The 80777-nt window shown below is 41.2% G+C and carries 75 protein-coding genes, 1 tRNA gene and 1 pseudogene; 42 read left to right on the forward strand and 35 right to left on the reverse strand.

The genetic code is table 11. From position 1 onward, the window contains the following. The first annotated feature begins 180 nt into the window (after positions 1 to 180). Together CWC04_RS12160 and CWC04_RS12165 are read left to right on the forward strand one after the other, a co-directional pair. Positions 181 to 582, forward strand: a complete 402-nt coding sequence (locus tag CWC04_RS12160; protein WP_024031465.1) for a putative periplasmic lipoprotein — start codon at positions 181 to 183, stop codon at positions 580 to 582. A 1-nt stretch (position 583) separates the two neighbouring features. Continuing rightward, a complete protein-coding gene (locus CWC04_RS12165; RefSeq protein WP_138685556.1) occupies positions 584 to 1084 on the forward strand; it encodes a prolyl-tRNA synthetase associated domain-containing protein in 501 nt (166 codons plus the stop codon). Here the strand turns inward: CWC04_RS12165 and CWC04_RS12170 are convergent. Continuing rightward, positions 1051 to 2196, reverse strand: a complete 1146-nt coding sequence (locus tag CWC04_RS12170; protein WP_138685557.1) for an MFS transporter — start codon at positions 2194 to 2196, stop codon at positions 1051 to 1053. The two genes, CWC04_RS12165 and CWC04_RS12170, sit on opposite strands and share 34 nt — an antisense overlap. Positions 2197 to 2395: 199 nt before the next feature. On the opposite strand from CWC04_RS12170, the gene CWC04_RS12175 reads away from it, so the two are divergent. The 4 genes from CWC04_RS12175 (at position 2396) to CWC04_RS12190 (ending at position 5554) form a co-directional block, all read left to right on the forward strand. Next, positions 2396 to 2935 (forward strand): DUF2058 domain-containing protein, encoded by a 540-nt coding sequence (locus tag CWC04_RS12175; RefSeq protein ID WP_004587650.1) that lies wholly within the window; start codon positions 2396 to 2398, stop codon positions 2933 to 2935. 160 nt (positions 2936 to 3095) lie between these two features. Beyond that, positions 3096 to 3419, forward strand: coding sequence for a c-type cytochrome (locus tag CWC04_RS12180; RefSeq protein ID WP_004587649.1), 324 nt, complete (start codon positions 3096 to 3098; stop codon positions 3417 to 3419). A 166-nt stretch (positions 3420 to 3585) separates the two neighbouring features. Beyond that, on the forward strand, positions 3586 to 4353 hold the full coding sequence (locus CWC04_RS12185) for a class II aldolase/adducin family protein (RefSeq protein ID WP_138685558.1): 768 nt from the start codon (positions 3586 to 3588) through the stop codon (positions 4351 to 4353). Positions 4354 to 4378: 25 nt separating this feature from the next. Next, entirely contained in the window at positions 4379 to 5554 is a 1176-nt protein-coding gene (locus tag CWC04_RS12190) for a mandelate racemase/muconate lactonizing enzyme family protein (RefSeq protein ID WP_054983246.1), read from the forward strand. Between the two features lie 127 nt (positions 5555 to 5681). On the opposite strand, the gene CWC04_RS12195 is transcribed toward CWC04_RS12190, so the two are convergent. From CWC04_RS12195 to CWC04_RS12230, 8 genes are all read right to left on the reverse strand, one after another. Then, positions 5682 to 6053 carry a hypothetical protein gene (locus tag CWC04_RS12195; RefSeq protein ID WP_029772597.1) on the reverse strand — a complete coding sequence of 124 codons (372 nt, stop codon included), beginning with the start codon at positions 6051 to 6053 and terminating at the stop codon, positions 5682 to 5684. A gap of 46 nt (positions 6054 to 6099) precedes the next feature. Next, positions 6100 to 6942 carry an amidohydrolase family protein gene (locus CWC04_RS12200; RefSeq protein ID WP_138685559.1) on the reverse strand — a complete coding sequence of 281 codons (843 nt, stop codon included), beginning with the start codon at positions 6940 to 6942 and terminating at the stop codon, positions 6100 to 6102. Positions 6943 to 6952: 10 nt separating this feature from the next. Beyond that, positions 6953 to 7681 (reverse strand): SDR family NAD(P)-dependent oxidoreductase, encoded by a 729-nt coding sequence (locus CWC04_RS12205; protein WP_138685560.1) that lies wholly within the window; start codon positions 7679 to 7681, stop codon positions 6953 to 6955. Positions 7682 to 7707: 26 nt separating this feature from the next. Further along, a complete protein-coding gene (locus CWC04_RS12210) occupies positions 7708 to 8196 on the reverse strand; it encodes an FKBP-type peptidyl-prolyl cis-trans isomerase (protein ID WP_024031457.1) in 489 nt (162 codons plus the stop codon). Positions 8197 to 8263: 67 nt separating this feature from the next. Then, the gene (locus CWC04_RS12215) at positions 8264 to 9742 is read right to left on the reverse strand and encodes a LysM peptidoglycan-binding domain-containing protein (protein ID WP_096740233.1); all 1479 of its coding nucleotides are present in this window, start codon (positions 9740 to 9742) and stop codon (positions 8264 to 8266) included. 36 nt (positions 9743 to 9778) lie between these two features. After that, positions 9779 to 10801: an MBL fold metallo-hydrolase gene (locus CWC04_RS12220; RefSeq protein ID WP_138685561.1), complete on the reverse strand. Its 1023-nt coding sequence runs from the start codon at positions 10799 to 10801 to the stop codon at positions 9779 to 9781. A 62-nt stretch (positions 10802 to 10863) separates the two neighbouring features. Continuing rightward, entirely contained in the window at positions 10864 to 11166 is a 303-nt protein-coding gene (locus CWC04_RS12225; protein ID WP_004587640.1) for a cell division protein ZapA, read from the reverse strand. Next, positions 11166 to 11396, reverse strand: coding sequence for a cell division protein ZapB (locus CWC04_RS12230; RefSeq protein ID WP_024031454.1), 231 nt, complete (start codon positions 11394 to 11396; stop codon positions 11166 to 11168). The genes CWC04_RS12225 and CWC04_RS12230 overlap by 1 nt, the downstream gene beginning before the upstream one ends. Positions 11397 to 11634: 238 nt before the next feature. Here CWC04_RS12230 and CWC04_RS12235 point away from each other — a divergent pair, with 238 nt between their 5' ends. Further along, positions 11635 to 12474, forward strand: a complete 840-nt coding sequence (locus CWC04_RS12235) for a 23S rRNA (adenine(2030)-N(6))-methyltransferase RlmJ (protein ID WP_126008357.1) — start codon at positions 11635 to 11637, stop codon at positions 12472 to 12474. Between the two features lie 43 nt (positions 12475 to 12517). Here the strand turns inward: CWC04_RS12235 and CWC04_RS12240 are convergent, their stop codons facing one another. The 3 genes from CWC04_RS12240 to CWC04_RS12250 all read right to left on the reverse strand — a co-directional run bounded on the left by CWC04_RS12240 (position 12518) and on the right by CWC04_RS12250 (position 14845). Next, positions 12518 to 13333 (reverse strand): META domain-containing protein, encoded by an 816-nt coding sequence (locus CWC04_RS12240; RefSeq protein ID WP_138685562.1) that lies wholly within the window; start codon positions 13331 to 13333, stop codon positions 12518 to 12520. Positions 13334 to 13450: 117 nt separating this feature from the next. Next, complete coding sequence (locus CWC04_RS12245) at positions 13451 to 14017, reverse strand: PhnA domain-containing protein (protein ID WP_055252603.1); 567 nt, start codon at positions 14015 to 14017, stop codon at positions 13451 to 13453. Between the two features lie 69 nt (positions 14018 to 14086). Then, positions 14087 to 14845 carry a substrate-binding periplasmic protein gene (locus tag CWC04_RS12250; RefSeq protein ID WP_138685563.1) on the reverse strand — a complete coding sequence of 253 codons (759 nt, stop codon included), beginning with the start codon at positions 14843 to 14845 and terminating at the stop codon, positions 14087 to 14089. A 144-nt stretch (positions 14846 to 14989) separates the two neighbouring features. Between CWC04_RS12250 and CWC04_RS12255 the strand changes: the two genes are divergently transcribed. From CWC04_RS12255 to CWC04_RS12285, 7 genes are all read left to right on the forward strand, one after another. Continuing rightward, complete coding sequence (locus tag CWC04_RS12255) at positions 14990 to 16255, forward strand: EAL and HDOD domain-containing protein (RefSeq protein ID WP_138685564.1); 1266 nt, start codon at positions 14990 to 14992, stop codon at positions 16253 to 16255. 2 nt (positions 16256 to 16257) lie between these two features. Further along, positions 16258 to 16866: a paraquat-inducible protein A gene (locus CWC04_RS12260; protein WP_138685565.1), complete on the forward strand. Its 609-nt coding sequence runs from the start codon at positions 16258 to 16260 to the stop codon at positions 16864 to 16866. A 63-nt stretch (positions 16867 to 16929) separates the two neighbouring features. Continuing rightward, positions 16930 to 17295: a hypothetical protein gene (locus tag CWC04_RS12265; RefSeq protein ID WP_249326142.1), complete on the forward strand. Its 366-nt coding sequence runs from the start codon at positions 16930 to 16932 to the stop codon at positions 17293 to 17295. Between the two features lie 262 nt (positions 17296 to 17557). Next, positions 17558 to 18880 carry a TolC family protein gene (locus tag CWC04_RS12270; protein ID WP_138685566.1) on the forward strand — a complete coding sequence of 441 codons (1323 nt, stop codon included), beginning with the start codon at positions 17558 to 17560 and terminating at the stop codon, positions 18878 to 18880. A 4-nt stretch (positions 18881 to 18884) separates the two neighbouring features. After that, on the forward strand, positions 18885 to 20420 hold the full coding sequence (locus CWC04_RS12275; RefSeq protein WP_138685567.1) for an efflux RND transporter periplasmic adaptor subunit: 1536 nt from the start codon (positions 18885 to 18887) through the stop codon (positions 20418 to 20420). After that, positions 20417 to 23539 (forward strand): efflux RND transporter permease subunit, encoded by a 3123-nt coding sequence (locus CWC04_RS12280; RefSeq protein ID WP_138685568.1) that lies wholly within the window; start codon positions 20417 to 20419, stop codon positions 23537 to 23539. Before CWC04_RS12275 ends, CWC04_RS12280 begins: the two co-directional genes overlap by 4 nt. A 293-nt stretch (positions 23540 to 23832) precedes the next feature. Beyond that, positions 23833 to 24288, forward strand: coding sequence for a hypothetical protein (locus CWC04_RS12285; RefSeq protein ID WP_004587628.1), 456 nt, complete (start codon positions 23833 to 23835; stop codon positions 24286 to 24288). A gap of 209 nt (positions 24289 to 24497) precedes the next feature. Here the strand turns inward: CWC04_RS12285 and CWC04_RS12290 are convergent, their stop codons facing one another. The 3 genes from CWC04_RS12290 to CWC04_RS12300 form a co-directional block, all read right to left on the reverse strand. Beyond that, entirely contained in the window at positions 24498 to 25985 is a 1488-nt protein-coding gene (locus tag CWC04_RS12290) for a Ppx/GppA phosphatase family protein (protein WP_138685569.1), read from the reverse strand. Continuing rightward, positions 25978 to 28065, reverse strand: coding sequence for a polyphosphate kinase 1 (gene ppk1, locus CWC04_RS12295; RefSeq protein WP_004587626.1), 2088 nt, complete (start codon positions 28063 to 28065; stop codon positions 25978 to 25980). Before ppk1 ends, CWC04_RS12290 begins: the two co-directional genes overlap by 8 nt. Positions 28066 to 28242: 177 nt before the next feature. Then, positions 28243 to 28749, reverse strand: coding sequence for a glycine cleavage system transcriptional repressor (locus CWC04_RS12300; RefSeq protein ID WP_004587625.1), 507 nt, complete (start codon positions 28747 to 28749; stop codon positions 28243 to 28245). A gap of 657 nt (positions 28750 to 29406) precedes the next feature. On the opposite strand from CWC04_RS12300, the gene CWC04_RS12305 reads away from it, so the two are divergent. The 7 genes from CWC04_RS12305 to CWC04_RS12335 all read left to right on the forward strand — a co-directional run bounded on the left by CWC04_RS12305 (position 29407) and on the right by CWC04_RS12335 (position 38047). Further along, positions 29407 to 31641: an ABC transporter permease subunit gene (locus tag CWC04_RS12305; RefSeq protein ID WP_138685570.1), complete on the forward strand. Its 2235-nt coding sequence runs from the start codon at positions 29407 to 29409 to the stop codon at positions 31639 to 31641. A gap of 15 nt (positions 31642 to 31656) precedes the next feature. Further along, positions 31657 to 33306 (forward strand): phosphate ABC transporter permease PstA, encoded by a 1650-nt coding sequence (gene pstA / locus CWC04_RS12310; RefSeq protein ID WP_004587623.1) that lies wholly within the window; start codon positions 31657 to 31659, stop codon positions 33304 to 33306. Between the two features lie 26 nt (positions 33307 to 33332). Beyond that, entirely contained in the window at positions 33333 to 34160 is an 828-nt protein-coding gene (pstB, locus tag CWC04_RS12315; protein ID WP_004587622.1) for a phosphate ABC transporter ATP-binding protein PstB, read from the forward strand. A 45-nt stretch (positions 34161 to 34205) separates the two neighbouring features. Next, positions 34206 to 34907, forward strand: coding sequence for a phosphate signaling complex protein PhoU (gene phoU / locus CWC04_RS12320; protein ID WP_004587621.1), 702 nt, complete (start codon positions 34206 to 34208; stop codon positions 34905 to 34907). A gap of 150 nt (positions 34908 to 35057) precedes the next feature. After that, positions 35058 to 35735, forward strand: a complete 678-nt coding sequence (locus CWC04_RS12325; RefSeq protein WP_126008337.1) for a TIGR00153 family protein — start codon at positions 35058 to 35060, stop codon at positions 35733 to 35735. A gap of 40 nt (positions 35736 to 35775) precedes the next feature. Further along, complete coding sequence (locus CWC04_RS12330) at positions 35776 to 37044, forward strand: inorganic phosphate transporter (protein WP_126008334.1); 1269 nt, start codon at positions 35776 to 35778, stop codon at positions 37042 to 37044. Between the two features lie 82 nt (positions 37045 to 37126). After that, on the forward strand, positions 37127 to 38047 hold the full coding sequence (locus CWC04_RS12335) for a hydrogen peroxide-inducible genes activator (RefSeq protein ID WP_004587618.1): 921 nt from the start codon (positions 37127 to 37129) through the stop codon (positions 38045 to 38047). Between the two features lie 119 nt (positions 38048 to 38166). On the opposite strand, the gene CWC04_RS12340 is transcribed toward CWC04_RS12335, so the two are convergent. Both CWC04_RS12340 and CWC04_RS12345 read right to left on the reverse strand, forming a co-directional pair. After that, positions 38167 to 38379 (reverse strand): hypothetical protein, encoded by a 213-nt coding sequence (locus CWC04_RS12340; RefSeq protein ID WP_024031438.1) that lies wholly within the window; start codon positions 38377 to 38379, stop codon positions 38167 to 38169. Positions 38380 to 38566: 187 nt separating this feature from the next. Then, positions 38567 to 41098, reverse strand: coding sequence for an EAL domain-containing protein (locus CWC04_RS12345; RefSeq protein WP_024031437.1), 2532 nt, complete (start codon positions 41096 to 41098; stop codon positions 38567 to 38569). A gap of 201 nt (positions 41099 to 41299) precedes the next feature. Between CWC04_RS12345 and queA the strand changes: the two genes are divergently transcribed. The 7 genes from queA (at position 41300) to CWC04_RS12380 (ending at position 49763) form a co-directional block, all read left to right on the forward strand. Further along, positions 41300 to 42331, forward strand: coding sequence for a tRNA preQ1(34) S-adenosylmethionine ribosyltransferase-isomerase QueA (gene queA / locus CWC04_RS12350; protein WP_004587615.1), 1032 nt, complete (start codon positions 41300 to 41302; stop codon positions 42329 to 42331). 175 nt (positions 42332 to 42506) lie between these two features. Next, complete coding sequence (tgt, locus tag CWC04_RS12355) at positions 42507 to 43631, forward strand: tRNA guanosine(34) transglycosylase Tgt (RefSeq protein WP_004587614.1); 1125 nt, start codon at positions 42507 to 42509, stop codon at positions 43629 to 43631. Between the two features lie 25 nt (positions 43632 to 43656). After that, on the forward strand, positions 43657 to 43992 hold the full coding sequence (yajC, locus tag CWC04_RS12360; RefSeq protein ID WP_004587613.1) for a preprotein translocase subunit YajC: 336 nt from the start codon (positions 43657 to 43659) through the stop codon (positions 43990 to 43992). Between the two features lie 19 nt (positions 43993 to 44011). Continuing rightward, positions 44012 to 45871, forward strand: coding sequence for a protein translocase subunit SecD (secD, locus tag CWC04_RS12365; RefSeq protein ID WP_004587612.1), 1860 nt, complete (start codon positions 44012 to 44014; stop codon positions 45869 to 45871). A gap of 9 nt (positions 45872 to 45880) precedes the next feature. Beyond that, complete coding sequence (gene secF, locus CWC04_RS12370) at positions 45881 to 46828, forward strand: protein translocase subunit SecF (protein ID WP_004587611.1); 948 nt, start codon at positions 45881 to 45883, stop codon at positions 46826 to 46828. Positions 46829 to 47146: 318 nt separating this feature from the next. Continuing rightward, a complete protein-coding gene (locus CWC04_RS12375; RefSeq protein ID WP_096042366.1) occupies positions 47147 to 48937 on the forward strand; it encodes a GGDEF domain-containing protein in 1791 nt (596 codons plus the stop codon). A gap of 16 nt (positions 48938 to 48953) precedes the next feature. Next, a complete protein-coding gene (locus CWC04_RS12380) occupies positions 48954 to 49763 on the forward strand; it encodes a substrate-binding periplasmic protein (protein WP_004587609.1) in 810 nt (269 codons plus the stop codon). Between the two features lie 53 nt (positions 49764 to 49816). Here the strand turns inward: CWC04_RS12380 and suhB are convergent, their stop codons facing one another. Next, on the reverse strand, positions 49817 to 50620 hold the full coding sequence (suhB, locus tag CWC04_RS12385) for an inositol-1-monophosphatase (RefSeq protein WP_004587608.1): 804 nt from the start codon (positions 50618 to 50620) through the stop codon (positions 49817 to 49819). Positions 50621 to 51024: 404 nt separating this feature from the next. Between suhB and CWC04_RS12390 the strand changes: the two genes are divergently transcribed. Continuing rightward, positions 51025 to 51447: a VOC family protein gene (locus CWC04_RS12390; RefSeq protein ID WP_138685571.1), complete on the forward strand. Its 423-nt coding sequence runs from the start codon at positions 51025 to 51027 to the stop codon at positions 51445 to 51447. 65 nt (positions 51448 to 51512) lie between these two features. Here the strand turns inward: CWC04_RS12390 and CWC04_RS12395 are convergent, their stop codons facing one another. Then, the gene (locus tag CWC04_RS12395) at positions 51513 to 52169 is read right to left on the reverse strand and encodes a LiaF domain-containing protein (RefSeq protein WP_138685572.1); all 657 of its coding nucleotides are present in this window, start codon (positions 52167 to 52169) and stop codon (positions 51513 to 51515) included. Between the two features lie 316 nt (positions 52170 to 52485). On the opposite strand from CWC04_RS12395, the gene CWC04_RS12400 reads away from it, so the two are divergent. From CWC04_RS12400 to CWC04_RS12415, 4 genes are all read left to right on the forward strand, one after another. After that, a complete protein-coding gene (locus CWC04_RS12400) occupies positions 52486 to 53052 on the forward strand; it encodes a BON domain-containing protein (RefSeq protein WP_126008327.1) in 567 nt (188 codons plus the stop codon). A 65-nt stretch (positions 53053 to 53117) separates the two neighbouring features. Next, positions 53118 to 53276 carry a YqaE/Pmp3 family membrane protein gene (locus tag CWC04_RS12405; RefSeq protein WP_004587604.1) on the forward strand — a complete coding sequence of 53 codons (159 nt, stop codon included), beginning with the start codon at positions 53118 to 53120 and terminating at the stop codon, positions 53274 to 53276. A 269-nt stretch (positions 53277 to 53545) separates the two neighbouring features. Next, positions 53546 to 53622: transfer RNA gene (locus CWC04_RS12410), tRNA-Ile, on the forward strand. Between the two features lie 135 nt (positions 53623 to 53757). Then, entirely contained in the window at positions 53758 to 54165 is a 408-nt protein-coding gene (locus CWC04_RS12415) for an outer membrane beta-barrel protein (protein ID WP_283235107.1), read from the forward strand. A gap of 73 nt (positions 54166 to 54238) precedes the next feature. Here CWC04_RS12415 and CWC04_RS12420 read toward each other — a convergent pair whose 3' ends face one another. Beyond that, the gene (locus CWC04_RS12420; protein ID WP_138685574.1) at positions 54239 to 55060 is read right to left on the reverse strand and encodes a DUF4437 domain-containing protein; all 822 of its coding nucleotides are present in this window, start codon (positions 55058 to 55060) and stop codon (positions 54239 to 54241) included. Positions 55061 to 55204: 144 nt separating this feature from the next. Between CWC04_RS12420 and CWC04_RS12425 the strand changes: the two genes are divergently transcribed. After that, a complete protein-coding gene (locus CWC04_RS12425; protein ID WP_064387367.1) occupies positions 55205 to 56158 on the forward strand; it encodes a LysR family transcriptional regulator in 954 nt (317 codons plus the stop codon). Positions 56159 to 56354: 196 nt separating this feature from the next. After that, positions 56355 to 58235, forward strand: a complete 1881-nt coding sequence (locus CWC04_RS12430) for a methyl-accepting chemotaxis protein (protein ID WP_004588644.1) — start codon at positions 56355 to 56357, stop codon at positions 58233 to 58235. Positions 58236 to 58347: 112 nt separating this feature from the next. Here the strand turns inward: CWC04_RS12430 and CWC04_RS12435 are convergent, their stop codons facing one another. Continuing rightward, the gene (locus tag CWC04_RS12435; RefSeq protein ID WP_138685575.1) at positions 58348 to 58677 is read right to left on the reverse strand and encodes a 5-carboxymethyl-2-hydroxymuconate Delta-isomerase; all 330 of its coding nucleotides are present in this window, start codon (positions 58675 to 58677) and stop codon (positions 58348 to 58350) included. Positions 58678 to 58845: 168 nt separating this feature from the next. Between CWC04_RS12435 and CWC04_RS12440 the strand changes: the two genes are divergently transcribed. The 6 genes from CWC04_RS12440 (at position 58846) to CWC04_RS12465 (ending at position 63807) form a co-directional block, all read left to right on the forward strand. Next, the gene (locus tag CWC04_RS12440) at positions 58846 to 59328 is read left to right on the forward strand and encodes a CreA family protein (protein ID WP_004588642.1); all 483 of its coding nucleotides are present in this window, start codon (positions 58846 to 58848) and stop codon (positions 59326 to 59328) included. A 9-nt stretch (positions 59329 to 59337) separates the two neighbouring features. Next, on the forward strand, positions 59338 to 60111 hold the full coding sequence (locus CWC04_RS12445) for a hypothetical protein (protein WP_055252632.1): 774 nt from the start codon (positions 59338 to 59340) through the stop codon (positions 60109 to 60111). An 11-nt stretch (positions 60112 to 60122) separates the two neighbouring features. Beyond that, positions 60123 to 60749, forward strand: a complete 627-nt coding sequence (locus CWC04_RS12450; protein WP_138685576.1) for a LysE family translocator — start codon at positions 60123 to 60125, stop codon at positions 60747 to 60749. A 15-nt stretch (positions 60750 to 60764) separates the two neighbouring features. Continuing rightward, on the forward strand, positions 60765 to 61259 hold the full coding sequence (locus tag CWC04_RS12455) for a gamma-glutamylcyclotransferase family protein (RefSeq protein WP_029772759.1): 495 nt from the start codon (positions 60765 to 60767) through the stop codon (positions 61257 to 61259). 11 nt (positions 61260 to 61270) lie between these two features. Continuing rightward, the gene (locus tag CWC04_RS12460; protein WP_138685577.1) at positions 61271 to 62812 is read left to right on the forward strand and encodes a serine hydrolase; all 1542 of its coding nucleotides are present in this window, start codon (positions 61271 to 61273) and stop codon (positions 62810 to 62812) included. A gap of 77 nt (positions 62813 to 62889) precedes the next feature. Further along, positions 62890 to 63807, forward strand: a complete 918-nt coding sequence (locus tag CWC04_RS12465; protein ID WP_126008316.1) for a histone deacetylase family protein — start codon at positions 62890 to 62892, stop codon at positions 63805 to 63807. Between the two features lie 48 nt (positions 63808 to 63855). Here the strand turns inward: CWC04_RS12465 and CWC04_RS12470 are convergent, their stop codons facing one another. From CWC04_RS12470 to rsmD, 14 genes are all read right to left on the reverse strand, one after another. After that, entirely contained in the window at positions 63856 to 64149 is a 294-nt protein-coding gene (locus CWC04_RS12470; RefSeq protein ID WP_029772753.1) for a DUF4144 family protein, read from the reverse strand. A gap of 2 nt (positions 64150 to 64151) precedes the next feature. After that, positions 64152 to 64961, reverse strand: coding sequence for a DUF2797 domain-containing protein (locus CWC04_RS12475; RefSeq protein ID WP_055252638.1), 810 nt, complete (start codon positions 64959 to 64961; stop codon positions 64152 to 64154). Positions 64962 to 64989: 28 nt separating this feature from the next. Further along, positions 64990 to 67530: an EAL domain-containing protein gene (locus CWC04_RS12480; RefSeq protein WP_138685578.1), complete on the reverse strand. Its 2541-nt coding sequence runs from the start codon at positions 67528 to 67530 to the stop codon at positions 64990 to 64992. Between the two features lie 374 nt (positions 67531 to 67904). Beyond that, positions 67905 to 69188, reverse strand: coding sequence for a phosphoribosylamine--glycine ligase (purD, locus tag CWC04_RS12485; protein WP_024031418.1), 1284 nt, complete (start codon positions 69186 to 69188; stop codon positions 67905 to 67907). Positions 69189 to 69204: 16 nt separating this feature from the next. Continuing rightward, a complete protein-coding gene (locus CWC04_RS12490) occupies positions 69205 to 70026 on the reverse strand; it encodes a class I SAM-dependent methyltransferase (RefSeq protein ID WP_024031417.1) in 822 nt (273 codons plus the stop codon). 97 nt (positions 70027 to 70123) lie between these two features. Then, on the reverse strand, positions 70124 to 71710 hold the full coding sequence (gene purH, locus CWC04_RS12495) for a bifunctional phosphoribosylaminoimidazolecarboxamide formyltransferase/IMP cyclohydrolase (RefSeq protein ID WP_138685579.1): 1587 nt from the start codon (positions 71708 to 71710) through the stop codon (positions 70124 to 70126). Positions 71711 to 72035: 325 nt separating this feature from the next. Then, positions 72036 to 72326 carry a DNA-binding transcriptional regulator Fis gene (gene fis, locus CWC04_RS12500; RefSeq protein ID WP_002957804.1) on the reverse strand — a complete coding sequence of 97 codons (291 nt, stop codon included), beginning with the start codon at positions 72324 to 72326 and terminating at the stop codon, positions 72036 to 72038. Between the two features lie 19 nt (positions 72327 to 72345). Next, a complete protein-coding gene (gene dusB, locus CWC04_RS12505; protein ID WP_004588630.1) occupies positions 72346 to 73317 on the reverse strand; it encodes a tRNA dihydrouridine synthase DusB in 972 nt (323 codons plus the stop codon). A 282-nt stretch (positions 73318 to 73599) separates the two neighbouring features. After that, a complete protein-coding gene (gene prmA / locus CWC04_RS12510; protein ID WP_121638027.1) occupies positions 73600 to 74481 on the reverse strand; it encodes a 50S ribosomal protein L11 methyltransferase in 882 nt (293 codons plus the stop codon). 66 nt (positions 74482 to 74547) lie between these two features. Next, positions 74548 to 76395, reverse strand: a complete 1848-nt coding sequence (gene rpoD / locus CWC04_RS12515) for an RNA polymerase sigma factor RpoD (protein ID WP_054983281.1) — start codon at positions 76393 to 76395, stop codon at positions 74548 to 74550. A 124-nt stretch (positions 76396 to 76519) separates the two neighbouring features. Continuing rightward, positions 76520 to 78271: a DNA primase gene (dnaG, locus tag CWC04_RS12520; RefSeq protein ID WP_138685580.1), complete on the reverse strand. Its 1752-nt coding sequence runs from the start codon at positions 78269 to 78271 to the stop codon at positions 76520 to 76522. A 373-nt stretch (positions 78272 to 78644) separates the two neighbouring features. Further along, positions 78645 to 79091: a GatB/YqeY domain-containing protein gene (locus CWC04_RS12525; protein ID WP_004588626.1), complete on the reverse strand. Its 447-nt coding sequence runs from the start codon at positions 79089 to 79091 to the stop codon at positions 78645 to 78647. Between the two features lie 20 nt (positions 79092 to 79111). Next, positions 79112 to 79327 carry a 30S ribosomal protein S21 gene (gene rpsU / locus CWC04_RS12530; RefSeq protein ID WP_002957797.1) on the reverse strand — a complete coding sequence of 72 codons (216 nt, stop codon included), beginning with the start codon at positions 79325 to 79327 and terminating at the stop codon, positions 79112 to 79114. A gap of 145 nt (positions 79328 to 79472) precedes the next feature. Then, positions 79473 to 80078, reverse strand: coding sequence for a 16S rRNA (guanine(966)-N(2))-methyltransferase RsmD (rsmD, locus tag CWC04_RS12535; protein ID WP_004588625.1), 606 nt, complete (start codon positions 80076 to 80078; stop codon positions 79473 to 79475). 207 nt (positions 80079 to 80285) lie between these two features. On the opposite strand from rsmD, the pseudogene CWC04_RS12540 reads away from it, so the two are divergent. Beyond that, positions 80286 to 80777 (forward strand): annotated as a pseudogene (locus CWC04_RS12540) (signal recognition particle-docking protein FtsY); the annotation flags it as partial.

Raw genomic sequence — 80777 nt, forward strand, 5'->3', positions numbered from 1 at the left:
GCTGAGCTATAGCCCCACATTCCTAAATTACATAGTTGTAATTACTTGGCTGCTGAGTTCCAAGCGGGGTGAACTTTAAATATTTTTATAAAATTGGTCAAGTATTTTTTAGCAATATTTAACTGTTATCGTTTATTTTTGATAGACTCGAGAAAAATACCTCGCGAAACGACAAAAACAATGAAAAAAAGTATCTGTATACTTGCTTTGCTACTTGCAGGGTGTGCCAGTAATGAAGCGCCTCCTTATGAAATAAATAACAAGCAGTTTTATGAGAACGTGGATGAGCAAGGTAACAAAATATTTGCTTATGTTGTATCGGTAAAGGCTGAGCATCGCAGTAACATAAACTTAAATAACGGCGGGCGAGGCGAAAAAAGACCGAGCCGCTCTGATGTAAAACGTTACATAGAACAAGAACACTTCGAAGACTCTAGTGTATTAAAACTTAAGCTTGAAGATGAAGCCGTCAGGTTTTTAAACGAAACCCTCAGTGAAAATAACTATTGTGAAAATAAACACGAAATTACACAAGTGCTATGGCGTGACTTAAGTGTGCAGTTAAGAGGGCGTTGTTTGTAGTATGTTGGCCGATAAAGCAAAGCTTGCGCAGTTGTTAGCGCAATTAGGTATAAATTACGATGTAATAGAACACCCTGCGTTACATACCAGTTTAGATGCTGATGCATTTATGGTGGAGCGCCCAGGTACGCGACTTAAAAACTTGTTTTTGCGTGATAACGAGGGCAAAAAGCACTTTTTAGCAATTACCGCACACGACAAACAGCTCGATTTAAAAACCCTATCTAAGCAACAGGGGCTTTCTCGGTTGGGGTTTGCCTCTAGCGAGCGGTTAGCACGTTATTTAAAAGTGGCGCCCGGGTGTGTGTCTATGCTTGCTTTAGCAAACGATAAACAAAGCAATGTTACTTTGTGGCTTGATCAAGATATTTGGTTTAACGAGCTGTTTCATTGTCTCCCGTTTGAAAACACCCAAACTTGGCTGCTTTCAAAAAATGATTTAAATACCTTTTTTGAGCATACAGGGCATCAGCCTCGGGTAATGTTTTTACCTTCTCGATAGCCTAAAGTGACTAAGACTAAACCAATAAAACACACACTCAGTAAGCAAAGCATAAATGCGGTTTGCCCTGAGTGTTGATAAACAATACCTGGCAATAACGAGCCCAGCGCCCCACCACTATAATAAAACGATACATACCCGCCATTTGTTACACTTGCAGGCGCTTTGCTAATCTTGTTAACAAGCGGAGCAGCGCTTGAGTGTATAACAAACATAGCAGCACAAAATAACGTAAACGCGATTAAAAACACACTCAGTTCCTGGCTTATAAGTAATACAATGCTTAAGTTATACACGATAAAAACCGCAGCAAGTAAATGCCAAGCTGAAGGCACTTTTTTAGCAAGCCAAGGTGTTGCAATAGATGCTAAAGCACCGATTAAGTAGCCGCTGTACACTAAGCCAATATCGCGTGTGTTTGTAATTAAAAAGGTGTTTTGCAAAATAAACGGTAGGTAATTTAATAAGGCTGCAAAGCAAAAAAACATACAAAAAACGGCGCCATACAATTTTAGTACTGCCGCATCTTTTAGCTGCTTAATATACGTTAACGGCGTAAGTACTGATTGATTAGATACCACAAAGCCCGTGGGCTTTATACTTATAGCCAGGCCAATAAGCACAATCGAAATAACATAATAAAAACTTTGCCAATGCCATACATCACTAAATAAAGCGGCTAATACTCGGCCAAAGTAGCCGCCAGCTATGGTACTGCCTATGTATAAGGTCATATTTTTTTGTAAGGCATCTGCGCTGTAACGTATACCAATAAAGCTTGTCATCGCGGTGAGCGCGGCAGGTAAGGTTAAGCCTTGTATAAAACGCACCAAAAGTAATAGCTCAAAACTTGGCGCTACTGTAAACAGTATGCAGCTCAACCCTAAAATAAACATAGCAATACGTAAAATAATAAGCGGGTTTTGCTTGGCTAAAAATAGCCCATAAACCAAAGGTGCAATTGCTAAAGGTAGCATGGTTACGCTCATTAAGCTGCCGGCAAGCGCAGGGGAGACGTTAAATTCGCTAGCAAATAAGCTCAATAAAGGCTGAGGTGCGTACAGCACAAAAAATATAAACACCGAGCAAATAAGTAAATGAGCAAAACGCATTGTAAGGCTTAAAACATAAGCTGATAAGTTAGCCAAAGTATATGAAAAATGGCTTATATTTCATAGGTTAAATCATTAACAATTGCGCTAAATCAAAGTGTATATGCAGCCCTTTGCTAGATTAATGCTAATAGCACTGTTATTTGTACTCGTTGGTGATTAAAATAAACCTAATATAAGTTTTTAGTGGAACAAAGCCATGGGTTCATTACAAGACCAATTGCTGCAAGCAGGGTTAACAACATCGCACAAAGCTAAAGTTGCTAAGTCAGAAAAACGTAAGCAACAAAAAAAGCAAAAAAAAGGGGCTACCAGTAACCCAAGCGATCTGCAAAAGCACATACAGCAAACTAAATTAGAGCAGCAAAAAAAGGCTGAAGAACTTAACCAGTCGCGCCAAGAAGAGCTTAAGCAACGTGAGCAAGTTGCTCGTGTTAAGCAAATACTTGAGCACCATAACCAAGACTCTATCCGCGGTGAGCGTACCTTTAATTTTACTTACGATAACAAAGTAAAAGGGATAGACGTAAACGAGAAAACCCAAAAAGCGTTATCGGGTGGTCGTTTAGCTATTTGTGTACTGGAAGGGCAGTTTTACGTACTCGATGATGAGCCGGCGCGTAAAGTCGCAGAAGTTGATGAAAAGTACATTGTTTTTCATGTTGAACCTGAAAACAAACCAAAAGATGAAGACGACCCATATGCAGACTTTGAAGTACCAGATGATTTAGTATGGTAAGTGTCTGTTCAGTATTGTTTGCTAAAGTTAACAACAATGGCTGAAAACGTAGTCATGTTTGTTTGATCGCCTAACGTAAATTGATACGTATGCTTTTTACTAGATTGTTTACTACAATCAATAGACTATTTTCTAACCGTCAAAAAGAAGAGTGAATATAATGAGCAAGATGAAAGCACTAATAGTAGGCGCGGGTATTAGTTTAGCCGCAAGTTTTTCGTTTAACGCCGCCGCTGCTGATGGCGAAGCCCTTTACACCCAAAAAATGTGTCAAACATGTCACGGTGCAGAAGGTAAAGCACCTATTATGGGCGCATACCCTAAAATTAATGGTCAAAACAAAGACTATTTAGTGGCCCAAATGAAAGATATTAAATCGGGCGCGCGTAGCAATGGTATGACTGCCGCAATGAAAGCAATGGTTGCAACGGTAACGGACGAAGAGTTTGAAGCAATTGCTGACTACCTTTCAAAGGTAAAATAAAGCACCGCGTTTAAAAACGTATTATCGTTTTAAATTAAAGCGCAGCGTAAACAGCCACACAATTGTGTGGCTGTTTTGTTTGTGTTTGCTATAAAATTAATACTGCTTTAGACTTCTAAACATCTATTCGTACTTGTGTTGTTGTACGTATTTTAAAAGGCTGATTATGATTGATTTACCCCAACTAGATTTAAAAAATAAAGTGTCGGAGCAAGAGTGGCAATTGCGCGTAGATTTAGCAGCTTGCTACCGATTAGTAGAGCATTTTCGTTGGGGGGATTTAATATACACGCATTTATCGGCACGTTTACCTGGCACTGATCACTACCTTGTAAATGCGTTTGGCTTAACGTTTGACGAAGTAACTGCATCAAACCTAGTAAAGGTTGATTTGCACGGTAATATTATTGACGACACCCCCTTTAGCATTAACCCGGCAGGTTTTACTATTCATAGCGCAATTCACGAAGTGCGTGAAGATGCTCATTGTGTTATTCACTTACATACTAAAGAAACCATTGCCGTTGCTACACAAAAAAATGGCCTATTGCCACTAAGCCAATACTCTATGTTTTCGCTCCCTTCACTGTCGTACCATGGCTATGAAGGGCTGGCTGTAAATGATGACGAGCGCAAAGTATTACAAGATGATTTAGGCAATACCAATCATATGCTATTGGTAAATCATGGTGGTTTAACCTTAGGCCCAACCGTAGGCGATGCCTTTATGCGCTTTTATGACTTGCAACGTGCCTGCGAAATACAGCTTGCATTACAAGCCAGCTCACAAGAGGTTATTCCGGTGCCGCAGCCAATTATCGACAATATTTATAACCAAGCTAATGTGGTACATAGCGGCAGCACAGGTGGGCAATTAGCGTGGCCTGCCATGTTACGAAAAGCGTACCGACTTGATCCCAGTTTTGCACAATAGCCTGCGTGGCTAATAAGGAATTTTAATGAAAGTAAATCGCGTAGAAGTATTTGATATTCATTGCCCAGAGCGTCCAGCCTGGACGCCGGTTTTTGTACGTATTCATACCGATGAAGGTATTAGTGGTGTAGGTGAGGCTGGTTTAGCTTACGATTTAGGCCACAGCGCAGCAGCAGCAATGATAAAAGAAATGGCTGATGCTTTTTTAATTGGGCACGACCCGTTTCAAACCGAAAAGTTATGGTCGCGTATGTTACGCGAAAGCTTTTGGGGTTTAGGTGGCGGCCCTGTTGTTTATGCAGCAATGAGCGCCATAGATACAGCACTTTGGGATATAAAAGGTAAAGCACTTGGTTTACCGGTATACCAATTACTGGGCGGCAAAGTAAACGATAAGCTACGTACTTATGCATCGCAGCTACAGTTTGATTGGGACAGCGAATTTAAAGCGTTAGTACAACCGCAAGAATACGCAGAAGCGGCGTTAAAAGCGATTGGCGAAGGTTATGATGCAGTAAAAGTTGACCCTATCCAATACGATAAAGACGGCAATACGTATTACGACCGTACTAAAATAATTTCTCGCGCTGAAATGAAGCTATACCGAGCTCGTATGCAAGCTATACGTGAAGCAGTTGGTGATGAAGTGGATATTATTTTTGAGTGTCACAGCTTACCTGGCGCGACCTCTGCTATACAAATTGGTGAAATAGCCGAAGAGTTTGATTGCATGTACTACGAGGAGCCAGTTAACTACTTAAACCATTCTTTACATGCAAAAGTAGCAGATAAAGTAGCAGTGCCAATTGCAGGCGGTGAGCGTTTATACAACCGCTGGGGTGTGCGCCCTTATTTAGAAGATCAAAGCATTGATGTACTACAACCCGATATTGGTTTATGTGGTGGCTTTACTGAAACTAAAAAAGTGTGTGACTACGCCGATATTTTTGATGTGCGTATTCAGGCGCATGTATGTGGCGGGCCGGTTGCTACTGCCGCGTCGTTACATTTAGAAACCGCTATTCCTAACTTTTTGATTCATGAGCATCATACTTATGCCATTAAAAAGTGGAACCGAGAGCTGTGCTTACAAGATCCACAACCAAAAAATGGCTTTTTTGAAGTATCAGAAGAGCCAGGCTTAGGCATTGAATTAAATGATGAGATTGTTATGCGTTCGCAGCGTGTAGAAATTAAATAATTTAAGCTTTATTTAAAGAGCGTTATTTAAATACTATTGTTTAAAGTAAAAGCCGGTAAGTGATAGCTCACTTACCGGCTTTTTTATAGCTGTGTTGCTCTAATACCGATGAGCAATACCATTTGAATTAATTGGCAAGATTAATTGTACACGTAACGCCTTTTATCTCAGCGGTGGCTTTACTATCAAGGTGGCGTATATAGCAGCGATTATTGTTTATCATTAACTCAAATTGATCGGGAAAGTTAAGCTGTTGATTGGCTGTTATATCGCTACGGTTTGTGTTTTTAAGAGTAAAGGTACTGGTGTGAATAAAGATATCGTCAGCAAGCGTTACGTTTTTTATATGCATTAAGCGCTCTATAACACGCTCTACCGCTTGGCTATTTGGCTCGGTAAGTAAGGCATGATGCAGCTTAGGAGTAGGCTGCGTGTTAGATGCGCAACCACTTAAAATAGTTAAGATGCCAAGGGCTGATAATTGCGAGTGTAATGTCATAGTCATTGCCGCATTTACGTAAGTGGTTAAATTTAATATAGCTTAACTAGGGCATGTTATAAAAATGCTTAGCATTTGCGTAGCTAAGGTTGTGCCATATTTTATTTGTTTTACACAAAGCTTGATGGCTATGCCAAACATCATTATAGCTTGCGTTAATTTGGCAAACCGGAAAGTTACTCGCAAACATAATGCGCTGCTCGCCAAAGTGCGAGAACATAGTTTCAAAACAATCTTGTTGCTGTTGTAAATTCAACGCTAAAAGCTCAAAACCTGAAAACTTAATCGCTATATTATTATGCGCACTTAGCATGCGAATGCTTTGCTGCCAGTTATTAATATTATTAGGTAGGCCGCCATGGTTTATTATTATTTTTAGCTGAGGCAGCGCCTTAGCGTAACGAGCAAGCTGAGCAGCTATTGCGGTATTTTCAAGCTCAAACTGGGCTTCATAATGCAGTCCTTGCTGGCAAAGGGTTTGCAAATTACTAAAGCACACTGGGTTTAATAATCGCTGTGCGTCTGCGCCTTCGGTGATATCCCGTATGCCTATTAAATGCGGGTGGGCAAGGGCGTTAATTGCTTTTGCAAATTGCACAGGTGCGCAATCTAACTGAGCGTAACTAATGGCTTTAAAGGGAAGCTTTTTTAAATGCGCCGTTAGCCAATTAAGTTCGTTAATGGGGGCGTTGTTATCAAAACCTGCCTCTATATGTACTATACCGGCGAGGGTAAAGTCACTGCTCTCTAGTAGCTCTTTTTCGCTAATAGGTTGTTTTATTAACTCTAAATTTGGCCATGCTGGTGGGTTTTCGCCTTGCAGCCAAGTATATTGCCCCTCAGCAAGGTTAAAAAAATGCACGTGGGGGTCAATAATTTTCAGGCTCATTGGCATGTGCTCATTGTGTGGTATAGCCGCCATCAATATGTTGTAGGCTACCGGTTATAAAGCTTGCATCATCACTTGCTAAAAAGCTAACTAACGCGGCAACTTCATCAGCTTGTCCTAAGCGGTTTAGCGGTTGAAGGCTTGCCTCTTCTGCCACTATATCGGCCTTGTTAGCCCCACTTTTTTTACAATAAGCATCTATCGCGTTGTGAAATAGAGGGGTTTCTATTGTCCCTGGGCATACCGCATTCGCGCGAATATTAAATTGGGCGTAATCAAGTGCTGTAGTTTTTGCCATAGAAGCAAGAGCATGTTTTGTCAGGTTGTAGGCAAACGAGTTAGGTTTACCAATTATTGCCTGATCTGAGGCTATTAAAATAATAGCGCCATTGCTTTGCGCTTTCATGCTGGGTAGTACACTTTGTACAGCCGCATAGGCTCCTTTAACGTTCAATGCAAATAACGCATCGAAAGTATGCTCATCGGTATCCTCTATGCTAGCACTGAGGTGTTTACCGGCGTTAGAAACAAGTACATCTATGCGTGAGCTTTGTTTACAAATGGCCGTAATACATGCTTTTACAGCACTAACATTACTCACATCGCATTGGTGAAAAACCCCCAGCTCGCTGTACTCAATATCCAAATTGTGCACCGTGTAGCCATTTTCAATAAAGCGTTTTACAACCGCTAATCCAATGCCTTTTGTACCGCCTGTAACAATAGCAACCTTAGACATACTTGCTCCTAATTTAAGGTGTGTGATTAGTGAGAGTGACCACAGCCGCCTTCAGCGTGAACATGGCCATGCGAAATCTCTTCACTGGTTGCTTCACGAACCGATACCACTTCTAAATCAAACGTTAGCGTTTTGCCTGCAAACGGGTGGTTTAAATCGCAATCTGCATTAAAGCGGCCTACTTTAACTAATGTTACCTGGTGTTGGCCTTGGTTTGAGTGCACCATCGCAGTCATACCTGGTTTCCACACTTTTACGTCACCTTGTAGGTGCTTAAGCGGAATACGCTGAATTAAATCGTCAACGCGCTCACCGTATGACTCGCTAGGCTCAAGTGTTACGCTAAACTTATCGCCAGCTGCTTTGCCTTCAAGTGCTTTTTCTAAGCCAGGAAGCATGCCTTCGCTGCCATGAATATAGCTAAGAGGCGCGTGGTTTACACTGCTTTCTAGTTGCTCGCCCGCTTCGCTTAATGTGTAATGAAATTCAACTGCTGAATTTTTGCTAATTTGCATGCTTGTCTCTTTAAGTTTTTGACTAAGTTAAAAGCCGATTTTACGCGAAATACCGAGCTTTATAAACTCAGCGTGGTTGAATAAGTGATTTTTGTAGATCTTGCAGTAAATCTTGTTTTTGCTGCGGCTGTTTGGGTTTTTCTGCCTGGGGAATAAATAGCGTTAATTGCGTGCCAGGCTTTAAAATGCTTGAGGCACTTAAGTTGTTCCATTTAGCTAAATCACTGTGCGGCACTTCGTAAAGCTGGCTAATGCTCCACAAGCTATCGCCTTGTTTTACTTCATAGTCTATTTCAAGAGTGGGGATCACGACTTCTTGTGGCTCCAAATAAGGACTAATTTGATAATCTATAGTGAGCGATTTTGGGAGCGTTTTAGGCTGTCCAACCAGCAGTTTTTCACCTATGCCTATCATATTATTTTGTTTGCCATTGAGCTGCTTTAACGCGCTTACCGACATGCTGAAGCGCCTTGCAATGCTGTATAACGTATCATTTTTTTTAACGATGTATTCGCCTGCAAAATTAGACTTAAAAAACTGACTTTTTAACAGTGCCTCTTGGCCGATAGGTAAAAGCAATGAGTGGGGACCATTCGGTGAGCTTTGATTTTTTAAATAGCCCTGGTTAAGCGCGTGCAACTGTTTTGAGCCAACCCCGGAGAGCTTAGCGATGACCGAAAAATCAAACTGTTGGCCAACATTCATTTGCGTTGTTATTGGTTTATTAGCCAGTTTAGGACGCTTAAAACCTTTTTGCGGGTGTTTAACTAAGTAGCTGAGCGCTAACAGTTTAGGTACGTAGTCGGCCGTTTCTTTTGGCAGCTTTAGGGAAAAGTAATCGGTACTTTTGCCACGTTTTTTATTTCGCTCAATGGCTCGTTTAACACGCCCCTCACCACTATTATAAGCCGCTAGGGCGTGTAGCCAGTCGCCATCAAAGCGTTTGTGTAAATAGCTGAGGTATTCAAGTGCGGCATCGGTGGAGGCAAGTACGTCTTGTCGTCCGTCATACCACTGATCGGATTTAATGCCAAAATGATGCGCTGTGGCGGCCACTAATTGCCAAACGCCTACCGCTTGCTGCGATGAGGCAATGGTGGGTCTAAAATCACTTTCTACAAAGGGCAGTAAAGCCAGCTCCATAGGCAGGCGCTTTTGCTCAATTTTTTTTACGATATGATACAAATAAGGCGCGGCGCGTTTATTTACCGTGGGTAAATAGTTAGGTTGTTTTAAATACCAGTTAATACGCTTTTTTAAGGCGCGATTTTGATACACCGTAAAATGTAGGTTGTTGGCAATATGCACCCATAGGTTTTTAGCTTTGGCGGGGCGCTTTTTTACAATTGTTTTTTTTGCCTTTACCGGCGGCGCAGTATTGGCTTGCTGTAATTGTTTTGGCTGTACAGGCTCAAGCTCTATTTGGTTTTCGTAGCTTGGCTCAAAGTGAGTAAAAATTTGTGGTGCGTCTGTTTCGGGTTGTGTTTGTGTGCTGTTACAGCCATACAAAAAAATAATTACACAACTTACAAGCAATCCACGCATCTTCATCTCTTATCTACAATCCTTTATTTTATAACACTACTGCGCGTGCTCAATTAACTGGGCGCGCTTAAGCCCAGCCTGTAAAAATAACTGGCTCGACTTTGTATTTAACGCTTCTTGTTTATATGGTGCTAAAACATCCGCAGGGAAACTCTCAGTAAGTTGCTCAAGCGTTTGTTTTTTATTGTTTTTAACATGGGTTCTTAAATTTGTTAAAAACATTAAAGGCTGCTTAAGTTGCGCTTTTTCAAGCGCCCCGCCGTGGCCGGGAAGTATTGTACGCAAATTAGGCTGATTAATATAGCGTTTGAGCAAGGCTTGCCAATTTTGTAACTGGCCGTGGCCTGGGTAGGGTAGCCAGTCAACAATATCGCCGCCTATTAGCAGCGTGCCATTATTGGTGCTAAGTGTTAAATCGCCGTTTGTGTGGGCTTTTTCGGGCGTTATTTGTACCGCAAAGTTACCTAAATCAATACTTTGTTGCTCGCTGATTACGGTGCTAGGTGATTTTAAGTGATAGTTTTTCCAACGTAAAAAACGTTGTTTAGCTAAAGAGAGCTTTTCGCGCCACTGTGTTTGCTGTTGCTCGGGCAATGTGGCTAAGCGCTGATAGCTCAGCTCTATACTTTTTTCATAGCCTGCTAACTTATCATCATAAGCCTGTTGGTATGTGGCAAAATTATCGGCTACCTGTTTATGTACTATTAGCTGCGCTTTTGGGAAGGCGTTTTGTAATACGGCCATGCCGAGTAAATGGTCGTCATGAAAGTGGGTCGCAACTAAATAACAGAGCGGGGTTTTAAGGTGTTTTTTTAACTGTTTTGCCAGTGCTTCAACGGCTGCAAAGTTTCCGCTTGCATCTACCATGAGTGCGCATTGCTCGCCCTCTATGAGCACTTGGTTGGAATCGTAAAAACGTAGCTTATCTTGTTGTTTTAAAAATTGTACATTTTCGTTTATTTGCTGCCAAGTAACCGCTGCCTTACTAGAGTGAGAAAATAGGCTAAGGGTAATAAAAAGGGCGGGGATTACAGTTACTAAAAGGGGTTTTAATGTCATTGTGTTTCTCTGCGCGGCATTTATTTACCCTCATAATAAACAAAAAGCGCACGGGGCGCTTTTTATTTTTTTATTGGATCACTCGCCAAGCATTGGCTGAGTTTATCAATGAGTTGATCTTGCTGCTGCTGCTCTACACTGGCATGCGTTTTAGCTTCTAGCAACTCATGGCTAAGTGTAAGTGCTGCTAAAAGTATCGCCTGTTGTTCGTTGCGAACTGATGAGCGTTGCTTTGTTTGCTCAACCAAGTCATTTAAATTTTGTGCTGCTGCTATTAATGCATCTTCTTGCCCAACCGGGCATGCAAACTGCTGCTCTTTACCTAGCAACTCAACTGTGACCCGCTGGTTTTGCAGCTCAGACATTAGCTTGCCTGTTGTGCGCTTTGTAGTTTATCAAGTAAGCCTGTTAACGTAGAGCTGGCATCTTTTTGCTTTTCTTCGTTTTCAAGGGCTTCTAGTTGTAAAATTTCGTTTTCGTCGCTTAGTTTTGCGTTTTGCTCTTTTAAGCTAGCAACATCTGTTTGTAATTGGTTGTTGCGCTCGATAAGCGAGTCAATCAGTTGTTCGAGTTGTTGAAGAGTTGTGTTGTTCATAAAGGCGCTCATATAACTGTAATTAATGTCATGCAAATGTAAAGCAAAGTGTGTTGTTTTGCCAGCATTTACGGTGGTTTTAGCACAATTTTATTGTTTATTAAGTGATAATTCAGGGTGGCGGCTTTTTTGTTCATAAATGGTTCACTTAACTGCTCACTAAGCGGTGTATAGGTTGCCAAAATACAGAGCTTATGGTTCACTGCCGATATTAAATTGCGTATAGCGAAAATTAACAATGCTTAGTTACAGACACTCTTTTCATGCAGGTAACCCTGCCGATGTGCTTAAACATTTAGTACTTGCACAGGTACTTCAATATCAAACCATTAAAGATAAACCTCTTGATTATATTGATACCCACTCTGGTGCGGGATTTTTTGAGTTAAGTTCATCTGATGCCCAAAAAACACAAGAATACAAAGAGGGCATTGCTAAGCTTTGGCAACATAGCAGTGAGCACGAGGCGCTAAACGATTATATTGCATTAATTAAATCGTTTAATGATGGGGACGAACTGGCGTTTTACCCCGGTTCGCCAAAAATTGCTGAGCATTACTTACGTCGTCAAGACAAAGGCTGGTTTTTTGAATTACACCCGCGCGATTTACAGTTACTTGAGCAAAACATGCAAGGTAAGCGCTCTATTCGCGTACGTGGCGAAAACGGTTTTGCCGGATTAATAGGGTTACTTCCGCCAGCTTCACGCCGTGCATGTGTGCTTATTGACCCACCTTATGAGATAAAAGACGATTACGATACTGTAGTAAGCACTTTAGTTAAGGCGCACCAGCGCTTTGCAACCGGCACATATATGATTTGGTACCCCGTTGTTGATAGGGAGCGAATCAATACGATGGAGCAAGGGCTGATTGAGTCGGGAATGCGTAATATTCAATTATTTGAGTTAGGCACGCAAGCGGATACTGACGTACACGGTATGACGGCATCAGGCATGATTGTTATTAACCCACCGTGGAAATTAAAACAAACTATGGAGAGCATATTACCTGAGTTAGTTGAGCTTTTAAGTGAGCCTAGCGGGTTTTATAGAAGCGAGCAGTTAGTCGACGAATAACTGCCTGCCATTATGTAAAGTAAAAGCCCAGCTGGGCTTTTATTTAATTAAAATAAACCGCATTAAAGGTGGCAAGCGTGTTGCCACTGTTATCTTTTAATTCTAAAGACTCGCCTTCTATAGCCCACTTTTGCGTGTTATTGAGCATGTTTAACATAGCCGCTTCTTGCTCCATGCTTTGTGAGCACATTTTTTTTGTACTTGCCAATTGGCTAAACGAAATTGAATGTTGCTCTGTGCTATAGCTACCACTGACGTTATTACACCCTAAAAAGCCGTTAACGCGGTTATCTTTATCAAATTGTATAAATGGCTCTTTTGTTCTTACACTGACTGTTTGCGCATTAATTGTAATGGCTTTCCAGTATGTATTTGTAAGGGTAACATCGCTTTTAGGTGAGGCGACTTTTTCAAGCTCAATTTCGTGAAGAATCCCCGAGTTTGCATTTTTAAAAGGGTCGTACTGCATTGTGCTGGTATAAAGAACCTTGTCTTTATTAATGATTCTAGCGGTGAGGTTATAGCGGTGTTTATCAACAATGTTGTTGTCATCATAAGCTAGCTCCACGGTATACGGCGGCGCTTTATTTATATCAATTACTTGTTGCGTAATTATTTCGGCTTTTACATCTGCTTTTGACACATCAGATAGCGTTACAATTAGTTGTGAGCCAGGGCGTGGCATACTGCGATCTTTATAGCTCACTTGCGTGGTTAAACCCATAACGCTTTTTTCTTGTACTGTGGATTGTGATTCGTTAGCTGGTTTTTCACAGCCCGCTAATGTAAGTGCACTTAGGGCTAATAAACCTAAGCCAGTAAATGTGCGTTTTTGAAACCTAAATTGCTGCTTTGCCATGCTTGCGCTCCTTATTCCTATATTGCTGGTAAGTGTAGGGGGGAGGAGCTTAATCATGGCTTAACTTTTTAAGGCACAAAAAAAGGCGCTAATGCGCCTTAATATAATGCTTTAACGCTATTTTTTTACAAACTTTGTTAAAATAACAATACGTTGGCCGTCTACTCGTCCTTCAATATGTTCAGGGTTATTTGTTAAGCCTATATTGCGTACTGCTGTGCCGCGTTTTGCGGTCAAGCTACTACCTTTAACGTCTAAGTCTTTAATTAAAGTAACGGTATCGCCAGCTTGTAGCACTACGCCGTTACTGTCTACGTGTTTTATATCGTCATCTTCAGCAAGGGCTTTTTTGGCCCAAGTAAGGGTGTCTTCTTCTAGGTAAATCATATCTAGCGCATCTTGTGCCCAGCCATTATCAACAGCTAAGCGCGTTAGCATTCTGTAAGCCACTACTTGTACGGCAGGTGTTTGGCTCCACATGCTGTCGTTTAAACAGTGCCAATGTGTTGGGGTAAGCTCGCTGTTGTTTTCTATTTGATCTTTACAGGTTTGGCAGGTGTAAATGCATTTGTCTGAATGGGTTTCGGTAACAGGAGGCACTTCGTAAACAGATAAGTGTTCGGTTGCGCTGCATAATTCACACTGGTTATTACTGCGCTCGATTAAGGCTTTTTCAATACTCATAAGGCGTTCTTATATAGGAAGAGGTTTACATTTGGCCGTATTATACCCTAGCAAAGGTAGGCGGCGATACTAATCCCTTAAATTTTGTGCGGGTATTGGGTTAATGTATTTATCTTCTATGCGTTTTATGTAACCACTGCTATGTAAGTGGGTAAGGGCTTGGTTAATTTTAGGCAGTAACGCTTTGTGCTTAGCAAGTAAACGCACTCTTAAATAACCATGCGAATGCTGGGCGCCAAACTCAGCATTAATATTTAATTGTTTAGACCAATACGCTGCGGTATGAATACCCATAATAGCAACGTCAATACGCGCTTTAGATAATGCAATCATTAGCTCTTTTTCAGAGGGAAAATCGACGCGGTTAAATTTTGCATCATCATGGTAGTAGTAGCCAAGTACTGTACCAACCTCTTTAGAGTATAAACTTTGCTTAGTTTGATACTGTGCGACGTTATCAGGCAGTGCAACAATCATTTCGGTTGCGGGGATCAGCGGCTCTGAAAAAATATAGTAAGGGTTATCTCGCTCGCTTTGCGCTAACCATTTTAAAGAAATTACATCAAAATCAATAAAGCCGTTTTCTAAATATTTGGTAATTCGCTTAGTGGGAAGCTCAACGTGGTTGGCGGTAATATTTGCTTGCGCCATTAAAGCGGTGATTATTTCTGGCAAAATGCCGGGTTTTTCTGGGTTGCCGGTGTAAAAAGGGTAGTGACTACCTGACGCACTGACATTGTAATTTAGTTCTGGCTGGTTTTGCTGGGCATTAGCAAACGTAGCAAGATGCAAAATAAATAAGGGTAAAAACAACTTTAAAAAAAACAAATACGTAACCTTTGCTAAACTTTTAACCTTGAGCGTTATGTAATTTTACTCCGCTTGCAATGATTCTAGAATCTTCATAGCAGTTGAATTACAGTGTATAACCTAATTGTAATAAACAACGTCAAATTAGATAGGTTTTATTAAGTGAATCCCACAAATATTTTACAGAACGGGCAAAAGATAACACAGTTTGTTGCAAGGCAACCTATTTTTGATGCGCAGCAGAATGTGTTTGCTTATGAGCTGCTTTATCGCGATTCAGCCCATAACGCATTTCCTGTGGGGACATCTGATGAGCAAGCAACCAGCCGTTTGTTTTTTAATACGCTGATGATGCTAGGGCCAGACAAACTTACAGCGCATCATTTGGCGTTTATTAACCTTTCTTCAGCCACTATTTTAGAAAATTTTCCTAAATTGTTAGTGCCACAAAATTGTGTGTTAGAAATTGTTGAGCGTACGAACAAAATAGCTGAGGTAACTCAGCGCGTGAAAGCGCTCAAGCAAGAGGGATACAAGTTTGCCTTAGATGATTACGATGGCGACGATAAATGGTCGCCATTACTTGCGCATGTAGATTACATCAAAATTGAAATGGACGATGTAATAATTAAAACCAATATGCGCATAAAAAAAATTAAACGCGCTAATCCGCATGCAAAAATTATTGTTGAGCGCATAGAAACTCATGCGCAATTTCACTCGTTAAAACAAGCCGGTTGCGATTTGTTTCAGGGTTACTTTTTTGCCCGCCCAGAGATGATCACTTACAAAGATGTGGAGCCGGGTAAGGTGATTGTGTTTGATTTACTGCGCTTTACGGCAAAAGAATCTTTATGCTTTGATGAAATACAAAAACAAGTAGCCAGAGATGTGGCAATTACAGCGCGAGTATTGAAATTAGCGAATGCCCGCTCGGGCAGTGCTAAATTAACCATTACCTCTATTTCGCAAGCGGTTGTGTATTTAGGAGAGGACAGCATAAGGCAACTGGTACGCGTGCTGGCGCTGAGCGAATTAGGCGCCGATAAGCCCTCAGAACTCACAAAACTTGCCTTAACTAGAGCGCAGTTTATTGCGCTATTACTAGGGCAAAACCACGCAGAACTGGTTGGTCAGGGCTACTTGGTAGGGTTGTTTTCTGTGATGGATGCAATTTTAGATACAGACCTTGAAGCGATTGTTAAAGAATTTTCGCTAGATGAAAGTATTGCTCAGGCATTATTAAACAATGATGGCATTTTAGGGCAAAGCCTTGCGCTTATTAGGGCGTTTGAACTAGATGAAATGGATAAAATAGCGGTGTTAATGCCGGCAATAAACAGTGATTTGCATATAGGTCATATTTTTAATTATGTTCTTGATGCACTGTTGTATAGTGACGAAATTATTGAGGCTATTGCAGAATAAATATGCGTAATTGGTTATCTATTTTAAGTATTGTGGTTGCATTAGGGCTGTTATTTCCTGGTGTTACCAAACCTGTGTTATCGATTGAGGGCAACATTGATAAATCGCAACTCGCCAAAGCAGGCATAGAAATGCTGGCTGAGGAAGGCGATGGCCGTACCCGTAGTATGTTAATGATGTTCTCTAGCATGTTAGGACTTGATAAATTAGAGGGTGAAATAAACGCGTATAGCAAAACACAAAGCATTTGGGGAACCGTAAACGAGCTAGCTAATAATAATAATTTATTTGTAGCAGCGTTAGTTGGGTTGTTCTCTATTGTGATCCCAAGCTTAAAATTATTGCTGCAATTACTGTATTGCTGCTTGTCGGCCAGCAGATTTAAAAATAAGTTAGGTGTGGTTATTTGCGCACTGAGCAAGTGGAGCATGGTGGATGTGTTTGTTATTGCGTTAATAGTGACTTATTTGGCAGGCAATGCACATGGCAAAAGTAGCGATTTACTAATTATGCATAGCACTTTTGGTGAGGGATTTTGGTATTTTAGTGCTTATTGTATTTTTGCTATTTTAGCGAGTAGCTTAATTACACCACCTAAAAAAGAAAATTAATTATTTGAGTTAGCTCAATAACTCAAATATTATTACTGGGTAATTTACTTAATAGGCTTTGTTTTGCAGCGTTTTTACTCAAATTTACTCGTTGTTGTGATGCTACTCACGTTTGTGGGGCAAGCCGTTGCGTCTGTAAATCAGCAGTGCGAAATGCCACATATGAGCCTATCAGCAAAGCATGCCACACATGTAATGAGCGAGAGTAAATTGCATACAGGTATGATGGAAATGGATTGCTGCAGTGATGAAGCAGATGTTCAAAATGATTGTCATTGCCCCATAAATGGCTGTGGAAGCAGCTCTATTTTAACGTACCCGGCCTTATTTACTGCTTTTTCGTTATCGAGTGAAAAAGTTACCCAGCTTAATAGCGGTATTTCCTCCCCACCTAGTAATACTTTATATCGCCCTCCTATGTTTGCTTAAACGCAGGATAGGTGTGATACCAATCGACTTGATTATTTAGTCATTTAGCGTGCCAAATAAAGCGTTAACAGCGTTATAAACCTCTCGTGTAGAGCAACTACATGCCGATATTTATGCCTTGTTATCACTCTATTTAACTGTCGCTATACATAACGACTAATTTAACACCATTGGTATGAGTGAAATTTAGCTATATTCGCTTAAAGCGCCTGTTCTGCTTGTTAATTTAAGATTTTATTTTTAATTTTAGATGGAGCAGGCAATGACCCGCACTGTAATTTTTAAAGCTGTATTACTGAGCGCCACCTTATTTGGTGCTGTATTTAATAGTGATGCTATAGCAAAAGCATCAACCCTTAATTTAACGGATGCCATAAACCTAGCGCTCAATAACGAGCCGTGGCTGAGCGCCAGTGAGCAAAAGCAAGCCGCCGCCACAGCGCAAAGTATTGCTGCAGGAACACTACCAGATCCCGTATTAAGCATAGGTTTGCAAAGCGTACCCGTAGATGGCTTTGCGTTTGATCAAGAAAACATGACGCAGTTAAAACTGGGTATAAGCCAAAGCTTTAGCCGTGGTAATAGCCTGGCACTTAGCCAACAAGCAATAAAAGAAGAGGCACTTGAGCAGCCGTGGCTTAGGGCGCAGCGAAAGGCGCAAGTAAAAGCTAGGGTAATGGAGCTGTGGTTAAATGCCTACAGAGCACAGCAAAGTATTGCGTTAATTGAACAAGATAAAGCATTGTTTAGCCAGTTAATTGAAGTTACCGAAGCCAGTTACTCCAGTAGTTTAGGTAAAACCCGTCAGCAAGATATTATTCGCTCACAATTGGAGCTCACACGCCTTGAAGATAAACTGATTGTATTAGCGCAGCAGCTAGATGCCGCTAAACAAGGGTTAGCCCAGTGGTTACCACAGAGCATATTACGCCAACCATTAAGCCTAACTTTTACAGCGCCAGCCCCGCTTACCCAATTTAATAGCTTAGACTTTGATGAACTCATTAAGTTACTTATGGCGCATCCCTCTATGGTGGCTATAGATCAACGTATAGCCGCTAAACGTACACAAGTGAGCCTTGCTAAACAAAGTTATAAGCCACAACTTGGCGTAAATATGGGTTATGGCTACCGCGCTGATAACCAAGCTGGTGAATCGCGTTCTGATTTGCTTTCGGTTGGGGTGAGTATTGATTTACCTTTATTTACCGACAATAGGCAAGATCAGCAAGTTAATGCGGCTATTGCTAATGCAGAGGCCATAAAAACCGACAAACGCGTGGCGCTACAAAGCTTAAAAGGACAGTACTTTAAAGAGGTTAGTCAACTTGAGCGAATTGAGCAGCGCAATACGCTTTATCAAAACACGTTATTACCGCAAATGTCGCAGCAAGCTCAGGCTACTTTAAACGCGTATACCCGTGACGATGGCGACTTTTCTGATGTTATGCGCGCGCGTATTAGTGAGCTAAACGCCAAAATAGATGCCCTTAATATTCAAATAGACAAACACATAATTATTGCTCGCTTAAATTATTACGCAGCCAGTTTAGACTCGCTAGTAATGGCTGAGCTACAAGGATAAAACAATGAAAACTAACTTAAAATACCTTGTAGCGCTGCTTATTGGTGCCACGTTAATGTTTATTGCTAATCGTTGGTTGATTGATGACACTGAGCACTTAGCCACAACCGCTGATAATAAAAAAGCGAAGCCGCTGTATTGGGTTGCGCCAATGGACAGTAACTATAGGCGCGATGAACCAGGGCTATCACCAATGGGGATGGAGCTGGTGCCTGTATATGCAAACGCTGAAAACGACAGCCCAGGTACTATAAAAATATCACCTGAAGTGGTTAATAACTTAGGCGTTAAAACCAGTAAAGTGCAACTGAAAACACTGCAAAGTGATATTCAAACAATCGGTTATGTGCAATACAATCAAGATCAGTTAACTCATATTCACCCCCGCGTAGAAGGGTGGATAGAAACCCTATTTGTAAAAGCGCAAGGGGAGCCCGTTAGTGCTGGTGAGCCACTTTACACACTTTACTCTCCTCAACTTGTGAACGCACAAGAAGAATTTTTACTCGCAGTAAATAGAAAAAACAGCGTATTGATCCGGGCTGCTAAAGCGCGTTTAGAGTCGCTAAATGTGTCTGATGGCTTTATTGAGCGCTTAGAAAAAAATAAAAAAGTGATGCAAAATATTACATTTTACGCGCGTCAAAGTGGCGTGCTTGATGAGCTTAATATACGTGAAGGTTTTTATGTTAAGCCCGGCACCTCAATGATGAGCATCGCTAAATTAGATCAAGTATGGGTAGAGGCAGAAGTATTTGAGCGCCAAGCAGCTTTAGTGAGCAAAGGGCTACCCGTTACAATGACCCTTGATTACATTCAAGGTAAGCAGTGGCAGGGCGTAGTAGATTACATTTATCCAGCGCTTAATGCTAAAAATCGCACTTTACGTGTAAGGCTGCGTTTTGAAAATACCGCAGGGCTACTTAAGCCTAATATGTTTGCCCAAGTAAGTATTCACACACACAGTGACTCACCGCAATTAGTTATACCTAAGCAAGCGCTTATTCGTACAGGTGCACAAAACCGAGTAGTACTTGCTCTAGGCGATGGGCGTTTTAAATCGGTGGCGGTAAAAGTTGGGCAAATTAGCCAACATGAGGTGGCTATTCTATCGGGCATTACCAAAGAAGACCGTGTTGTAACTGCTGCGCAGTTTTTAATAGACTCTGAATCGAGTAAAGACTCGGACTTTAAGCGTATGAGCGCGCCAAGCACTCACGCCATGAGCGACATGCCTAACATGGAAATGGACAAGGCTGAAGCGGTTCAAACAGCTACAGTAATGGGAACCATAAATAATATAAACGCAGCGCAGCGGGTTATTAATATTAGCAGAGAGGCTATTGCTAAATGGAACAGAGGCCCTGCTACTATGGACTTTATGCTTGCTAAAGAGCTTGATATTAGTGCGCTTTCCCCTGATCAGCAGGTGCATTTTACATTTAGCATTATTGAGGGCGAATTTGTAATAAGCAAAATTGCTGAGCACCCTACTGACGAAGGCGCAGCTCATCATTCAATGAATGGGGGGTCATTATGATAGCTGCTGTTATTCGCTGGTCGGTTGTTAATCGTGTTCTCGTCTTGTTACTGAGTATTATTGTATTTGGCGCGGGTATTTACAGTGTAAAACAGACACCCGTTGATGCGCTTCCGGATTTATCGGACGTGCAGGTAATTGTTAAAACCAGCTACCCAGGCCAAGCGCCCCAAGTAGTGCAAGACCAAGTTACCTTTCCGCTCACCACGGCAATGCTGTCTGTGCCTGGTGCTAAAACAGTGCGTGGTTTTTCGTTTTTTGGCGACTCGTATGTGTATATTATTTTTGATGAAAATACCGATATTTACTGGGCCCGTAGCCGCGTACAAGAGTATTTAAGTCAGGTAGAAAGCCGCTTGCCAGCGAGTGCAAAGGCACAACTTGGGCCCGATGCCACAGGAGTGGGGTGGGTTTATTTATATGCATTAGTCGATAAAACAAATCAGCTCAATATTAGCCAGCTTCGTAGCTTGCAAGATTGGTTTTTAAAATTTGAACTGCAAAGTGTTGAAGGTGTATCTGAGGTAGCCGCTGTAGGTGGCATGATAAAGCAGTACCAAGTGGTTGTAGACCCCGTTAAGTTACGTGCTTATGGCCTTCCTCTTAGTTTGATACAAACTGCAATTACCCAAGGTAATCAAGAAACTGGCGCCTCAGTAATCGAAATGGCTGAAGCCGAATACATGGTAACCAGCACAGGTTATATTAAAAGTGTCGCCGACTTAGAAGCCATTCCATTAGGAATTAACGCCCAAGGAAGTGCATTACAATTACGAGATGTAGCAAATGTACGCTTAGGTCCTCAAATGCGACGAGGCATTGCAGAGCTAAATGGCGAAGGCGAGGTTGCGGGTGGCATTGTGGTGATGCGTTATGGCGAAAACGCCCAAGAAACGATTTCTCGGGTAAAAGCAAAACTTGAGTCTTTAAAACAAGGGTTACCCGAAGGGGTTGAAATAATTCCGGTTTACGACCGCTCCACGTTAATAAAAAGCGCGGTCGATAACCTAAGTAGTAAATTGTTTGAAGAGCTCATTATTGTAGCCTTAGTGTGCGTGGTATTTTTATTTCATGTGCGCTCATCGCTGGTGGCTATTATTACCTTGCCTATGGGTATATTAATGGCTTTTATTGTGATGTATTGGCAAGGTGTAAACGCTAATATTATGTCGTTAGGCGGGATTGCTATTGCTATTGGCGCTATGACAGATGGTGCTATCGTAATGATAGAAAACATGCATAAACACATGGAAAAAACGCCACTGACCAAGCAAAACCGTTGGCAAATAGTGACTAAATCGGCCACCGAGGTAGGCCCTGCGTTATTTTTTAGTTTGCTCATTATTACTGTAAGTTTTATGCCTGTATTTATTTTAGAGGCGCAAGAAGGGCGCATGTTTGCCCCGCTTGCTTATACTAAAACGTATGCAATGGCAGCCTCTGCCGGCTTAGCTATAACCTTAGTGCCGGTGTTAATGGGCTACTTTATTCGGGGTAAGGTCATTTCTGAGCATAAAAACCCTATTAATAGAGCCTTGGTTGCAGGGTATAAACCGCTGTTAGCCACCGTACTTAAATTTCCAAAAAGTACGTTATTTATTGCATTTATAGTGACGGTTATAGGCTTTTATCCGGTAAACAAAATAGGCAGTGAGTTTATTCCTTTGCTAGATGAAGGAGACTTAATGTATATGCCAACAACTTACCCAGGGCTCTCTATTGGTGAAGCACGAAAAATTTTACAGCAAACAGACAAGCTCATAGCCTCTGTGCCTGAAGTAAAAACTGTATTTGGTAAAATAGGGCGCGCCGATACCGCAACCGACCCCGCACCGCTGACAATGATTGAAACCTTTATTCAATTTAAGCCCAAATCACAGTGGCGAGAGGGCATGACGAAGCAAAAAATTAAAGCCGAGTTGGAAAGCTTAGTTGCATTACCGGGCCTTACAAATGCGTGGGTTATGCCAATAAAAACGCGAATTGATATGCTTGCCACCGGTATTAAAACGCCCGTAGGTATTAAAATTGCGGGCCCAAGCTTGTTAGAAATTCAAAATATTGGGCAGCAAATTGAGCAATTGTTAAAAGATGTGCCCGGCACAGCCTCAGTGTATTCAGAGCGTGTAGCCACAGGGCGTTATATTAAAGTGGATATAAACCGCGAAAAAGCAGCACGGTATAATCTAAATATAGCCGACATACAACAGGTTGTAGCTACTGCAATTGGCGGCTCAAACGTGACTGAAACAATTGAAGGGCAACAGCGTTACCCGGTAAATTTACGCTACCCGCAGAGCTTTCGTGCTTCGCCTGAAGATTTAAAATTATTACCTATTATTACACCGTCAGGCCAACATATTGCACTTGGTGATGTTGCTAAAGTATTTATTGAAGATGGCCCTACCGGCATTAAAAGCGAAAATGCGCGTTTAAATGGGTGGAGCTTAATTGATATTAAAGGCAGTGATATTGGCAGCTATGTAGCACAAGCTCAGCAAGTACTTGGTGATAACCTACAATTACCCGCTGGTTATTCAATTACTTGGGCAGGGCAGTACGAATACATGCAACGCGCAAAAGCAAAGCTTACTTATGTGATCCCGCTGACACTCGCAATTATTGTAATACTGCTATACCTTAATTTTAAATGCCTAAGCGAAGTACTTATTATTATTGCCACCCTTCCTTTGGCTATGGTAGGCGGCATTTGGCTAATGTACTTTGAAGCGTTTAACTTTTCGGTGGCAGTGGGTGTGGGGTTTATTGCATTGGCCGGTGTTGCGGTAGAAATAGGCGTCATAATGCTTGTATATTTAAACCAAGCTTATACAGAGCAGCGCCAGCAGTGCGAGCAAACTGGAACTGCATTTAACTTACAAGCGCTACAACACGCTATTATGCAAGGTGCAGGGCTAAGAGTGCGCCCCGTAATGATGACGGTAGCTACCATTATTGCTGGCTTATTACCCGTTTTATACGGCACCGGCACCGGTAGCGAAGTAATGAGTAGAATAGCTGCGCCGATGGTAGGCGGGATGCTAAGCGCAATTATACTTACGTTATTGGTTATACCTGCGGTGTATTTACTGTGGAAAAAGCAGCATATTAGTCAATAGGTGTTGTTCTTTGTGAGTTAAAACTTGCTGAATGAAGGGGCGGTTAAATCGCGGCGCACGGTTTGTACCCTTGTGAGCTTGATAGCTGCCCCTAATTCAGCACGCTCTAATAACACAAGGTGGGCAATACCCGTTTCGTTGCCCTATAAAAATTACCCGTATTTTGTAACTTGTACCAAATAACCCGCCTAGCTCCTATTTTTTTATTTTTAGTGCATTGTTTTTAATTGAGTTTATGTTGGCACGGTTTACGCAACCTATACCTTATACAGTCAACTTAGTAAGGAATGCACATGCAAGTTAAAACAATTAAAGAAGTGTACGATTGGACCGTTCTATTTCACACACAAATGGCGGCAAATTTTTACAGCGTTAAGGAGTTACTTGATGAACGTAACGCGATGCTAGTGGACTATTATTTAGATTATGAAAAAAAGTTAGCTGAAGACTTAGTTGGCTTTAAAGCAATTACAGAGATCAACACCTTAGATACTTACAGCTACGAATACTTTGCAGACAACCCCGAGTTAATTACGTTCAACGATATTAGCAAAGACCAAGAATTTGATGAAAAGGTGATTCAAAACTACCTCTCTGAGCAGCACAAAAAAGTAATCGAACTTTACGAGTACTTATTAGAGCGCGCTGAGACAGAAAACGGTAAAGAAAAGCTCGAGCAAATTTTAGAGCTTGAAAAGCAAGGCGTTAAGCAAATGATGCAAAGCTCAAACCGCCATATGGATATGTAAACCTGATAAAATAACTCGGTTGTTACCTTTATAGGTGAATATCTTTATAGATAAAGCTTTAAACGCCCTTGGGTTTACCCGAGGGCGCTTTATTATGTGTGCTTTACATGGGGCGTAAGTAAAGCAGCAAGCTCACTTTAAAAAGTGCGGGTCGCAATTACATTACTTTAGAACAAACAATGTCACAGGCTTTTAATAGCCTTATAAAATTAAACGCACTCAAACTGAATCCCTGCTTTTTTAAGATAGAGCTGCTCTTGCTCTAGGTCTGCTTGTAGCAATGTATGCTCTTGCAAATAGCTGTTACTAAACTTAATAAATAACCCTAAGTTGCTTGCGCTTATTTCCATATCCGGCTTTAAGCTAACTTGGCGCTTTTGATTAAATAAAATGGCTAAGCGTAAAATAACAATCAGTTTAAGCACATGCTTTTGAGAAATAGTTAAAAACTCTGGCAGCTCTGTCAGTTTAATTTTTTTACGATAAAAGCGTATAAGTGAGCTTAAAATAAGTTGCTCTTGCTGCGTAAAACCGGGCAATTGACTATTCGCCACTATATAAGCGCTGTGTTTGTTAATCCCCGATGAGTTAATTGATAAACCAATTTCGTGTAATTTTGCTGCCCACGTTAACAAAGCAATATCGTCGTTATTATCTAAATGCCATACATTTTTTAACTGTTTATAGAGCCAAATAGCCGTATCAGCAACACGCGCTGCATGCGCTTTATCAGCGGTGTAGCGCTCACTTAAATTATTAATGGTGTTTGAGCGAATATCTTTATCGGCCAGCTTTTGCTGCATTTCGTGCAGCAACCCTTCGCGCAACGAAAAATCGCTGTAGGTCAGCTCTTTAATGGCAAACTCTGTAAATATCGCAATTAAAATTGCTAAGCCACCACATATGCTTTGTTGGCGCTCGGGTGTAAGCCCTGCAATAGCTAAGTTATCAATATGTTTAGCACTAATAAACTGTTGTTTTAACGCGAGTAAATCATCGTAAGTAATGTTAGGTTGTTGCGGGTTTGTGGCGCTTATCATAGCTAAAATTGACTTTATAGTGCCCGAGGTGCCAATTACTGATTGCCAATTTTCGCTTACATAATTAGAGAAAATGGCTTCAAGCTCTTGCTCGGCTCTTATTTGCGCTTTGTTAAAGCGTTTGGCCGTTATTTTTCCATCGCTAAAAAACTGCTTTGTAAAGCTAACGCAGCCCATATTACGGCTAGATAAAAGCTTATGCTTGAAATGTTTACCTATTATAAGCTCGGTACTGCCACCACCAATATCGATCACTAAGCGGTTTTCTTCATTATGAACATAATGCGCAACGCCTTGATAAATAAGGCGCGCTTCTTCTTGACCTGCAATTACATCAATATGAAAAGGAAATACAGTGCTAGCTTGGGCTAAAAAGGCGTTAATATTTTTAGCGCGCCTAAAAGTGTAAGTGGCAGCTACCTTTACATTACTTGCGGGGAACTCATGTAAGGTTTTAGCAAATTGCTTTAGTACCACGAGGGCGCGGTCTATTGCAGCTTGGCTTAAGCGAAATTTATCATCTAGTCCATCGGCTAAATAAACGCGCTGTTTTTCTTTGTGCAAAATTTGCAAAGTGCCGTTTACTTCTCGGGCAACCACTAAATGAAAGCTGTTGGAGCCTAAATCAACTGCGGCTATTGAAGGGTGATCATTCATTATAATAAGTGTGTTCCCATTTTTTTAGATAATCGTAAATTGCTATCTGAGAGCGAATTTTTTTACGGTTACCCCTTCTTACATAAGCGTTTTTTTGCTCGCTATCAATAATGCGTGCTTTGGTACGGTCTTTAAATTGTAGCTCTAATATATCAACTATAAGGCGTTTTAACTTAACATCCAAAATAGGAACACCTACTTCAACACGATGATCTAGGTTACGTGTCATCCAATCAGCAGAAGATATAAATACTTTTTCATCGCCATTGTTACCAAATACCATTACGCGAGGATGCTCTAAAAAGCGATCAACAATACTAATTACCTTAATATTATCGCTAAGTTTAGGCACGCCAGGGATGAGTGAGCACATGCCACGTACAATAATTCTAATTTTAACGCCGATTTGACCAGCTAGGTAAAGCCTGTCTACCAGCTCTTTATCGACGAGGTTATTTATTTTTACTGTTATTTTGCCTGGTTTGTTGTTTTTAACATGGTCAATTTCGTTATTGATTAAATTAAGCAGCGTTTCACGGGCATTAATTGGCGAAAGCATTAAGTAGTCAAATTTGAACGGTTTATAACTGCTTTCTATAAATCTAAATACGCTGTCGCTTTCTTCACAAATACCAGTGTGGCGAGTAAATAGGCTAAAGTCAGTGTAAATTTTGGCTGTTTTTTCATGAAAATTACCAGTGCCAATATGAGCATATTTTACTATTTGGCCTTTTTCTTTACGGTGCACCACACATAACTTACTGTGCACTTTTAGTGCGGGTATACCAAAAATTACTTTAATTCCTGCACTGCTTAGCACCTTTGCCCATTCAATATTATTTTGCTCGTCAAAACGTGCTTTTAGCTCAACCATAACGGTTACTAATTTACCGTTTTGAGCGGCATTAATTAACGATGAAATCAGCCTAGATTTACTCGCTACACGATAAATATTAACCTTTATTTGCGTAACCTTAGGGTCGAAGGCCGCTTGGCGCACATATTCAAGCACATGATTAAAAGTGTGGTAGGGGTAATACAGTAAAATATCTTGCTCGCTAATAGCGTCAAATACACTAGCATGTTTATTAAACGCACTACTTTGCAACGCTGGGAGAGGTTTGTTTTCTAAATATTGGCGCCCTACATTAGGAAACGATATAAAGTCTCTAAAATTACGATAACGCCCCCCAGGAATTAACGCATCATGATGCGTGACACCGAGGCGTTTTTTCATCACTTTTAGCATGTTTTCAGGCATAGCTTGATCGTAAACCAATCTTACCGGCTCAGCATAAATACGTTGTTTTAACCCTTTGGACATTTTATCAAGTAAGCCAGCCTCTAGCTCGTCGTCTAGGTTGTACTCTGCATCGCGAGTTAATTTTATTGCATAACCGGCAATGCTTTTATAAGAAAAAAAGCTACTAAATACATCGTTTAAAAAGTAAGTGATGACATCATCAAGCATTACAATGGTTTTATGGCGGCGGGTTTTTTCTGGAGGCAGGTTTATAAAGCGATCAACCCTGTCGGTGGGTACCTCAAGCATTGCGTAATAACTTTTTTCATCACTCATTTCTACAAATAAGTAGGTCATGGTGTCGTTTATATAGGTAGAGAAATCTTTGTTCTCGTTTAGCAAAATAGGAGAGGTATGTTGCAGAACGTGATCATGAAAGTAATTTTTTAACCAGTTTAAATGAAACTCACTGAGCTCATCAGGGCGACTAACATGAATGTTATGATGGTTTAAGTCGGTTAATACCTGCTGATGTATGTGGTTAAATTTTTTACCTAACTGCAGTACTTTTTTTTGTATCTCACTAAGCAGTATTTCGTCTTCTTCAAAATTAGCATCGGGGAGTTTATTTAATAAAATTCGGCGCTTTACATCAGCAACGCGTACTCTAAAAAATTCATCTAAATTATTAGAGAAAATGCCCAAAAAGCGCATGCGCTCAATAATCGGATTGTTTTTATCTTTAGCCTCTTGTAGTACACGCTCGTTGAATGACAGCCAGCTTAATTCTTTTGCAAAATATTCAGTTGTTTGAGGGGGTTCTATATGGGCATTCATATCTATTCCGTTATCAGGATATGTTTCAAATTTAATTTGGGGCTGTGCGTGCGCTTATGAGGTTTAAATGTAAAAAGCGATAAAAGTAGTAATAATCAGCCCTTTTTACTCAAACATACGCCAGTTAGATGACATAAAAATGACTACCATGTCATTTTTATGTCAACGGCGTTTGGGCTATGCCTCTTCAATATCTACAATTAAATCACTGGTAATCGATTCAAGTGCATCAATAACTTCTTCTTTATTCATACCACTGGGTAAGGTGACAGTCGCTACGGCACTAAAAATAGGCACTCCCCAATTTGGCGCACTTTGTTGCCTTGAGTTTAAGTGAGTAATGCTAGCGCCTTTGTGGCGTATTACACTTGCCAGCTCCTGCACAATGCCCGGGCGGTCATTGCCAGTAATGACAAAATTTATTTGTTCTTTGCTACTTGGCTCTACTTCTGTGTTGCCAGTTTCAATCCGCACGTCGAGTTTAGGTAAGGCATTTAATTCGTTTTGCAATGCTTCAAAGTGCTCTTGCGCTACTTCTACCTGAATAATACCGGCAAAGTGGCCTAGTAAGTGGCTTAAATTACTGCTCAGCCAGTTACCCTTGTTTTGCAAGATAACCGATGAAATACTTTCTACTAATCCGGGCCGGTCTTGCCCTAAAATGGTGATTACCAACTGCTTCATAAATAGCTCTCTCTAAGCCTGAAAATGTAAATGCGTAGGCATTAAGTGTTTATAACGTTTCTATCATTGTAGTGGGTAATATAAACGCATAAAAACTAATTGTTTATTATTACTTATTTGTGTCTTTATCGTTGAGTTTCTTTAACTTTAGCGCTGCGGTCTGGTTTCGTTATACATAGATTTAGTATTGTCTGCGTTAAATTGTTTGTCCAATAAAAGCACAAATTAGTTCCTTCAAGAACATAAATACACTCTGAATTTATTAACAATTTTATAGCATTTTTGATAATAAGTGTCATTTATGAACCATAACATTTATTTTTTTAATGCTTTGAGCGCTATGTACTTTATTTAACCATAAAAGTGTTAACAACTGATGCGCCATAAAAGCATAAATTTAGTCATCTCCAGCAGGGCAGTAAAACGCGTTATTAAATAGCTAAATAGGCACTAATTTAGGGCGTTTATATTAAATATTTCCCCTTTTTTGTATCGATTTATGTTGTGGCATATCAGTGAGTAACAATTTAGCAAGCGCTGTTATTAGAAAAAAGGACTGATTTTAAAGCATTTAGGCGGGTATTTATTACATCTGTAACATTACTGTCATCTTGATGAAATATAATTTGCGCAACGACAGAATTAAAGGGTGTTTTGATGACTTCCAATCCGAATAAGCCGACTTTAAATACGGATCGAAGCCGTCTATTTAAAGACCGGTTTGCAAAGTGGGGTATTTCCGCAGGCGGAGTAATGGTATTAATAGCATTGTTATTAATATTCTTTTACCTTCTTTATGTAGTACAACCAATTTTTGAATCAGCAAAAGTAGAAAAACGTAACAGTTTTAACGTTGCTAATGCTGAACAAATTGTGGGCTTAGGTGTTGAGGAGCAAACTGAGGTTGCTTTTTTACTCTCTCAGCAAGGAGAGGTAGATTTTTATAGTGTGCAAGATGGCAGCTTTGGTAAAAAGCTTAAAACATTAAGCGCCGAGCTACCTAGTGATGCATCAAGCTTTGCAAACAGTGCGCCGTTTCAGGGGCATTATGCGTTTGGTTTAGAAAATGGCTCAGTGGTGCTGGTAGCACCTAAGTTTTTAGTTACTTTTCCTAACAACGAAAGAAAGCTAACGCCACGTTTAGATTACCCACTTGGCAAAATGGCATTAGAAGTTGATGAGCAAGGTGCTGCCATTAAGCGTTTTGCATTTAGTCATTACGAAGATAAAACAGCCGTGGTTGCTTTAACCGAAGACAAACGCGTTTTATTTAGCAGCTTTGTTGCTGAAGAAAACATGTTTACCGGTGAAGTAGAATGGGTAGTTGAGCGCACTGAGCTTAATATTGAAGGCCGTGTTGATGAGCTTTTAATGTCGCCAGACACCACCCGCACATTTGTACGTTCGGCAAATCAAATTTATGTTTACGATACACGCTACCCAAGCGAAGTAGAGCAAATTCAGCTGCTTTCGGCTAACGAAGAAAGTGCTAACTTAGTGTCTGCGCAGCTACTTGCTGGTGCTAACTCACTCATGCTTGCAAACGATAACGGTGAAGTATCGCAGTGGTTTGAAGTAAATACAGACAGCGGCCGTGAGTATCAAAAAATTCGCTCGTTTGAAACAACTAAACAAAGCAAGCTGAACATTTTTACCGAGTTTTATCGTCGAACTTTCTTCACTACGAGCAGTAACGGTGAGTTAGGTGTGTATTACACCACAAGTGAGGCAAAACTTTGGCAAGGTAAAGTAAGTGATGGCGAGATTAAAAACTTTGCTATAGCTCCGCGCTCAAATGCCGCCCTTATTTTAGCCGATAACCAACTAACCGTATTAGAAATTCATAATGAGCACCCAGAGGTTACCTGGTCTGCACTTTGGCAAGAAGTGTGGTACGAAGGTTACCCTGAGCCTGGTTATATTTGGCAATCTACATCGGCAAGTGATGACTTTGAGTCTAAATTTTCTTTGGTTCCTATTTCATTTGGTACGTTAAAAGCAGCGCTTTACGCCATGCTATTTGCAGTACCCATTGCGCTTTCTGCCGCTATTTACACCGCTTACTTTATGTCGAGCGAGCTGCGTAAAGTGGTAAAGCCAACGGTAGAAATTATGGAAGCCCTCCCGACTGTAATATTAGGCTTTTTAGCAGGCCTGTGGTTAGCGCCACTTATAGAAGAGCACCTACCTGCTATTGTTGGCTTACTGATTTTATTACCGTTAGGTGTGCTAGCAACAGCACTCGGTTGGACTAAGTTACCAGCGAGTATTCGCCATAAAATCCCTGAAGGGTCGCACTCTATTTTACTTATTCCGGTTGTTCTATTAATTGGTTGGTTCTCGTTCGCGATGAGCGAAACAGTAGAGCTTTGGATGTTTGACGGAAATGTACGTCAGTACCTAACCAACGAGCTGGGTATGACGTTTGACCAACGTAATTCATTAGTGGTGGGTATTGCGATGGGCTTTGCCGTTATTCCTACTATATTCTCGATTGCAGAAGATGCCGTATTTAGTGTTCCTAAACACTTATCAAATGGCTCACTAGCACTTGGTGCTACGCAGTGGCAAACGCTCGTACGCGTTGTACTACTTACAGCAAGCCCAGGTATTTTCTCTGCTGTAATGATGGGACTTGGCCGTGCAGTAGGCGAAACCATGATTGTATTAATGGCTACAGGTAACACACCTATTATGGATTGGAGTATTTTCCAAGGTATGCGAACGCTTGCAGCAAACATTGCGGTAGAAATGCCTGAATCAGAAGTAGGCAGCTCGCACTATAGAATATTATTCTTAGCAGCATTTGTACTATTCATATTCACCTTTATTTTCAACACAGTGGCTGAGTTTGTTCGTCAGCAACTGCGTGAAAAATACAGCTCAATGTAAGTGGAGAGACACGACATGGTAAAGCAGTGGTTTAAGTCTGGTTCTCCTTGGATTTGGATGACAGGTGGTGCGGTAAGTATCAGCTTAATTTCAGTTCTCGGTTTATTAGCAATGATAGCTTGGAAGGGATTAAGCTTTTTCTGGCCATCAGAGGTAGTTCAATTTGAGCTAGAAGGGTCTATTTCAAAACAAACCATAATTGGTGAAGTTTACGACCGAGAACTTGTGCCTACAGCGCGTTTAGCTGCAACAGGTATTGATGTATCAGATTTTAATAAAGACGAAGTTGAGCGTTTACTTATAAAAACAGGTAACCGCGAATATGTAGATTTAGATTTTCGTTGGATATTAGAAACCGATATTACTGAGCAAAGTACACCGGCTACGCTTGCTGTATTTGAGCGCAGTAAAAACGGTAACTTTTATGGCTACATAGAAGGTGTAATTAAAGATGGAAAGCCGGTTACTGGCGATAAAATCGAAACCTTACATGAGTTAGTAGAGCGTGCGGTTGATTTAAACGACGAAGCGCTTGATTTACAAAATGGCGACATCGGTCATATCAACTACGAATTAGAACGTCTTCGCTTACAAGAAAAAGCGTACCTACTTGATGACGAACTAACCGATGAGCGTGTTGCTGAGCTTGCTCAAGCACGTGCCGAGTTACGTAACGAATACGCAGTACTTGAAAAAGAGTTATTTGCACTGCGTAAAAAAGCCAAGCGTGACCAAGTTTTAGTTAAGGACATGCGTGGTGAAGTAGTCACCATTCCACTGTATCAAGTGCTTGATGTTTGGTTGCCTAACGACATGGGCTTTTTCTCAAAGTTAGGTCATTACTTTGTACAACTGGGTAAGTTTGTATCAGACGACCCACGTGAAGCAAACACCGAAGGCGGCGTATTCCCTGCTATATTTGGTACAGTATTTATGGTTATGCTGATGGCCGTTATTGTGACCCCGTTTGGTGTTGTAGCTGCAATTTACTTACATGAATACGCAGCTAAAAATGCAGTAACTAAGATGATTCGTATTGCGGTAATTAACCTTGCCGGTGTACCGTCTATTGTTTACGGTGTATTTGGCTTAGGCTTTTTTGTTTACATGTTAGGTGGTAGCCTTGACCAACTGTTTTACCCAGAAGCTGCGCCTACGCCAGTATTTGGTACGCCGGGTGTTATGTGGTCTGCGCTTACATTAGCTATTCTTACATTACCGGTTGTTATTGTATCAACCGAGGAAGGTTTATCGCGTATTCCTAGTACAGTGCGTGATGGTTCATTAGCGCTTGGTGCAACCAAAGTTGAAACCTTATGGCGTATTATTATTCCTATGGCAAGCCCAGCAATTATGACAGGTTTAATACTTGCAGTTGCTCGAGCGGCCGGTGAAGTTGCGCCGTTAATGCTCGTAGGTGTTGTAAAAATGGCCCCTACGTTACCACTTGATGGCAACTTCCCTTATTTTCACTTAGATAGAAAGTTCATGCACTTAGGCTTTCATATTTATGATGTGGGCTTTCAAAGCCCGAATGTTGAAGCGGCACGCCCGCTGGTATACGCAACGGCCTTCTTATTAGTGTCGGTGATTATTACCCTCAACATAACAGCGATAGGCATACGTAACCATTTACGTGAAAAATTCAGATCGCTTGAACACTAATTAGTAAAGAATTATAGGTAACAAACATGATTACAGTCGCTCCACAAGTAAACCAAGCTAACAAAAGCTTGAAGTTAGACTTAGAAAACTTAACTGATGACCAAAAAGCGTTAGAGATTAAGGACCTTGATCTTTACTATGGTGAAAAGCAAGCGCTTAGCAAAGTAAATATGAATATCCCGAAAGGCCAAGTTACAGCGTTTATCGGTCCGTCGGGTTGTGGTAAATCAACGCTATTGCGTTGTATTAACCGTATGAACGATTTAGTTGATGTGTGTCGTATTGAAGGTGAAATATTGCTTCATGGCCAAAATATTTACGATAAAAGTGTAGATGTAGCCGCGCTTCGTCGTAACGTGGGTATGGTGTTTCAGCGTCCTAACCCATTTCCTAAATCAATTTATGAAAATGTGGTTTATGGCCTACGCTTACAAGGTATTAAAGAAAAGCGTAAGCTAGATGAAGTGGTAGAACAATCACTTCGCGGTGCAGCCTTATGGGATGAAGTAAAAGACAGATTACACGATAGCGCATTTGGTCTATCGGGTGGTCAGCAACAGCGTTTAGTTATTGCCCGTTCAATTGCGATTGAACCTGAAGTACTATTACTTGATGAACCAACATCGGCACTTGACCCAATTTCTACTTTGGTTATTGAAGAGCTAATTAACGATTTAAAGAACAAATTTACCGTTGTTATTGTGACACATAACATGCAACAAGCAGCGCGTGTATCTGATCAAACGGCCTTTATGTACATGGGCGAGTTGATTGAATACTCAGACACAAATACCTTATTTACAACGCCAAGCAAAAAGAAAACGGAAGACTACATTACAGGCCGTTACGGCTAGTCGTATACGTTTTAGTGTTGTAAACGAATTTAAGAGAAGGTAATTATGGAACATAATATAAATAAGCATATTTCTGGGCGCTTTAACCAAGAGCTAGAAAATGTTCGTAACCATGTACTTAACATGGGTGGCCTAGTTGAGCAGCAGCTAAGCAGTGCATTAGATGCAGTAAGTCGCAATGATGCTGAACTGGCACAAAAAGTACGCCAGAACGATTACAAAGTAAATGCGATGGAAGTTAGCATTGATGATGAATGTACGCGCATTATTGCTCGTCGTCAGCCTGCTGCGAGCGATTTACGCTTAGTAATTGCTATTGCAAAAACGATTGCCGATTTAGAACGCATTGGCGATGAAGCAGAGCGCATTGCTAAAGTGGCTTTGGATTCATTTACTAAAGATCAGCAAGATTTATTAGTAAATATTGAAAACATGGGTCGCCAAGTTTTAAAAATGCTACACGATGTACTTGATGCGTTTGCGCGCATGGATGTACAACGTGCCTTTGAAGTACATAAAGAAGATGCAAAAGTTGACCGTGAATATGAAGCAATCACGCGTCAAATTATGACTTACATGATGGAAGACCCACGTTCAATTCCTAAAATTATGGATTTAGTATGGTCTGTACGTTCATTAGAGCGTATTGGCGACCGTTGCCAAAATATTGCGGAATACATTATTTATTTTGTTAACGGTAAAGATATTCGTCATACATCTCAAGAAGATATAGAAAAATCGTTGTAGGTTTTTATCTATCATTCTTTTTTATTGAAGCGGCTTAGTGCCGCTTTATGCATTGTTAGCCATGATGAAATAATAAAAAGCGTTCACAATCGCGGCTAATACTGTAAAATTCATGCTGCAAAGCATATCAATTTGATTAAAGGGTCAGTTATGCCTACAAACGCGTTTTTAGGAGTATTTGCAAAATCTCCTATCAAACCAATGGAAGAACACATCAAGAAGGTTCATCAAGCAAGTAAAGCCTTGATACCTTTTTTTAATCACGTATTTAAAGAAGAGTGGGAGCAAGCAGAAGAGCTTCGCTTAACTATTCGTAATTTAGAGCGTGAAGCTGATGATATGAAAAGAGATATACGCTTACAATTACCGCGTGGTTTATTCATGCCGGTAGAGCGTACAGATCTGCTCGAACTCGTAACTCAACAAGATAAAATAGCAAATAAGGCTAAAGACATTGCAGGGCGCGTAATTGGCCGTGAAATGACAATTCCTAGTGCTATGCAAGCAGACTTTTTAGCTTATCTAACACGTTGTGTTGATGCGACTAAACAAGCATCAAAAGCAATTAATGAGTTAGAAGAATTGTTAGAAACGGGCTTTAAAGGTCGCGAGGTGACTTTAGTAGAAAAAATGCTCGTAGAATTGGATGCCATAGAACAAGACACGGATGAAATGCAAATTAAAGTACGCCGCCAACTACGCGATGTAGAAAGCGAGCTAAACCCAATTGATGTTATGTTTTTATACAAAATAATTGAATGGGTTGGCGAACTTGCAGATATTGCAGAGCGCGTAGGATCACGTCTTGAGCTGATGCTAGCTCGTTAATTTATAAAAATCAGTTCAAACGAAAGATTAAGGTTACACAATGGATATCATTGCATCTTACGGCACGGTATTAGTTTTAATTGCCGCAGCAGTCGGCTTTTTTATGGCTTATGGTATTGGCGCGAACGACGTTGCTAATGCGATGGGTACTTCGGTAGGTTCAAAAGCGTTAACAATTAAACAAGCAATTATTATTGCTATGATTTTTGAATTTGCTGGTGCTTACTTAGCAGGTGGTGAGGTTACATCAACAATCCGTAAAGGTATTATTGATGCTGCGCCTTTTGCTGCTCTCCCTGATTTAATGGTTTTAGGTATGATCTCTGCGCTTTTTGCAGCGGGTACTTGGCTATTAATTGCCTCATTTTTAGGTTGGCCTGTTTCAACAACTCACTCAATTATTGGTGCAATCATTGGTTTTGCATTAGTTGCAGTGGGTACAGAGGCTATTCAATGGAATAAAGTAGGTGGTATTGTAGGTAGCTGGATTATTACACCTGCTATTTCGGGCTTTATTGCTTACTTAATCTTTATGAGTGCGCAAAAGCTTATTTTTGATACTGATGCACCGCTTAAAAACGCAAAACGCTTTGTACCTTTGTACATGGGTTTAGCGGGCTTTATTATGGCGCTAGTAACAATCAAAAAAGGCTTAAAGCATATAGGTATTAACCTAGGCGCTACTGAAGGCTATTTAATTGCAATAGCGATTGCTGTGATTGTAGCTATTATTGGTAAAATTGCGATTTCACGTTTAAATATCGACCCTAAAGCCGATAAACAAATGCAATTTAATAACGTAGAAAAAGTATTTGCGGTATTAATGGTATTAACAGCGTGTTGTATGGCGTTTGCGCATGGCTCAAACGATGTAGCGAATGCAATTGGTCCACTTGCTGCGGTTGTGAACATTGTTGAAAGCAACGGTGAAATTGCTAAAAAAGCGGCTATTGCTTGGTGGATTTTACCACTAGGTGGTTTTGGTATTGTTGCCGGTCTTGCTATTTTAGGTAAAAAGGTAATAAAAACGATAGGTGAAGGTATTACTCACTTAACGCCTAGCCGTGGTTTTGCTGCCGAATTAGCTGCTGCGTCTACCGTTGTTATTGCATCAGGTACAGGTATGCCAATTTCTACTACACAAACCTTAGTTGGTGCGGTATTAGGTGTAGGTATGGCACGTGGTATTGGTGCACTTAACATGGGTGTTATCAGAAACATTGTAGTTTCTTGGGTAATTACATTGCCAGTTGGCGCTGCCCTTGCTATTGTTATTTTCTACGTACTAAGAACCGCGTTTGGGGTTTAACAAAAAAGTACTCAAAGACTTTTAGCTTGAAAAGATCTCAACGCCCTAGGTGTTGGGGTCTTTTTATTTGTGGAAAGAAAAAATGACCAACCTACCAAGTATTAAACAGCTACAGTATTTATTAGCTGTACATCAGCACCAGCATTTTGGCCGTGCAGCAAGTGCGTGCTTTATTGGGCAATCTACTTTAAGCAGTGCAATTCAAAACCTTGAAGAAACACTCGGTTGTCAGCTAATTGAGCGAGAAAATCGCAGCCTTATGTTTACCAGTATTGGTGAAGAGGTCGTTGAGCGCTCTCGTAAAATTATTAACGATACAATTAGTTTAAAAGAGCTAACCAAAAGCTTTTTAACGCCACTCAGTGGTAAGTTAGTGGTAGGGGTTATACCCACTATCGCCAGCTTTATAGCGGCGCCTTTGTATCACTTTTGTAAGCAAACCTTTTGTGATTTAGAGTTGGTACTTGTTGAAGATACCAGCGACAAGTTATTAGATAAGCTTGAACACGGCCATATTGATTTAGCCTTATTAGCCTTACCGTACCAAACGGAGAAGTTTCATACTCAAGTATTGGCTAAAGATCACTTTAGTTTAGTGCACCATAAAGATTACAGCCCTGCTAAAGGCGTTGAAGACTTTAACTTGCTACCCGATGCTAGTGTGTTTTTATTAGAGCGAGAGCATTGTATGACGGGGCATGCATTGAGTGCGTGTCATCTAAACCGCTCAAGCTGTATTAACCCTTTTGAAGCTGCAAGCTTACATACCTTATTAAGCATGGTAGAGCATCAGTTAGGGGTTACATTTTTACCGCAAATGGCGATTAATGCGGGCATTCTTAAAGATAAAAACATGATAGCAACCCCATCGCAAGGCGATGCCTACAGAGATATAGGCATACTGTGGCGTAAAACCACAGGAAGAATTCGCGACTTTAAGTTATTCAGCCAACAGCTAGAAGTGTTTTTAGCTCGCCAATGTAGCTTAGACTTTGAGAGTTAAGCCTATTTACCTTTAAGGTTAAAATGCAGCAGTAATATGTTGTTTTAGGGAAACAGGGTCTGTGCAGTGTGGTTATTGGTCACTATTAAGCACTCGCGTAGCATAAACAAAACAGCAGCCTATAAGGGCTGCTGTTTGCTATGTGTTTGGCTTTCAAAGGGTTCTAGTTCGGGTAGGAAAAGCAAGTAAATCCAAACCACTACATTAAAATACGGGAGTAGGCCTAAAGTAGCAAATACGCCTACTGGGTAGCCCTTTAGCTGCGCGTACCGATAGCACTGATACGCAATTACACAATGTATTACGAGAAGTAAAATAATCAACTGCGCCATACCTTCCTCCTTAAACCTGACAAGCTTTAACCTCTATGTAATTGCTAGTCATGTATGCTTATAGGTAATGTCATGTTTTTATTGTTAAATCATCAAAATAACAAGACATTTACTAAGTGGTACGTAAAGTATAGGCAATAAGTGTAATAATGATAGTAATAAAATGCTTAAAACTGTTTAAAAATGTTTAGCTGGCGCTAGTGTGTTGTTGGATAAAAGGTTTCTTCTGGTAAATAATTTTAAGCGTCGATTGTACTTTTTCTACAGGCACAGGACGGGCAATAAAATAGCCTTGTCCGTAGTCAACACCAATCTCTTTTAATGCAAAAAATATCTCTTCGCTTTCTACGTATTCTGCCACAGAGCGCTTATCAAGGGAGCGGCTTATATCGTTAATGGCCTTAACCAGTGCTAAGTCGATGGGGTCGTTAATCATGTCGCGTACAAACGAGCCATCTATTTTTACATGTTGTGCAGGTAACTGTTTTAAATAGTTAAATGTGCTAAAGCCTGTACCAAAGTCATCAATAGAAAAATGACAGCCTAAACTGTTTAGCTTTTCTATCATTTTACGGGTGGCTTTTAAATTGTTAACTGAGGCCGACTCGGTGATTTCAAAAATAATACGCGAAGGCGGTACGTGATATTTTTCTAGGCTCGATTCTATATGTGGCAATAAGCGCTCATCTAAAAACGATTGAGCAGAAAGGTTAATAGCCACTTGATTTAAATCTGGGTGTTCAGCCACGCTAGCAATGGCATTGCGAATAACACATTGGTCCATTAAAAAGGTGTCGTTTAGCAGCTCAAGAGAGGGAATAAATTGATTAGGGAAAATAAGTTTATCGTCTACTTTTAAACGCAGTAACGCTTCAAAATAAGCCACTTTATTGGCTTTAAAGTCCCATATTGGCTGATAGTGCAGCTCTACGTTATCTTGCTGAAGTGCTTGTCGAATCTCATGCCCCCACTCAAGCCCGGTTTGCAAGGTGTTATTTTGCGCATCTTCTTTTGAGTAGCAGTGCACTAGGTTACGGCCTAAACTTTTAGCAATATATAAGGCTATATCGGCTTGCTTGAGGCACTCACTCGGGTCGCAATTTTTAGCCGTTATTTGCGTTAAGCCAATAGAGCAGCTAATTGAATACACTTGGTCTTCTGATTTAAACTCGTGCTGTTCAATCGCGCTACAAATACTCTCTGCAATTAGGTGAGCGTCAAGCAGCTGCGTATTTTTTAAAATAACAGCAAATTCGTCACCACCTATTCTACACACTAAATGTTTAGCGCTAATGTTTGCTTCAAATAATTGAGCTACATCTTTTAGTACAATGTCGCCTTGTTGGTGGCCTTTGCTGTCGTTAATTATTTTAAAATGATCTAAATCGATGTAAATAAGCGCGTGCTCTACATCACCATAGGTGTGCTTGGTTTGGCATATTTTATTGAGTTGTTGATCAAAATAATAACGATTATGTAAACCTGTTAGCGTATCGTGCAGGGCTAGGTGGCGCAGCTTTAATTCAGCTTGTTTACGCTCGTGTATGTTGTCGATTGTGGCAGTAATGGTGGCATTATTACGGCTGTTTTTTATTAGCTGTAAGCGGCATTCCACCCAAATCTGATTGCCATTTTTATGATTAAGTTGAATCTCAACTTGCTGCTGGTGCATGCCGCCATTAAGAATATCGTTAATGGTCGTATTTAGTTTTACTTGGCATTCATCAGAGCAATAATCGATTAATGATTTTTGCAAAGACGATTTAACCCCAAAGCCACTTAGTGTTTCCCAAGCAGGATTGATAAAGCGAATTTTACCTTGTTGGTCGAGCTCTAAAACCACCGTATTTAAATGCAGCAAAATACGTTGGTGCGCCGAAAACAGCTCTTTGTAGCGTACTTCGCTAATACTTAACTGTTCAACCTTTTGGGCAAACTCAGCATAACTAACCATAAAGTCTTCACGGCGCGCAGCATGGTCACATACTTTATTTAAAAACGACGGGTCGTATGGCGCTCTTATAAAGTCGGTAACACCGGACAGCAGCAGCTGCTCTGCATAGTCGGCATCGTTATTATCAATAATAGTTACAATGGCTTGTTTAGGGTTATGTTGCAGTATTTCTTCGACTAAAACACTTGAAGTATCTGCGCGCGACGCGGTTGCATCAAGCAGTACAATAGCAAATTGTTGTTGGTTGTAAGCATTTAAAGCACTTTGGCTTGAGGTGACATGGGTAATGGCAAAATTGAGCTTAAGTTGCTCTGCTATTTCATCGGCTTTTTGCGCTATTGGTTCAAGCAAGAGTAAATTAAGGCGGCTGCTTTTTTCTAAATGCGTAGACAGAACATTAGCCAGCACCTGCGGCAGCATATCTTGGTGCTCAAAGGGCAGTACGGCATCTATGCCATAACTACGAGCGGTGGTTTCTGCTATACGCTCACAGTAAATAGGCGGAATAAGTAAAATTGGGGTGTTTTTTGGGGTGTTAAGTAAGCCTGAGCGGATCATGCGAGAAAAACGCCAACCATCTATTTTCCCCACGCTTAAGCCCGTAATAATCATGTTCACTGGCTGCTTTTTTAACAGAGTGAGTGCATCTAGGCTATCTGCGGCTTCAATAAATTCAAATACGTTTAAGTACTCTAAAGTGGCGCGTATAGTGCGGCGTTCTTCGCTACTTGCGTTTAGAATGAGCAACTTCAGCTTATCTGCCACTTTTTTATAACCCCAAAACTAAACCATCATTATTAAGGACAGTAAGAATAATGATATTTACCAATAAGAACAAGATTATTTAAAGTAGTTACTCAAATGTATCTAAAATAGGGCGAATCCTCTCAACTGTGGTAGATATCTTGAGCTTAGCCGAGGATAGATATACACTTGGCGCGATTTTAATGATGTGGAATACCGACTATGCGCGTGGCTGACTTTAGCTTTGACTTACCTGATGAATTAATTGCTCGTTTTCCTAAACAAGACAGAACCAGCAGCCGTTTACTAACCCTAGATGGCCCAACTGGCAACGTTGAACACAAAGTGTTTAGCGACCTACTTGATTTAGTAAACGAAGGTGACTTATTAGTATTTAATAATACCCGCGTTATTCCTGCCCGTATGTTTGGCCAAAAAGCCTCTGGCGGTAAGGTCGAAGTGCTTGTAGAGCGTGTAGTTGATGAACACCGTGTACTTGCCCATGTAAGAGCAAGTAAGTCGCTAAAGCCTGGTAACGAAGTTATTTTAGAAGGCAAAGCAAAAGCGACAATGATTGCGCGTCACGATACGTTATTTGAACTTGAATTTGATCGCAGCCAAAATGTACTCGATATTCTAAACGACATTGGCCACATGCCTTTACCTCCTTACATTGACCGCCCAGACACCGAAGCTGACCGCGAGCGTTATCAAACCGTTTATGGCGAAAAGCCCGGTGCGGTAGCAGCGCCTACAGCAGGGCTGCATTTTGACGATAAGCTAATGGCGGCATTAAAACAAAAAGGCGTAAACATGGCGTTTGTTACGCTACATGTGGGCGCAGGTACGTTTCAGCCGGTGCGTGTAGAAAGCGTAGATGAGCATGTCATGCACTCTGAATACATTGAAGTACCTGATGAGGTGGTTCACGCTGTTGCTAATACAAAAGCTAACGGTGGGCGTGTTATAGCTGTGGGAACTACTTCTGTACGCTCGCTGGAGTCGGCAGCAAAAGTACACGGCGGTAAATTAGAGAGCTATTTTGGCGATACCGATATTTTTATTTTTCCGGGTTATCAGTTTAATGTAGTTGATGCCATGGTGACTAACTTTCACTTGCCAGAATCAACCCTCATAATGCTAGTAAGTGCCTTTAGCGGCCAAGATAACATTATGGGCGCGTACAACACGGCTATAGAACAAAAGTACCGCTTTTTTAGCTACGGCGATGCGATGTTTTTAACACGTAAATAAGCACGTTTTTATCCGGTACCGTTTTTAAAAGCCCAGCTCGCACGCTGGGTTTTTATTTGCCTGCGCTAATACGCAGTGAATTTAGCGCAGCTAATAGTAATAACGGGGCAAAAAGGGTAGAATCGAGCGGTTAAATTATAGCTTGTTGGACTGTTTTTCCGACATTGAGGATGATATGAAATTTGAATTAGACCGCACCGACGGAAAAGCGCGCCGCGGCCGCTTGATTTTTGACCGTGGTGTAATAGAAACGCCTGCATTTATGCCAGTAGGTACTTACGGTACTGTTAAGGGCATGACCCCAGACGAAGTTAAAGCCACAGGGGCACAAATTTGTTTGGGTAACACCTTTCATTTAATGCTACGCCCAGGTACTGAAATCATTAAACAACACGGTGATTTACACGACTTTATGAATTGGGACTTTCCAATTTTAACCGACTCAGGTGGTTTCCAAGTATTTAGCCTTGGTGCTATGCGTAAAATTACCGAAGAAGGCGTGTTGTTCCAATCGCCGGTAAATGGTGACCAAATTATGATGTCGCCTGAAAAATCAATGGAAGTACAGCGTGATTTAGGCTCAGATATCGTCATGATTTTTGACGAATGTACGCCATACCCTGCCACCGAAAAAGAAGCAAAAGACTCAATGGAACTATCGCTTCGTTGGGCTAAGCGCTCTAAAGAAGGCCACGGCGATAACCCATCAGCCTTATTTGGTATTATTCAAGGTGGTATGTACCCAGAGTTACGTGCACAATCACAAAAAGGCCTAGAAGAAATTGGCTTTGATGGTTACGCATTAGGCGGCCTATCGGTTGGTGAGCCTAAAAACGAAATGATGAATATTCTTGATCATTGTGCGTACAAAATGCCAGAAGACAAACCGCGCTACTTAATGGGTGTAGGTAAACCTGAAGACTTAGTTGAGTCTGTACGCCGTGGTATTGATATGTTTGACTGTGTAATGCCTACCCGTAATGCACGTAATGGTCATTTATTTATTACCACAGGTACAATTAAAATTCGTAACGCAGTACATAAAACAGACACTGGCCCACTTGATCCTGAGTGTGATTGTCATACCTGTAAAAATTATTCGCGTGCTTATTTGCATCACCTTGATAAATGTAACGAAATTTTAGGCGCACGACTAAACACAATCCATAACTTACGTTACTATCAGCGTGTTATGGAAGGCCTACGCAATGCAATTAGCGAAGGTAAACTAGAAGAATTTGTTAGTGATTTTTATGCTCGCCGTGGCCAAGACGTGCCAGAGCTTGCAGATATAAATTAAAATTTAAAAATATAGAGGAAGTATTATGAGTTTATTTATTTCAAACGCACACGCCGCTGCTGGTCAACCTGCTGCAAGTGGTGGCTGGGAAATGCTAATTATGTTAGCTATTTTCGGTTTAGTTTTTTACTTTTTAATTTACCGCCCACAAGCTAAGCGTGTTAAAGAGCACAAAAGCCTTATGAGCGCGATGGCTAAAGGTGATGAAGTACTTACCCAAGGCGGTTTAGTAGGTAAAATTGTTAAAATTACTGAAGATAAAGATTTCATCGTGATTTCTTTAAATGAGCAAGCTGAAGTAACAGTACAAAAATCGGCAGTATCTGCTGTATTGCCTAAAGGCACAATGAAGTCACTATAAAAATAAAAAGGACATGCCTGTGTTAAACAAGTTTCCAATTTGGAAGTATTTACTTGTTTTAGCTGTGGTAGCCATTGGCCTTTTATATGCTTCTCCAAACTTGTATGGCCGCGATCCGGCCATTCAGGTTTCGGGGGCAAAAGGCGCAGATGTCGATCTCAGTGTAGTAGACAAAGTAAACGCAACCCTCAAACAGCATAATGTAACAGCTAAGTCTACCGTGCTTGAAGGCGGCCAAGTATTAGTACGTTTTAAAAATGTTGAAGAACAGCTAAAAGCGCAAGACTTACTGCGTAATTCTCTTAGCGACGATTATATCTCTGCTATTAATATGGCACCTGCGCAACCTGCATGGTTAAAATCATTGGGTGGTAACCCTATGAAGCTAGGTCTTGATTTAAGTGGTGGTGTTCACTTCACCATGGAAATCGACATGGCAACCGCGGTAGATAATCAGCTAGAGCAAATGGAACAAGATTTTCGTAGCGACCTACGCGAAGAAAAACTTCGTTACCGTAGTGTTCGCCGCGTAGCGGGCTCTGAACGTATGCGTGTAGAAATGCGTACCGAAGAAGATAAAGAAGCGGCTGAACGCTTTTTAGCATCGCGCTACCCACTAAACGTATACATTGATGATAGCAGTAACGATCGCGCATTTTTTGCCACTATGAGTGAGCAAAAGCTTAAAGAAATACGAGACTACGCTATTAAGCAAAACGAAACCATTATTCGTAATCGTATTAACCAAATTGGTGTTGCAGAGCCTAACGTACAGCGCCAAGGTGCTGAGCGTATTATTGTGCAACTGCCAGGTGTTCAAGATACAGCACGCGCTAAAGAAATTTTAGGTGCAACGGCCACGCTTGAATTTCGTGAAGTAGACGAAAACGCAGACCCAAGTGCTGCTGCTCAAGGACGTATTCCTGCGGGCACAGAAATGATCATGAGCCGTGATGGCTACCCTGTGGTACTTAAAAAACGTGTCATTCTTGAAGGTAGCCATATCACTGGTGCACAATCAGGAAACGACGAATATCAGCGCCCACAAGTAAGCATTACCTTAGATAGCAAAGGCGGGGCAAAAATGAATGCCTTTACCAAGCGTGCTATTGGTAAGCGCATGGCAACAGTATTTATTGAATACAAGCCATCGGGTAAAAAAGATGCTGACGGTAAAGCACTTCCACCTATTAAGGTAGAAGAGGTCATTAACGTTGCGACTATTCAGGCTCGTCTTGACCGCTCATTCCGTATTACAGGTATTGATAACCCAGCCGAAGCCCACAACTTAAGCTTACTATTACGCGCCGGTGCATTAGTAGCGCCAATTCAAATTGTTGAAGAGCGCACAGTAGGCCCAAGCCTAGGTCAAGAAAACATTGAAGCTGGTATGACAGCTGTAGCCCTTGGCTTTGCGTTTGTACTTGCCTTTATGCTTATTTACTACAAAGGGTTTGGCTTAGTTGCCAACATTGCACTAGCAGCTAACTTAGTGCTTATTGTAGGTGTAATGTCGTTAATCCCAGGAGCCACATTAACGTTGCCAGGTATTGCCGGTATTGTATTAACAGTGGGTATGGCGGTTGATGCTAACGTACTTATTTTTGAGCGTATTCGTGAAGAGCTGGCCGATGGCCGTAGCCCTCAACAAGCCGTTCATTTTGGTTACGATAGCGCCTTTAGTACTATTTTTGATGCCAATATTACCACTTTAATTGCTGCGGTTATTTTATTTGCAGTGGGCACTGGCCCTATTGCAGGTTTTGCCGTAACGCTGGCAATTGGTATTTTAACTTCAATGTTTACAGCCATAGTTGGTACCCGTGCGGTAATTAACTTATTTATTGGTGGTAAGCGCATTGATAAACTTTCAATTTAAGGAGCGGACATGCAAATTTTAAGTTTGGGTGGTAAAACCCTACGTTTCATGTCACTTCGTAAAGTGGCTATGGGTTTTTCTACGCTATTAATTTTAGCGTCGTTTGCCTCAATTTTTATCAAAGGTTTAAACTTTGGTTTAGATTTTACTGGCGGTACCGCTGTAGAGGTTGGTTTTTCGCAACCTGCAGATTTGAAAAAAGTACGCTCAGTATTAGCTGAAAACGGGTTTGCCGATGCCTCAGTGCAGCTGTTTGGCTCTAGCCAAGATATTTTGGTTCGTTTAGCGCCGCGTGGCAGTGAAGTAAAAGCCGAAGTTATTGGTAACCAAGTTATTACTGCCTTAAAGCAAGCTGATGAGAGCGTAGTAATGCGCCGCATTGAGTTTGTAGGCCCAAGCGTAGGGGAAGACTTAAAAGAGCAGGGTGGCCTTGCCATGTTAACTGCGCTTATTTGTATTTTGATTTACGTGGCATTTCGCTTTGAGTGGCGTTTTGCTGTGGGCGCGGTAGGTGCACTACTACACGATGTAATTATTACAGTTGGTTTGTTTTCTGTATTAGGGTTAGAGTTTGACTTAACTATTTTAGCGGCAATATTGGCGGTAATTGGTTACTCACTTAACGATACTATTGTTGTATCTGACCGTATTCGTGAAAACTTTCGTAAAGTACGCATCGACGACACTATCGAAATTATCGACATGTCGTTAACGCAAACACTTAACCGTACACTTGTAACGTCAATCACCACTATTTTGGTATTAATTGCGCTATTTGTGTGGGGCGGACAAACCATTCATGGCTTTGCTACAGCCCTGTTATTTGGTGTGTTCATTGGTACTTATTCTTCAGTTTACGTTGCAAGCTCGGTAGCTATTACCATGGGCGTAAGTAAAGAAGATTTAATACCAGAGGTAATTGAAAAAGAAGGCGCAGACCTAGACGCATTGCCGTAATAGAGTTAATGCTAAATAAAACCGCTCAATTGAGCGGTTTTTTATTGTGCGCTGTTTTATAGAGCTTGGTTGCCTTTAAGATTAAACGTACACGCTTTTTAGGCTGAATTTAAAGCCTTGAGCCGATTATATAATTAAGCCATTACAATAACGTATGATTAGTTAACAGTATATTAGGCTATAAACTTAGCGCTTATATTGTACCGCCCCTAAATTGAGCAAATTTAATCCTGAATAGTCAATAGCGCCTAATGCCATAAAATTGTCATACAGGCTTGCTACTTTAATGCCCCTATTAAACGACAATCAGGTTTTGCAGTGACGATGCAGCGCAAAGTACTAGAGTACATTTTAAATAACGGTGAAATAACCACGTTATTTCAGCCTATTTTTGATATAGCTAATCAAACAATTATAGGTTACGAAGCGCTAAGTCGAGGGCCTAAAAACAGCCCTTTGGAAATGCCTAACCGACTGTTTGAAGCGGCCAGTGAGCACGCTTTAATTTCAGAGCTTGAGCTATTATGCCGCTCAAAAGCAATTGAAAACTTTGTAAAGCTTAATCTAAACGGTAAGTTATTTTTAAATGTAAGCCCTAAAACCTTGCTCGACCCTTGCCACCCAAAAGGTGAAACCCTGCACTTAATAGAGCAGTTTGGTTTAGCAGCAAACCGCGTGGTAATTGAGGTAACAGAGCAAGAAAAGGTCGACGATGGTTTTTTATTATTAAAAACAATTGCACACTACCGCGAGCTGGGTTTTACCATTGCCATTGACGATTTAGGTGCTGGTTACTCGGGCTTAAAACAGTGGTCTGAACTATGCCCCGACTTTGTAAAAATCGACCGTTACTTTATTGATCATTGCGATGAAAGCGAAGTTAAAAAAGAGTTTTTAAAATCGATTACGGTACTCGCAAAAGCAACAAACACCGCCGTAATAGCCGAAGGCATAGAAAGAGTAGAAGAGCTTGCCTATGTTGAAAGCTTAGGAATAGCAAACGTACAAGGTTTTTTACTGGAAAAACCAAACTCAAATCCAAGCCTTGATTACAGCTCAGAGCAATTACAAGCATTGAACTTTAAACAGCCAAGCAACACGTTTGATCAATCAATGGCGATTGGTTGGCTTGCTGTTACACAAGAAGCAATAGACAGCGAAACCCGTTGTAAAGACGCCCACAAGCTATTCGAAAAAGATAAAGCCGTGATGAGCCTAGCGGTTTTAAATAAAGCCGGCCAGCCGGTTGGGCTACTGCATAAAGATCAGCTCACTGAGGTGTTTGCTGCTCCCTATGGCCATGCACTTTACGACAAGTGCCCCGTAACCGACTTTATGGATAAACAACCTTTAGTGGTGGATGAAAACCAACTTCTTGATACCGTGAGTCAGCAAATTACAGAGCAAGACTTTGATATTCGCCGCCATATTGTGATCACCCGAAATAAACGTTACCTAGGGCTTGCCCCTTTGCGTGATATTTTAAAGCACATAACAGAAGAAAAAATTCGTCACGCCCAGCATGCTAACCCACTCACCATGCTCCCTGGTAATGTAGCGATTAATGAGGCAATAGAGCAAAGGTTACGCTCACAAAGTGCGTTTTCGCTTGCCTATATAGATCTTAATCACTTTAAGCAGTTCAATGATTTATACGGCTATGCCAGTGGCGATAGTGTGATTAAATTATTGGCAGATGTAACCGTGCAAGCATGCGAAAACAGTGCTAACTTTGTAGGACATATAGGTGGTGATGACTTTATGGTTGTGTTTGACCAATCAGATGCTGTGTATATTTGTAATACCATAATTGAGCAGTTTGAACTGCAATCACGCACTTTTTTTACGCCTGAGCACATTAAGAGCAAAGGTTACTGGGCTACAAATCGTGAGGGAGAAAAGCAATTTGTACCTTTACTTACGTTATCAATTGGCCTTGTGGAGCCCGACTTACAAGAATGTAAAAACAGCCATCAAGTTGCAGCACTTGCAACAGATGCTAAAAAAGAGGCTAAGCGATATCGCCATAGTTATTTGTTTATTTGTAAGCGCAGAAAGCCTGCGCCTGCCGTAGTGCGCTTAGCACCAGAGAATAAACAGGTGGTATAAAAAATAGGTAATTATTATGTTGCCATTAAAAGTAGTTGTTGGTGGGTTTGCTTTATTTGCGGTTAGTTTTTTTGTGCAAGGGGTAGAGATTGTTAATGTTGCTCAAAAGCAAAGTGTGCAAAATGCCCGTGAAGAATACCTAAGTGAGCTATTAACACGAGCCCTAGAGCGGGCTAATTACCCTGTAGACATAAAAATGCAGCCAGTGAGCTTACAGCAACAGCGTGACCTGATTGAGCTAGATAAAACAGAGTTAGATGTTTATTGGAGCATGAGCAGCCCAGAACGAGAGGCACGGGCAATAGCCGTTAAAGTCCCGCTATTTAAAGGCTTTATAGGCAAGCGTGTTTTATTAACCAGTAAAAAAAATGTCGAAAAATTTAAAGGCATTACCACTTTGGCGCAATTAAGTGAGCTCTCGGCAGTGCAAGGGCATGATTGGCCAGATACAAAAATAATGGCCTATAACGGCTTACATGTAAGGCCGCTGAGTAACTATCAAGCTATGTTTACGCTTACTAGCCGTGGCAGAATTGATTACTTTCCTCGCTCATTTATCGAAGTTAATTCTGAGCTTGTTGCCAATGCGCAGAGTAACTTAGTTATTGTGCCTAATTTATTTATTAGTTATCCCACCGGTATTTATTATTTTGTTGTAAGTAGTAAGCCAGCATTAGCGCAAGCCATAGAGCTTGGGTTGCAAAACATGCAAAACAGCGGAGAGTTTGATGCGTTATTTGATGAGTATTTTGCAAAAGACATAAATTCTCTCCCTTTTACAAAAGGTTATACCACGGAGCTAAAGCTCGATAACCCTTACTTTTAAAACAAAAAAGGAGCCATAGGCTCCTTTTTTATAATAGGGCTACATGCACTTTATTAGCGAAGTAACGCTTCAGGTAATACTGGACGAATTTCACGGATAATTGCTTGAGTAAGCTTAGGTGCACCACAAATAATGTTACCGCTATTGTTGTAGTTAACGCCACCTGCAAAATCAACAACCATGCCGCCAGCTTCTTTTACAAGTAACTCGCCTGCTGCTGTGTCCCACGGTTTTAAACCAATTTCAAAAAAGCCATCAACACGGCCCGCAGCTACATATGCCATATCTAGTGCTGCAGAACCTGCACGACGAATATCAGCAGTTTGTGTAAACAATGCTTTAAACGCGTCTGTGTATGCATCTAAGTGATGTTTTTGTTTGAAAGGGAAGCCTGTTGCTAAAATAGAACCAGCTAATTCTACGGTTTTAGTAACGCGTAAACGCTTGCTGTTTAGCTGTGCGCCTTGACCACGAGATGCTGTGAAAAGCTCGCCACGAATTGGATCGTAAATTACAGCTTGGTCTAAACGACCTTTTACTTTAAGTGCGATAGAAACCGCGAAATGAGGGATACCCTTGATGAAGTTAGTTGTGCCATCAAGCGGGTCAACAATCCATTGGTAATCTGCATCTTTGCCTTTGTGCTCACCTAGTTCTTCACCAACAATGCAGTGATCAGGGTAAGATTTTAAAATTGTATCACGAATTACGGCTTCGGCTTCTTTATCAATGTTAGTCACTAAGTCGTTAGTGCCTTTTTGTTGAATTTCAACTTTTGATAAATCTTCACTTGCGCGAAGTAAAATTTTGCCTGCGTTGCGCGCAGCGCGAACCGCAATGTTTAACATTGGATGCATGGTATTACCTTTGGGTTGTAAAAGAACGTTTATATATTTAAGCCGGCGTATTTTAGCGACTTTTGCCATAAAGTAAACAATAAACCCTAAATACTTTTGTGCGTTTTTTATACGGCCTTGAAATGCATGTAAATTTATTCGTATCTAAGACGTGTTGGCGTGTATGGATTGAAATTTGTTCAACCGAAGGGCGACTTAATCACAGCGCGAAGTGCGAAGCCTTGGGAGTTCAATAACTTCCATGAAGCAAAGCTTCCGCGTCCTGCTAGCAAACATACTGTTGTAAAAATTAATCTTACAAGGGCAATACACGCCAATAATACTAAAAAGTAAAAAAAGTGCTTTACCTAAAGTTAGCTTGAGGTTTTATCTTGTGTTTAAGCAATCAACTAGGGTAAATAATAATGAAATTAGAACACGTACATTTAGTAGTAAACGATATAAATGCCATGCTTAAATTTTATCAAGCAGCCTTTCCTTATTGGTCAATTAGAAGTGAAGGGCATAACACTTGGTATGGTAAACCTAAGCGCTGGGTACATTTTGGCGACGATAATCACTACATTGCTATAAGCGATAATGGCGAGCATAAAAACAGAGATTTGGCAGGGCATCAAGTCGGGCTGGCTCACTTTGCCTACGTTACAAACAACCTAGACGCTGTTATACAGCGCTTAAAACACGCCGGATTTAGCATTGATAAAGAGGGTGCAGAAAACCCATTTAGAAAAAACGTATATTACCTAGACCCAGCAGGGTTCGAGGTTGAGTTTGTGCAATATATGAGTGACATTCCAAGCGAGCGTAATAACGACTTATTAAAATAGGTAGTAAATAACGGTGTAGAAAAGCGCATAATATGGCTTTTCTACCCATTGTGTTTTTACCCGTATTATTTATTACTCACCCCAAGCTGGGCCTTTAAATCATTAGCAAAACTCACAAACTTTTCTTTAATGGTGCGTTTAACTTTTACCTCCACCGAGCCTAAAACTGTTTTACCTTCGAGGTTAATTGTGGGGCCTTGGCGCTTATTAAGCGACACCGTTTTGTTTTCAAAACTACCTAATATACAAAACATTTTAGAAACTACATTGACGTGCTCTGGTACGTAAATTTCTTCGCTGCCAAAAATACAATTTACATGCACGGTAACATGTTGGTGGGCAAAAATGGCATCAGTAAAATCTAAAACAATCGACCCCATATAGTTTTGAATATAAATATCTTTAGGCACCACCCATTGGCCGCTACGCTCGCTTGAGCCTAAAATGCTTCGCAGTGTTAAGTTTTCTTCATCCGCTTGTTGGGCGCTGTAGTTAGGGGCAAACTGCGTTTGCTTTTGAGCACTGTACTGGGTATCTGTTGTAAGGGTTAAATCCTCTACTAAATTAAGTAACGCGATATTATCGGTTGCTTCCATTGCACTGTCTAAGCGCCTTTCAAAGGCTTCAGCTGAAATAACACCATGGCTGTAGTTATAAATAAGTTGGTCTATCACTTGTTCGCGAACTTGATCTATTGGGCGGTCTTCAATTTTTACAGACATGGGAATAATCCTTTTTATATGAGTTACCACAGTACATAGCAAGTGGTGTACCAAAAATTAACTATTTATATATCAATGGTTTATTGTTTTAATAACTCCGCTTAATTTATATATTAACGATAGATTAACCAAAACAGCAATATAATCGTTATTTTCACCACTTAAGAAAGTTTTACCTAATAGCCTGTAAATGTTTACTCGGAGGTGTTTTTATTTATACCCAATAAAATAGCTAACTTCATGAATTTAAAGTGTTAATAAAGTTGGCCTAAAGCTCGCATATATAAAAGTGTCTTTAATCAAAAGGAGAAAGATTATGAAAACATTCAACAAATCTATGATTGCGGCTTTAGTTCTAGGTACTACAGCTATGGGTGCTCAAGCGGGCACTTGGGAAAATGAAAGTAAAGATGCTTGGATTGATGGTAAGGCAGAAACAGTGCTTCTTATGAACACTAATCTAAACAACTTTGACATTAACACTGATGTAAAAAATGGCAAGGTAGTACTTACAGGTAAAGTAGACAGCGACCTTGATAAAGAGCTAGCTGAAGAACTTGTAATTAGCCTAGATGGCGTATCTGATGTAGAAAACAACCTAACTGTTGTGAAAAACATGGATATGGACGACAAAGATCGTGACACTATGGATGATGACGATAACGACTTAACTGACGCTAAAATCACCACAGTAATTACTACACGTTTCTTATTTGACTCAGAAGTTGACGGTACAGATATCGACGTTGATACCGACAACGGTATAGTAAAACTTAAAGGTTCTGTTGAAACAGAAGCTGAAAAGCAGTTAGCAGTAAAAATTGCTAAAAATGCTGAAGATGTTCGTGACGTAGTAGATGAACTAACTATTGTTGCTGAATAATACACTATACTAAAAAGCCCAGCTTAGCTGGGCTTTTTGCTTGTCATTTTTAAAGGAGCTACATCATGGATATCATTCGTATAATATTGTCGATTTTATTACCGCCACTGGGTGTATTTTTACAAGTTGGTTTAGGTATGCACTTTTGGCTAAATATTTTACTAACTTTACTGGGTTACTTCCCTGGTTTAATTCACGCTATCTACATTATTGCTAAAAAATAATGTGTGGTGTGTTCAATGTGAGCCGGCCACTTTTTTATAGTTATTAAAATTGTAAAAAAGCGGCTTACATACTTCTGCGTTTATTTTTCTGTTATTTCCTGCCTATTCGCATGCAAAAAGATTACTATTTAAGCAGTCAGCTTACTGATTGTTAAAATAAAGGTTTTTGCTAGTGACAAGCCTTAAAAAACTTTTTATACTGCAACCCGCTTTAGTCGCTCAGTGGCTAAACGCTTCAAAAATTAACTACCTCGTAGTTATACAAAGTTGGCCCCTTAGCTCAGTTGGTTAGAGCACACGACTCATAATCGTTAGGTCCCCAGTTCGAGTCTGGGAGGGGCCACCACTTTTCAAAGCTTTCCAATTTTTAAATAGTTATAGCCAATACAAAATATTTTCTACAGTACTTTTTTTATACAGCATTTAGGTTAGTTGTTTACGTGCCTATACCGTCTCTATTATTTAAAAGCCAGCTTCAATCATTTTCCTATCTGGCCAATACCAAACTATGGGTAATTCAGATGATGGTGTAGATGTGGACTTAAACTGGCTTAGTGCTGGAATAGGTTATCGCACAGCTATTGGCGCGAACACTGACTTTTATGGTTTAGCAACTTACGAAAACGTAGAGCTAGAGGCATCGTATCGTGGAAGTAGTGCTTCGAATGACGAAAATGGCTATAGTCTATCTGTAGGTGTTCGCTCTATGGTAAGTGATAATATTGAGCTAGATGGCCGAGTAGGCAATGTCGATATTGCAGATGAGAGTGAAACATCTTTCAGTGTGGGCGCACGTTACTACATTAATAACAACGTTTCACTTGGGGCTAATTACACCTCATTGGACGATCTAGATTTAGTTAGCTTAACTGCTCGTTATAGCTTTTAAGTATTAATAAATAAAAAATAAGCGCACTAAACAGTGCGCTTTTTTTATGCCATTTACTTTTTATAAGTAGTTTCTAATTTACTTGGTACTTACTGTTAGTACGAATGTAAATAGTGGCTGTTTTGTCGCTAGTGTTCTCAATCGTGTGGGTAAAGTTACCGGTTGATTCTACATAGCTGCCTGCGCTTAGGTTTTGCGCTTTATCTTGCTCGCTTGAGTTGTACTCAACGGCGCCGGCTATAACAACAGCACGAAATTCGCTTGCATCTGTTTTTATTTCACCTTTAAAGCCGGCAGGAAGTTTAATCATTGAGCCGTTCATGTCGGCTGTACTTCCCCAAAGGTAGGCTGTTTGCACGCCTTGGGCGTTAATGTCGTTTAAATCGCTGCTGTTTAACCATACTATGTTGTCTGCATGTAGGTTTAACGGGCGCTCACCATTATCAAACTGGGCATTAGTTGGTTTAACTAAGTACGGCCCTGAGTCGATTTCTAAGTAAATTAAATTTGTGTCAGCATTGGCTGCAGTGGTGTGGTTTTCACCTGCTGGTTGTGTCCAAAACGAACCCGCTGGCATCCACATTTTTTCGGCTGTTGGGTCGTCATTATGCATTTGCCCTTCAATAACGATACCGCGGTAGGTAATGTTGTGAATGTGCGGCGGAGATTCAAAGCCTTTTTTAAAGCGTACTAACATGCCTGTTGCAGTGTCGGTTGTGCGGTTTCCCCATAAATCTGCAGCGCCAGGGCTTTTATCACCACGTAGCGGGTTTAAGTAACCCCAGTCAATATTGCTTGCAGCAACAACTTTTGATGCGCTTTGCTCTGCAGAGGCTGGCGTTGATATGAGTGTTGCAACCAGTGCAAAAGTTGATGCGTTTAGTAAAAATTTCATTTAAAAGCTCCGTTAAGTTGGTATAGCGCTATAGTACGGCTTAAAATTCAGTCAATAAATGGGCATAAGTTAAATACACTTTCGCAAAAACGTGGATAATAACGTTATAGTTACGCATGCTGGTTTATGCAATAAGAGGGTTTGATGAAAATAGCTGATTTACAAGTATTACTCAAAGTGGCTGAGCTGCAATCAATTACAGCTGCTGCAAATCAATTAGATATGAGCTCATCGGCTGCAAGTGTCTCGTTAAAGCGTATAGAGCAGGCGCTTGGGGCACAAATATTTGTGCGCACAACAAGGCAAATACGCCTCACGCCTGAAGGGGAACGGTATTTACCTTTGTGTCAGCAGGCACTCGATTTATTGCAACAAGGGCAAGTGCTTATTCATGAGGAGCAGCAATCTATTAGTGGTGAAGTGCGAATAGCAGTGTCATCGGAAATGGGGCGCAACCTTATGCGGGTATTACTAAATAATATTATGGATAAACACAGCGAAGTGACGCTGCGCTTACAAGCAAGCGACAGCCGCGCTGATTTTTACCGTGATGGAATTGATGTTGCGCTGCGCGCCTTAACTAAAGAGGCCGCACAGGAGCTAAATTTATACGGCTTTAAAATTTGTAATATTGCACACGTGCTATGCGCCTCGCCTGAGTACATTAAAAAGCACGGTGAGCCGTTAACGCCAGATGACCTACTGAATCATAATGCCCTTTTATATAAGCTCTACGAGGTAGTGCATGATGGGTGGGAGCTGTATAACGATAACCAAAAATACAAGGTTAAAATGAGCAGCGACCGCGCCGTTAACGATGGCGATATAGTAAGGCGTTGGTGTGTTGATGGCACCGGGATTGCCAAAAAATCGGCCATTGATGTAGCTGAAGATTTATTAGCGGGCAGGCTAAAAAGGCTAATGCCTGATTACAAAATCCCCCTCACTGAAATGTGGTTAGTACTACCTAGCCGCCAGCTTATAACGCCTGCCATTAGGCTTATTCGTGATGAGTTAAAACACACGATTAGCCAATTAAGAAAAAACCTGATTGCGCAAGGGATAATTAACGAGCAAGAGTGGCCCGATTCACCCTAGTGCACCTTACGCGAGGTTAGTGTTGCTAGCCTTGCGCCTTTAAAATTTAATTCGCTTTCCTGTGGTGGATTAAATTAAAATACACGCTCTTCTTTTATGTTCTATTTTTTCTAATTATTGGGCTTATTGCTCAGCTGATCCTATATTTATTCTAAGCAAGTGTTAGTTAAGTCCTTTATCCATTTACAGGTATTGTATGTTACTTAAACAAAAAGTTTATATTAGTCTTATTTTGGCTATTGTTGTGCCGTTAGCGGTTTCTACATTTTTATTTTCAAATAGTATTCAAAATCATACCGATGAAAAGCTCGCAAAGGTTGATCTACCCACCGCATTGAGTGAAGTAAAAAGCAAAATTGAACTCGAACTTGCCACTCCTATAATTGTTGCCAAAGAAATTGCGCAAAACAGCTTTGTTAAACAGTGGCTAAGCAACGGTGAGAGTGAGCAAGCAAGAGCCGATTATATTAATTATTTAGCCAGTATTAAAAAAGATAACAACGCAGTTATTGCGTATATAATTTCCAAAAATACCAACAACTATTACACCGATATTGGCATATCTAGACAGATAGATAGAAGCGAAGATGTATGGTTTGATCAGTTTTTATCCTCTAACAGACCCTTTGAAATAGCACTGGATATAGATAAAACCACAAATAGCATGGTGGTTTTTATTAACTATGCACTGCAAATTAATGGTGAGCGTACCGCCATTACTGGCGTAGGGCGCTCGCTCGATTCTATGATCAACTTAATTAACGAATACCGTATTGGCGAAGCCGGTGTGGTGTATTTGGTCTCTGATGAAGGTGAGGTAATGCTTCACAGTGACAGAAGTAAAATGGGTCAAAAAATTAATATTAACGATATAAAAAATGGCGCCATTATTAGTAAAACAATGGCAGGCGAAGATTATGTTGTGTCGAGTACGCCTATTGAATCATTAGGTTGGCATTTAGTGGCAGAAGTGCCCGAGCAGCAGTTATACGGGCCAATAAATAGTGCCATTAATAGCAATTTATTATTTGGTGTGATCATTGCCATTATTGGCTTTGCCTTGGCCAGAGTTTTAGTGTCGCAAATATTTAAACCCATTGAAAACATAACTGCTGCAGTGAGCGCGTTAACTAAAAAAGATGGCGATTTAACCGTAAGGCTGCCTACTAACGATAACAACGAAATATCAGAGCTTGCCGCTAACTTTAATTTATTTTTAGAGCAGCTACATGGCATGTTTAAGCAAGTGTCGGACTCAGCAAACCATGTTAAAAGCATTTCAGAAAATGTGTTAGTACAAGTACAAGGCGCGGCCAACTTGGCCGAGGTACAATCATCTAGCACGCAAACGGTGGCGGCAGCCGTTAACGAAATGGAAGTAACCGTACAAGACATTTCAAACAGTGCCAGTAACGCCTCTGACATTGCGACTTTAACAGAAGAAGCGACTCATAAAGGAGTAGAGTTTGTAAATAGCACGATAAAGCAAATGGAGCAGCTAGAAAACGCCATGGCTACCTCGGTTGCCTCGGTAACTGAGCTTTCAGGTGAGATAAAGTCAATTACGCAGGTGCTTGATGTTATTAAAGCAATATCGGAGCAAACTAACTTACTGGCACTCAATGCTGCCATAGAAGCTGCGCGGGCAGGCGAACACGGTCGTGGTTTTGCCGTTGTAGCCGATGAAGTAAGAACCCTTGCTATGCGTACTGCAGAGTCGACCGAGCAAATTAACGAAATGATAGACACATTAAATTCTAAGGCTTCAAGTACGGTGTCGGCTATAGAGCTTGGCAGTAAAAATACCCTAGAAAACGCCGAACGTTTAAAAGTAACGGGGAGTACCTTAACGGGTATCTCTCAAGAAATTGTTACCCTAAGTGAGCTAAATAGCTCAGTGGCTACAGCCACCCGCGAGCAAACGTTGGCTACCTCAGAAATTAGTCAAAATGTGGTGATGATTTCTGATTCTGCTGAGCAAACAAAACAAAATATGAAAACCTCAGAGCAGCTATGCAATGGGCTAAATGAAGAGTCGAATATATTAAAAGACTTACTGGGTAAGTTTACGCTTTAAAAAAAGTGACAACATTAAGCTAAAAAACGCGTTGTTACTTAGTTAATCTAAGCTTTGGTTAAGAGGTTTATTATCCAAAGTTTAGGTTAATAACAACGCGTTTTTAAACGGGTTAATTTTTACGGTAAATTTCGTGTTGAATGTCGTAAATATTAACGCTTAAGCTGTCAGAATCTCGGCAATAAGTTTTTAAACACTCAAGCAAGCTCTCGCTTAACATTTGTTTTTGTTCAATAGAGCGCCCGGCCATGATATGGGCCGCAATATGAATAAACCCTTCTTTTCCTTCACCTAGCTGGTATTGCTGATAAGCAATGGCGCGGGTTTTAATGGTGTCTAAGTCAAACAAACCACTTTGAAAAGTGGCGTTGTGCACTTTTTCAACAAGTACTTGCGGTAATACAGGAAGATCTTCAGAGTGTTCAATAATAATGTGCGGCATTTACGCGTTTCCTATTATGAGTTACTACGTGGGCGTACGTATAATTGTACCAAAGCCTGAACTGTGCGCTAACCCCTCAATGGCCTAAATTTAGTTGTATTAATTTTTGATGGTAGTATAAAAACAGTCACGTGAACCTTCGCTTATAAAGCAAAATTAAGGATTAATATGAAATTACCACACCGCTTTAAACGTTTAGCTGTGCTATTAAGTGCAGTGGTTACCTTAAGTGCCTGCTCAGATGATGTTGCATCGGTGAGCTTAGGGCTGTTTACTACTAAAGATGTAGTGGTAAATTCCCAGCAAGACCCACTAGTAAAAGGGGTTACGTGCCATATTAGCCATATTGAGGCCGACTTAGATTTTTCAGATCCCTCTGATATGTCTATTGCGTGTCGCCAAACTGGGCCAATTACAGCCGATATGTTACAAGCAATAGATCGCAGTAAGTCGGGCGAAGTGGTGTTTAAGTCATCAAAAAGTATTTTATTTAAATCGCTAAAAGTACGCCGTATTTACGATGCACAAAACCGCACATTACTGTACTTATCGTACTCGACTAAAGAGTCGAGCGGCAGCCACCACCACGCACTTTCAACTGTGCCTTTATACAATACACAAGCTTGGAACTGGGCACTTGAACAAAAATAAGAGCACACTATGTTAGCGTTATTTAAATCAAAGCCGCTGCTAGAACAAGCCGAGCAGCAGTGGCTAATTGATACCTTTATTTGGGCGGTAGAGCACTTTGATGCCGCATTTTTTACCAAGCACACGCAAATAATATTGCCAACGGTGGCGCATTTTCCTGATTCGGTATCGAGTATTGAGGAAATGGCCACTAAGGTATTTGTACGAGTACGTGATTACGCAGGTATGAGTGCGTGGCCAATACAATTAGTTGCGCCACAACAGTTACAGCCGCAAGTATTTCCGCATTTTGAATTTGCTGAACACTTACGCGGAGAGCAAAGCCAACTTATTGTACCGCCAAGCCATACGATTAATATTTCATTTAATCCTAATCAAATTAATCAGCCGCAAGATTTAGTGGCTAGCTTTGCCGGCACGCTGGCTACTGTATTAATTCATCATGTTGGGGTGTTACCGCCAGGCGGTAAAGACTACTTGCCACAAGCGGCAGATGCGCTGGCCTGTTTTTTAGGGTTTGGGGTAATGATGAGCAACACTGTGTATCAATTTAAAGGCGGGTGTGGCTCGTGCTATAACCCTTATGCTAATCGTGAAGCGAAGCTAAGCGAAACTCATACCGTATTTATGCACGCGCTGATTAGTTATTTTAAAAACGATCGTGACTCTAAAAAACATTTAAAGCCACATTTGCGCAGCCAATTTAAAAAAGCCCAAAAAGAGATCAAAGCATTAGTTGATAATTCTGCTAATCCGCTATTGCTTGCCTATGCACCAACTTAAACCGGATACTTGTGAACTACTTAGACGAATTTTTACTGATTGCCATCGCCCACTTTTTTGCAGTAGCCAGCCCAGGCCCCGACTTTGCCGTGGTGCTCAAACAAAGTATACAGCAGGGAAGGCGTAACGCCTTATGGACAAGCGCTGGTGTGGGCGCTGCTATTTTATTACACGTAGGATATTGCGTATTAGGGGTTGCGCTAATTTTAACGCAATCGCCTAATTTATTTATTACATTAAAGTACGTTGCGGGGGCGTATTTAGCCTATTTAGGCGTACAAGCATTAAGGGCTGCCAAACCACCGGTAAATAAAACAGACAACATAGAAAACAAAGCTACCCCACAAGAAAGCGTATGGCATGCATTTAGGCGCGGCTTTTTAACCAACGCGCTTAATCCTAAAGCCACTCTCTTTTTTATGTCGTTATTTACCTTAGTTATTAGTGTAACTACACCAACTAGCGTGCAGGTTGTGTATGGGGTTTATATGGCTCTGGCAACGTGGGTGTGGTTTTCTATGCTTTCTTTAGTGTTGTCAAAACCCAGTGTACGGGCGTTTTTTCAAAAAAGCGGCTATTGGTTTGACCGGGGTATAGGTGTTATTTTAATTGCTTTAGCCATTCGTGTAGTAATTTAACCCTAGGGAGAAGTCATGCCTATTTATAATTTTTCGTTTGGATCGAATATGTCCTCTAACCGCTTGCTTGCGCGTTTACCAAAAGCAAAGCGAGTTGGCACGGCTGTACTAAAGGGCTACGAGCTTACGTTTAATATGTTATTTAAAGATGGCTCGGGCAAGTGCAGTATTCAAAAAAGTGATGACAAAAACGCCTTGGTATATGGCGTGGTCTATGAACTTGATGAAGCCGAAAAAGCAATTTTAGATACCATAGAAGGCCCAGGCTACGATTGCGTTGCTATTAAGCCCACTTTGTTAGATGGTGAGCAAATAGAGGCCCATTGCTATATTGCTAACACTCACGATAACGATGTACTGCCATACGACTGGTATATTCAGCACGTTCATCGCGGCGCGCTTGAGGCGGGCGTACCAAAAGAATACAGTGATGCAATACTTAATCGGCCGCATAAGCCCGATACAAATAAAGAGCGTGCTGATATTGAATTTGCAGTGCACCAAAAATAATAAGGATAACCATGAAACTCACTAAATTAGCCAGTTTAGCGTTGCTTGCCAGTGCCACTTTTAATAGTTGGGCACAAATTAATACCACGGACTTAGAAGAGGTTATTAACACCTCAATGGCACGCTTTGACGTACCGGGTATGGCGGTAGCGGTTGTGCAAGACGATAAAGTTGTATTTGCTAAAGGGTTTGGGATAAGCAACCTCAATACAAATGCAAAAGTGAACAAAGACACACTTTTTGGTATTGCCTCAAACACAAAAGCGTTTACCAGTGCAGCGCTGGCTAAGTTGGTTGATGAAGGTAAGTTAAGTTGGGATGACAGGGTGATTGACCACTTACCTGAGTTTAGGTTGTACGACTCCTACGTCACCCGCGAAATGCGTGTTCGTGATTTATTAAGCCATCGCAGTGGCTTAGGGCTTGGGCAGGGCGATTTAATGATTTGGCCAAGTACTGATAAATCTATAGAGGCTATTTTAGCCGGCCTACAGTATTTAAAGCCAGCCAGCAGCTTTCGCAGCCAGTATGCCTATAACAACTTAATGTTTGTAACCGCAGGCGAAGTGGTGGCACGTGTATCAGGTATGAGCTGGAACGATTACATCGAAAAAAATATATTACAGCCTTTGCACATGGATAACTCTCGCGCGGGCTTTTCGCGTATTCCAAAAAGCAATAAAAACTGGGCAATTGGCCACATACCAATGGATGGCAAGCTCAATCCTTTTTTTGTTAACTACCTAGAAGATTTTAGAGGCGCAGGGGCTATTGCATCAAGCGTAAACGATATGAGCCAATGGTTACTAACGCAGTTAGCTGGCGGAAAAATGCCAAGCGGCGAGCAACTATTTAGTGAAAAACAGCAAGCGCAAATGTGGCATCCGCATATTACCTCTATGGCTTCTAAAAGTGCGTATGAGGCCTATCATCAGCAATTTAGAGGCTATGGGCTAGGTTGGAGCATTGAAGATTACCACGGCTTTAAAAAGCTAGGCCACGGCGGGGGCATTTTAGGTATGGTGTCGCAAGTCACATTATTGCCTGAGAAAAAGCTCGGCATTGTTATTTTATCTAATCAGCAAGCATTTAGTGCACTTTCGGCAGTAACCCACGAAGTGCTTGAAGATGCCCTTGAGCTTGAAGATAAAGACTGGGTTGAAGAGTTGGCTAAAAAACATTTTGCGAGTAAACAAAAAGCCTACGCCAATGCAAAACCCGACACCCCAGCAGATTACCAGCCACAGTTACCTAATATAAATTACACCGGCACGTTACATGACGATTGGTACGGCGATGTAATTATTGAGCAACTCGATGGCAAACTACGTATTGATTTTACCCAAACCAAACGCTTAAAAGGCACGCTTGAGCATTACTCGGGTAATACGTTTATTGTTAAGTGGGATGAAAAGCTACTCGAGGCCGATGCGTTTATTCGTTTTGATATGGGCGCAAACAACCGTGTTAATAGCGCAAAAATGCGCGCGGTATCAACAGCGGTAACAGACTTTAGTTTTGATTTTAGAAACCTTAATTTAAAAGCTAAGTAGTGATGCTATACACCAAAGTCGCAAAGCCACCGTAAGGTGGCTTTGTTATATTAAGCACTCACATTAAAGGAGCGTTTATGCGTACTGCAGTTATTTCACACCCTCATTGCCGTAAACATAAAATGATTGACGAACATCCTGAGTGCCCAGAGCGCCTAGACGCTATTGCAGATAGACTTTTGGCAAGTGGTGTAGATATTGGCTTAACGCATCTACAAGCGCCTAAAGCGCAGCGTGAGCATTACTTATTAGCCCATGATGAGTCATTAGTTAACCTTGTGGAGCGCTTAGTCCCTGAGCAGGGGCTACATAACCTTGATGGCGATACCTGGCTTTGCCCTGATTCGTTTAAAGCGGTAGAGCGCGCCGTAGGAGCAGGGTTGTTGGCTGTAGATGAAATACTCGCAGATAAACTCGATGCGGCGTTTTGCGCTGTACGCCCGCCAGGGCATCATGCCAATGCACACGCTTCATCAGGGTTTTGTGTATTTAATAATTTAGCTATAGCAGTTAAGTATGCTCAAAGCAAAGGCGTTAAACGTATAGCAATTGCTGATTTTGACGTACACCATGGTAATGGCACCCAAGACATATTTATAAACGATGAAAACATATTACTTTGTTCGTTATTTCAATACCCATTTTACCCAAACACGGCCGTAAAAAATAACAGCCACATAGTTAATTCTCCTTTGCCAATTGCCAGTAGTGGCGATGATTTAAAAGAAGTGTTTAATACCCAATGGTTGCCAAAATTAAAAGCCTTTAAGCCAGAGCTGCTATTTATCAGTGCAGGGTTTGATGCCCACCTAGAAGATGACATGGCAAGTTTAAAGTTTGTAGAAGATGACTACAGCTGGCTTACAGAGCAATTATGCGACGTTGCAAAAGAGAGTGGCTGCAAAGGTGTTATATCTTACCTAGAAGGGGGCTATGCGCTATCAGCATTAGGAAGAAGTGCTGTAGCGCATATAAAAGTGCTTAGTGAGTACTAATACCAATCCGCAATAATACTTAATTAAGCGAATTGGTATAACTAAGGGTTATAAACCCAGTAAATCAAACGCCTGCTTGGTATTAAGGGTTTTAATTTTGCCAAGGCAGCATTGCCCTTCATTTAATAAATAAGTGGTGACCAGTTGCGCTAGCTGCTCCTGTGAAAGAGGGGCGCATGCAGCGCCGTGTAGGTCAACGTACTCACCTTGCTTGTTCAACACGCGCACATTACTAAGCTCACTTTGCGTAACGCTGTGCAAACACGCTTCTTGTTCTTGTTTATCGTGCGCTATTTCAAGCTCATTATAAACAATTAATAACTGTGGAAAGCTGTTTAGCATAGTTACCCTACTGTTACCTCGTATGAGGTAAATTTACGCACATTAATAACGCCAGTATCAAAAATTAAGTACTGACCTTTTATACCTTGCAGCACGCCGCTTACTACTGGGTTTTTATCAAAATTAAACGAGCTAATTTTAGTGGGGTACTCTGTTACCGGAAAGTTTAAATCAACCACGTCTTCATCAAGTTGCTCTATGGCTGTGGCACCAAATAACTCGCTTAGCTCGTTTAATTTATCGCTAATTTGCGGGATCAGCTCTGCCGCGGCGGCTTTAAGGTCAATGGCTTCGTTTTGGCCCTTTAGCATGTTACGCCAATTGGTTTTATCGGCAATAAACTCGGCCAATGCCACCTCAACTAAGCCTGATTGCAAACGTGTTTGCACTTTAAAAATAGGCAGTGCTTGAGTGGCGCCTTGATCAACCCAACGTGTCGGTATTTGCGTATGGCGAGTAATGCCTACTTTAAGTCCAGAGGTGTTGGCTAAATACACATAATGCGGGATCATGCAGTTTTCTTCGCCCCATTGCGGCTCGCGGCAAGTGCCTTTATCGTAATGGCAGGTTTCTGGTTTCATAATGCACATATCGCAGCTAGCAAGCTTGCGCATACACACAAAACAGTGGCCTTGCGAGTAACTCTTTTTGGTTTTTTTGCCACAGTTTGAGCATAAAATGGTACCGCTAAACGTCAGCGTTAACTCTTTACCAATGAGTGCGTTTAGGTCGACTAGGTTGTCGCCCACAGGAAGATGATATTGAACCGGCTCTGTTAAGCTCGATTTTAATTTACGCAAAGTGCCTTGCATCTTTACTTGGCCCCTAAAGATGTTGATATTAAAACGTGGAGTTTAACATCTTTAAACTGTATTGGCTTTTTAAGAAATACAAATAGTCATCTAGAGGAATTGGCTTAGCGTATAGGTAACCTTGCGCTCTGTCGGCGCCCATTTCTTTCAATAAGTGGTGCACATCTTGGGTCTCTATGCCTTCCATGGTTATAGATAGCCCTAGGTTATGTGCCATATCTATAGCGGTTTGCACAATCACTTTATTGGCGGTGTTATTCGTTAAATCAAATACAAACGATTTATCTACTTTAAGCTCCGTAAAGCGGTAATTAACCAAATAACTTAGCGATGAATAGCCAGTGCCAAAGTCATCAAGGACCACGCGCACTCCTAAATCAGAAAGCTCATTAACCAATGAAATAAGCGCTTCGTGTCTTTCGACTAATGCTGACTCCGTTAATTCAAACTTAAGAAGCTGCGCCGGAACTTGGTATTTTATAAGAATGTTTTCGACTTTTTCGGCTAGGTTTTTAATCGACAGATTTTTAGCACTTAAATTTACGCTAATTGGGTGATCGTTATAGCCCTGCTCGGTTAGTTTGACGATATCTTTACAGGCTTGCTCAATAACCCATAAGGTAAGCTCGTTAATAATACCTGTGTGCTCAGCAAGGGTGATCAGCTCTTCTATCGATACGCCTTTAAAAGCCGGATCGGGCCAACGTAGCAGCGCTTCGGCGCCACATACTTGATTAAAGTTCAGCCCTATTTGAGGCTGATAATATAACGCTAGTTGGTTGTCTTTAATTGCTTTTTGTAATTTAGCGGCCAATGCCACATCCATTAATATATTACTGCCGTTAGAGGCGCTTACTACTAAATCGTTATTACTTTTAGCTTTTTTAAGTGCCAAGTAACCCCGTTTTGTCCAGTATTCAAAGTCGTCACTGTGGGCTGCGCTACTAACCCCTATGTTATAGGTAAGTTGTAAGTTTAAGCCTTGAATTTCGTATTGCTTGGGCAGGCTATTTATAACTTTAATTAAGGCCCCTTCAAGTGACTCCAGGTTTTGGTTTTTAGTAGATATGCAGGCAAATACCCCGCTGCCTAAGTCGGCTAAGCGTGGGCTGTTATTAAAATCTGTATCTAGGTTGGTAAATTCGCGCTCATGGCTAAGCTCTAACTCTATTTGTTTAGCCACGTGCTTTATTAAAGTGTAGCCCTGCGATGGGGTAATAATGGTATTGAGCGAGTTAAAATGGCGAATTTTAATTAAACACAAGGTGGTATTTCGCCCCTGTGCTTGTAAGCTCATAAACGCTTGCTTTAATTTGGCACTGTTAAGTAATTTAGTTTGCTGGGTATGTGTAGCATGATAAAGCGCACGCTCGCGCTGGTAGCGCACTCTATCGGCAAGTGCCATAGCCATTAAAATAACTTCACACAATATAGCCACTAAAAACGCGTGACGAATCGCAAAGCTATAATCCAAATAGCCCGTTAATTCTAATGGCTGTATTGCCGCGCCAACAATGAGGGGAACCCACGAAAAAACGTAAAACTTCGCCCACCTAAAGCCCGTGCGTAGTTTGTTATAAATTAAAATAACACACGTAATATATAACAAGCTTAATACACAAAAAAAGATGGGTGCTGCAATGTATTCGGGTATAAATAAAGTGGTGGTTGATAATAAAAATATTAAAATAAGTAGCGCTTTACTCATTTTATAGCGCCAGCATTTGTCCTTGTGGTAGCGCAAAAACATGGTGCAAAAGGCGAGCGTAAAAAAGGCCATTGCGTAGTTTGAAAAAATCACCTTTTCGTGTAAGTACAATTGCCAATCTAGGGGCCACAAGTAAAAGCCAAAGCCCATTACAATGCCCATTAAACACAGCGCACTAATTATATAGCCTATATAAACTAAATAAACGCGGTCTTTAATCCCAAAATAAAGCACTAAATTATACAGGGCAGCCATTAATAACACGCCGGCAAATATGCCCCAAATGCCGGTTTGCGAGCGAACTAAATCAACAAATTCTTTATGGCGATACAAATTAACCGGGGTTTTGCTGATCCCCGTTGTATCTATTTTTATGGCTAAGCGCTCTGTTGTTTTACTCTCAAGTGCAAAACGTATATGCGGTACGCTATATTGAAAAAGCGTGAGAGACTTTACTTTATCACCTAATTTATAGCTTTCTATAAGCTCATTTCTTTTGTTTAACCGATACACGCTTAGGTGATCAACCATCGGGTTATCAAAATGGGCAACAATGTCTTGAGCATCCAAGCTTTTATTTTCAAGGTCTATAAATAGCCAATAGTTTTGCTGCTTAAAGCTCCATTGAATATCGGTTAACGGCTGGTGGGTGATTAGCTCGGGATCTAAAATAATATCGTTGAGTGTGTGAGATTTACTTTCATCTATGTAGTAGGCAAAGTCTAAATATACAGGCGTGGTTTTATCGATGGTATAGCGAGTCGGCACAACCAGGTTAGAAGCGAGTGTGCTAATAATATAAAATATGAAAATCAGTATGGCTATGGCCGCGGCATGATAACGTAAAGTTTTCGTTTCCAACGTTGTATACTTGTAATAACTCTTTTAATTAGTGTAGCACTAAAAAAGCGCATATAAACTGCGCTTTTTTAGTTAAATTTTTAGGGCCTGCTTATCCTTCAGGATTAAAATTTGTTCTAACTAGGGACGATTTAATCGTGGCGCGAGGTTTGTAACCTAGTGGGCTAAGTAAAAACCGAGCAACAAAGAGTTAATCGTCCCTAGGACGAACCTTCGTGCAGCGCGTGTTTGGTATTTATACTGCGTTATTGCCTATTTATGGGGAATAACCACACTACATAGGCTCTGCCTTGCCTAAATACCAAACACACTGCTGCAAATTTAATCTCGAAAGATAAACAGGCCCTAAGTTAAACCAATAATTTAGTTACAGGCTACTGCTCTCGGGCAATCGCTCTGTAAGCAATATCGGTGCGGTACTCCATACCTTCCCAGCTAATTTGTTTTACAAGCTCGTATGCACGTTGCTGTGCCTCGGTAACGGTATTGCCGAGTGCCGTTGCACATAATACACGTCCACCTGCGGTGACAACGTTTTCGCCATCTTGCTTAGTACCCGCATGAAATACTTTTTCATCAGCAGGGTAGTTAACTTTAAGGCCTGATATTGCATCACCTTTAGGGTAATCACCTGGGTAGCCTTTAGCAGCAAGTACAACACCTACGGCAGCGCGCGGGTCAAACTCAATGGTTGTTTTATCAAGCTCTTCGCGGTTAGCCGCTTCAACTAGTTCAACCAAGTCTGATTTAAGACGAAGCATCATTGGTTGCGTTTCAGGGTCACCAAAACGACAGTTGTACTCAATTACTTTAGGCGTGCCTTGGGCATCAATCATTAAGCCTGCGTATAAAAAGCCAGTGTAAGGATGACCTTCGCTTGCCATACCCTCAACGGTAGGAACGATGACTTCGTTCATAATGCGCTGGTGGATTTCGTCGGTTACTACAGGTGCCGGTGAGTATGCGCCCATGCCGCCAGTATTTGGACCTTCATCGCCATTGTATGCACGCTTGTGATCTTGGCTTGTTGCAAATGGCAAAATGTTTTTACCATCAACCATAACAATAAAAGAGGCTTCTTCGCCTTCTAAAAACTCTTCGATCACGACGCGGCTGCCAGCCTCGCCAAAAGCATTACCGGCAAGCATATCGCGAATAGCGTCTTCAGCTTCGCGCTCATCCATTGCCACAATAACGCCTTTACCAGCAGCTAGGCCATCTGCTTTTATTACAATTGGCGCGCCTTTTTCTTTTAAATAAGCAAGGGCAGGGTCAATTTGTTCAAACGTTTGGTAATCAGCGGTTGGGATAGCATGGCGAGCTAAAAAGTCTTTAGTAAACGACTTAGAGCCTTCTAGCTGCGCTGCACCGGCTGTTGGACCAAAAATAGCGAGACCGTGTTCACGGAACTTATCTACAACGCCCAATACAAGCGGTACTTCAGGGCCAACAATCGTAAGTTCTACATTGTTTTGTTGTGCAAAGCTTAATAGGCCATCTAGGTCTTCAACATTAATTGCAACGTTTTCTAGTTTTGGCTCAAGTGCAGTACCGGCATTACCCGGTGCTACAAATACAGTGTTTACTTTCGTGTTTTGAGCGGCCTTAAACGCAAGTGCGTGTTCGCGGCCGCCGCTGCCAATGACTAATACATTCATGGCGAAATATTCCTATTTAAAGCGGTTTTTTAAATTTCAGCGTCATACGGTCGCTTTCACCAATAGCTTTGTATTTATCAGCGTCTTGTTCGCCAAGGCGTAAGCTAGGTGGTAGCGTCCACACCCCTTTAGGGTGATCGGCTGTATCTTTTGGATTGGCGTTAATCTCACTGCTTGCAACTAATTCAAATCCAGCTTTTTTAGCTAAATCGACCACGTAACTTTGCTTCATGTAGCCGGTTGATTTTTGATCCTCATCAGGTCGGCTTTCATCTAAGCGATGTTCAACTACACCTAATACGCCACCTGGTTTTAACGCTTTATAAAAAGACTTAAATGCACTGAGTGCGCCTTTAGTGTCTTTACCCATGTACCAGTTATGTACATTGCGAAAGGTTAATACCATGTCGGCAGTGCCGGCTGGGGCAATATCAGTGTGCGTTAATGGGGCAAACTCAGAAATTTTTACTTTGCTAAAACGCTCATCTTCGGCCACTTTTTTCTTAAAGCCAGCTAAAGAGCGCTGGTAGTAACCTACCGATGAATCACTCGGAAAATGCGCTGCGTAATATAAGCCTTGCTCTTTAAGTGCTGGGGCTAAAATTTCGCTGTACCAACCACCGCCTGGGGCAATTTCAACCACAGTCATTGTTGGTTTAAAACCAAAAAATGCCAGTGTTTGCTCAGGGTGACGGTATTCATCGCGGGCGCTATTTTTAGCGCTACGCTCGCTTGATTGAATAGCATGGCTAAGGCTTGACTCATGGTTATGGCTAAGTGCCATTGTTGAGGTCAGCGTAAGCGAGGCAACAAGTAGTGACTTTAGTGCAAATTTCATCGTTTGTTCCTTAACGTTTTAAATAGGTGTTGAACCAGAATACGTGAATTGATTGCAAACAAAAAGGGCTAAACGTTGTGTTTAACCCTTTGTGTGATTAGTGGCGGAAGTGGCGCATGCCGGTAAATACCATCGCCATGCCAGCTTCGTCAGCGGCGGCGATAACTTCTTCATCGCGCATTGAACCACCCGGTTGAATAACCGCGGTAATACCAGCGGCTGCGGCTGCGTCTATACCATCACGGAATGGGAAAAACGCATCTGATGCCATTACAGAGCCAGGTACTTCTAGGTTTTCATCAGCGGCTTTTATACCCGCTATTTTAGCTGAGTAAACACGGCTCATTTGGCCTGCGCCTACGCCAATGGTCATACCGTCGCGGGCATATACAATCGCGTTTGATTTAACAAACTTAGCCACTTTCCAGCAAAATAGTAAATCTTTAAGTTCTTGCTCAGAAGGTTGGCGCTTAGATACGACTTTTAAATCGCCTTGGGTAACCATGCCTAGGTCGCGGTCTTGTACTAAAACACCGCCGTTAACGCGTTTAATATCGTGGCCAGTTGCTTTGCCACTCCATTGACCACACGCTAATAAGCGTACGTTCTTTTTCGCTTCAACAATTTTTGCTGCTTCGCTTGAAACGCTAGGAGCAATAATTACTTCAACAAATTGACGCTCAACAATGGCTTGTGCTGTTGCAGCGTCAAGCTCGCGGTTAAAGGCAATAATGCCACCAAACGCTGAGGTTGGATCTGTTTTAAAGGCGCGGTCGTAAGCACTAAGAATATCTTCGCCAATTGAAACGCCACATGGGTTTGCGTGTTTAACAATAACACATGCAGGTACATCAAATTCTTTAACACACTCAAGTGCTGCGTCGGTATCTGCAATGTTATTAAACGACAGGGCTTTACCTTGTAGCTGAGTAGCTGTTGCAACAGACGCTTCGCTTACGTTGTTTTCAACATAAAAAGCAGCATCTTGATGTGAGTTTTCACCGTAACGCATATCTTGCTTTTTAGTGAACTGCATATTGATAGTGCGTGGGAATTTAGTCTCTTCAGCGGCTTCTTCAGTGTAATCAGGTACCATTTTACCAAAGTAGTTAGCAATCATGCCATCGTACTGAGCTGTGTGCTCATACGCGGCAATGGCTAAATTAAAACGTGTTTTGTACGTTGTTGAGCCATTGTTGCTTTGCATTTCGCTAATAACGCGCTCGTAATCGTTTGCGTTTACCACGATGGTTACGTCTTTGTGGTTTTTAGCGGCTGCACGAACCATGGTAGGTCCGCCAATATCAATGTTTTCAATAGCATCTTCAAGGCTGCAGTTTTCTTGAGCGACAGTATTCGCAAAGGGGTATAAGTTAACTACAACAATATCGATAGCAGAGATGTTGTTATCTGCCATTACGCTTTCATCTTGTCCGCGACGCGCTAAAATACCGCCGTGAATTTTAGGATGAAGGGTTTTTACGCGACCATCCATGATTTCAGGATGACCTGTGTGATCTGATACTTCAGTCACTTTTATGCCGTTATCAGCAAGGAGTTTGCAGGTACCGCCAGTTGATAAAATATCTACACCTTGCGCTTCTAGTGCGCGGGCAAATTCAACAATACCGGTTTTATCAGACACACTTAATAGTGCGCGACGAATAGGACGATGAGTATCCATTGTAGTTTAATTTCCTCAGTTAATGAGCTAGCTTAGAAGCGGGCATTTTAACTGATTACTACTCAAAAAACGACTTATAAAGCGCCAATAAGCGTGAGCATTTTGCAACATCTATACTAAATTGTGCGCATAAAAAAAGCACCCTAAGGTGCTTTTTTTGCATGATACCAATTGTATTGGATTAGTAAGCAGTTATAACGATAGAAAAACAAGTCTATAACAAGGCAAAAATTTTACAGTGTAGTTATTCTACATAAGAAATTTTTAACGCCGTTATGGGCTTGTTTAGCTCGTTAGCATGCTTACGCTTTCAATATAATTGGTATTAGTTCATGCCGTATTTTTTAAGCTTTTTACGTAAAGTACCACGGTTGATACCTAGTAAAATTGCCGCACGAGTTTGGTTTCCACGTGTGTATGTCATTACTTCTTCAAGTAATGGCGCTTCTAGCTCTGAAAGAACAAGGTCGTAAACGTCTTGCACATCTTGACCGTTAAGCTGCTTTAAATAGTGGTGAACAGCTTTTTTTACTGCATCACGCAATGGCTGCGGTTTCTCGTGTGACTGAACATGAGGGTTTGTGATAAATGGAGAAGTCACGTTTTGTTCGAACATTATTTAATCTCTTTCTTTCTTAGTTAGCTGCTAGTGTTTTAAAGTATTGCGTTAATGCGTCAACCTGTGCTTGTGGGTTGTCGAGCGCATTAAATACTCGCCTAAACTGACCGTCACTGTCATGGGTTTGCAAATACCAAGATACATGTTTGCGAGCGATTCGCGCTCCCATTGGCTCGCCGTAAAACGCATGGAGGTTATCTAAATGCTCCATTAAAATACTTCGCACCTCTGAAATAGCAGGTGGTGGTAAGTGTTCTCCAGTTCGCAAATAGTGGTCTATCTCCCTAAATATCCAAGGGCGACCTTGGGCGGCTCGGCCAATCATGATGGCATCTGCACCCGTATAGTCCAAAACCTGCTTTGCTTTTTCTGGAGATGTAATATCACCATTAGCAACCACAGGTATCGACACTGAGCGTTTTATATCCCTAATCGTGGCATATTCTGCTTCACCTTTGTACATACATGCGCGTGTACGCCCATGTACGGCAAGTGACGCAATGCCATAACGCTCAGCTATTCTCGCAATCTCTACACCATTACGGTTGTCCTGATCCCATCCTGTACGGATTTTAAGTGTGACCGGGATATCAACAGCGTTAACCACTGCATCAACTATCTCTTCCACAAGTTCAGGAAACTGTAATAATGCAGAGCCTGCGAGTTTCTTGTTCACTTTTTTTGCTGGGCACCCCATATTGATATCTATGATCTGTGCACCGTTAGCAACATTGAATTGTGCGGCCTGCGCCATAAGCTCAGGATCAGCTCCTGCAATTTGCACCGCGCGTATACCCGACTCACCGCTGTGATCCATACGGTTCATCGATTTTTCAGTTTTCCAAACCTTCGGGTTTGACGATAACATTTCAGACACGGCCAAGCCTGCGCCTAAGCGGCGGCAAAGCTGTCTAAATGGTCTGTCTGTAATACCTGCCATTGGCGCGACTATTACATTATTCTCAAGTTGGTATGAACCGATACGCACTGTATTCAATAGGCCTCTTTTCAAGGGGCGCTAAGTTTACGGTTTTTTTAGGAAAAATCAAAGGCTATAAATTGAACAAAAGTGACTTTTTTTTGCCCTTTTCGTATTGACTTTTGATAACCGCATGACAAGTGGGTCGATTTGTTTGAAATTTAAACAAAAAATAATTTTGTGAAATTATGCGTGCTAATTTTCTAACTGTAAAAAAATAGTAAAGCCTGTTAAATACAGGCTTTACATGCAAGTTTTGAGTTAAAACTCTAAATTTATAAATGTATGTGGTTAGCTATTTTTTGTACCGCTTACACGGGTCCAATCACCCTCTAGTGCAATATCGTCAAGCTCAATAAAGGGTGCGTAAATATCGGCAACCGATTGGGCTTGCTCTTCTAATATGCCCGACATAGCAATTTTGCCACCCGGTTTAAGTAATCCCAAAATTACACTGTGAAGCTCACGCAGCGGCTGCGCTAAAATATTAGCCACTACAATATCAGCACTAAACTCAGGTTGGTTTTCTGGTAGGTATACCTCAAGCTTATCGGCTACGCCATTACGTTGTGCGTTATCTAAGCTTGCTTCAAGCGCTTGCGGGTCAATATCAATACCTATCATGCGCTCTGCACCAAGTTTAATGGCTGCAATGCCTAAAATTCCCGAGCCACAACCAAAATCAACCACTGTTTTACCACTTAAATCTTGGCTTTCTAACCATTTAAGGCACAATGCCGTTGTTGCATGCGTACCCGTACCAAACGCAAGGCCTGGGTCGAGCAGTACATTAACTGCATCTGGGTCTGGAATGTCGCGCCAGCTTGGGCAGATCCACAGTTTTTCGCCGAACTGGATTGGGTGAAAGTTATCCATCCACTCACGTTCCCAGTCTTTATCTTCTAGTTGCTCAATTTTGTATACCAGTGTGTCTTTAATTTCATCATGACGCTTAAGTAAAGCAATTACCGCGTTCATATCATGATTGGCTTCAAATAGACCAATTACAGTGGTATCGGCCCAAAACTCAACGGTGCCAATTTTAGGCTCATAAATAGGCGTGTCTTTAGCGTCAATAAAAGTAACAGAGGCGCTGCCTGCTTCCATTAATAAGTCACTCACTGCATCTGCGGTAGCAGCATTGGCATTGATACGGATTTGGATCCAAGCCATGGTTGTTTCCTTTAAATAGAAAAAAGGCCGCTACAGCGGCCTTTTTAGTTTATATGAAGCGCTAAATTATTTAGCGTCTAAAAAGCTTTTTAGTAAATCAGAGCGAGAAGGGTGGCGTAATTTACGCAGTGCTTTCGCTTCTATCTGACGAATACGCTCACGTGTTACGTCAAACTGTTTACCTACTTCTTCTAAGGTGTGGTCGGTATTCATATCAATACCAAAGCGCATACGAAGTACTTTAGCTTCACGAGCTGTAAGGCCTGCTAGCACGTCGTTTGTTGCGCCACGAAGAGATTCCATTGTTGCCGAGTCGATTGGCGAATCAATAGTGGTATCTTCGATAAAGTCACCTAAGTGCGAATCTTCATCATCACCGATTGGTGTTTCCATCGAAATTGGCTCTTTGGCAATTTTAAGTACCTTACGGATTTTATCCTCAGGCATCATCATGCGTTCTGCTAATTCTTCAGGATTTGGCTCACGACCCATTTCTTGTAACATTTGACGAGAGATACGGTTAAGTTTATTAATCGTTTCTATCATATGTACTGGAATACGGATTGTTCTTGCTTGGTCAGCAATTGAGCGGGTAATCGCTTGGCGAATCCACCACGTAGCATAAGTCGAGAACTTATAACCACGGCGGTATTCAAACTTATCTACCGCTTTCATCAAGCCAATGTTACCTTCTTGGATTAAATCTAAGAACTGTAAACCACGGTTTGTGTATTTTTTAGCAATTGAGATTACAAGACGTAAGTTAGCTTCAACCATTTCTTTTTTCGCACGGCGCGCTTTTGCTTCACCAATGCTCATACGACGGTTAATGTCTTTAATACGCTCAATGCTTAAGCCTGTGCTTTCTTCAATTACACATAGCTTTTGAATGCAACGAATAATTTCAGGCTTCACTTCTTCAAGTTTAGCTGAGTGTTTTTCGTTAGCATTTATTTCTAGGTCTAGCCACGCTGAGTCAGTTTCGTTATTAGCAAAGTGCTTAATAAACGTTTTCTTAGGTAGCTTAGCAATTTGTACCGCTTGTTTCATGATAAGGCGTTCTTGAATACGCACTCTATCCATCATTTCACGCATGTTGTTAACCATGCGATCAAACTGTTTTGGTACTAATTTAAAGGTTCTGAAAAGCTCGCCAATTTCAAAAATAGCGGCTTGAGAATCTGGGTGCGAACGCCCTTTTTCATCAAAGGTAGCGCGAGCTTTAACGTATAAATCACGTAAGTTTTCAAAGTGAATACGGGCTTCTTCTGGATCTGGGCCTGTATCTACTTCTTCTTCGTCTTCATCGTCATCGCTGTCTTTGTCATCTTCATCATCGTCTTCATCAAGTTGTTCTTCACTTAATTCAGAGCCAATGTGAGTTGCTGAGATTTGCGCTTCGTCTTCGTTAGGGTCGAAAAAGCCTGAAATAATGTCGCTTAAGCGCATTTCTTCTGCTTCAAACTTATCCCACTGTTCAAGTAGGTAAGTAATCGCTTCAGGGTATTCGGCAACAGAAATTTGTACCTGGTTGATACCTTCTTCAATGCGCTTAGCGATTACAATTTCGCCTTCACGTGTAAGAAGTTCAACAGTACCCATTTCACGCATATACATGCGCACTGGGTCAGTTGTACGGCCAATTTCTTTTTCTACAGTTGCAAGGGCTGCAGCAGCAGCTTCTGCTGCGTCTTCGTCTGTCGTGGTTTCTTGCATCATTAATTCATCAGCATCAGGCGCGTTTTCGCTAACCTTGATACCCATGTCATTAATCATGCTAATGATATCTTCTACTTGATCTGAGTCGATTATGTCTTGTGGAAGGTGATCATTTACTTCAGCAAAAGTTAAGTAGCCTTGCTCTTTACCTTTTTGAATCAGAAGTTTTAATTGTGACTGAGGAGTTGGATCCATAGAGATTGTTTCTTCCACTCTGATAAGTTGATACAACAGGCGTCATCATAGAGTTAGCCTTTTAACTAACTTTAATAATGTGACGCAGTGAATAGCACAGTATAACAGTTTAAATCAAGTCTGACTAGCTGTTACTCGCTTTTAGCGCTGTCATAAGTAAATGGCATTCTAGTTTTTCATCACTTGATAAGCCCTGTGTCTTGTCCTTTATTAATAGGGTCTCTAGTCGATAATTTAAACACTGATCTTCAATAAATTTAAAAGTATTTTGAAAAACAGTCTCTAAACGCTCATCACTAATTTGGTGCTGCCATGTGGCAAGCTTTACTAGCGGTTCGTAATCCTCGGAATCTCTAAATGATTCGAGTAAAACTGCTGTGTTTGCATTGTCTTTTTGCAGTGCGCGCTCTTGCAAGCGCAGTAGCAAACCAATACCCGCTATGTTCATTTGCGCCAATTCTGGCAAATGGGGCACACTTTTAGCTAACTGTGGGTGCTGAATTAAAATACCAATAGCTTGGCGCATTGGGGTAATTTTAAATTTTCGCTCAACAGCGTGTTGTTGCTTTGGTGTTTTTAAGCGGCTATTTAGCTGCTCACGCGTACGGCCAATTAATCGCCCTAACTGCTCTAAAATATTTTCTTGGTAAAATTCACTCGGAATTTTTTCAATTAACGGCAAAGCGGCACTTAATAGCTTAGCTTTGCCTGAGTCGAGTGTTAGGTCTACTTCTTGGCTAAGCTTATTAAATAAAACTTTAGTAAAATCATATGCTTGGCTTAAGCGTTGCTCAAACTGTGTTTTACCTTCTTGCTGAACCAGTGAATCAGGGTCTTCGCCGTCAGGTAAAAATACAAAGTGTAATGCTTTGCCATCGTTTAAGTAGGGCAGGGCATTTTCTAGTGCTCGCCATGCAGCGTCGCGGCCAGCTCTGTCGCCATCGTAACAACAAATAACTTTGTCGGTGGTTCTAAATAGCGTATGCATATGCTCGCTTGTTGTTGCGGTGCCAAGCGCAGCTACGGCATATTCAATACCTTGCTCTGCAAGTGCAACTACATCCATGTAACCTTCTACAATAAGTACATGTTCAAGCTTTTTATGTGCTTGTTTTGCCTCATAAAGGCCATATAGCTCAAAGCCTTTATGAAAAATGCGGGTCTCTGGTGAGTTGAGGTATTTTGGCCCTTGGTCGACTTGCATTACACGCCCGCCAAAGGCGATAACACGGCCACGTTTATCACGAATAGGGAACATTAACCGATCGCGGAAAAAATCAAACTGCCTACCTGGTGTTTTTTCGGAGGCGAGCTTAAGCTCGACCAACTGTTCTTTTTGCTCTTTTGTTCGGCCAAGTTGTTGGCACAGCGCTTCCCATTCGCTCGGCGCATAACCAATCATAAACTTTTTAACGGTTTCGCCACTTAAACCACGCCCTTTTACATAATCAATCACCGCAGCAGAGTTACTGTGGTGCTTTAATTGATGCTGGTAAAAGCGTGCTGTGTGTAACATTAAATCGTAATCTGAGCGCTTTTGCGCTGCTGTGCGCTCAGGTGCTGAGCTACTGCCTTTCTCGCGAGGTACGTCTAAATTTAAAAGGCTTGCAAGCTCTTCTATGGCATCAACAAATTCAAGCTTGTCGTATTCCATAACAAACGAAATAGCGTTGCCATTAGCACCACAGCCAAAGCAGTGGTAAAACTGTTTATCTTGAGAAACAGTAAACGAGGGAGATTTTTCGTTATGGAAAGGACAGCAAGCTTGGTAGTCTTTGCCTGCTTTTTTAAGACCAACTTTAGAGTCTATTAGCTCTACAATATCTGTTCTGGCGAGTAAATCGTCAATAAAATTTCGTGGGATCTTTCCAGCCATGTTTTGTAAGTAGTCCTAACAATTGGTGAGGTGTAATTTCAACACAATGCGCGCATTTATAAAAGGGGTATCGGTAAGCTAAAAAGCTACATTATATCCATGGGCAATAATACTTAATCATTTTTAGGTGCTAAACCTGACGCTAACAGCGTACAAAGCTAGGATATTGAAGGTAGAGCAGTGCAGGCGCAGGTAAGTGTTAGCCCTAAATAACCCATTTTACCTAGCCCTCAATGTGCTTTTGTAGCTACACAATAAATCACTTAATTACATGCACGAGCATTACTTAAAAGCGTTTTGTTTGTCTACTTAAACGAAGAAACCGAGCACTAGGCTCGGTTTGCTTTAATCATACTTTGTGTATGTGGGAGTATTAGGCTGTTAATCGTTGCTTAATTAAACCAGAAAGCTTGCCCATATCGGCACGTCCTTCGGCTTTGCTTTTGATTATGCCCATTACTTTACCCATGTCTTGCATACCTGCTGCATTAGTATCAGCAATAGCCGCATCAATAAGGGCAACTATTTCTTCTTCACTCAATTGTTGAGGTAAAAAAGTTTCTAGTGCTGCGATCTCATTGGCTTCAATTTCGGCTAAATCTTCACGCCCAGCATCTTTGTACTGAGTGTAAGAATCACGACGTTGTTTAACAAGCTTCACTATAACGGAGGTAATACCTGCGTCGTCTAGTGTTATTTGCTCGTCAATCTCACGTTGCTTGATTGCGGCAAGCACCATGCGAATAGGGTTAAGACGTTGTTTGTCTTTCGCTCTCATCGCATCTTTTTGCGCATCTTTTAGCGTTATTAAAAGGCTCATTTATACAAGACCTAATACTATTAGTATAATTTAACGCGACGTGCGTTATCGCGAGAAAGCTTCTTCATGTGACGCTTAACCGCTGCAGCTTTTTTACGCTTACGCTCAGCTGTTGGCTTTTCATAGTGCTCGCGACGACGAACTTCTGAAAGGATACCTGCTTTTTCACATGAACGCTTGAAGCGACGAAGTGCTACGTCAAACGGTTCGTTCTCTCTTACTTTAATTACTGGCATTAAAAATTCACCTACCTAAATTATGAGCGTTGCTCAAGTTGATCAAACATTGATCAAGTGGTTCAAAAATGGTGCGGTATTGTAATCCGAAGCAACACCACATGTAAAGGATAATATTAACAGAAATGCAGCGGCTTAAATAGTGTTAATTTGGCTGGCGTTGGTATAGCCTACAGAATACTTGCCCTGCTTTTTTTTCTTTAATTAACAGCCAGTTATCTGGTTGTGAAAAGCTGCTTAGTTCGGTTTCTACCTCAACATAAATGAGCGCGTCTTCGCTAAGCCATTGGTTATTTTCTAATAAATCACAGCTACTTTGCGCTAAGTTTTTACGAAATGGTGGGTCAACAAAAACTAAATTAAATGGTGAATTTGTATTCTTTTGCTCTAAATATGAGAGTGAATTAGTGTGTTTTACCTGTGCATTTTCAAGCTTTAAGGTACTAATATTTTGCTCAATTTGCTTAGCAGCCGAGGCATCTAGTTCGATAAACGTGGTGCTTTTAGCAAACCGAGACAGCGCTTCAAAGCCAAGCCCACCGGAGCCTGCAAAGCAATCGAGTACTGTTGCATCGCGCGTATCTTGCATTAACCAATTAAACACGGTTTCTTTAATGCGGTCTGTTGTTGGGCGTAGCCCTTCTACATTTTTTACCGGCAGTTTACGGCCACGAAATTGCCCGCTGATTACTCTAATAAAGCCGTCAGTAGATTTGCTAATTGCTTTATTTTTCGTTGTTTTTTTTCTCATTTAGGTCACTAAAAAATGGTATAAGGGATCTAGCTCAGATAATATTGTGCGTAGTTTACGTTTAGCTTCATTTTTCAACCGCATTAAAAGTGTTACTATTTAGCACTTACGTTTTGAACGGTTGTTTGGCCGGCACGCTTTGCTGAGCCACACCAAGCTATTTCAAATTTTAGTTTATCAGATTTTTATAAGTGGTTATTAGCAAGTATGGCAAAAAAAAGTAAATTCATGTCTTGGCTCGGTTTTGGTAAGTCAGATAAAAAACAAGCAGAAGCTGATAAACAACAGGCATTAGCTCAGCAACAAGAAGCTGAGCGCTTAGCGGCAGAAAAGGCTGAAGCAGAGCGTGAAGAACAAGCGCGTATTGCTGCTGAAAAAGCACAAGCAGAGCGTTTAGCAATTGAAAAGGCTAATGCAGAGTTGCTTGCAAAAGAGCAAGCCGAAGCACAGGCGCAACAACAAGCACAAGCTGCACGTTTAGCTGAGCAAGAAGCGCAAATGCGTTTAGAGCAAGAGCGCATGGCTGCACAGCGAGCTGAGCAACAACGTTTAGACACAGAGCGTGAGCAAGCTGAGCAAGATGAAAAATTAGCAATTGAAAAAGCCAACGCTGAGTTGCTTGCGAAAGAGCAAGCTGAAGCACAGGTACAACAACAAGCACAAGCCGCTCGTTTAGCAGAGCAAGAAGCGCAAATGCGT

It is taken from the genome of Pseudoalteromonas sp. S2893 (genome assembly GCF_005887105.1).
Lineage (GTDB): Bacteria > Pseudomonadota > Gammaproteobacteria > Enterobacterales > Alteromonadaceae > Pseudoalteromonas > Pseudoalteromonas atlantica.

Coding starts and splice junctions, on each gene's coding strand:
- CWC04_RS12185 (WP_138685558.1), top strand. CDS start 3,586: ATGATTGATTTACCCCAACTAGATTTAAAAAATAAAGTGTCGGAGCAA.
- prmA (WP_121638027.1), bottom strand. CDS start 74,481: ATGGCTTGGATCCAAATCCGTATCAATGCCAATGCTGCTACCGCAGAT.
- rpoD (WP_054983281.1), bottom strand. CDS start 76,395: ATGGATCCAACTCCTCAGTCACAATTAAAACTTCTGATTCAAAAAGGT.
- CWC04_RS12470 (WP_029772753.1), bottom strand. CDS start 64,149: ATGCTAAACAGCTTTCCACAGTTATTAATTGTTTATAATGAGCTTGAA.
- CWC04_RS12425 (WP_064387367.1), top strand. CDS start 55,205: ATGAAAATAGCTGATTTACAAGTATTACTCAAAGTGGCTGAGCTGCAA.
- queA (WP_004587615.1), top strand. CDS start 41,300: ATGCGCGTGGCTGACTTTAGCTTTGACTTACCTGATGAATTAATTGCT.
- CWC04_RS12215 (WP_096740233.1), bottom strand. CDS start 9,742: ATGCGTGGATTGCTTGTAAGTTGTGTAATTATTTTTTTGTATGGCTGT.
- CWC04_RS12490 (WP_024031417.1), bottom strand. CDS start 70,026: ATGAAATTTGCACTAAAGTCACTACTTGTTGCCTCGCTTACGCTGACC.
- CWC04_RS12170 (WP_138685557.1), bottom strand. CDS start 2,196: ATGCGTTTTGCTCATTTACTTATTTGCTCGGTGTTTATATTTTTTGTG.
- CWC04_RS12235 (WP_126008357.1), top strand. CDS start 11,635: ATGCTTAGTTACAGACACTCTTTTCATGCAGGTAACCCTGCCGATGTG.
- CWC04_RS12200 (WP_138685559.1), bottom strand. CDS start 6,942: ATGAGCCTGAAAATTATTGACCCCCACGTGCATTTTTTTAACCTTGCT.
- CWC04_RS12440 (WP_004588642.1), top strand. CDS start 58,846: ATGAAATTACCACACCGCTTTAAACGTTTAGCTGTGCTATTAAGTGCA.
- CWC04_RS12465 (WP_126008316.1), top strand. CDS start 62,890: ATGCGTACTGCAGTTATTTCACACCCTCATTGCCGTAAACATAAAATG.
- CWC04_RS12390 (WP_138685571.1), top strand. CDS start 51,025: ATGAAATTAGAACACGTACATTTAGTAGTAAACGATATAAATGCCATG.
- CWC04_RS12300 (WP_004587625.1), bottom strand. CDS start 28,749: ATGAAGCAGTTGGTAATCACCATTTTAGGGCAAGACCGGCCCGGATTA.
- CWC04_RS12400 (WP_126008327.1), top strand. CDS start 52,486: ATGAAAACATTCAACAAATCTATGATTGCGGCTTTAGTTCTAGGTACT.
- dnaG (WP_138685580.1), bottom strand. CDS start 78,271: ATGGCTGGAAAGATCCCACGAAATTTTATTGACGATTTACTCGCCAGA.
- CWC04_RS12220 (WP_138685561.1), bottom strand. CDS start 10,801: ATGACATTAAAACCCCTTTTAGTAACTGTAATCCCCGCCCTTTTTATT.
- CWC04_RS12395 (WP_138685572.1), bottom strand. CDS start 52,169: ATGTCTGTAAAAATTGAAGACCGCCCAATAGATCAAGTTCGCGAACAA.
- CWC04_RS12205 (WP_138685560.1), bottom strand. CDS start 7,681: ATGTCTAAGGTTGCTATTGTTACAGGCGGTACAAAAGGCATTGGATTA.
- CWC04_RS12210 (WP_024031457.1), bottom strand. CDS start 8,196: ATGCAAATTAGCAAAAATTCAGCAGTTGAATTTCATTACACATTAAGC.
- CWC04_RS12330 (WP_126008334.1), top strand. CDS start 35,776: ATGGATATCATTGCATCTTACGGCACGGTATTAGTTTTAATTGCCGCA.
- CWC04_RS12380 (WP_004587609.1), top strand. CDS start 48,954: ATGTTGCCATTAAAAGTAGTTGTTGGTGGGTTTGCTTTATTTGCGGTT.
- CWC04_RS12245 (WP_055252603.1), bottom strand. CDS start 14,017: ATGAGTATTGAAAAAGCCTTAATCGAGCGCAGTAATAACCAGTGTGAA.
- CWC04_RS12180 (WP_004587649.1), top strand. CDS start 3,096: ATGAGCAAGATGAAAGCACTAATAGTAGGCGCGGGTATTAGTTTAGCC.
- CWC04_RS12460 (WP_138685577.1), top strand. CDS start 61,271: ATGAAACTCACTAAATTAGCCAGTTTAGCGTTGCTTGCCAGTGCCACT.
- pstA (WP_004587623.1), top strand. CDS start 31,657: ATGGTAAAGCAGTGGTTTAAGTCTGGTTCTCCTTGGATTTGGATGACA.
- secF (WP_004587611.1), top strand. CDS start 45,881: ATGCAAATTTTAAGTTTGGGTGGTAAAACCCTACGTTTCATGTCACTT.
- pstB (WP_004587622.1), top strand. CDS start 33,333: ATGATTACAGTCGCTCCACAAGTAAACCAAGCTAACAAAAGCTTGAAG.
- yajC (WP_004587613.1), top strand. CDS start 43,657: ATGAGTTTATTTATTTCAAACGCACACGCCGCTGCTGGTCAACCTGCT.
- ppk1 (WP_004587626.1), bottom strand. CDS start 28,065: ATGAATGCCCATATAGAACCCCCTCAAACAACTGAATATTTTGCAAAA.
- CWC04_RS12445 (WP_055252632.1), top strand. CDS start 59,338: ATGTTAGCGTTATTTAAATCAAAGCCGCTGCTAGAACAAGCCGAGCAG.
- CWC04_RS12195 (WP_029772597.1), bottom strand. CDS start 6,053: ATGACATTACACTCGCAATTATCAGCCCTTGGCATCTTAACTATTTTA.
- purD (WP_024031418.1), bottom strand. CDS start 69,188: ATGAATGTATTAGTCATTGGCAGCGGCGGCCGCGAACACGCACTTGCG.
- CWC04_RS12290 (WP_138685569.1), bottom strand. CDS start 25,985: ATGAATGATCACCCTTCAATAGCCGCAGTTGATTTAGGCTCCAACAGC.
- CWC04_RS12525 (WP_004588626.1), bottom strand. CDS start 79,091: ATGAGCCTTTTAATAACGCTAAAAGATGCGCAAAAAGATGCGATGAGA.
- CWC04_RS12420 (WP_138685574.1), bottom strand. CDS start 55,060: ATGAAATTTTTACTAAACGCATCAACTTTTGCACTGGTTGCAACACTC.
- phoU (WP_004587621.1), top strand. CDS start 34,206: ATGGAACATAATATAAATAAGCATATTTCTGGGCGCTTTAACCAAGAG.
- CWC04_RS12260 (WP_138685565.1), top strand. CDS start 16,258: ATGCGTAATTGGTTATCTATTTTAAGTATTGTGGTTGCATTAGGGCTG.
- rsmD (WP_004588625.1), bottom strand. CDS start 80,078: ATGAGAAAAAAAACAACGAAAAATAAAGCAATTAGCAAATCTACTGAC.
- CWC04_RS12175 (WP_004587650.1), top strand. CDS start 2,396: ATGGGTTCATTACAAGACCAATTGCTGCAAGCAGGGTTAACAACATCG.
- CWC04_RS12280 (WP_138685568.1), top strand. CDS start 20,417: ATGATAGCTGCTGTTATTCGCTGGTCGGTTGTTAATCGTGTTCTCGTC.
- CWC04_RS12230 (WP_024031454.1), bottom strand. CDS start 11,396: ATGAACAACACAACTCTTCAACAACTCGAACAACTGATTGACTCGCTT.
- rpsU (WP_002957797.1), bottom strand. CDS start 79,327: ATGCCAGTAATTAAAGTAAGAGAGAACGAACCGTTTGACGTAGCACTT.
- CWC04_RS12455 (WP_029772759.1), top strand. CDS start 60,765: ATGCCTATTTATAATTTTTCGTTTGGATCGAATATGTCCTCTAACCGC.
- suhB (WP_004587608.1), bottom strand. CDS start 50,620: ATGCATCCAATGTTAAACATTGCGGTTCGCGCTGCGCGCAACGCAGGC.
- CWC04_RS12435 (WP_138685575.1), bottom strand. CDS start 58,677: ATGCCGCACATTATTATTGAACACTCTGAAGATCTTCCTGTATTACCG.
- CWC04_RS12225 (WP_004587640.1), bottom strand. CDS start 11,166: ATGTCTGAGCTGCAAAACCAGCGGGTCACAGTTGAGTTGCTAGGTAAA.
- CWC04_RS12190 (WP_054983246.1), top strand. CDS start 4,379: ATGAAAGTAAATCGCGTAGAAGTATTTGATATTCATTGCCCAGAGCGT.
- CWC04_RS12335 (WP_004587618.1), top strand. CDS start 37,127: ATGACCAACCTACCAAGTATTAAACAGCTACAGTATTTATTAGCTGTA.
- tgt (WP_004587614.1), top strand. CDS start 42,507: ATGAAATTTGAATTAGACCGCACCGACGGAAAAGCGCGCCGCGGCCGC.
- CWC04_RS12270 (WP_138685566.1), top strand. CDS start 17,558: ATGACCCGCACTGTAATTTTTAAAGCTGTATTACTGAGCGCCACCTTA.
- CWC04_RS12475 (WP_055252638.1), bottom strand. CDS start 64,961: ATGCAAGGCACTTTGCGTAAATTAAAATCGAGCTTAACAGAGCCGGTT.
- CWC04_RS12275 (WP_138685567.1), top strand. CDS start 18,885: ATGAAAACTAACTTAAAATACCTTGTAGCGCTGCTTATTGGTGCCACG.
- purH (WP_138685579.1), bottom strand. CDS start 71,710: ATGGATACTCATCGTCCTATTCGTCGCGCACTATTAAGTGTGTCTGAT.
- CWC04_RS12305 (WP_138685570.1), top strand. CDS start 29,407: ATGACTTCCAATCCGAATAAGCCGACTTTAAATACGGATCGAAGCCGT.
- CWC04_RS12430 (WP_004588644.1), top strand. CDS start 56,355: ATGTTACTTAAACAAAAAGTTTATATTAGTCTTATTTTGGCTATTGTT.
- CWC04_RS12240 (WP_138685562.1), bottom strand. CDS start 13,333: ATGGCAAAGCAGCAATTTAGGTTTCAAAAACGCACATTTACTGGCTTA.
- CWC04_RS12160 (WP_024031465.1), top strand. CDS start 181: ATGAAAAAAAGTATCTGTATACTTGCTTTGCTACTTGCAGGGTGTGCC.
- CWC04_RS12405 (WP_004587604.1), top strand. CDS start 53,118: ATGGATATCATTCGTATAATATTGTCGATTTTATTACCGCCACTGGGT.
- CWC04_RS12165 (WP_138685556.1), top strand. CDS start 584: ATGTTGGCCGATAAAGCAAAGCTTGCGCAGTTGTTAGCGCAATTAGGT.
- fis (WP_002957804.1), bottom strand. CDS start 72,326: ATGTTCGAACAAAACGTGACTTCTCCATTTATCACAAACCCTCATGTT.
- CWC04_RS12325 (WP_126008337.1), top strand. CDS start 35,058: ATGCCTACAAACGCGTTTTTAGGAGTATTTGCAAAATCTCCTATCAAA.
- CWC04_RS12340 (WP_024031438.1), bottom strand. CDS start 38,379: ATGGCGCAGTTGATTATTTTACTTCTCGTAATACATTGTGTAATTGCG.
- CWC04_RS12285 (WP_004587628.1), top strand. CDS start 23,833: ATGCAAGTTAAAACAATTAAAGAAGTGTACGATTGGACCGTTCTATTT.